The 115,343-nt window shown below is 42.6% G+C and carries 103 protein-coding genes and 1 tRNA gene (2 of these 104 only partly in view); 65 read left to right on the top strand and 39 right to left on the bottom strand.

The features are described 5' to 3' along the window. Positions 1–96: the 3' end of a hypothetical protein gene (locus tag PHU20_RS09010; protein ID WP_274825020.1), read on the top strand. The gene continues 270 nt to the left of window position 1, outside the view; only the last 96 of its 366 coding nucleotides appear in the window; the start codon falls outside the window, past its left edge; it ends in the stop codon at positions 94–96. A 46-nt stretch (positions 97–142) separates the two neighbouring features. On the opposite strand, the gene PHU20_RS09005 is transcribed toward PHU20_RS09010, so the two are convergent. The 4 genes from PHU20_RS09005 to PHU20_RS08990 form a co-directional block, all read right to left on the bottom strand. Next, a complete protein-coding gene (locus PHU20_RS09005; RefSeq protein WP_274825019.1) occupies positions 143–1,330 on the bottom strand; it encodes an acetate/propionate family kinase in 1,188 nt (395 codons plus the stop codon). 2 nt (positions 1,331–1,332) lie between these two features. Beyond that, entirely contained in the window at positions 1,333–3,438 is a 2,106-nt protein-coding gene (gene pta / locus PHU20_RS09000; RefSeq protein WP_274825018.1) for a phosphate acetyltransferase, read from the bottom strand. A gap of 169 nt (positions 3,439–3,607) precedes the next feature. Beyond that, positions 3,608–4,453, bottom strand: coding sequence for a universal stress protein (locus tag PHU20_RS08995; RefSeq protein WP_274825017.1), 846 nt, complete (start codon positions 4,451–4,453; stop codon positions 3,608–3,610). Between the two features lie 12 nt (positions 4,454–4,465). Then, the gene (locus tag PHU20_RS08990) at positions 4,466–5,317 is read right to left on the bottom strand and encodes a universal stress protein (protein WP_274825016.1); all 852 of its coding nucleotides are present in this window, start codon (positions 5,315–5,317) and stop codon (positions 4,466–4,468) included. Between the two features lie 176 nt (positions 5,318–5,493). Here PHU20_RS08990 and deoC point away from each other — a divergent pair, with 176 nt between their 5' ends. The 7 genes from deoC to PHU20_RS08955 all read left to right on the top strand — a co-directional run bounded on the left by deoC (position 5,494) and on the right by PHU20_RS08955 (position 10,414). Next, positions 5,494–6,138 (top strand): deoxyribose-phosphate aldolase, encoded by a 645-nt coding sequence (gene deoC, locus PHU20_RS08985; RefSeq protein ID WP_274825015.1) that lies wholly within the window; start codon positions 5,494–5,496, stop codon positions 6,136–6,138. An 8-nt stretch (positions 6,139–6,146) separates the two neighbouring features. Next, the gene (gene deoD, locus PHU20_RS08980; RefSeq protein ID WP_274825014.1) at positions 6,147–6,845 is read left to right on the top strand and encodes a purine-nucleoside phosphorylase; all 699 of its coding nucleotides are present in this window, start codon (positions 6,147–6,149) and stop codon (positions 6,843–6,845) included. Between the two features lie 111 nt (positions 6,846–6,956). Continuing rightward, positions 6,957–7,409, top strand: a complete 453-nt coding sequence (locus PHU20_RS08975; RefSeq protein ID WP_274825013.1) for a DUF2267 domain-containing protein — start codon at positions 6,957–6,959, stop codon at positions 7,407–7,409. Positions 7,410–7,431: 22 nt separating this feature from the next. After that, positions 7,432–8,073, top strand: a complete 642-nt coding sequence (locus PHU20_RS08970; protein WP_274825012.1) for a WG repeat-containing protein — start codon at positions 7,432–7,434, stop codon at positions 8,071–8,073. 13 nt (positions 8,074–8,086) lie between these two features. Beyond that, positions 8,087–8,848, top strand: a complete 762-nt coding sequence (locus PHU20_RS08965; RefSeq protein ID WP_274825011.1) for an SDR family NAD(P)-dependent oxidoreductase — start codon at positions 8,087–8,089, stop codon at positions 8,846–8,848. Between the two features lie 333 nt (positions 8,849–9,181). Next, on the top strand, positions 9,182–9,796 hold the full coding sequence (locus PHU20_RS08960) for a hydrolase (RefSeq protein ID WP_274825010.1): 615 nt from the start codon (positions 9,182–9,184) through the stop codon (positions 9,794–9,796). 108 nt (positions 9,797–9,904) lie between these two features. Further along, positions 9,905–10,414 (top strand): hypothetical protein, encoded by a 510-nt coding sequence (locus PHU20_RS08955; protein ID WP_274825009.1) that lies wholly within the window; start codon positions 9,905–9,907, stop codon positions 10,412–10,414. A 93-nt stretch (positions 10,415–10,507) separates the two neighbouring features. Here PHU20_RS08955 and PHU20_RS08950 read toward each other — a convergent pair whose 3' ends face one another. The 8 genes from PHU20_RS08950 to PHU20_RS08915 form a co-directional block, all read right to left on the bottom strand. Next, the gene (locus PHU20_RS08950; RefSeq protein WP_274825008.1) at positions 10,508–11,266 is read right to left on the bottom strand and encodes a slipin family protein; all 759 of its coding nucleotides are present in this window, start codon (positions 11,264–11,266) and stop codon (positions 10,508–10,510) included. A gap of 92 nt (positions 11,267–11,358) precedes the next feature. Next, on the bottom strand, positions 11,359–12,381 hold the full coding sequence (locus tag PHU20_RS08945) for a hypothetical protein (RefSeq protein WP_274825007.1): 1,023 nt from the start codon (positions 12,379–12,381) through the stop codon (positions 11,359–11,361). Between the two features lie 3 nt (positions 12,382–12,384). Beyond that, positions 12,385–13,557, bottom strand: coding sequence for a M20 family metallopeptidase (locus PHU20_RS08940; RefSeq protein ID WP_274825006.1), 1,173 nt, complete (start codon positions 13,555–13,557; stop codon positions 12,385–12,387). Then, positions 13,554–14,165 carry a flavin reductase family protein gene (locus tag PHU20_RS08935; RefSeq protein WP_274825005.1) on the bottom strand — a complete coding sequence of 204 codons (612 nt, stop codon included), beginning with the start codon at positions 14,163–14,165 and terminating at the stop codon, positions 13,554–13,556. The genes PHU20_RS08940 and PHU20_RS08935 overlap by 4 nt, the downstream gene beginning before the upstream one ends. Positions 14,166–14,280: 115 nt before the next feature. Further along, positions 14,281–14,670 (bottom strand): DUF302 domain-containing protein, encoded by a 390-nt coding sequence (locus tag PHU20_RS08930; protein ID WP_274825004.1) that lies wholly within the window; start codon positions 14,668–14,670, stop codon positions 14,281–14,283. Positions 14,671–14,711: 41 nt separating this feature from the next. Beyond that, a complete protein-coding gene (locus PHU20_RS08925; RefSeq protein WP_274825003.1) occupies positions 14,712–15,695 on the bottom strand; it encodes an MlaD family protein in 984 nt (327 codons plus the stop codon). Between the two features lie 4 nt (positions 15,696–15,699). Then, complete coding sequence (locus tag PHU20_RS08920; RefSeq protein ID WP_274825182.1) at positions 15,700–16,482, bottom strand: ABC transporter ATP-binding protein; 783 nt, start codon at positions 16,480–16,482, stop codon at positions 15,700–15,702. Between the two features lie 5 nt (positions 16,483–16,487). Further along, positions 16,488–17,270, bottom strand: a complete 783-nt coding sequence (locus tag PHU20_RS08915) for an MlaE family ABC transporter permease (protein WP_274825002.1) — start codon at positions 17,268–17,270, stop codon at positions 16,488–16,490. A 168-nt stretch (positions 17,271–17,438) separates the two neighbouring features. Here PHU20_RS08915 and PHU20_RS08910 point away from each other — a divergent pair, with 168 nt between their 5' ends. The 9 genes from PHU20_RS08910 (at position 17,439) to PHU20_RS08870 (ending at position 23,343) form a co-directional block, all read left to right on the top strand. Further along, positions 17,439–17,675: a hypothetical protein gene (locus tag PHU20_RS08910; protein WP_274825001.1), complete on the top strand. Its 237-nt coding sequence runs from the start codon at positions 17,439–17,441 to the stop codon at positions 17,673–17,675. A gap of 19 nt (positions 17,676–17,694) precedes the next feature. Continuing rightward, positions 17,695–18,636, top strand: coding sequence for a L,D-transpeptidase (locus PHU20_RS08905; RefSeq protein ID WP_274825000.1), 942 nt, complete (start codon positions 17,695–17,697; stop codon positions 18,634–18,636). A 78-nt stretch (positions 18,637–18,714) separates the two neighbouring features. Continuing rightward, positions 18,715–18,798: transfer RNA gene (locus PHU20_RS08900), tRNA-Leu, on the top strand. Positions 18,799–18,836: 38 nt separating this feature from the next. Beyond that, entirely contained in the window at positions 18,837–19,106 is a 270-nt protein-coding gene (locus tag PHU20_RS08895; RefSeq protein WP_274824999.1) for a GIY-YIG nuclease family protein, read from the top strand. A gap of 94 nt (positions 19,107–19,200) precedes the next feature. Continuing rightward, a complete protein-coding gene (locus tag PHU20_RS08890; protein WP_274824999.1) occupies positions 19,201–19,470 on the top strand; it encodes a GIY-YIG nuclease family protein in 270 nt (89 codons plus the stop codon). Between the two features lie 186 nt (positions 19,471–19,656). Beyond that, on the top strand, positions 19,657–20,556 hold the full coding sequence (locus PHU20_RS08885; protein WP_274824998.1) for a MerR family transcriptional regulator: 900 nt from the start codon (positions 19,657–19,659) through the stop codon (positions 20,554–20,556). Between the two features lie 23 nt (positions 20,557–20,579). Next, the gene (locus PHU20_RS08880) at positions 20,580–22,040 is read left to right on the top strand and encodes a phytoene desaturase family protein (protein WP_274824997.1); all 1,461 of its coding nucleotides are present in this window, start codon (positions 20,580–20,582) and stop codon (positions 22,038–22,040) included. A 9-nt stretch (positions 22,041–22,049) separates the two neighbouring features. After that, a complete protein-coding gene (locus PHU20_RS08875) occupies positions 22,050–22,889 on the top strand; it encodes a phytoene/squalene synthase family protein (protein ID WP_274824996.1) in 840 nt (279 codons plus the stop codon). A 1-nt stretch (position 22,890) separates the two neighbouring features. Beyond that, positions 22,891–23,343: a sterol desaturase family protein gene (locus PHU20_RS08870; RefSeq protein ID WP_274824995.1), complete on the top strand. Its 453-nt coding sequence runs from the start codon at positions 22,891–22,893 to the stop codon at positions 23,341–23,343. Between the two features lie 47 nt (positions 23,344–23,390). Here the strand turns inward: PHU20_RS08870 and PHU20_RS08865 are convergent, their stop codons facing one another. The 5 genes from PHU20_RS08865 to PHU20_RS08845 all read right to left on the bottom strand — a co-directional run bounded on the left by PHU20_RS08865 (position 23,391) and on the right by PHU20_RS08845 (position 29,837). Further along, on the bottom strand, positions 23,391–23,948 hold the full coding sequence (locus PHU20_RS08865; RefSeq protein ID WP_274824994.1) for a TlpA family protein disulfide reductase: 558 nt from the start codon (positions 23,946–23,948) through the stop codon (positions 23,391–23,393). A gap of 111 nt (positions 23,949–24,059) precedes the next feature. Next, positions 24,060–26,327, bottom strand: coding sequence for an aconitate hydratase (locus PHU20_RS08860; protein ID WP_274824993.1), 2,268 nt, complete (start codon positions 26,325–26,327; stop codon positions 24,060–24,062). 177 nt (positions 26,328–26,504) lie between these two features. Then, a complete protein-coding gene (locus PHU20_RS08855; RefSeq protein WP_274824992.1) occupies positions 26,505–27,458 on the bottom strand; it encodes an AAA family ATPase in 954 nt (317 codons plus the stop codon). A 5-nt stretch (positions 27,459–27,463) separates the two neighbouring features. Next, on the bottom strand, positions 27,464–28,915 hold the full coding sequence (locus tag PHU20_RS08850) for a peptidylprolyl isomerase (protein ID WP_274824991.1): 1,452 nt from the start codon (positions 28,913–28,915) through the stop codon (positions 27,464–27,466). Continuing rightward, positions 28,899–29,837 (bottom strand): peptidyl-prolyl cis-trans isomerase, encoded by a 939-nt coding sequence (locus PHU20_RS08845; protein ID WP_274824990.1) that lies wholly within the window; start codon positions 29,835–29,837, stop codon positions 28,899–28,901. Before PHU20_RS08845 ends, PHU20_RS08850 begins: the two co-directional genes overlap by 17 nt. A 201-nt stretch (positions 29,838–30,038) precedes the next feature. On the opposite strand from PHU20_RS08845, the gene PHU20_RS08840 reads away from it, so the two are divergent. The 7 genes from PHU20_RS08840 (at position 30,039) to PHU20_RS08810 (ending at position 37,526) form a co-directional block, all read left to right on the top strand. Beyond that, a complete protein-coding gene (locus PHU20_RS08840; RefSeq protein WP_274825181.1) occupies positions 30,039–30,278 on the top strand; it encodes a hypothetical protein in 240 nt (79 codons plus the stop codon). A 14-nt stretch (positions 30,279–30,292) separates the two neighbouring features. Continuing rightward, positions 30,293–31,438, top strand: a complete 1,146-nt coding sequence (locus PHU20_RS08835; RefSeq protein ID WP_274824989.1) for a serine hydrolase — start codon at positions 30,293–30,295, stop codon at positions 31,436–31,438. Between the two features lie 128 nt (positions 31,439–31,566). After that, entirely contained in the window at positions 31,567–33,933 is a 2,367-nt protein-coding gene (locus PHU20_RS08830) for a DUF2339 domain-containing protein (RefSeq protein ID WP_274824988.1), read from the top strand. Continuing rightward, positions 33,917–35,152, top strand: coding sequence for a DUF3999 family protein (locus tag PHU20_RS08825; protein ID WP_274824987.1), 1,236 nt, complete (start codon positions 33,917–33,919; stop codon positions 35,150–35,152). Before PHU20_RS08830 ends, PHU20_RS08825 begins: the two co-directional genes overlap by 17 nt. Before the next feature lie 51 nt (positions 35,153–35,203). Beyond that, on the top strand, positions 35,204–35,944 hold the full coding sequence (gene rluF, locus PHU20_RS08820; RefSeq protein WP_274824986.1) for a 23S rRNA pseudouridine(2604) synthase RluF: 741 nt from the start codon (positions 35,204–35,206) through the stop codon (positions 35,942–35,944). After that, positions 35,928–36,119: a hypothetical protein gene (locus PHU20_RS08815; protein WP_274824985.1), complete on the top strand. Its 192-nt coding sequence runs from the start codon at positions 35,928–35,930 to the stop codon at positions 36,117–36,119. The genes rluF and PHU20_RS08815 overlap by 17 nt, the downstream gene beginning before the upstream one ends. A gap of 75 nt (positions 36,120–36,194) precedes the next feature. Beyond that, entirely contained in the window at positions 36,195–37,526 is a 1,332-nt protein-coding gene (locus PHU20_RS08810) for a carboxypeptidase-like regulatory domain-containing protein (RefSeq protein WP_274824984.1), read from the top strand. A 78-nt stretch (positions 37,527–37,604) separates the two neighbouring features. Here PHU20_RS08810 and recQ read toward each other — a convergent pair whose 3' ends face one another. Then, positions 37,605–39,815, bottom strand: a complete 2,211-nt coding sequence (gene recQ / locus PHU20_RS08805; RefSeq protein WP_420828671.1) for a DNA helicase RecQ — start codon at positions 39,813–39,815, stop codon at positions 37,605–37,607. Positions 39,816–40,009: 194 nt separating this feature from the next. Between recQ and PHU20_RS08800 the strand changes: the two genes are divergently transcribed. From PHU20_RS08800 to lptB, 3 genes are all read left to right on the top strand, one after another. After that, positions 40,010–40,975, top strand: a complete 966-nt coding sequence (locus tag PHU20_RS08800) for a KpsF/GutQ family sugar-phosphate isomerase (protein WP_274824983.1) — start codon at positions 40,010–40,012, stop codon at positions 40,973–40,975. Next, positions 40,975–41,829, top strand: a complete 855-nt coding sequence (gene tatC / locus PHU20_RS08795; RefSeq protein WP_274824982.1) for a twin-arginine translocase subunit TatC — start codon at positions 40,975–40,977, stop codon at positions 41,827–41,829. The genes PHU20_RS08800 and tatC overlap by 1 nt, the downstream gene beginning before the upstream one ends. 82 nt (positions 41,830–41,911) lie before the next feature. Then, entirely contained in the window at positions 41,912–42,652 is a 741-nt protein-coding gene (gene lptB / locus PHU20_RS08790; protein ID WP_274824981.1) for an LPS export ABC transporter ATP-binding protein, read from the top strand. Between the two features lie 390 nt (positions 42,653–43,042). On the opposite strand, the gene PHU20_RS08785 is transcribed toward lptB, so the two are convergent. After that, a complete protein-coding gene (locus tag PHU20_RS08785; protein WP_274824980.1) occupies positions 43,043–43,792 on the bottom strand; it encodes a CDP-alcohol phosphatidyltransferase family protein in 750 nt (249 codons plus the stop codon). 239 nt (positions 43,793–44,031) lie between these two features. Between PHU20_RS08785 and PHU20_RS08780 the strand changes: the two genes are divergently transcribed. The 9 genes from PHU20_RS08780 to PHU20_RS08740 all read left to right on the top strand — a co-directional run bounded on the left by PHU20_RS08780 (position 44,032) and on the right by PHU20_RS08740 (position 55,915). Further along, positions 44,032–45,222, top strand: coding sequence for a lipoprotein N-acyltransferase Lnb domain-containing protein (locus PHU20_RS08780; protein WP_274824979.1), 1,191 nt, complete (start codon positions 44,032–44,034; stop codon positions 45,220–45,222). Continuing rightward, complete coding sequence (locus tag PHU20_RS08775; protein ID WP_274824978.1) at positions 45,219–47,096, top strand: ABC-F family ATP-binding cassette domain-containing protein; 1,878 nt, start codon at positions 45,219–45,221, stop codon at positions 47,094–47,096. Before PHU20_RS08780 ends, PHU20_RS08775 begins: the two co-directional genes overlap by 4 nt. Positions 47,097–47,121: 25 nt before the next feature. Then, the gene (locus tag PHU20_RS08770) at positions 47,122–47,622 is read left to right on the top strand and encodes a hypothetical protein (RefSeq protein ID WP_274824977.1); all 501 of its coding nucleotides are present in this window, start codon (positions 47,122–47,124) and stop codon (positions 47,620–47,622) included. Between the two features lie 93 nt (positions 47,623–47,715). After that, positions 47,716–47,859 carry a hypothetical protein gene (locus PHU20_RS08765; protein ID WP_274824976.1) on the top strand — a complete coding sequence of 48 codons (144 nt, stop codon included), beginning with the start codon at positions 47,716–47,718 and terminating at the stop codon, positions 47,857–47,859. Positions 47,860–47,891: 32 nt separating this feature from the next. Next, positions 47,892–48,470 carry a cob(I)yrinic acid a,c-diamide adenosyltransferase gene (locus PHU20_RS08760; RefSeq protein WP_274824975.1) on the top strand — a complete coding sequence of 193 codons (579 nt, stop codon included), beginning with the start codon at positions 47,892–47,894 and terminating at the stop codon, positions 48,468–48,470. A gap of 109 nt (positions 48,471–48,579) precedes the next feature. Next, on the top strand, positions 48,580–48,804 hold the full coding sequence (locus PHU20_RS08755; protein ID WP_013994285.1) for a DUF2795 domain-containing protein: 225 nt from the start codon (positions 48,580–48,582) through the stop codon (positions 48,802–48,804). 305 nt (positions 48,805–49,109) lie between these two features. Then, positions 49,110–52,472: a preprotein translocase subunit SecA gene (gene secA / locus PHU20_RS08750; protein WP_274824974.1), complete on the top strand. Its 3,363-nt coding sequence runs from the start codon at positions 49,110–49,112 to the stop codon at positions 52,470–52,472. A gap of 406 nt (positions 52,473–52,878) precedes the next feature. After that, on the top strand, positions 52,879–54,096 hold the full coding sequence (locus PHU20_RS08745) for a sensor histidine kinase (RefSeq protein ID WP_274824973.1): 1,218 nt from the start codon (positions 52,879–52,881) through the stop codon (positions 54,094–54,096). A 253-nt stretch (positions 54,097–54,349) separates the two neighbouring features. Further along, positions 54,350–55,915: an amidohydrolase family protein gene (locus PHU20_RS08740; protein WP_274824972.1), complete on the top strand. Its 1,566-nt coding sequence runs from the start codon at positions 54,350–54,352 to the stop codon at positions 55,913–55,915. A 260-nt stretch (positions 55,916–56,175) separates the two neighbouring features. Here PHU20_RS08740 and PHU20_RS08735 read toward each other — a convergent pair whose 3' ends face one another. The 6 genes from PHU20_RS08735 to PHU20_RS08710 all read right to left on the bottom strand — a co-directional run bounded on the left by PHU20_RS08735 (position 56,176) and on the right by PHU20_RS08710 (position 63,456). Further along, complete coding sequence (locus PHU20_RS08735; protein WP_274824971.1) at positions 56,176–56,433, bottom strand: hypothetical protein; 258 nt, start codon at positions 56,431–56,433, stop codon at positions 56,176–56,178. A gap of 761 nt (positions 56,434–57,194) precedes the next feature. Then, positions 57,195–58,037 (bottom strand): alpha/beta hydrolase, encoded by an 843-nt coding sequence (locus PHU20_RS08730; RefSeq protein ID WP_274824970.1) that lies wholly within the window; start codon positions 58,035–58,037, stop codon positions 57,195–57,197. A gap of 340 nt (positions 58,038–58,377) precedes the next feature. Then, a complete protein-coding gene (locus PHU20_RS08725; protein WP_274824969.1) occupies positions 58,378–59,061 on the bottom strand; it encodes a class I SAM-dependent methyltransferase in 684 nt (227 codons plus the stop codon). 589 nt (positions 59,062–59,650) lie between these two features. Next, on the bottom strand, positions 59,651–59,848 hold the full coding sequence (locus PHU20_RS08720; protein ID WP_274824968.1) for a hypothetical protein: 198 nt from the start codon (positions 59,846–59,848) through the stop codon (positions 59,651–59,653). A gap of 366 nt (positions 59,849–60,214) precedes the next feature. Continuing rightward, positions 60,215–62,716 (bottom strand): ABC transporter permease, encoded by a 2,502-nt coding sequence (locus tag PHU20_RS08715; protein ID WP_274825179.1) that lies wholly within the window; start codon positions 62,714–62,716, stop codon positions 60,215–60,217. A 50-nt stretch (positions 62,717–62,766) separates the two neighbouring features. Further along, positions 62,767–63,456: an ABC transporter ATP-binding protein gene (locus PHU20_RS08710; RefSeq protein ID WP_274824967.1), complete on the bottom strand. Its 690-nt coding sequence runs from the start codon at positions 63,454–63,456 to the stop codon at positions 62,767–62,769. Between the two features lie 74 nt (positions 63,457–63,530). Between PHU20_RS08710 and PHU20_RS08705 the strand changes: the two genes are divergently transcribed. Then, a complete protein-coding gene (locus PHU20_RS08705) occupies positions 63,531–64,238 on the top strand; it encodes an arylesterase (RefSeq protein ID WP_274824966.1) in 708 nt (235 codons plus the stop codon). Between the two features lie 204 nt (positions 64,239–64,442). On the opposite strand, the gene PHU20_RS08700 is transcribed toward PHU20_RS08705, so the two are convergent. Then, positions 64,443–64,649 (bottom strand): hypothetical protein, encoded by a 207-nt coding sequence (locus PHU20_RS08700; protein WP_274824965.1) that lies wholly within the window; start codon positions 64,647–64,649, stop codon positions 64,443–64,445. Positions 64,650–64,953: 304 nt separating this feature from the next. On the opposite strand from PHU20_RS08700, the gene PHU20_RS08695 reads away from it, so the two are divergent. Together PHU20_RS08695 and msrA are read left to right on the top strand one after the other, a co-directional pair. Further along, entirely contained in the window at positions 64,954–65,673 is a 720-nt protein-coding gene (locus tag PHU20_RS08695) for a dienelactone hydrolase family protein (protein ID WP_274824964.1), read from the top strand. Positions 65,674–65,755: 82 nt separating this feature from the next. Next, a complete protein-coding gene (msrA, locus tag PHU20_RS08690) occupies positions 65,756–66,433 on the top strand; it encodes a peptide-methionine (S)-S-oxide reductase MsrA (RefSeq protein WP_274824963.1) in 678 nt (225 codons plus the stop codon). Between the two features lie 156 nt (positions 66,434–66,589). Here msrA and PHU20_RS08685 read toward each other — a convergent pair whose 3' ends face one another. From PHU20_RS08685 to PHU20_RS08675, 3 genes are read right to left on the bottom strand one after another with little or no spacing between them, the layout of a single operon-like run. Then, the gene (locus tag PHU20_RS08685) at positions 66,590–68,026 is read right to left on the bottom strand and encodes an OmpH family outer membrane protein (protein WP_274824962.1); all 1,437 of its coding nucleotides are present in this window, start codon (positions 68,024–68,026) and stop codon (positions 66,590–66,592) included. Next, the gene (locus PHU20_RS08680) at positions 68,007–68,591 is read right to left on the bottom strand and encodes a hypothetical protein (protein WP_274824961.1); all 585 of its coding nucleotides are present in this window, start codon (positions 68,589–68,591) and stop codon (positions 68,007–68,009) included. The genes PHU20_RS08685 and PHU20_RS08680 overlap by 20 nt, the downstream gene beginning before the upstream one ends. Continuing rightward, entirely contained in the window at positions 68,575–69,117 is a 543-nt protein-coding gene (locus PHU20_RS08675) for an RNA polymerase sigma factor (protein WP_274824960.1), read from the bottom strand. The genes PHU20_RS08680 and PHU20_RS08675 overlap by 17 nt, the downstream gene beginning before the upstream one ends. A 103-nt stretch (positions 69,118–69,220) precedes the next feature. Here PHU20_RS08675 and PHU20_RS08670 point away from each other — a divergent pair, with 103 nt between their 5' ends. From PHU20_RS08670 to PHU20_RS08655, 4 genes are all read left to right on the top strand, one after another. Continuing rightward, positions 69,221–70,129 carry an aldose epimerase family protein gene (locus PHU20_RS08670; RefSeq protein WP_274824959.1) on the top strand — a complete coding sequence of 303 codons (909 nt, stop codon included), beginning with the start codon at positions 69,221–69,223 and terminating at the stop codon, positions 70,127–70,129. A gap of 22 nt (positions 70,130–70,151) precedes the next feature. Next, positions 70,152–70,715 carry a DUF2911 domain-containing protein gene (locus PHU20_RS08665; protein ID WP_274824958.1) on the top strand — a complete coding sequence of 188 codons (564 nt, stop codon included), beginning with the start codon at positions 70,152–70,154 and terminating at the stop codon, positions 70,713–70,715. 138 nt (positions 70,716–70,853) lie between these two features. Further along, complete coding sequence (locus PHU20_RS08660) at positions 70,854–71,801, top strand: glycosyltransferase family 2 protein (RefSeq protein ID WP_274824957.1); 948 nt, start codon at positions 70,854–70,856, stop codon at positions 71,799–71,801. Beyond that, a complete protein-coding gene (locus PHU20_RS08655) occupies positions 71,794–72,666 on the top strand; it encodes a lysylphosphatidylglycerol synthase transmembrane domain-containing protein (RefSeq protein ID WP_274824956.1) in 873 nt (290 codons plus the stop codon). Before PHU20_RS08660 ends, PHU20_RS08655 begins: the two co-directional genes overlap by 8 nt. On the opposite strand, the gene PHU20_RS08650 is transcribed toward PHU20_RS08655, so the two are convergent. The 5 genes from PHU20_RS08650 to mazG form a co-directional block, all read right to left on the bottom strand. After that, complete coding sequence (locus PHU20_RS08650) at positions 72,663–74,321, bottom strand: ArnT family glycosyltransferase (protein WP_274824955.1); 1,659 nt, start codon at positions 74,319–74,321, stop codon at positions 72,663–72,665. The genes PHU20_RS08655 and PHU20_RS08650 overlap by 4 nt on opposite strands. Beyond that, the gene (locus tag PHU20_RS08645) at positions 74,318–74,887 is read right to left on the bottom strand and encodes a phosphatase PAP2 family protein (protein ID WP_274824954.1); all 570 of its coding nucleotides are present in this window, start codon (positions 74,885–74,887) and stop codon (positions 74,318–74,320) included. Before PHU20_RS08645 ends, PHU20_RS08650 begins: the two co-directional genes overlap by 4 nt. A 5-nt stretch (positions 74,888–74,892) precedes the next feature. Further along, positions 74,893–75,120, bottom strand: coding sequence for a hypothetical protein (locus PHU20_RS08640; protein WP_274824953.1), 228 nt, complete (start codon positions 75,118–75,120; stop codon positions 74,893–74,895). Between the two features lie 13 nt (positions 75,121–75,133). Then, positions 75,134–76,501, bottom strand: coding sequence for an MATE family efflux transporter (locus PHU20_RS08635; RefSeq protein ID WP_274824952.1), 1,368 nt, complete (start codon positions 76,499–76,501; stop codon positions 75,134–75,136). A gap of 157 nt (positions 76,502–76,658) precedes the next feature. Beyond that, positions 76,659–77,438 (bottom strand): nucleoside triphosphate pyrophosphohydrolase, encoded by a 780-nt coding sequence (mazG, locus tag PHU20_RS08630; RefSeq protein WP_274824951.1) that lies wholly within the window; start codon positions 77,436–77,438, stop codon positions 76,659–76,661. Positions 77,439–77,543: 105 nt separating this feature from the next. Between mazG and PHU20_RS08625 the strand changes: the two genes are divergently transcribed. The 9 genes from PHU20_RS08625 (at position 77,544) to PHU20_RS08585 (ending at position 86,841) form a co-directional block, all read left to right on the top strand. Beyond that, on the top strand, positions 77,544–79,043 hold the full coding sequence (locus PHU20_RS08625) for a TolB family protein (RefSeq protein WP_274824950.1): 1,500 nt from the start codon (positions 77,544–77,546) through the stop codon (positions 79,041–79,043). A 36-nt stretch (positions 79,044–79,079) separates the two neighbouring features. Next, positions 79,080–79,964 (top strand): SMP-30/gluconolactonase/LRE family protein, encoded by an 885-nt coding sequence (locus PHU20_RS08620; RefSeq protein WP_274824949.1) that lies wholly within the window; start codon positions 79,080–79,082, stop codon positions 79,962–79,964. Positions 79,965–80,595: 631 nt separating this feature from the next. Then, complete coding sequence (locus tag PHU20_RS08615) at positions 80,596–80,925, top strand: ArsR/SmtB family transcription factor (RefSeq protein ID WP_274824948.1); 330 nt, start codon at positions 80,596–80,598, stop codon at positions 80,923–80,925. A gap of 40 nt (positions 80,926–80,965) precedes the next feature. Further along, positions 80,966–81,853: an arsenite methyltransferase gene (locus PHU20_RS08610; protein WP_274824947.1), complete on the top strand. Its 888-nt coding sequence runs from the start codon at positions 80,966–80,968 to the stop codon at positions 81,851–81,853. Positions 81,854–81,871: 18 nt separating this feature from the next. Further along, positions 81,872–82,501 carry an arsenate-mycothiol transferase ArsC gene (locus tag PHU20_RS08605; RefSeq protein ID WP_274824946.1) on the top strand — a complete coding sequence of 210 codons (630 nt, stop codon included), beginning with the start codon at positions 81,872–81,874 and terminating at the stop codon, positions 82,499–82,501. Between the two features lie 2 nt (positions 82,502–82,503). Next, positions 82,504–83,553 carry an ACR3 family arsenite efflux transporter gene (gene arsB / locus PHU20_RS08600; protein WP_274824945.1) on the top strand — a complete coding sequence of 350 codons (1,050 nt, stop codon included), beginning with the start codon at positions 82,504–82,506 and terminating at the stop codon, positions 83,551–83,553. A gap of 184 nt (positions 83,554–83,737) precedes the next feature. Continuing rightward, entirely contained in the window at positions 83,738–84,316 is a 579-nt protein-coding gene (locus PHU20_RS08595) for a PepSY-associated TM helix domain-containing protein (protein ID WP_274824944.1), read from the top strand. A 230-nt stretch (positions 84,317–84,546) separates the two neighbouring features. Next, on the top strand, positions 84,547–85,197 hold the full coding sequence (locus PHU20_RS08590; RefSeq protein WP_274824943.1) for a GDSL-type esterase/lipase family protein: 651 nt from the start codon (positions 84,547–84,549) through the stop codon (positions 85,195–85,197). A 27-nt stretch (positions 85,198–85,224) separates the two neighbouring features. After that, the gene (locus tag PHU20_RS08585) at positions 85,225–86,841 is read left to right on the top strand and encodes a family 20 glycosylhydrolase (RefSeq protein WP_274824942.1); all 1,617 of its coding nucleotides are present in this window, start codon (positions 85,225–85,227) and stop codon (positions 86,839–86,841) included. A 112-nt stretch (positions 86,842–86,953) separates the two neighbouring features. Here PHU20_RS08585 and PHU20_RS08580 read toward each other — a convergent pair whose 3' ends face one another. Genes PHU20_RS08580 through ruvX form a run of 3 tightly spaced genes read right to left on the bottom strand, consistent with a single transcriptional unit; the run spans position 86,954 to position 88,437 of the window. Beyond that, on the bottom strand, positions 86,954–87,379 hold the full coding sequence (locus tag PHU20_RS08580) for a DUF5606 family protein (RefSeq protein WP_274824941.1): 426 nt from the start codon (positions 87,377–87,379) through the stop codon (positions 86,954–86,956). A gap of 56 nt (positions 87,380–87,435) precedes the next feature. Next, complete coding sequence (gene def, locus PHU20_RS08575) at positions 87,436–88,026, bottom strand: peptide deformylase (RefSeq protein WP_274824940.1); 591 nt, start codon at positions 88,024–88,026, stop codon at positions 87,436–87,438. Next, complete coding sequence (ruvX, locus tag PHU20_RS08570; RefSeq protein ID WP_274824939.1) at positions 88,027–88,437, bottom strand: Holliday junction resolvase RuvX; 411 nt, start codon at positions 88,435–88,437, stop codon at positions 88,027–88,029. Positions 88,438–88,541: 104 nt separating this feature from the next. Between ruvX and PHU20_RS08565 the strand changes: the two genes are divergently transcribed. Together PHU20_RS08565 and PHU20_RS08560 are read left to right on the top strand one after the other, a co-directional pair. After that, entirely contained in the window at positions 88,542–89,357 is an 816-nt protein-coding gene (locus PHU20_RS08565; RefSeq protein WP_274824938.1) for a 2,3,4,5-tetrahydropyridine-2,6-dicarboxylate N-succinyltransferase, read from the top strand. 241 nt (positions 89,358–89,598) lie between these two features. Beyond that, positions 89,599–90,393 carry a glycosyltransferase family 2 protein gene (locus PHU20_RS08560; protein WP_274824937.1) on the top strand — a complete coding sequence of 265 codons (795 nt, stop codon included), beginning with the start codon at positions 89,599–89,601 and terminating at the stop codon, positions 90,391–90,393. On the opposite strand, the gene PHU20_RS08555 is transcribed toward PHU20_RS08560, so the two are convergent. Beyond that, positions 90,375–91,193: a glycosyltransferase family 2 protein gene (locus PHU20_RS08555; protein ID WP_274824936.1), complete on the bottom strand. Its 819-nt coding sequence runs from the start codon at positions 91,191–91,193 to the stop codon at positions 90,375–90,377. The two genes, PHU20_RS08560 and PHU20_RS08555, sit on opposite strands and share 19 nt — an antisense overlap. Before the next feature lie 159 nt (positions 91,194–91,352). Here PHU20_RS08555 and PHU20_RS08550 point away from each other — a divergent pair, with 159 nt between their 5' ends. The 7 genes from PHU20_RS08550 (at position 91,353) to PHU20_RS08520 (ending at position 98,286) form a co-directional block, all read left to right on the top strand. After that, positions 91,353–92,456: a glycosyltransferase gene (locus PHU20_RS08550; RefSeq protein WP_274824935.1), complete on the top strand. Its 1,104-nt coding sequence runs from the start codon at positions 91,353–91,355 to the stop codon at positions 92,454–92,456. 2 nt (positions 92,457–92,458) lie between these two features. Continuing rightward, positions 92,459–93,280, top strand: coding sequence for a zinc-binding alcohol dehydrogenase (locus tag PHU20_RS08545; RefSeq protein ID WP_274824934.1), 822 nt, complete (start codon positions 92,459–92,461; stop codon positions 93,278–93,280). Continuing rightward, a complete protein-coding gene (locus PHU20_RS08540) occupies positions 93,277–93,837 on the top strand; it encodes an L-threonylcarbamoyladenylate synthase (RefSeq protein WP_274824933.1) in 561 nt (186 codons plus the stop codon). Before PHU20_RS08545 ends, PHU20_RS08540 begins: the two co-directional genes overlap by 4 nt. Before the next feature lie 60 nt (positions 93,838–93,897). After that, on the top strand, positions 93,898–95,328 hold the full coding sequence (locus PHU20_RS08535) for a CCA tRNA nucleotidyltransferase (RefSeq protein WP_274824932.1): 1,431 nt from the start codon (positions 93,898–93,900) through the stop codon (positions 95,326–95,328). Between the two features lie 273 nt (positions 95,329–95,601). Continuing rightward, on the top strand, positions 95,602–96,636 hold the full coding sequence (locus PHU20_RS08530; RefSeq protein ID WP_274824931.1) for a COX15/CtaA family protein: 1,035 nt from the start codon (positions 95,602–95,604) through the stop codon (positions 96,634–96,636). Positions 96,637–96,662: 26 nt separating this feature from the next. After that, positions 96,663–97,160: an IS1096 element passenger TnpR family protein gene (locus tag PHU20_RS08525; RefSeq protein ID WP_274824930.1), complete on the top strand. Its 498-nt coding sequence runs from the start codon at positions 96,663–96,665 to the stop codon at positions 97,158–97,160. Positions 97,161–97,227: 67 nt separating this feature from the next. Then, positions 97,228–98,286, top strand: a complete 1,059-nt coding sequence (locus PHU20_RS08520; RefSeq protein ID WP_274824929.1) for a nucleoid-associated protein — start codon at positions 97,228–97,230, stop codon at positions 98,284–98,286. 76 nt (positions 98,287–98,362) lie between these two features. Here the strand turns inward: PHU20_RS08520 and PHU20_RS08515 are convergent, their stop codons facing one another. Continuing rightward, positions 98,363–99,445, bottom strand: a complete 1,083-nt coding sequence (locus PHU20_RS08515) for a hypothetical protein (protein ID WP_274824928.1) — start codon at positions 99,443–99,445, stop codon at positions 98,363–98,365. Between the two features lie 188 nt (positions 99,446–99,633). Here PHU20_RS08515 and PHU20_RS08510 point away from each other — a divergent pair, with 188 nt between their 5' ends. The 4 genes from PHU20_RS08510 to PHU20_RS08495 all read left to right on the top strand — a co-directional run. Then, a complete protein-coding gene (locus tag PHU20_RS08510) occupies positions 99,634–111,993 on the top strand; it encodes a T9SS type B sorting domain-containing protein (RefSeq protein WP_274824927.1) in 12,360 nt (4,119 codons plus the stop codon). Between the two features lie 171 nt (positions 111,994–112,164). After that, positions 112,165–114,240: a DUF11 domain-containing protein gene (locus PHU20_RS08505; RefSeq protein ID WP_274824926.1), complete on the top strand. Its 2,076-nt coding sequence runs from the start codon at positions 112,165–112,167 to the stop codon at positions 114,238–114,240. Positions 114,241–114,306: 66 nt separating this feature from the next. Beyond that, positions 114,307–115,209, top strand: coding sequence for an ABC transporter ATP-binding protein (locus tag PHU20_RS08500; RefSeq protein WP_274824925.1), 903 nt, complete (start codon positions 114,307–114,309; stop codon positions 115,207–115,209). 13 nt (positions 115,210–115,222) lie between these two features. Beyond that, a protein-coding gene (locus tag PHU20_RS08495) for an ABC transporter permease (RefSeq protein WP_274824924.1) crosses the window boundary here: on the top strand, positions 115,223–115,343 show its 5' end (the start). The gene runs 713 nt beyond the window's last position; only the first 121 of its 834 coding nucleotides appear in the window; it begins with the start codon at positions 115,223–115,225; its stop codon lies beyond the right edge, outside the window.

Raw genomic sequence — 115,343 nt, 5'->3', positions numbered from 1 at the left:
GTAAGGAATTACCGTGAAGACAATATCAAACGGTATCACGAAGCGCATAATGCCGATCGTGGAAGAAGCAATAAAAATACCCCCAAAAGCAATTAAGGCTCCTGGGGGTATTTCGATTTTATGGAAATTGCGCGCTTAGTACTTAAGCATGCAAGAGTTCATAACTCTGTTTGGCTATTTCAAGTTCCTCATTGGTTGGAATGACCAAAATCTTGACCCGGGATTCGGGCGTATTGATTTCCCTGATCTCTTTTGACCTGATTTCATTTTCAGCCTCATTCAACTCAATACCGAAAAAGTCCATATCCTTACATACTTGGCCTCTTATATAACTGGAATTCTCACCGATACCGGCTGTAAAAACTATGGCATCCAAACCGTTTAAAGCGGCGGTATAAGCCCCTATATATTTCTTGATACGGTAGGTATTCATGTCAAGGGCCAATTTACAATCGCTATTCCCTTTTTCGGCTTCGGCTTCAATATCCCTTAAATCGCTATAACCCGTAAGCCCCAACATACCACTTTCATTGATAAGGAGTTTATTGACCGTCTCCAAATCATACCCAAGATCGTTCACCAAATAAAAGATAAGGGAGTGATCTATGTCCCCACTACGTGACCCCATAATGAGTCCGTTACTGGGAGCGAATCCGAGAGTATGGTCGATACTTTTTCCATCTTTCAAGGCAGTCATACTGCAACCATTCCCTAAATGTATAGAGATGACCTTACTAGAGGAGGTGTTTAAATATTCCGTAGTTTTTTCACTCACATATTTATGACTGGTGCCGTGAAAACCATACATTTTTATACCGTGCTCCGAATAGAATTTATTCGGGATGGCATATTTACGGGCTTTGACCGGTATGGTCTGTAAAAAGGCCGTATCAAAAACGGCTATTTGCTTTGCTTCCGGAAAAATCTGCTCCGCAATATCGATTCCCTTTAAGTTATGGGGATTGTGGAGTGGGGCCAAATTCATGAATTCCTTGATTTTTTCCTTTACTTCACCGGTAACCAAAGTGGTATCCGAAAAGGCATCACCACCATGGACCACCCTATGGCCAACGGCTTCAATTTCACTAGCCTCCTTAACGACACCTTTTTCGGGATCCATAATGTATGAGGCGACCATTTTAAGGCCTATTTGATGGTTTTCAATGGCCAGGGTTTCCGAATACTCATCCACATCGGTCTTATAAGTGATAACCGCATCGTTCAATCCGATCCTTTCAACAAGGCCAGAACAGATTACTTTTTCTTCCGGCATCGCTATCAATTGGAATTTTATTGACGAACTTCCCGAATTCAATATTAAAACTTTCATTTTTATTTTTTACTGGTTTGATCTTGTGCTTGAATGGCGGTTATTATTACCGTATTGAAAATATCATCCACGGTACATCCCCTACTTAAATCGTTTACCGGTTTATTAAGTCCTTGTAGTACCGGTCCGATGGCCAAGGCCCCTGTTTCCCGCTGTACGGCCTTATAGGTATTGTTACCGGTATTTAAATCCGGAAAGATAAATACGGTCGCTTCACCGGCTACTTTGGAATCAGGCAACTTCACCTCCCCTACTTTGGCATCTACCGCAGCATCGTATTGTATAGGGCCTTCCAAAATCAATTCAGGATTTCTTTCTTTGGCCAATTTGGTGGCTGTACGAACGCGTTCCACATCTTCCCCAACCCCTGAATCACCAGAGGAATACGAAAGCATGGCTATTTTGGGTTCGATCCCGAAGGCCTTACTGGTCACTGCCGAAGAAATAGCGATCTCTGCCAATTGTTCCGCAGTCGGGTTAGGATTGATGGCGCAATCGCCGTAAACCATAACACGGTTTTCAAGACACATGAAAAATACCGAGGAAACCACCGATACATCCGGCCGCGTCTTGATTATCTGTAAGGCTGGGAGAATGGTTTGTTTTGTGGTATGTACGGCTCCCGAGACCATACCATCGGCATGTCCTTTATGCACCATCATCGTACCAAAATGGGAAACATCTTCCATCAAATCCTCTGCCATGGCCAAATTAACGCCCTTATGCTTTCTAAGCTCATACAACTCTTGGGTATATTCCGCAAAATGTTCGGAAGCGGTAGGATCTTCAATATTGACCTTACTCAAATCCAAATCAAGGTCCATTTGGGAAACCTTTTCCTCAATCTTCACCGGATCGCCCAAAAGGGTGATCTTAACCGCATTGGAATCTATCAAAAGCTTGGTGGCCTGCAAAATACGCTCGTCCATACCTTCGGCAAGAACGATATGCCTTACGTCGGCTTTGGCCCTGTTCAGCAAATTGTATTGGAACATCCTTGGGGAAATCCCTTTAGCTTTAAAGGTAATCAAACGCTCTGCGAGCTCCTCTTCGGGAACATGATATGAAAAATCATTGATAGAAGCGGTTATCTTCTGTATGTTCTCAGCGTAAATCCGTGGTCGAATGGCTCCGATCCTATTGGTAATCGAAAAAGTCCCTTGACTAACCGATACGATGGGAACGATATCCGAAAGTCCTTCAATTAATTTGATTATGGAATCCTCGGGCACAAGGTTACCGGTAAGGATCACCCCCGAAACATTCGGATAATTCGCCGAAAGATTTGCCTGGAGTGCACCAAGTATGATATCGGCCCTATCTCCGGGGGTTATGACCAGCCCGTCTTTTTTAAGATGGGTCAAATAATTTCTAAGCTGCATGGCCCCAACACCAAAATGACCGGCTTGGTTATTCAGGTATTCTTCACCGAAAAGTACTTTCCCGTCCAATACCTCTACGATTTCCTTTATGGTAGGATTCTTTAAAACCGGGTTCATTGGAACTACCCCGATCAATATATTCCCGGGCAATTGGGCTTCAAGACCTTCCTTGACGATACCGATATTCTCTGGCTGTACCTTATTGGCCACTACCATGAGGACTTCGACGCCTTTATTCCTAAAAGAATCGTACGCCATGTAAATGTTATTCACCAATTCCCCAAGGGTCTTGCCTACACCACTCCCTAAAATTATTGTGGGTATACCAAGGTTTTTGGCCACTAGGACATTTATGTCCCATTCCGTAATCGAACCTTCACTTGAAAAGTCGGTCCCCTCAACCAAGACGAAATCAAAACGCTTCTCTATTGCCTTGAACTTCTCTATGATCGTATCCAAGACTTCGTCTTCCTTGTTCTGGTTGTTCTTATCATTGACCTCGCTCCGAGTGAGCGCATAGGCCTCCCCATATTCCATTGGAATATTGAAATGGGAAATCACTGTCGTAATATGATTGTCTTTAACCCCTTCAGGATAGTCTTCGATTATAGGCCTAAAGTAACCTACTTTTGCTGCTTTCCCCAAAAGCATTTGCATTAAGCCTAAGGAAACTATTGATTTACCACTATTCGGCTCCGTAGTGGCAATATAAATCGCTTTGCTCATCGGCAATATTATAAATTTTGCGCAAATTTAACACTTCCTTAGGCTTTGACGAAATTTATGGATATTATTAACTAAAGTAGGGCACATTTAAATGGATTTTAAACAATTTTATAGAAATACACGCCAATTTTAACTAAAACCACAAGAAAGCATCCCTAATATTACCATCCTAAACATCTGGTAAGATGAGGATTGGAAGTGTAGCATGGAACCCCATTTTCTTGATCACCGGTTCCCGGGTCAATTTCTCCATAAACGTATGTTCATAATGGATCAAGGCAATCAAATCCGCATCGTTTTCTTCAGCGAATCCGGTTATGGCTTTCGCAACATTGATCCCCATCCCGACCTCATGGAAACTATGGTCCACACCTTTCAAGTATCTCGACAGCTTTTTTTTATGTTCTGTTTTATCTTCATTCAATTCATGTTTTTGGGTCACTTGAAGAATGGTTATTTCAGCTTTCCATAAACCGACCAAATCCAACAATTGCCGTAATTCCCGTTTATCATAGGTTCGCGAAAAATCGGTAGGAAAGACCACTTTCTTGAGATTCTTGAAGTCATAACCCCTGGGAACCGCAATAATGGGACGATTCCTAACCTTCTTAATGACCCTTACGGTATTACTTCCCATAAATACCTCTTTGGCCCCGGTGGCCCCTTTAGTACCCATAACAATAAAATCCACATCCATTTGGCCGACGATCTGTTTAATGGCACTTTCCAGGTTACTGGATATGGAAACAGACTCAAAAACATGATTGTCACGTGCGTGGTTTACCTTTAGGTAATCGATGGTTTTCTTTAATTGGTCTTTTGAGTTTTTGGACAAGGAATCATAAATGAACCCCAATCTTTCCTTGCTTTTATTCCCCAGCAAATTCGTGATTTTAGGCTCAAAGGAATTTAAGAGCACAAAATTGCAATCGGCGGTCTCGAACATTTTAAGGGCTGTAAAAATGGCATTCCAGGCATCATCTGAAAAATCGGTGGGCAAAAGAACTGTTTTCATCTTTACGTTTTTTTACTGTTTTTTTTTGACGTCGGGAATGACCAAGAAAGGTATTTGAACATGAAAACCCACGTGATCCACATTTTGTCTTTTCATCATACGTTCAAAAAAAGAATGTTTTCTGCTCATCATCACCAATAGCTCATAATTGTTTTTATCTAAATAATCGATAATGGCCTCTGGCATATATGTCCCCTTTTCTTCTTTGAAATCATGGGATATTTGTGCCAGATAAAGACCTAAAAGCGCTTTGTTCCCTTCTTGGGCTTTCGTTAGGTCATACTCTTCCTTAATATGCAACACGGTAATTTCAGCTCCGTACATTTTTGCGATTTCAATGGCTATGTATAATTGATTCCTGTCGTAATCGGAAATATAGTCTGCCGTCAACAGGATCCGTTGAATGCGCCGGTACGAATACCCGGAAGGAATCACAAGGACAGGCACTTTGGCCTTTCGGAGCACATGCACCGTATTGGTCCCTAAGAAAATCTCCTTTACACCTGTTGCCCCCTGCGTACCCATTATGATCAGGTCCACATTTTTTTTCTTACTGAGGTCGATAATCTCATCGGTCAGTTCATTAAATGCGGAAATGGTTTCATATATATGTTTCGGATTGTTGAATTCGACCTTTACGGCGTCCAATGTCTTTTCCAACCCTTGTATGGAAGCATCTACCCCCTTATCGGGTATTGCACTGAATTCAGGACCGCCTAGCATATAATCCATCCGATAGAATGCAGGGGTATACGTATGTAAGAAATAAAATGTACAACGCTCTTCTTTCAAGAACTCCATCGCAAAAGCAATGGTATTCCATGCATTTTTTGAAAAATCGGTAGGAATGAGTATTGTCTTCATAACGAAACCATTAATATCATAAAAATATGGCCAAAATCACGAATTGACCATGATATCGATCAGCCCCCACTTTGGTATATTTAATGACCATTGTCATGAAAATCATCTTAAGTGTATTCGTATCTTTGGCCTGAATACCCCTATTGGGTAAAAGTGTTAACCATTTACAGATTCCTATGCAAATCCAAGATTATATAGACCATACCATATTAAAGGCAACCGCCGAGCCTTCGGACATCGAAAAACTGTGTCAAGAGGCCATAAACCATAAATTCAAGGCGATCTGTGTAAATGGTTGTTATACCAAATTGGCCAAGGATCGGTTAAAGAACAGCCCGGTCCAATTGGCCGTGGTCATCGGTTTTCCGTTAGGGGCCATGAGTACGGCTGCAAAAGTTTTTGAGGCGGGTGACGCCATAAAGGACGGAGCGGATGAAATTGATATGGTAATCAATGTCGGCTGGTTGAAATCCGGTCAATTGGAACTGGTTAAACAAGAAATATCCAAAATAAAAAACGCCATTGGGGACAAAGTCCTAAAGGTCATCATCGAAACCTGTTATTTGACCCAAGAGGAAAAGAGAAAGGCTTGTGAATTGGCCGTTGAGGCAAAAGCGGATTACGTTAAGACCTCTACCGGTTTTGGCACGGGTGGTGCCACCTTTGAAGATGTAAAGTTGATGAAGGAAGTCGTTGGCAACAAAGCAAAAATCAAAGCTTCCGGAGGGGTAAAGGATAGGGTTACCGCCCTGAAATATATTTCTTTGGGGGTTTCAAGAATCGGTACCTCATCCGGGATAGCAATTGCAACAACCAAATAATACCAAGTATGAGCGTACACATCGAAGCTAAAAAAGGAGATATAGCGGAAACAGTATTAATGCCGGGAGACCCCTTACGTGCCAAATGGATCGCAGAGACCTATTTGGAGGATGCGGTGTGTTATAACCAAGTGCGCGGTATGTTAGGGTATACCGGTATATATCAAGGGAAAAGGATTTCCGTCCAAGGCAGCGGTATGGGCATACCCTCGGCCATGATCTATTATCATGAACTGATCAATGAGTTTGGGGCCAAAAACCTGATCAGGGTAGGTTCGGCAGGTTCGTACCAAAAAGACATAAAGGTACGGGACATCGTTTTGGCCATGGCAGCTTCGACTACCTCAGGAATAAACAATTCCCGTTTTGTAAATGCGGATTACTCCCCCACTGCCGACTCCGAACTCTTCATGAATGCATGCCTATATGCCCGAAACAAAGGCATCGATATCAAGGCCGGCAATGTGCTTTCTGCCGATGAATTTTATGAAGATGACAAAGACAATTATAAACTTTGGGCCAAATATGGCGTTTTATGTGTCGAGATGGAAGCAGCCGGACTCTATACCATTGCCGCTAAACACAACGTAAAGGCCTTGGCCATATTGACCATTTCAGATTCCTTGGTTACCGGCGAACAGTCAACAGCGGTCGAAAGGGAATCCTCATTCAACGAAATGGTCGAGATTGCATTGAACATCACCTAAACACCACAAAACCAATTAATTCCCCCTGACCACATCCATACGGAAATGACCTAGGTCATTTCCGGTTCCCCTATTAGTTGCCAACTTTAAGCAATCCTAAAAAGCAAAGTTATGGCACTTAATTTCAATCAATATGCAGCGGAAGGCAATGCCTTCCTTAAAAATTATGCCAAGGAAATGAACCTTGGTGAAAACACCGATAAAGGGGGCAGAATATTATCTTCAATTTTACATGCCCTTAGGGATATCATCCCTATTGAGGAATCGTTGCAGCTCATCGCGCAATTCCCCATGTTCTTAAAAGCGGTTTACGTAAACGGATGGTCTATAAAAAAAGAACGGCCAAAAATTAAAAAAATGGCCGATTTTATCGATTTGGTCAGAAAACATGACGGCGTTTCGGCCGTCAACGATTTTGAATATAGCGATGATGTGGCCGAACAGTATATCGATACCACTTTTATCCTATTGCGAAAATACATATCCCTAGGTGAAATGGAAGATATAAGGGACGGGTTGCCCAAAGATCTGAAAACCATGATCTATTCCAATATCATGTTCTAGGAATTCAATTAAAAACATCACTATGAAAATAATCAGAACCTTCCTTATGCTGCTCTTGGTCTTTCCCATAGCGGCAAACGCCCAAACGGAAAACGTCTCCTACGATGAGATCGCCCCTTTTAGTGAAGGCTTGGCAGCCGTGCGTATCGGGGACCGATGGGGCTTTATAAATGAAAATGCCGAATTGGTGATCGACTTTAGGAACGACTTGGTATGGACCAAAAATGCCGACACCAAAAAACAAGGTGTTCTAGGAATTCCATACCCACAATTCAAGAACGGAAGATGTATGATCCAAGAGTTAAAGGTGAATGACATACCCTTCTATGGATTCATCGATAAAAAAGGTGAAACCGTCATCGCACCGGAGTATTTGAATATTACGGAATTCGATAAAAAAGTCGCAATTGGCATCTTTGTACGGCAAGCAATGCAAGGGCAGAACGAAATCAAACTAAGTATCGTCGATTATATCTTTACGGAAGTGGTTTTGGACATTAATGGAGAAATTATTTGGCCCATACATGAACGGGAACATGCCCTAACCGACAAAAGAAGGTACAAAACCCCTGAATTAAGGGCCAAATTGCTTCATGATGACTTACTTATGTTCAAGAGAGACGACAATAAGTGGGAAATCAAAAAGTTGAATCAATATCTATAATAAATCCAAGACCATGGAACGACTAAAAAACAAGGTTGCCATTATCACCGGTGGTGCGGGTGGAATAGGGCTTGCCACATGCCGATCGTTTTTAAAGGAAGGGGCCAAGGTAATGCTTGTAGGCCGTACCGAAAGCACCTTAAGAAAAGCCGTAACCGATTTGAATAGCGAAAATGTAGCGTATGCCGTTGCCGATGTATCAAAATCGGCAGATACCATACGCTACATTCAGCAAACCATGGATCGCTTTGGAAAGATCGATGTGCTGTTTGCCAATGCAGGTATTGAAGGGCCTTTTAGACCCATAGCGGATTATCCCGAAGAAATGTTCGATTCCGTGATCGCCATCAACCTAAAAGGGGTTTGGTTAGGATGTAAATATGCCATTCCCAGAATGAGTGAAGGTGGCAGTGTGATCATCACCTCTTCCGTTGCAGGTTTAAAGGGTTTTTCGGGCTTGGGTGCCTATACGACCAGTAAACATGGGGTCATTGGCATCATGCGTGTCGCCGCCCTGGAATCTGCAGTAAGGAATATTCGGGTAAACACCATACACCCAGGACCCGTCAATACGAGAATGATGCGCTCCATAGAAAAGGAAATTTCACCCGACAATGCCCAAAAAGCAAAAAAAGGTTTTGAGGCAGGCGTACCCTTTGGCCGCTATGCCGAGGTGGAAGAAATTGCCGATTTGGTATTATTCCTTGCTTCAAATGAGAGCAAGTTCATTACCGGTAGCACCTACGTCATCGATGGGGGCATGATAACCTCTTGATCCATCGCCAACTTTCAATGGAAATTCCATCTAAGATTCTTGGGCTCTTTAAAGAACGGAAGGTACACCCAGCTCTGAACGATTACTCCGATAAAGATCGATTTGTCTTGGGTCCCCCGCTTAAGGAAATCGGAAAAAAACTACACGCTGAAATTGTTTTTTGACCGTGATCCAAAGCTCCATTCCCTTCTCCTTGTCCCAACCCCAATGACTTACATCATTGCAAAAACAACCAAGCAGGAATAGTTTTGTTTTACAAGGGGATATGGATGTATTTCGGGATAACCGGTCTTATTTCATAAGCTGCCCGATGAAACCCTTATGCACGGATCAATGGAATACGCCCTAAGGGTCAAGTTGCCCTTTATACAAAAAAAAGACCCTAAAAATCCGTATAAAGGAATTTCCGAAAAAACAAAGGAAAATGGAATCATGGAAACAATAATCGACCAAGACACTACACAACTTACCAAAGAATGTTGCCCTCTTTTCCATCCGGAAAAATGGGATGGAAAAACGCACCACTGGAACAACAAGAAATTTATAAAGGCATCGGTCCCTACCCTGTTCCATATCCCATTTACCCCCATGTTAGATAAGAAAATAACACAAATGATGAAGATGGCCGAAGATGCGCATAGGCTACATCCTGAGAAGAAGGAAATTCTATTGTTGTTCACAGACCCGAATCCGTTTAGAACAGAACTCTATTTGTCGGTCACCGATGTAGTTCCCGATGCCCAAAACACCTCCCTGACCGGTACATTCATGGGTAAGGTATTCGAGGTCGACTACAAAGAGCTTCCAAAATTCATCAAACAAATGGACAACAAATTCGTCGAATCGGGCATAAAGGTCAACGATTACTATGTGCACTATGCCTATTGTCCAAAATGTGCGAAGGAAGCCGGACATAATTATATGGTATTGTTTGCGAAGTTGAATTAAACGATGACCGCCCCTAAAGTCACATGATGAACAAATTGAAACCAAAACGCCTACACGAATCGAAATTTTAAAAGGATACACCCTGACACTAATTTTAAAGATAATACGATGAAAAATTTATATGTAAATGCAACGAAACCCCTCATCACGCTATTCGCCTTTCTTACGATTTTTGGATTGAACCATTCTTGTAAAAAAGCAGTGGAAAAAACCCAGGAAAAATTAATCGAGCAATCCATAGGCGACAATGCGGAGGTGGATATCGACGATGAAAAAGTGGTGATCAAAACCGAAGAGGGTACCTTTACGACAGACGCGACCCAACACGATTGGCCCAGTGAAATACCCGATGAAATCCCTGAATTCACTGAAGGTAAGATCGTCATGGTAAATATCCAGGAAATGACCGATGGCAACAATTGGGTGGTTATATTCGAGGAGGTGTCCCAAGAGGCCTTCGAAGATTACAAAAAGCAATTGGAAGACGAAAATTTCAATATAAACTTTACAACCAAGGCAGGCCGAGGCATCCATTTTGCTGCAGAAAAGGACAACTTGGTCGTGATGCTCATGGGAGATGAAAAGGGAGCCACGTTATCAATAAATGTTCAAAAATAAGGTTCACCCTTACCAAGGGAAGTATGCAAATGATGAACCTTGGACTTCAGCTGACATGATGTACCCAAAGAAAACGCTTTGGGCTTGCCCCCTTTATGATTTTCCCTTTTTATTTTCCTTTTTATTTTTCCTAGGTAAAACTTCTTCGGGAAATGGGAATAAAATGGTCGAATTCTTTTCCGCCGCTATATTCGATAGGGTTTGGTACAACCTCAGTTTTATGGCCGATGGTGATTTATCGATCTGTAGGCCGGCCTCAAGAAGTTTTGCTGCCGCTTGGTTTTCGGCTTCCGCCAAAATGACCCGTGCCCTTCTTGATCGCTCAGCCTCGGCCTGATTGGCCATCATACGCCTCATATTTTCAGGAAGTTGGATATCCTTGATCTTTACATCGATTATTTCGATCCCCCAATGATGGGTCTCGTTCTCAACTATCGCTTTGATGTTTTTTCCCATTTCTTCCCTTTTGGACAGAATGGTATCCAGCTCCACTTTCCCGCAGACATCACGTAAGGCGGCTTGGGCGAGTTGGGTAATGGCAAAGTTATACTCCTCGACTTCGAGAACGGCCTTTTCCGGATTATCGATCTTAAAAAAGACCACTCCGTCAATGCTACAAGGCACATTGTCCTCGGTCATAACCTCTTGGGAGATGATATTGATGGTAATTACCCGTATATCGACCACCTGAATGGTCTCTACAAGCGGGATAACCCATCTGAAACCAGGTTGTAGGGTTTTGACATACTTCCCGAACCGGAATTTCAAAGCTCTTTTATATTCGAATATTATACGTATTCCGGCCAAAAGAAAAAGACCGAGGACAGTCGTAAATAGAAAAATTGGATTCATGTTTTCAGTTTTAAGTTAATAATCACAATACATTATACGCAACAAAATCAAACTCGATCACCCTATGAAACATAAGGTCTTCCCCCTGAAGCTCACAACGGTAATCCCGTCTTTTTGGAGAGTAGATTTTTCAATGCCCCGGTCGTTGACGCATCTATTAAATTCAATGCTTTCACCTTACACAGTTTTTCCACCATTTCAATACCCGCCAAGGTATTGGATGCAATACCCGTTACGATATCCGGAACAATATCAAAAGCCTTCATCAGTCCGTAAACCGCATAAGGGTCGGATGCTGCCAGTATCGTACATCTCACATGATCCCGAATGGCTTCAATGGCACAATCACCATTATAGGGTTCCAAAGGGGATGCCCCGATCTCAATGATGGCCACATCCGCTTTTTGAAGCGCTATTCGACTGAGCAAATGCTTTAATATTTCCTTATATTTTTCCTTGGGATAGATAGACGAAGGGAGTCCGGCATCCACAAAATCCATCACCACATCGGCCCCAACATCCTTTATGGCCAAAATATCCTTATACCGGCCGGCTCCGGTCAATTTGGCCCCTACGACCTTATATCCTGCCAACTTGAACAAATTGGTTACAATACGTGCCGAAGTGGTCTTACCCGCAGACATTGATGTACCTACAAACAATACCACAGGGGTATTGAAAGGAATATCCACAATGGGTTCTATAAACCCCTGCATCGTAAGTTTACTATCATTCCTTACCACATGGCCTTTGTATAACACCTCCATCATATTCGGGATGAATGCCGATTTTGAAGTAAGTTTACCCAAAAGTCCAGCTCCGGTCAACACATTCATTTTTAGGTCCTCACCCACCTTCTTCCAGGTACCGGTAGCCTCTAAGGTTGCAAAACGTTCGCCCAGGGCCCCAATGACCATCTCCCCACCGATAACCCCACGCATGCGACCATTGGGAAGTTCCAGCAACAAAGTGTTGCTACCGGGATCTACAATTTCGGTAACCACATAATCCCCTGTTGCCCATTGGCCAAAATCCATTTTCTTTAAATCGAATGTCCGTTCTGCCAAATCGGTAATCCGGGTCAAGGAAGTGAATATGTACTTATGGCTGTTCATACCTTAGGTGTCTTTTTCATTTGAAATGATCAATAGGGCCAACAAGGCCGTTCTTTGCAATAATTGATCCAGATAAATAAACTCATGAACCGCATGTGCACCATCACCGGTTGTCCCCAGTCCATCCAAGGTAGCGGTATACATACTGGTCGTATTGCCATCAGACCCCCCACCTGCCGTTGCCTCCTGTAGCTCCAATCCCAAAAGAAGCGCCTTTGATTTTGCCAACTTCCATAATTTTTGATTCCTTGGTGTACGTTGCATGGGCGGGCGCCCCATCCCACCTTCAACATGTACCTCAACATTCGGAATGGTTGGTTGAAGTGCATAGATCTTCTCTGTGATTCTTTTTCCATCTTCATTATCCAAAACCCTTACATCAACCACTGCTTTACTTTCCGGTGCCACGACGTTGGGGGAGATACCCCCTTGAATGGTACCGACATTCACGGTTATGCCCTTATCTAAATCGTTCATGGCATAGAGTGCCTGTACTTGATGGGAAAGTTCCACAATCGCGTTTACTCCTTTACCCGGATCCAATCCCGCATGGGCGGCCTTACCCTTTACGGTAATGGTAAAACGGCCCAAGCCTTTTCTGGCTGTTTTAAGTTTTCCTTCGAGACCCAAAGGCGGCTCCATGACAAAGGTCCTAACTGCGATTTTTGCAAGCCGTTTGATAGCTGCCGTGGATTCCTTACTTCCAATTTCCTCATCCGTATTTATCAGTATCACGGGTGACAATGGCATGGAAAGTGACGATTCCTTGATCGTTTTCAAGGCAAAGACCATTTGGGTAAGACCGGCCTTCATATCGTATATACCCGGACCTGTCATCTTACCCTCGGATTGGGTAATCGGCATGGTTTTCAAGGTTTCCTTATCCCATACGGTATCACAATGACCCAATAACAGTTGTAAAGGCTTGGTCTTGTCCCTATCATTGGGGCGGGCATAGAGATATCCCCCGGTATGCTTCCCAGGTATCGGAAGCACATAAAAATCCAAATCGCGCAAGGCATCCCCAAGAAAGTCCAACACCACGGTCTGGGAAGGCATATCTTTGGAAGGGGATTCCATGGATACCATTTTTTCAAGAAAATCGATCATCCCATTTTTATTATTTTGGAGATGATCCAAGATACTCCCTGCAATATGTGCCCCCTCAGCAATCATATTTTAAAGCCTTTTGGGAATGGAAAATTATAGGACGCTTTAATCTCGGCAAAACGCCCTTGTGCAATATAGGCCAATAACGGATTTCTATTTAGTTGCTCTTGCTCATCCCCATCGGAAACCCTTAAATAATCCTTATGAACATGGGCGGCATCTATGGCACCTGTAATAAGACTGTAATCATCGAATCCGTCTATGAACCTATACAGGGAACATTCAAAATATAGATAGGCGTCTTTAATCAAAGGGGCATCCATCGTAATGGCCTTTGCAATGGGCAAGGAAGCAATAACCCCCTTTGATTTCGAAATTTGTTCATTACGCGGGGCAGCACTTAAAGAAGTGGTGATGATCTGTTCCGGTTTCGGAAAGCTTACTGTAAATTCTTTCTCACGCCTTATATTTTGGTACGTACCATGACGTGGTGTACAAACAAACCCAAAATAATTCTTGAACCCCAAAGGGGTGACCATGTGCTTTGGGGCAAGATCATACCCATTTCCCTCTTTGGTCCCGATAACCACCAAGGGCGCAATCGTAAAGAAGCGTTCCCAAATCGGCAAATGGATATCCAAGGATATCAACCCATCTTGTTGTAAGGTTTCCATGCAGTGTATCGTTGATTTCGACGAATACTAAAAATACATCGTATGGTCAAAATGTGTAATGATCTGCATCAGGCCTACAGGAATCCTGAACCAATATCCTATCGGGAACAAAAAATCAAAGGCTATCGACCGCTTTCTTCAGCTTACTCCTTACTTCCTCCGCGATTTCCGCTAAAGCAATATTCTCTACCCCCATCATTGAAGCCATGGGATCAACCGCAGCTACCTCGATTTCCCCATTATCGGTTTCCCTAACAATAACATTGCAGGGAAGCATGGTACCGATCTTGTTCTCGGCCTGTAGGGCCTTATGGGCAAACCCCGGATTGCAGGCACCCAAAATCATATACTTAGGGAAATCGACATCCAATTTTTTCTTAAACGTAGCTTTGATATCAATTTCGGTAAGTATCCCAAAGCCCTCTTTCTTCAAGGCTTCCGTTGTTTTCTCGATGACGTTTTCAAAAGTTGATTCCGTAAACGTCTTATTAAAGTAATAGTCCATTTGTATGTGCTTTTGTGTTCTTAAAATTCGTATTGAATCCGCTATTCTTCGTTGTTTTGTTTTTTTTCCTTTTTCTCCAATTTCCTGAAATACCTTCTGGTAAGAAAATTATGCTTCAAGGCTTCCATGTTCTCATTGAATTTAACGGACCCTTCCTCTATATTTTTTAAGGTATTGTCCAAAGTATTCACCAGAACCGTATCATTGGCCAGATAGTGGACGACCCCTTCCCCTTCCTTGACATCATCGACAACCAAATTTAAATTTTCGGTCATTTTGGCCATCTCCATACTCGAGCGCTCCAAATTGGCGATCATGTTTTGTATTTTTATGCCGTTTACCGAATCGTTCAAAAGAATTCCGGCCGCACTTTTTTCCATATCGATACGATCCAATAAGGAATTTAATTTTCGTAGGGTATGATCGGCATTGCTACTGGCATTTTTCAAATGGTTGATCGTCTGTGTTAAATCGCTTGCCATAAGCGTATCGTTCAACAACAGGCCCATGGTCCCTTTACCATTGGTCAATGCTTCGGTCACATGTACCAAATTCGATGTTAAAATGGCCGCGTTCTCATTTGTGGTGTTCAATGTACTCAACATATCCTGGGAGGCGATCCTACTGTAAGATTTTAATATATCTCCCTCTTCAATCGTAGCATCGGTTCCTTTCCCCGGAAGGATATTGAGGATCATACTGCCTACCAGCCCATCGGAACCGATAGTTGCCACGGCATCTTTTTTGATATGCCGCTGAACTTTACGGTCAATAATCATATAAACTTGTATCGTTGTATCATTCAGCATTTCTATAGCCTTTACCGTACCGACTTGAATACCTGAAAACCGTACATTATTTCCAAGCTGGAGTCCGTTGGCATTATTGAATATGGCACTTATGGTAAGGGTCTTACCGAACATATTCTGTCGATTTCCGATCAAGTAGGAGGCAACGACCAGTAAAGCGGTGCCTATTACCACAAAAATCCCCAATCGTAAGTTTTCCAATGTTGTTTTTGCCATGTCGTTACTTTTTAAAGAATGCTTCTACTTTTGGATCGGTCGACTTGGATAGTTCCTCATAAGTACCTTCCGCATAATTCACACCATCTACCAAAAGCACCATCCGTTCCGAAATTACCCGTGCACAATCCACATCGTGTGTAATGATCAACGAGGAAGTGCCGTACATTTTCTGTATATTCCTCATGAGTTGGATAATCTCTTTGGAGGTTATGGGATCCAACCCACTGGTCGGCTCATCATATAATATGATCTTTGGTTTTAAGATCAAGGTCCTTGCCAAGGCCACACGCCGTTTCATTCCTCCTGAAAGTTCGGAGGGCATGAGATCCATCGTATGTGCCAATCCCACATTTTCCAAAGCCTCTTGCACCAACGGCAGGGTATCTTTTATTTCGCCCAACTTTTCTTTATGCCTCCGCAAGGGAAATTCCAAATTCTCCCGAACCGTCATGGAATCATAAAGAGCGCTCCCTTGAAACAAAAACCCGATATCGGATCGCAAGGCATCCAATGTTTTTCGATCCAATGTTTTTATTTCCTTCCCCATAACGGCCAAAAACCCGCTATCGGCGAGCATTAACCCTACCAAACATTTGATCATCACCGACTTCCCCGATCCCGACTTCCCCATGACGACCAGATTCTCCCCTTTATAAAGTGTCATTGAAAATCCGTTCAAAACATGGTTATCGCCAAAACTTTTTCGCAAATCTCGGATCTCTATTACCACTTCGCCCGTACCTCGCAGGCTGTCTTGCTTGACCATTTGATATTGTCCTTTCATATCCATCATAGATCATAAAATATATCCGATACGAATACCGCGATGAAATCGACCACAAAAAGAAGGAGGGAAGCCGTTACTACTGCAGTATTTGCCGCAATACCCACCCCTGCCGTTCCTTTTTTACTATAGTACCCTTTGTAACATCCGACCAGACCAATCGTAAATCCGAAGAAAAAAGACTTGACAGTGGCAGGTATTAAATCCCCGAACTCCAAAGCGTCGAAAACGGTATTGAAATACAGCTGAAAAGACACATCCCCTTTCAGGTTCTCGACCAAGGCCGAACCATAAAGGGCAATCGTATCCCCAAAGACGACCAATATCGGAAGCATCAAGGTAGTGGCCGTTATTCGTGTGACCACCAAATATTTGAACGGATTGGTACCCGATACCTCCATGGCATCAATCTGCTCGGTTACCCGCATAGAACCCAATTCGGCCCCGATACCCGAGGCAATCCGTCCCGCACAGATCAAGGCGGTTATTACCGGCCCTATTTCCCGAACTATGGATATCCCTACCATATTGGGCATCCACGAAACGGCACCGAATTCCATTAAAGTAGGGCGGGATTGAAGGGTCAGTACCAACCCTATTATGAAACCGGTTACCCCAACAAGTATAATTGACCTATTACCCATATGGTAACATTGTCGTAACAGCTCCTTGAATTCCAATGGCGGTTTCAATACTTCTTTGAAATACCGCATCGCAAAATAGGCCAACTCCCCCACTTCAACAAAGAACTGTTTTAACTTTTCGGTTGTACGATAAGCATATGCCATTTCAGTTGATGTTCTTTAAAGTACTTCCCAAATGTACCTTTAATCCTGCGGCTATTAAATGACCACGGTCATAGCCCGGGCTGATTAAATTGAAATCGGACCGCAACTGATTTAACTCATTTGAAGGAATCTTAATTTAAAATAACTTGGTTTAAGAATCCGATATCCATGAGAACGACTTTTGAAATACAACACACGTCCCATACATTGAAAGACAAGGAAATCGTAGAAAGACTCCTTACGCTTAAAAATATTTGGAATATCGACGTTGATGATAAAAACGGATTGATCTCATTTGATTATCAGCAACATCCCGTTCTGGAAATGGTCAGGAAAGAATTGTTTTCGATGGGATATTATGTAGTGAACGATTCCCATCATTTGAATAAAAACATAAAACCCTGAACACAACACCATCAACCTTATGTCTAAAAGTCTGGCCTATACCCTCTCGTTGCTATTGCTCTTAATGATCACCATCACGATCGCCAAATTCTTAGAGATCCATTCGGCTCCGATACCGGAGAAAAAGATCGTGGATGAGGTAGCCACAAGCTACCCAAAAACCATTGCCCCCCTTATTGTTGAAGACACCATCCATATTGCAGGTTATTTTAATTATATCGACTCTTTGGTCTCCCAGTATGACCCTTTAACAAATTATCGGCTTACCGAACACCTATTGGTGAACGCAAACCCATGGATCATAGATACCTTGGCCCATACGGATTACTATCATATGATCCAAAGGGACTCCTTTGTGTTCGACCAACGGAAAATGATTGTTTTTTATCCCAAGAACACCCTTAAGATTCCCGACTCCTTGGAAGCCGTAACCATCAACACCTTATTTTCAAAAACGAATATCGATGTTAATCTGCCTGAATATAAACTAAGAATCTATCGAGATTCCATCCCTTTGTACACCATGCCCATAAGGATAGGCCAAAATAAAAGCAAGTATCTGAAAATGGGAGATCGTATCACCAATTTAAGGACCTTGACCGGGGAAGGACATATCTCAGGTTTTCAAAGAGATCCCGACTTCTATGATCCCGTTACGGGCAAGCCGTTCCATTATACGACAAGGGATGATGGTCAATTGACCCTGATGCCCCAAATACCATGGATACTAACGGAAATAAACGGCGCCATGAACGGACAGTTAATTCACCCTACCACAAATCCCAAGACCTTGGGAAAAGCATACTCCAACGGTTGCATCGGGGTAAAGGAAAGTGATGCCTGGGTCATTTATTACCAGTGCCCTATTGGCACCCCTCTCCGAATTCGTTATGATCTACAAATAACCACGGCAAATGACTCGATTATCATCTTACCTGATGTATACCATAGGAATCCGTAAGGCTGGGTACCGTAAAATAAATATGCCAATAAATTTTATCTTCTATCACACCTTCCTATATTTGCAGACCGATTTCATGCCCACGTGGTGGAATTGGTAGACACGCTACCTTGAGGGGGTAGTGTTCGTAAGGACGTGCTGGTTCGACTCCAGTCGTGGGCACTTAAGCTTCCCCGTAAAAAGGGAAGCTTTTTTCGTTTATGAAATACTACACTTACATATTATATTCAGAAGCCTTTGACACCTTCTATAAAGGACAGACAAAAAATGTATTTGAACGATTCCACCGCCATAATTCTGGAAAGGAAAAAGCCACGGCGCGCTATCGACCATGGAAACTTGTTTGGTTCACCAAAAAGAAAAGTAGGGCCGATGCCATGGCCCTTGAAAGAAAACTTAAAAACCTCTCTAAAGAACGCACCAAGGAATTCATTATAAAATATAACGAAGATGCTGGTTCTGATGTTTAGCTTGCTAAAATCAGAATGCTGACCAAAGCGTCAGCATTCGACTCCAGTCGTGGGCACTTAAGCTTCCCCGTAAAAAGGGAAGCTTTTTTCGTTTATGAAATACTACACTTACATATTATATTCAGAAGCCTTTGACACCTTCTATAAAGGACAGACAAAAAATGTATTTGAACGATTCCACCGCCATAATTCTGGAAAGGAAAAAGCCACGGCGCGCTATCGACCATGGAAACTTGTTTGGTTCACCAAAAAGAAAAGTAGGGCCGATGCCATGGCCCTTGAAAGAAAACTTAAAAACCTCTCTAAAGAACGCACCAAGGAATTCATTATAAAATATAACGAAGATGCTGGTTCTGATGTTTAGCTTGCTAAAATCAGAATGCCGACCAAAGCGTCAGCATTCGACTCCAGTCGTGGGCACTTAAGCTTCCCCGTAAAAAGGGAAGCTTTTTTTTTGCTCCGTATCCGTGGACAATTTCCGATTTTAACTTTCCTTTTATATAACCGTAAAAAATAAATTCTATATTTGTTTAAACTTTTTAAGTAAAAGATGAACAATGTAAAAAAGAATTTCAGTATCCGTGACCTGGAAAACCTTTCCGGTATAAAAGCACATACCATACGCATCTGGGAAAAAAGATACAATTTACTTTCCCCTGAAAGGACAACGACCAACATTAGAACATACAGCCTTCAGAGCTTACAAAAACTTTTGAATATCACCCTATTGTACAACAATGGGCTTAAGATATCGAAGATCGCCAAATTGAAAGAGGCTGAAATCCCCGTAAAGGTCCAAGAAATAGTCGCCGTTGAAAATAGTCAAAGTCATATCCTGAACGCTTTTAAGATGGCCATGATCAATTTTGACCAAACACTATTTGCCAATACCTACAATGGTTTGTTGACCGAACACTCCTTCCGGGAAATTTTCAAAAACTATTTCATTCCCTTACTTCACGAACTCGGACTTTTGTGGCAAACCGACACCATCACCCCGGCCCACGAACATTTTATAACGGGGTTGATCAAACAAAAGATCCAGGTCAATATCGAAAAGTTACAACTCAACGAACCCACAAAAAAAGACAAAACCTTTGTTTTATATCTTCCCGAAAATGAGATACATGAAATAGGTTTATTGTACCTGAATTATGAGGTTTCCCTACAGGGTTACAAAGCAATTTACCTAGGCCAGTCCATTCCGTTGGAAAATTTAGAAGAGCTGACAGGATTCATTGAAAACATTATTTTCATATCTTACTTTACGGTAGCCCCTGCCAAGGACAAAATCAAGAAGTATATGGAGGAACTTTCGCAGGTCTTGCATTCAGGAAACGAGGTGTGGTTGTTAGGTAGGCAAACCCAATATTTAGCTAGTGATAACCTTGCCCCGAACATAACGATATTCAGCTCCATTACAAAGTTGATAGAACAGATCGAACATTAATAATCCTTACACCAAAAATCAAAATGGGAAAAAAAGTTGTCATAATCGGTTCTGGGTTTTCGTCACTTTCAGCTGCTTGCTATCTGGCCAAAGGGGGTTATGACGTTTCCGTTTATGAAAAAAACGCTTCCATTGGGGGCAGGGCCGGTCAAATGATCAAGGAAGGATTTACTTTTGACCTCGGACCAAGTTGGTATTGGATGCCCGATATCTTTGACAATTTCTTTTCGGATTTTGGCAAAAAGACCCGCGACTATTACACTTTGCACAAATTGGACCCGGCCTATAAAATCTTCTTTGAACAAGATTCTATTTCCATCGGGGATACCATGGAAAAAATCTGTACCGAATTTGAACGGATCGAGAAAGGAAGCTCCATTCCTTTGAGAAAATTCATATCAAGTGCCCAGGAAAACTATGATATTGCCATAAACAAGGTAGTCTTAAAACCCGGGTTGTCACCTTTTGAACTAATTACGAAAGACACCATTTTAAAGGTAGACCAATTCTTTAAGACCATAAGTGGGGAGGTCAGGAAAAAATTCAAAAATCCAAAACTGATCTCTACCTTGGAATTCCCCGTTCTTTTTCTAGGTGCCAAACCCAGTAATACACCTTCGTTTTATAGTTTTATGAACTTTGCGGATTTTGGGTTGGGTACGTGGCATCCAGAAGGTGGAATGTATGAGATCATAAAAGCCATGCATTCTTTGGCCAAGGAATTGGGTGTAAAATTCCATGTCAACAGTCCGGTGGAACGCATCCGGGTTGACGACAAGGGAAACGCTTTGGGTATATCGGTCCAAGGAAATGACATTCATGCCGATATCGTACTGAGTGGAGCCGATTACCATCACTCGGAAACCTTACTCGAGGAACAACACAGACAATACAGTGAAAAATATTGGGATCAACGCACATTTGCCCCTTCATCGCTCTTATTCTATGTAGGTTTCAATAAGAAATTAACAAACGTAGAGCACCACAATCTATTCTTCGACACCGATTTTGAGCAACATACCTACGATATTTACGATGAACCCAATTGGCCGAAAGCTCCTTTGTTCTATGCGAATTTTCCTTCCATAACAGATTCGACCATGGCGCCGGCAGATTGTGAAACAGGTTTTTTCCTAATACCCATAGCCCCTGGATTGGAAGATACACCGGAACTCAGAAAACAATACTTTGACCTTATCATGGAAAGGTTGGAAACCAGGACGGGCCAAAAAGTAAAAGACAGTATCTTGTTTCATGAATCGTTCTGTATCAATGATTTCATGGCCAAGTACAATTCCTATAAGGGCAATGCCTATGGTATGGCCAATACTTTAACCCAAACCGCTTTCTTACGGCCTAAATTAAAAAGTAAAAAAGTAAAAAATTTGTATTTTACAGGTCAATTGACCGTTCCCGGCCCAGGAGTGCCCCCTTCACTGATATCTGGCAAGTTGGTTTCTGAATTAATCGCTAATAAAAAATAACGTAAGATAATGAAGGCACTATTCGATAAGGTATCCTATGATTGCAGCAAGATCGTCACACAGACCTACAGCACTTCATTTGCGCTTGCCACAAAAATGTTGGGGGCTTCGATACGCCCCGATATCTATAATATTTATGGTTTTGTCCGTTTTGCGGATGAAATCGTGGATAGTTTCCATGATTACCAAAGAGAACAGCTTTTGGACGATTTTGAAAAAAGCCTTGAAGCGGCCCTTGCCGATAAAATCAGTTTGAACCCGATATTGAATTCATTTCAACATACCTTTCACAAATATGACATTCCCTATCATTTGGTAGCGTCTTTTATGAAGAGTATGAGAATGGACCTAACCAAGAGCACCTATTACAGTGAAAAGGAATACCAGGAATATATTTACGGTTCTGCCGATGTGGTGGGCCTTATGTGCTTAATGGTTTTCGTAAAAGGGGACAAAGAGAAATACGAACAATTGAAAGATTCGGCCATGTCTTTGGGATCGGCTTTTCAAAAAGTTAATTTTTTAAGGGACCTGAAGGCCGATTTTGAGGTATTGCACCGCTCCTATTTTCCGAACACCAATGTAAATGAGTTGGATGAGGAATCCAAAAAACGGATTATCGAGGAAATAAAGGACGATTTTCAACGAAGTTACACGGGCATCAAGCAGTTGCCCAGAGAAGCGAAATTAGGGGTATATACGGCCTATAAATATTATAATAGATTATTGGGCAAATTAGAGAAGACCCCGTCCTCCTTGATACGAAAGGCCAGGATCCGAGTGCCCGATTATCAAAAATTGGGACTATTGGCCAAGTCCTATGTCAATTTTAAATTAAATATGTTTTAGAATGGATATCGCAATAGGCATACTGATCTTTATACTTGTATTCTGCTTTATGGAGTTTATGGCATGGTTTACCCATAAATACATTATGCATGGCTTCTTATGGAGTCTTCATAAAGACCATCATAAAAAAGACCACGCTTCTTGGTTCGAGCGCAATGATGCCTTTTTTATTTTCTATGCCGTTGTGAGCATCGCTTTCTTTTATGCGGGTGCCAATACCGGGTTTTGGTATGGCTGGCCCATTGGATTTGGCATCATGGCCTATGGGGCCGCCTACTTCCTGGTGCATGACATCTTTATACACCAACGTTTCAAAATATTCAGGAATGCCAATAATTGGTACTCCCGAGGGGTACGCAGGGCGCATAAAATGCATCATAAACATTTAGGAAAAGAGGATGGTGAATGTTTCGGTATGTTGTTCGTTCCTTTTAAATATTTCAAAAGGAAATGAATACATCCTTACCGGAAGTACGTCATTGACTTATGGGGTGCTGCGCATCACTTTACCAATTGGTCCAACAAATCCCGGATTTTCCTTGAATCCCAATCCGCGATATCATTTTCCTTTACTACGATATAACCATCCTTATCAATGATATAGGAGCCCGGTGGATCCAATATTTCCAAGGGGGCCGGATCCCCAATAATTAGATAGGTAATTGGAAACGTAAAGTTTTTAAGCTGCATGAACTCCTCTACCGGAGGCCTTTCCTCATTGGTGATCACATAAAAATCAACCTGGTCCCCATAGGCATCATAAAGCTTTTGTATCCCTTTGAATTCCGCTTCGGACGGTAATTTCCAAGAGGCCCAAAAGTTTATGAAAACCACTTTTCCCTTTGACCTTTCGAAACTGAAAAAATCCCAATTGGCATCTTTAAGTGTCCAGTCGTAAGAGGGGAGCCGTTCTCTGGAATCTTCCCTGATGATATCGGGGGTAGCAGCTAAAAGTCGATTAAGGAAAACCTTTCCATAGTACCCCAATGGAGTTACAAAAAACGACAGGACTATGGCGATCAATACAATATTAAGGACCGTTTTTCTTTTGATCTTCATTGGTAGGCAATTTATCCAAAACTAAAAAACTCCCGGCCAAAACCGGGAGTTTTTATCAATAAAAATATTATTTTTCAGAATAATACCCTTGTACCATTTTCAGCAAAATGATTAAGCGGCATTCTCCCTTTTGATAACATTCAAGGCAGAACCTTCATTAAACCAACCGATCTGTGATTCGTTATAGGTATGGTTTGCCATTATGGTATCTTTGGAACCATCAGCATGGACCACTTCGATGGTCAAAGGTTTACCTGGGGCGAATTCAGCAATATCGATAAAGTTGAAGGTATCATCTTCCTGAATCAGATCATAATCATTTTCATTGGCAAACGTCAATCCCAACATACCTTGTTTTTTAAGGTTGGTCTCATGGATCCTTGCGAATGATTTGACCAAAACAGCTGCGACACCCAAATGTCTTGGCTGCATGGCCGCATGTTCCCTTGAAGAACCTTCTCCGTAGTTATGGTCACCCACGACTATGGACTTAATACCGGCAGCTTTATAAGCCCTTTGGGTATCGGGAACTCCGCCATATTCCCCTGTCAACTGATTTTTGACAAAGTTGGTTTTCTTGTTGAAGGCATTCACGGCACCTATCAACGTATTGTTTGCGATATTGTCCAAATGTCCACGGAAACGCAACCATGGACCTGCCATGGAAATGTGATCTGTAGTACATTTACCGAAGGCCTTGATCAGCAATTTAACCCCTTGCAATTGATCTGGCGTAATCGGCTCGAAAGAGTCCAATAATTGAAGTCTTTCCGAAGTAGGACTCACCTTGACCTCTACCCCTGAACCATCTTCATCGGGCTCCAAATAACCGGCATCCTCAACCGCAAAACCTTGAGGCGGAAGTTCAATACCCATAGGCTCATCCAATTTCACTTCCTCTCCATCCTCATTGACCAACGTGTCATTCATTGGATCGAAGTCCAACCTACCTGAAATGGCTATAGCTGCGACCATTTCCGGAGAACCCACGAATGCATGGGTATTGGGATTACCGTCGGCCCTTTTAGAGAAGTTACGGTTAAATGAATGTACGATCGTATTCTTTTCTTCCCCTTTAAGGTCACTACGGTCCCACTGACCGATACATGGTCCACAGGCATTGGTGAATATGGTTGCCCCTAAATCCTCGAAAGTCTTTAGCAGTCCGTCACGTTCTGCCGTATACCTGATTTGTTCCGACCCCGGGTTGATCCCGAAATCCGATTTTGGTTTTATATTCTTGGCCACCGCTTGTTTGGCAATCGATGCCGCACGGGATAAATCCTCATAGGAAGAGTTTGTACAGGAACCGATCAGTCCCCAATCCACATCGATTGGCCAATCGTTCTCTTTGGCTTTTTTGCCCAATTCACCCACCGGGGTTGCCAAATCCGGGGTAAAAGGCCCATTCAAATGTGGTTTCAATTTGTTCAGATCAATCTCAATGATCTCATCAAAGTATTTTTCGGGATTGGCATAGACCTCTGGATCAGCGGTCAAATATTCCTTGACTTCATTGGCCGCATCGGCTACATCGTTTCTATCGGTAGCCCTAAGATAGCGCTCCATAGAATCATCATAACCAAAAGTAGAGGTAGTTGCCCCTACTTCCGCACCCATATTACAGATGGTTCCTTTACCCGTACAGGAAAGGTTCTTTGCCCCTTCCCCAAAATATTCGATAATCGCCCCTGTACCACCTTTAACAGTAAGTATACCGGCTACTTTTAAAATTACATCCTTGGCAGACGTCCACCCGGAAATATTTCCGGTTAACTTAACCCCGATCAATTTAGGGAATTTCAACTCCCAGGCCATACCGGCCATTACATCAACGGCATCCGCCCCACCGACTCCGATGGCAACCATACCCAATCCGCCAGCATTCACGGTGTGTGAATCGGTACCGATCATCATTCCTCCCGGAAAAGCATAATTTTCCAAAACCACTTGGTGGATAATCCCTGCTCCCGGTTTCCAAAATCCGATTCCGTATTTATTCGAAACCGATTCCAAGAAATCGAAAACTTCGGCACTGGTGGTATTGGCAACCTTTAAATCTGCAGTAGCACCACTTTTTGCTTGGATCAAGTGATCACAGTGCACCGTGGTAGGAACCGCCACTTTTGGTTTACCGGCCTGCATAAACTGCAATAGCGCCATCTGTGCGGTCGCATCCTGGCAAGCAATACGATCCGGGGCGAAATCCACATAATCCTTACCGCGTACAAAAGCCGTGGTAGGCTCGCCATCCCACAAATGGGAGTACAATATTTTTTCAGATAGGGTAAGGGGTTTACCGACAATTTCGCGGGCCTTGTCAACCCGTTCAGCCATGTTGGAGTAAACACTCTTGATCATTTCGATATCAAATGCCATTATATTGAAAATTTAGAATTAACGTACTAGTTAAGCGAAATTACTAAAATCCGAGTCGCTAATAAAATTTTTATTCAAGGATTACTATGATTTTTATCAGGAGTCGAAGACAATTACAACTTTATGGTAAAATCATTGAAAAGTATTCAATTAACGGGAACGCGGAAAAAACCTTTATCAAAAAAGTTTTCTGATGATATCCTCTTCCGATATACCCTCGGCTTCCGCCTTATAATTCTTGATGACCCTATGCCGAAGAATTCCCATGGCCACGGCCTGTACATCCTCAATATCGGGCGAAAACTTCCCATTGACGGCAGCGTGGGCCTTTGCTCCCAAAATCAAATTCTGTGAAGCCCTTGGGCCTGCTCCCCAATCAAGATATTGTTTAATGAAGCCTGGGGCGGTATCAAGGTTGGGCCTTGTTTTATTCACAAGGGTCACCGCATATTTGACCACATTGTCGGGTACGGGTATACGGCGTATCAGATGTTGCACCTCCAAAATCTGTTCTGCATTAAAAAGTGCATCTATTTTTACGGTCTCATCCGAAGTCGTCGCCTTAACGACGGCGATTTCCTCCGCTATGGACGGATATTTCAATTCAATGGCAAACATAAAGCGGTCCAATTGTGCTTCGGGCAACGGATAGGTCCCTTCTTGCTCAATGGGGTTTTGGGTCGCCAGTACAAAATAAGGTAGTTCCAGTTTATGCTGCTGGCCCGCTATGGTCACAGCCCTTTCCTGCATCGCTTCCAACAATGCGGCCTGCGTTTTCGGTGGCGTCCTATTTATCTCATCGGCCAAGATGATATTGGAGAAAACAGGTCCCTTTATGAATTTGAAATTTCGATTTTGATCTAAAATCTCACTGCCCAAAATATCGCTGGGCATTAAATCGGGAGTAAATTGTATCCGTTTAAAGTCCAGTCCCAAGGTTTGGGCTATGGTATTCACCATTAAGGTCTTTGCCAAGCCGGGAACTCCGATCAACAAGGAATGCCCTCCCGTATAAACCGATAAGAGGATCAGGTCTATGACATCTTCTTGCCCAATAATGATCTTTGCTATTTCCTTTTTAAGGGCAGCATGTTTTTGTACCAGATTGTTTATAGCGGCTACGTCCGACATCAGTATTATTCCTTAACCCAATTATTCGCAAACTTACAGTCCTTGTTGGCATCATTGACACTGATATACGTTTCGTCAATATGCTCGGCCATCCATTCCTTTATGGCCTCATACTGCTTTTCGGTCAAGGCAAGCTGCTGGATCCTAATATAATCCTTTGCAAAATCGGCTACATGCTCATCGTACCTATTGGTTACTTTCAATATCTTGTATTTGGGTCCACCACCCCTAGGGTCTTGTTCCAATATGGGATATGAGATCTCGTCATCTTTCAGGTTCCGGACTTGATTATAAAGTGTGGGATCCATCTTGGTCAATTCGAACCTGGAACTGTAATCAATGGGATTCCTCAATAATCCCCCATCGAACTTGGTTTCTTTTTCATCCGAAAAATTACGGGCAGCTTCCGCAAAGGAATATTTACCCTCCATGACCTGACGACGTATGCTGTCCAATTCGGCCTTAGCCTCATCCAACGACTCTTGGGAAATCTCCGGGGTAATCAGGATATGGCGTAAATCCAATTCTTGTCCCCTGATTTTTTCAATGTAGATCAAATGGAAACCGAACTGGGTCTCAAAAGGTTCGGAAACTTCACCTTCCTGAAGGCTAAACGCGACATCTTTAAAGGTTTTATCGAAACCGGTGTCTTTGGTGATGCTGTAAAAACCACCTTTGGATTTAGAACCGGGGTCTTGGGAATATAATATCGCCTTTACGCTGAATTTCGCACCATTATCCTCAACATCGGCCTTGATGGTGTTCAGTTTATCTATGACCTTTTGCTTTTCGGCATCCGTTGCCACCGGCTGTTTTATTATTTGGGAAATCTCCATTTCCGCCCCGAATACGGGACGCTCATCCTCGGGTATCTTATTGAAGAACTGACGGACTTCTTCAGGGGTGATCTCAATTTCAGAAATGATGTTGTTCTGCATTTTTTCAGAAAGCATCCTTAATTTATTGATCTTATTGATATCTTCCCTTAAACTCGCCTCACTTTCCTTCCTGTAGAATTTCAGCAATTTTTTCATGGATCCCATTTGGGCCACAAAGGATTGGATCTGTCTTTCGGTGGTCATTTCCACCTCATCGTCGGAGACAAGCAAACTATCCTGTACCGCTTGATGGGCGTATAAGCGATCTTCCATTAATTTACCCAACAAACTGCATCGGGTAATATCCTCTGTCATCGCACCTTGATTTTTAAGATCGATCAGGGTCTTTTCTATATCGGATTCCAATATCACATAATCGCCGACAACTGCGGCGATACCATCCAATTTCACTTTTTTGAACTTTGGGACCGAATCCTTTACGTAACCTTTATCGGCCTGCAATTCGGGTTGTGGGGGTTCAATTTGGGTATCGGGAGTTTCACCGGATGCTTGGGCAATGGCATTTCCTGAAATGAACAATACGGATAATAAAAGGGTGATTTTAGTTGTCTTGTACATAGACTTCGAATTCTTTTTCTTTAATAGCTTCATCTATTATTTCTGTTTCCAATTTTCGAATATAGTCCAATTTCCTGCGATTTAGAAGTACCTGTCGAATGGATGGCTCTATATAGGACAAGGGAGCAATGTCATTGATTTCCAAGACCCCCGTAATCTTTGCCAAATATACCCCTAATGAATCCTGCAATTCAAAAAATTGTGATTTTTTTAAGTATCTATCTTGATTTTCAAGGGTCAAGGGCGGAATTTCTTCCCGAACCCTTGAGACGCTAACCCATATCGAATCGTTAAAATTCAATTTTTTGAACTGCACGCCTATGGAATCCAAATACCGGACATCCTCTTCCTTAAAATCCTTTAATTTTTCAATAACCGTTTCCTTATCCATGAATTGAAGCGGTAAATGGATAAACCTCAGGCTGACCAATTTTTCCCTTATTTTAAAATTCTCTTTTTCCTTCTCATAGAACGCCTCCATTTGCGATCGGCTAATTACCGAATCACTGCTCTGTTGCACCAGTGCCTCTTTATAGGCACGGGTATAAAGATCGGTCTTATAGGTTTCCACCAAAGCATCGAATTCCGCAAGTTTTTCTTCGGACAGATTTATTTTGGCTTTTGAAAGCAAGAGTTGCTTGGAGGCCCAATTATTGATATAGTCCGTCACAAACGAGGCACTATCCGCCTGACTCATATTCGCTGTCAAAAGTGGGGCGATTTCATCTTTGTACAAATACAATTCCCCTACCCTTGCAATGGGGTCCCCGTCATGGCTTTCTTTCCATAGTGAATCGCACGACACCAAGAACAGGACCAAAATAAAACAGGAACATCTTAAAAGGCCTGTATTTTTTAAATTAAAAAGCATCCCGCAAAAATAATAAATACTCCCTGTAAAACAAGCTATATAAACTTTCATTAACACAATCCTTCAATGCATACGGAGAGTTGCCCACATAATAAAAGCAACCTATGCCACTTTGCAAAATAAATTACCCGTAACCCGATCACCTACAATGAAAAAGCCAAAACCCGTTTACACTTAAAAACGGGAATCATCGTCGAACTCTCCAAAAAGAAGTATTTTAGACCTATCGAAATGGAAAGATCGAGGAACGCCATGAACAGAAAAATAAAACTTATCTGGGACTTTAGGGGTCCGGCTGCAGCCAAGACGGCCGAACATCACGAAAAACACTTAAAGGAATATCTTTTATTGGAAGATTTTGAACCCAAAATCACGGGACACCAAGTGGTCAATGACATGTATTGTCTGGCCTATATGGTCGTTGAGGAAAAAGACATGCTTAAGGTTCGGGATGCTTTAAAACCCCATCGTGGGGAAGTGTACCAAGAATGACCAACCTTAACAAAATGACAAAAAAAATAATTTTGTTCCTATGTTCGATGTGTTTTCTAGGGGCCTGCAAAAAAGAACCACAAGCCAACAATGCCCTTGATTACGCCCTGGCTTCCAAAGATCCCAGGATAAAACGGATCATGGACAGTTTGCCTCCTTATGAGGTGCAAATAAAATACAGCAAAATCCTACGGGATAAGGACAGTATTTTTTTTAAGGACTATGATTTTCAGGTCAATAGCACTAATTATTTCTACCCCGCCAGTACCGTAAAACTGCCCATAGCCGTACTGGCCCTGGAAAAATTGAACGTATTGGATTCCCTTGACAAAGATACCCGATTTTACGTAGAAGGCGATTCGGTGGAAACCACTTTTGCTTCCGATATCACAAAAATTTTCGTGGTCAGTGACAATGAAGCCAACAACCGTTTATTCGAGTTCCTGGGGCAGGATGCCATCAATAACACCTTACGGGAAAAAGGGATCGATTCGGTTCGTATTTCCCACCGACTGTCAACCGAGAACCCCTATGAACTTACGACCAAACCATTGATAGTGTACTTGAATGACAGTACCACAACCATGCTGAAGAACACCATCAACACCCCTGCCGTTCCATTGGAATTAAACAAAATACGCAAGGGAACGGGGTATTATGAAGATGATATAGTGATCGACGAACCCTTCGATTTCGGTTTAAAGAACCACTACCCTATCAACGCCCAACACCGTGTGATGAAAAGGCTCATTTTTCCGGATGGTTTTCATAAAAATGAACGCTTCAAGCTAACAACGGCACAGCGGAATTTTCTTCTTGAGACCATGAGGATGCTGCCCAAAGAAGCAGGATACCCTACCCCTGAATATTATGACAGCTATGTGAAATTCTTTATGTTCGGCGACAGTAATGAAGACCTTCCGGCACACATCCAAATATTTAACAAAGTGGGCTATGCATACGGTACTTTAACCGATTGTGCCTATATCAAGGACACCACAAACAAAGTGGAGTTCCTACTTACGGCAACGATCCTGGTCAACGACAACCACATCTTCAATGACAACACTTATGAATATGATACTATCGGCATTCCTTTTTTATCCGCCTTGGGGCAAGAGATCTACACCTATGAATTACGTTCAACACGACAAGAATAGACCGCCATTACTGTTTACCCATACTTTGGCTCTCACAAAATCAATAAATCTGGGATATAACCGTTAAATTGATGCCCCTAGAACTAAAACCTGATTTTAAATTCTTTAATTGACAGTTAACCGATTATATGTTGGAACATGAAAACCGTATTGAGGAGCTCAAGCAAAAATTAGAGGCACTTTTAAGCAAGCAAGAGGGTTTTGCCAAAGAACTAATGTCCCTGCATCAAGAAATCAAAGCTTTGGAAAAAAGGGAAAATGGGGATGCCCAAACAGCAAGTCCCCCACTTCCCAAGCGGGACAAAAACCAATTGCCACCCCTTGAAATCAGCAAAGCAAAAGGGGTAAATGATGCCGAAAAGGAACCGATCGTTCCACCGCAAACAACACCACAACCACCGACAAAGGTTCTTCGAAAACCAAAGATCAAATCGAATTGGGAAAAATTCATAGGAGAGAACCTGATCAATAAAATTGGGATCATCATTACGGTCTTGGGTATTGCCATCGGGGCCAAATATTCGATAGACAACAATTTGATAAGTCCATTGACCCGGATCATACTGGGGTACCTGGCGGGCTTATGTTTACTCGGTCTTGGAATAAAGCTAAAAACCAAGTATACCAATTACAGTGCCGTTCTGGTTAGTGGTGCCCTTGCCACCCTTTATTTCATAACCTTTGCCGCCTATGGTTTTTATGGACTCTTTCCACAGGCCACCGCCTTTGGTCTTATGCTCATTTTTACCGTTTTTGGTGTCGTTGCGGCACTCCATTACGACAATCAACTCATTGCCCACATAGGACTTGTGGGTGCCTATGCGGTTCCTTTTCTCCTAAGTAACGACACCGGTAGCCCAGACACCCTATTCAGTTATATGGGCATCATCAATATCGGAATCCTTGTTATCGCTTATAAAAAATATTGGAGCCCCCTCTATTTTTCATCATTCATAATTACTTGGTTGATTTTTGGCAGTTGGCTGGCGTTCTCCTATGCTTATGAAGAATATTACACCACGGCCTTACTGTTCTGCTTGATTTTCTTCCTGATTTTCTATGCCACTTTTTTGTCCTATAAACTGAAAGCCACTGAAAAATTCAAAAAATCGGATATAACCCTGCTATTGAGCAACTCTTTCATATTTTTCGGTTTGGGCTATGGTCTACTTTCGGAAAGTGAGACCGGAGCACAACTTTTCGGGGTTTATACCTTGGGCAATGCGGTAGTGCATTTTATAGTAAGTGTGATCGTCCACAAAAGAAAATTGGCAGACCAAAACCTGTATAATTTGGTTTCCGGATTGGTTTTGGTATTCCTGACCATCTCCATTCCCATTCAGTTGGATGGTAATTGGGTCACCTTACTTTGGGGCTTTGAAGCTGCCTTGCTATTTTGGATAGGCCGAAAAAGAAATGTTACGGTGTACGAAAACCTATCCTACCCCTTAATGGTTCTAGCACTTTTTAGTCTATGTCACGATTGGATCATGGGTTATACCTCCTTCCCTTCCAATGCCATACGAATGAATCCCGTCCTAAACACAACTTTCCTAACCTCACTATTGCTGGCAGCCGCTTTTGGCTTTATTCAATGGACCCACACAAGAACAGGAAAAACAGATGCAACAACAGCGAAAAACACCCTATACGGCATCGTGTCCTTTCTAATTCCGAGCATATTGCTTTTCGTACTCTACATGGGCTTCTTTCTGGAAATATACTACTATTGGGACACCTTGTATGAAGGCTCTAAAGTTGCGCTGGTTGAAGAAAATGGCCTTGACCGCTCTACCTATAACCAAGATCTTAAATATATGGGGCATATCTGGTTGCTCAATTATTCCTTGGTATTCGTATCCCTATTGAACTTCATTAACATTAAAAAATTACACCATCGGGTATTGGGCATCGGTACCATCGCTGCGGCCCTTTTTACACTTTTTGCCTTTTTGACAATGGGCCTGTATATTTTGAGCGAGTTAAGGGAAAGTTATTTAGACCAGCCCTTGGCGCAATATTATGGGATTGGGTCTTTTAATTTGATCGTTCGATACGTATGCTTTGGTTTCCTAGCCCTATTAATCGCAAGCCTTTACCAATTGATCCGACAACCCTTCCTTAAAACAAAACCCAACATCCCCTTCGTGGTTATACTCCATATGACGATCATCTGGGTTTCCAGCAGCGAATTACTGCATTGGATGGATATAGCCGGTTCGCACCAGAGTTACAAGCTCGGCCTCAGTATCCTTTGGGGATCATACGCCCTTTTATTGGTGATTTTGGGAATTTGGCACGGTATGAAAATACTACGGGTATTGGCCTTGATCCTTTTCGCGACCACCTTGATCAAATTATTTTTCTATGACATTGCCTCCCTCAATACGATTTCAAAAACCATTGTCTTCGTATCGTTGGGAATGCTGTTATTGATCATCTCCTTTCTGTACAACAAATACAAAAAAAGAATATCGGATGAAGATCGTGTATAGCCCCCTTCTTTTTATTTTACTCGTTTTCGGTCTACGATCTTATGCCCAAATGGGCGAATATAGTGCCAAAAGGAAAATTGTGGGCATCACGGAACAGTGGCATGCCCTGGAACTGCCCACTGCTGTCTTCAATGGGGTATCGAACGACCTTTCCGATATTCGGATATTCGGAATATCCCCAAACGACACTATAGAAGCCCCTTACCTTTTGAAGGTGGGAAAAGCGGAACGTGTACAACATGAACTTCCTTTTGAATTAATCAATGTTTCCAAGAAAAACAAGGTGCATTACTTTACTTTCGAAGTCCCTACCCATGAAAGCTTAAACGAAATCATTTTGGATTTCGCCACTGAAAACTTTGACTGGAAAGTTACTTTGGAGGGCAGTCAAGATCAGTCCGATTGGTTTACGATTTTAAGGGATTCCCGAATCCTATCCGTAAAAAACGAGCAAACCGATTACCGGTTTACCCATTTGAACTTCCCCAATGCAAAATTCCGATATTATCGCATATCATTCAAAAGCGGGATAGCTCCTGAATTACAAGGTGCACATATTTTTTTGAACCAGGATATTGAAGCCCAATATAAAAGCATGGACATTGCCCATGTTGGGATTTCAAGGGACAAGGATCTAAAACAAACCATTCTGGACATAGACATGGACCAAAGGGCCCCCATAAGCTTTCTCAACCTGGATATCGAAAATGGATTCGATTATTATCGATCCTTCCAAATTCAATATGCCCTGGACAGTACGAATACCGAAAAAGGGACACACTACGGTTACCGAACCCTTTACCGAGGTACACTCAATTCGATTGAAAAGAACGGATTCAGGTTCAATTCCGTTATGGCCCGGAAACTGAAGATCATAATCGAAGACCATGATAACCAACCCCTCAACATTAAGAATGTACAGGTTAAAGGCTATGTTCACTGGTTAATAACCCGGTTTTCCGAAAATCGGGATTACTTTTTGGTCTATGGAAATGCCAATGCCCACACTCCAAATTACGACATTGCATATACCAGTAAGAACATCCCCGAAACTTTGGACAATGTCGGATTGGGAAATGAAATACGCATTCCAAAGAAAAAGAAAGCGCAACCTACCCCCTTGTTCAAAAACAAACTTTGGCTTTGGGGCATCCTAGGGACCATCATTTTTGTTTTGGGTGGATTCACCCTTAAAATGATGTCAAAAAAGGAATCCTGATTTTTGAGATGGAAAACCGTAAATTTGCAGTCACACCAAGAAACGTCCCGAATGTCAGCACCCAAACAAACCCGAATCAATAAATACCTAAGTGAAGTTGGTTATTGCTCCCGTAGAGCGGCCGATAAATTAATCGATCAAGGTAGGGTGACCATCAATGGCTCCGTTCCCGAAATGGGAACTAAAATCGTTCCAGGGGACGAGGTTCGCGTGGATGGAGAACTCATATCCGAACCTAAAGAGAAACCCGTATATCTCGCATTCAACAAACCCATTGGCATTGTCTGCACCACGGACACAAGGGTCGAGAAAGACAATATCGTCGATTTCATCAATTATCCGAAACGTATTTTCCCGATCGGAAGATTGGATAAGCCCAGTGAAGGACTCATTTTCTTAACCAATGATGGTGATATCGTAAATAAGATACTCCGTGCGAGAAACCACCATGAAAAAGAATATTTAGTCACCGTTGACAGACCGATTACCCAAGATTTTTTAGAAAAAATGCGTAATGGGGTTCCCATTTTGGATACCGTTACACGAAAATGCGAGGTTGAAAGCCTTGGCAAATACCAATTCAAGATCATCCTTACCCAAGGCTTAAACCGACAAATACGTCGTATGTGCGAATATTTGGGATACAACGTTAAAAAACTGAAGCGCATTCGTATCATGAATGTTAAGTTAGACGTTCCCGTTGGGAAGTGGAGGGATCTTACCCCAGCGGAATTGGCCGAAATAAACCGGCTTGTAGCGACCTCTTCCAAAACCCATGATGATATTTCCTGATATCACCAACACCCCCTTAACAGCGCCAAGGAAAGCTTCGATAACACCCCAAGACGATTTTACGGGTAGTCGAATACACGCTGATATAAATCATTGCCAAATCACGAACGAATTGGGATCTTTAAGCGATTTAGAGATTCCGGAGCAGCAAGCATCTGACGGGTTTATAAGTTAAATTTAACAACTTATTCAACTAAAAATCACTAACTTGTTTAAGGCATATAAGCTACTCAACATTTAAAATTCGATCATGAGAAATAAAATCCGACAACCGTCCATAAAGACCTGCAAAATCCTACTGTTCGCCTTCTTGTTCATAGGATTGATAGGCACACCCAAAGCATTCGCTTTTTTCCAAGATATCCAAGAGCAAGAAATGGAATACAAGCAGTACAAGGGTAAAATCATGGATGCCGACACCAAAAATCCCTTGGTTTTTGCCACCCTTTCAGTTGAAAACACGAACATTAGCATAATTTCCAATACGGATGGCGAATTCGTGCTAAAGGTTCCGTCCACTATGGAATCGGGCAACGTTACGGTCACTTTCTTGGGCTACAGGACCAAAACGATCCCGCTTTCAGAATTCAGTGAAGATAAGAACAAAATCTATATGGATGTTTTTGTGGAAGCCCTAAGCGAAGTCAGTTTAAGTATTCCCAAGGATGCTGAGGAATTGGTGCGTGAAACCCTGAACAGAAAAGGACAGAACTATTTTAACGACCCCACCTTAATGACCGCCTTTTATAGGGAAACCATAAAAAAAAGAAAGAAAAACGTCTCCCTTTCCGAAGCTGTGGTCAATATCTATAAAGCCCCCTATAATTCAAGTAAAAATGATGGGATCACCTTATACAAAGCACGCAAAAGCACCGATTACAGCAAATTGGATACCATTGCGCTCAAATTACAAGGAGGGCCCTTCAATACCCTCCATGTAGACGTCATGAAGTACCCGGAGTATATTTTCCATGAAAATGCCTTGGATTACTATGATTTTAAATTCGAACGCTCCACCCGGATCGACAACCGACAGATTTACGTGATCAAGTTCAACCAAAAACCCAATATCACCCACCAATTATACACAGGTCAATTATTCATTGATCCGGAACGTAAGATACTTACCAGTGCGATTTACGAACTGAACATTACCAACAAGTACGAGGCCGCTAAATTATTCGTTCGTAAAAAACCCGCCAATGCAAGGGTATGGCCCACCAAGGTCGCCTACCGGGTAGACTATCGGGAAAAAGACAATAAATGGTATTATGGATACAGCAATGTACTGTTGGAATTCAAAATCGATTGGGATAAAAAACTCTTCAACTCGGTCTATAGCCTATCTTGCGAAATGGCCGTTACCGATTGGGAAAAGAACCTAACCGACGATATGCCCAAGGCCAGGGAACGGATCAAGGCCTCCATTATTTTGGAAGACGAGGCGGTAGGATTTTCAGACCCCGATTTCTGGGGCGAATACAACATCATCGAACCGGAAAAATCGATAGAGTCGGCAATAAAGAAAATACAACGCCAACTTAAAAAGTCGAATACCAACGAGGGAAGTACAGCTCCTTAAAACCGATAGGGACATAGAATAGAAACGTCCTGATGATATTTCAGGACGTTTCTTTTTATTCCGTAATAATGGATTCGATCAATTGGCCACTTCACTAATGAATTTAAGCCGATACAACCTAAGGTCTTCTTCTTCATATTCCCCATCGAACTCTTGCATGGCCTCCTCAAGATCATCGGTCTCGGCCTCCAAGAAATAGTCATGGATCTCTTCCTGTTGATCTTCATCCAAAACCTCATCGATATAATAACCGATATTCAATTTTGTACCGCTATAGACTATTTGCTCCATTTCCTTGATGAGCTCAGAAATTTCAAGTCCTTTGGCCGAGGCAATATCCTCCAGATCCAGTTTGCGATCCACATTCTGGATAATATAGAGTTTAAGCCCTGAATTTGCGCCTGTACTTTTGACGACAAGGTCGTCTGGCCGAATAATGTCATTCCCTTCCACATATTCTGCAATGGCCTTAAGGAAGGGTTTTCCATACTTTTTGGCCTTACCCTCTCCTACCCCATAGATGTTCAACATCTCTTCCATGGTAATGGGGTATTTTAAAGCCATATCCTGTAAAGAGGGGTCCTGGAACACTACAAAAGGAGGCACACCTAGTGCGTCGGCCTGTTTTTTTCGAAGCGATTTCAGGAGCTTCAAGAGTTTCTCATCGGCAACACCACCTTTTGAGGCGCTTACAATGGCTTCATCCCTTTCTTTGCTGTACTCATGATCCTTGGTCATCATGAACGATGTGGGATGGGCAAGGAAGGCCTTTCCGCTTTCGGTAACATGAAGGACACCGTACGACTCTATTTCTTTCTTCAAAAGACCGGCGACCAACATTTGCCGTATCAAGGCCATCCAATGATTCTCACTTTTGTCCGAACCTATCCCAAAAACCGATTTTTCATTGGCCTTATGGGAAGATATCAAGGCATTCACCTGCCCGATAATGGTTTTTACGATTTCCTTGGATTTAAATTTGCCACTGGTTTCCTCAACGGTGCGCAATATTTTAACGACATCGTCTTTTGCTTCCTGTTTTTCCTTCGGATTACGTGCATTGTCATCCATATCGGCACCTTCCCCATTCACCTCATCAAATTCTTCCCCAAAGTAGTGAAGCATGAATTTTCTTCGGGACATGGAGGTTTCCGCATAGGCGACGACTTCTTGCAACAGGGCATTTCCGATCTCTTGTTCCGCAACAGGCTTCCCGGACATGAATTTTTCGAGTTTCTCGATATCCTTATAGGAATAGAAGGCCAAACAATGCCCTTCCCCGTCATCCCGACCGGCGCGACCGGTTTCCTGATAATAACTTTCGATGCTTTTTGGAATATCGTGGTGAATGACAAAACGAACATCGGGTTTGTCGATACCCATACCAAAAGCTATGGTCGCGACCACAACATCAACATCTTCCATAAGAAACATATCCTGATACTTTGATCGCGTCTTGGCATCAAAACCGGCATGATAAGGAACCGCACTGATCCCGTTTACCTGTAAAACCTGTGCCAATTCCTCTACCCGTTTTCTGCTCAAGCAATAGATAATGCCCGATTTACCTTGATTTTGCTTGACAAACCGAATAATATCCGCGTCGACATTCGCCGTTTTAGGTCGAATTTCATAGAATAGATTGGGCCTATTGAACGAAGCCTTAAAAACCTTGGCATCATTGATCCCTAAATTCTTGATAATGTCCTCCTGCACTTTTGGGGTAGCCGTTGCCGTCAAACCGATGATCGGTATATTTTCACCCAATCGACCCACAATGGTACGCAGGTTTCTATATTCCGGTCTAAAATCGTGCCCCCATTCCGAAATACAATGCGCCTCATCAACCGCCACGAAAGAAATTTCCTGTGTTTTCAAAAAATCGACATACTCTTCCTTTGTAAGCGATTCCGGAGCAACATAAAGCAGCTTGGTCACCCCTTTCGAGATATCGCTCTTTACTTTCTTAACTTCAGTTTTGTTCAATGAGGAATTAAGCACATGGGCAACGCCATGGTTATCCGAAATGCCGCGTATTGCATCGACCTGGTTTTTCATCAAAGCAATCAAAGGGGATACGATAATGGCCGTACCCTGCTTCATTAAGGCCGGTAATTGGTAGCAAAGTGACTTACCGCCGCCCGTCGGCATTATGACGAAAGTGTTATTGCCCTTAACAATGTTTGTGATTACTTCTTCCTGTAGTCCCTTGAATCGGGAAAATCCGAAATACTTTTTTAACGAGGCATGTATATCCATATCATTTAGCCCCATCTCCTTTTTTGCCATCTGTTCTTCATATTCAATGACCTAGGTCATCAACCAATATTCATTCAAGATAAGGTGTTTTATCCTACTATACAAATTGCACCTTAATATCCTTTAAAACTTAACTATTGTATAATAGTAAGTTTATGTAATTTTGTAAACTTAAATATAATACATTCTTTATTAGGATTACAATCCTTAACCTCAAATATACATTGAACAATTCAGATACCATACTTCAATTAGCCAGAAAAACCATTGAAACCGAAAGTAAGGCCATAGGTAATTTGGCAAACCTCCTAAATGAGGATTTTGCATTAACGGTAAATCGGATCTTAAATTCCAAAGGACGTGTCATTATCACGGGGATCGGTAAAAGCGCCATAATCGCCACCAAAATAGTGGCCACGTTGAATTCTACGGGGACACCGGCCGTATTCATGCACGCAGGTGACGCCATACATGGTGATTTGGGAACCATACAGGACGATGACGTCGTGATATGCATTTCCAAAAGCGGCAATACTCCAGAGATCAAAATGCTGGTTCCTTTGATCAAAAGAGGTAAAAATATCCTGATCGCGATGACCGGAAATACCGATTCGTTCCTGGCCCAACAAGCCCACCACGTATTGAACACCTTTGTAGAGAAAGAGGCCTGTCCCAACAATCTCGCACCTACGACCAGCACATCGGCGCAATTGGTCATGGGCGACGCATTGGCCATTTGTTTATTGGAATCAAAGGGATTCAGCAGCAAGGATTTTGCCAAATACCATCCAGGTGGCTCCTTGGGCAAACGCTTGTACCTTACCGTAGGCGACATTGTACAAACCAACATGAAACCCCAAGTTGACATAGATACCGATATTCGCAAGGTCATCGTCGAGATTTCCGAAAAAATGTTGGGTGTGGCCGCCGTCATACATGAAAAAAAACTTGTAGGAGTGGTCACGGATGGGGATATTCGTAGAATGTTGAATAAATATGAAAACATCAATGGATTAAAGGCCAAGGACATCATGACCCTTTCCCCCAAGACCATTGAAACCAAAAAACTGGCCATTACGGCCCTTGAACTGATGCAAGAAAATGAGATTTCCCAGTTATTGGCAGTTGAAAAAGGGGTTTATAAAGGTATCGTCCATTTACACAACTTAATTAACGAAGGCATATTATAATGGCAAAAACCGAAGCAAAAAGTCCGGACGAAATGTCTTTTCTTGATCATCTAGAGGAATTGCGATGGCATCTGATACGCGCTACCCTGGCGATTGTCATTATTGGGGCCGTAGCTTTTCTTATGAGAGGCTTTATTTTTGACACCGTCATTTTCGGGCCTTCAAAAATGGACTTCCCTACCTATCGCCTGTTTTGTGAGATAGCGACCTCCTTAGGTTTCGACTCGGCATTTTGTGCCGAAAAATTACCGTTTACCATACAGAGCCGTTTAATGTCGGGGCAATTTTCAGCCCATATCTGGACCTCTATTTGGGCAGGTTTCATCTTGGGATTCCCTTATGTTCTCTACGAATTATGGAAGTTCATCAGTCCGGGTCTGTACGAAAAGGAACGGAGAAACTCCCGTGGTTTCATCCTTATCGCTTCTTTTCTGTTTTTTATCGGGGTACTCTTCGGCTATTACGTCGTTGCGCCACTATCGATCAATTTCCTGGGCACCTATCAAGTCAGTGAATTGGTACTGAACGAGTTTGACATAGGATCCTATATCGCTACCGTACGTTCTTCGGTAATCGCATGTGGCATCCTATTTGAACTACCTATCCTGATATACTTTTTAACCAAAATAGGATTGGTCACTCCCGATTTGATGAAGAAATATCGAAAAATCGCTTTGGTCATCGTCCTTATTTTATCGGCTGTAATTACCCCTCCGGATGTCGCGAGTCAAATAATCGTAGCCGTTCCCGTTCTTATTTTATACCAAGTAAGCATCTATATTTCAAAAATGGTCTTGAAGTCCGAAGCCAAAAAAGAAGCCAGGATGGCCGCCAAGAATACTAAAAAAGGTTAAAAAACCATGAATAAAACGACATCTCCCAGTATTTAGATTTAGATTTGATGGATGTTATGTTTGATTTTATCCAAAGCCATATATGAAGCTCAGAGCAGATAATATTATGAAAGCCTATCGAGGGCGACAGGTTGTTAAAGGCATTTCACTGGAAGTCAACCAAGGGGAAATCGTTGGACTCCTTGGGCCCAATGGAGCTGGAAAAACGACTTCGTTCTACATGATCGTCGGGCTTATTAAACCCAATAGTGGAAACATCTATCTGGATGACATGGAAATAACCAACTTCCCGATGTACAAAAGGGCCCAAAACGGTATTGGCTATTTGGCACAGGAAGCTTCGGTCTTTCGCAAATTGAGCATTGAAAAGAATATCCTAAGCGTTCTGCAACTCACAAGCCTGAGCAAAAAAGAACAACGCATGAAAATGGAATCGCTCATAGAGGAATTCGGTCTTGGGCATATTCGAAAAAACAGGGGCGATCTACTTTCCGGAGGGGAACGACGAAGGACCGAGATTGCCAGGGCCCTTGCCACCGACCCTAAATTCATTCTGTTGGATGAGCCCTTTGCAGGGGTCGACCCCGTGGCCGTTGAGGATATCCAACGGATCGTGGCCCATTTAAAAGATAAGAATATCGGTATCTTGATTACCGACCATAATGTTCAGGAAACCTTGGCGATTACCGAGCGCTCCTATTTGATGTTCGAAGGGGGTATCCTAAAATCAGGTATTCCCGAAGATCTTGCAGCCGATGAAATGGTGCGTAAGGTATACCTGGGGCAAAACTTTGAACTGCGTAAAAAGAAGTTGGATTTTTAAGCAACCAACGGCAACCCTTTTTAATTTTGTCCGTTTTCCCGCGTGGATTCCGTTGCGCATATATTCCCATCCTTACACTTTATAGGTCCCAGTAAGGCATCAACCTATTGTTCGCACCCTAATTTCCTGTCCGTTCAATAGTTCTCCATTAGGCAATGACCCATATACCCATACGAAAGTAGCCCTTAATGGGCAGGTCAACCCGATAGCGCTACGACCAGATTACCGACATGATGAAAAGGAGCGATTACCTTAAAGAAGATCCGTATTCCTGATGGCCCTAATGGGCTGGGATCTGGAATGCCAGGAGTGGAATTAATGGGACATTTTTTGTGAAAAAGCAGTAATCACGTCATTAAAAGCCCAAAGGGGCCCAAAGAAGGGGATACGTCAGGACTGTAAACGCCCCACCAACGAACTAAGGACATAAAAAACGATTATCGCCGGAATGGCCAAATACTTCATGGTCATCAGCAACACCAAACTAACGATAAGGAAAATATAACGCTGCGAATTATCCTTGAAATTCCATGTCTTGAATTTCAAGGCGAACAATTCGATTTTCGCATTCAATAAATAGGTACTTAACAAGGTGATCCCGATCAAAAACCACTGGTTAAGGATAACACTGTTTAAAATATCATTACCCTGATATAATAATATCAACGGTAGGGATAAGATCAATAAGGCATTGGCCGGGGTCGGCAAACCTATAAAGGAGCTTGTCTGGTTTTCATCTATATTGAATTTGGCCAAACGGTATGCAGAGGCCATGGTAATCAAAAATCCCAAAAAGGGCAATGGAGCAACCTTCAATCCGACCCAAAAAGTATCGTGGGCAATTTCGGAAGAAAGATTCACATTCCACCCCCCACTCATCGACATGCCCAATAATTGAAACATAACGATACCAGGAACAAGTCCACTGGTAATTACATCGGCCAATGAGTCCAATTGCAATCCCAATTCACTTTTCACATTTAAAATACGGGCTGCCATTCCGTCAAAAAAGTCAAAGATAATCCCTAGAAAGACAAAAAATGCGGCAAGTTCCAACTGGTTCAAAACAGCGAAGACCGTGGCCACACTTCCACAAAAAACATTCATCAAAGTAAGGAAATTGGGTATATGGCGTTTCATATAAAAATGTTTACGTAAAAATAATACAAATATTACGAAGCAGGGGTTGCAGGGTACTTTTCAAGCAAAAAAATTAAGATGGCAAAAGGGAAATTCGTTATCCCGGCATAAAATAAAGCCTCCGATCCCACCCCTCAACACGACCAAAAAAGGATCCCTTTTAAGAACCATTAACAATAACCCCCCTTCTAAACAATTTATTCAGATATTTGCCACTGAAAATTTTCCAATAAAAAAGTATGCCGCTAAAAAGGTTGACCACATTCCTTTTATTTGCCCTTTCAATGGTAGGGCATTCCCAGATTCCGGATTTATCCCCATTATCCAAAATCAGTGTCATGACCTGTGGTCCTGGTGAAGAGCTCTATGCTACCTTTGGCCATAGCGCCTTTAGGGTAAAAGACCCGGCAATAGGTTTGGATATCATCTACAATTATGGGGTTTTTGACTTTTATTCGGATAATTTTTATGTGAATTTTGCCAAAGGCAAATTGGATTATAAACTCGCACGCCAGCGTTACTCCAATTTTATCAGGGAATACAAATACGACAATAGATGGGTAAATGAACAGGTCTTACAGTTATCCCAATCCGAAAAAAATGAATTGTTCCGATTTTTAGAGAACAATGCCCTTCCCGAAAACAGTACCTACCCATACGATTTCTTTTATAACAACTGTGCCACGAAAATTTGGGACGTACTCGATACGGTCTTTCCCGAAAAATTGGTGTTCGACGAAGATTATCTTGAAAAACAATATACGCACCGCGAACTTATCCGGCTTAATATGCCACTCAATTCATGGTCGGCATTTGGCATAGATCTAGCCCTTGGAGCGGTTATCGATGATATCGCCACCCCTAAAGAACATATGTTCTTGCCCATATACATCATGAAGGAGATAAATAAAGCGAAACTTGGGACAAAACCCTTGTTGCGTACCTTAAAAACCATATACAAGCCCCAACCCCAAGAACCCAAAAGCAATTTCCTGGGATCCCCATTATTTTGGGCCTTGGGTTTACTGCTCTTGGTTATCATCTTTACTTTTTCGGATCATAGGAACAACCGAAGAACAAAAGGAGTCGATCTTGCCCTGTTCCTTTTAACGGGCATCGCCGGTATGGTCATTTTTTTCCTTTGGTTTATAACGGATCATACGGCAACCGCCAACAATTTCAACATCCTTTGGGCCTTTCCATTTAATTTGATTACCGCTTTTTTCATTGGCCGAAAACAATCACTCCCTTGGTGGACAAACAAATACTTACTGATGGTATTGGCGCTATTAATGGCCGTTGTTCCCTTATGGGTCTTAGAGGTCCAGATTTTTTCCCCTGTGCTTATCCCAATTCTATTGGCTTTGGGCATTCGATATTCGTTTCTATACGTTCATAATCACAAACAAAAAACCCAATCCATAGCATGAACCTACTTTCTGTTGAAAATATAGCCAAATCCTACGGCGAGCTGGTACTCTTCGATGACATCTCCTTTGGGGTGAACAAAGACCAAAAAATTGCTTTGATCGCGAAGAATGGTGATGGCAAAACCTCGATATTGAACATTTTATCGGGGAAAGATGTACCGGACTCAGGCTTGGTAAACTACCGCAAAGGGACCCGTGTTTCCTTTTTGGAACAGGAACCTGACATGAATCCGGACCTGACGATCGAAGAAACCATTTTCGCTTCGGATAACGATATATTGAAAGTCATCCTTGCTTATGAAAAGGCCTTGGAAAACCCGGAAGACGAAGAAGCCTACCAAAAGGCCTTCGAAGCCATGGACCGCAACGATGCTTGGGACTTTGAAACCCAATACAAGCAAATACTCTTTAAACTTAAATTAGAGGACATACACGCCAAGGTTGGACTCCTCTCCGGAGGACAAAAAAAACGTTTGGCCTTGGCCAATGCACTTATAAACAAACCCGACCTCCTGATCCTAGATGAGCCCACCAACCATTTGGACCTGGAAATGATCGAATGGCTAGAACAGTATTTCTCCAAGGAAAACATAACCTTGTTCATGGTTACCCACGACCGTTATTTCCTAGAGCGTGTCTGCAACGAAATCATCGAACTTGATGGCGGAAAACTATACCCTTACAAGGGGAATTATTCGTACTATCTGGAAAAAAAGGAAGCCCGATTGGAACAGGAAGCCGTAGAACAGCATAAATCCAAGTTGCTCTTTAAAAAGGAGTTGAGCTGGATGCGTAGGCAACCTAAGGCCAGGACAACTAAATCGAAGTCAAGGATCGATGATTTCCAAGCCATTAAAGAAAAAGCGCATCAACGTCGCAATGAACATGAGGTACAACTGGAAATCAATATGGAAAGAATCGGCAGCAAGATCTTGGAGTTGCACAAAATCTCCAAATCCTTTCCGGGGAAGCCTATTCTAGACCAGTTCGATTATACGTTTACCAAAGGGGAACGTGTCGGGATTATCGGCAAGAACGGCACCGGGAAATCAACATTCCTGAATATCCTCTCGGGAACGGAAAAAGCAGACGGCGGAAAAGTGGTTATCGGCGATACCATTAAAATAGGATACTATACCCAGAAAGGCATTACCATAAAACAAGGCCAAAAGGTCATCGATGTCATCCGGGAGTTCGGGGATTACATCCCTTTGAAAAAAGGCAAACAAATTTCTGCCCAGCAGCTGTTGGAACGATTTCTGTTCGATCGCAAAAAACAATATGATTTTGTCGAGAAACTAAGTGGGGGCGAACGCAAGCGCCTGTATTTATGTACCGTTTTGATCCAGAACCCCAACTTTCTCATTTTGGACGAACCTACCAACGACCTGGACATCATGACCCTGAACGTATTGGAAAGTTTCCTGTTGGATTTTCCGGGCTGCCTTATGGTCGTATCCCACGATCGCTACTTTATGGATAAGATCGTGGATCACCTCTTTGTGTTCAGGGGCGATGCCGTTATCGAAGACTTTCCGGGCAATTACTCCGATTACAGGGCCTATGAAGACAGTCAGGTGGCCGAAAACAGATCTGAAAAAAACAAGGGCAGTGAAAACAATACCACCAAGAATTCGTGGAAAGAAGAAAGTAGTGGAACAAAATTGTCCTATTTGGAACAAAAAGAGTTTAAATCCTTGGAGCGGGAAATACATCGCTTAGAGGAGCAAAAAGAAAAAGTCCAACACCGTTTTACCGATAGTGGCCTAACGGGAGAGGAAATAGACGCCCTTTCCATTGAACTGAAAGAAATAACGGAAGCGATAGAAACGAAAACCGAACGTTGGTTTGAACTTTCTGCCATGATGGAATAAAAATCAGTAACACATCAATAAAAACATGTTGTACCGCTTTATTTCCTATATCGGTTTTATTTTCAGTTCGACCAACCAACACGGTGTGCATTCGCCTTTCATCTATAATTTCATCACTAAATGCCTGTACGGAAAATCCAAGTACAAAGGTCGGAAAACGATTAAAACCCTTTTAAAAAGCATCACCTATTTCAACGCAGTGCACATAAGTGTCCTCCCTGAAGACGGCACCCTGATCGAACTGATTCGGGAATCATTCCCCCAAACCAAATTCAATGCCCCATCAGACCTTATCTATATGGGCACCCCATGTGCAACCCAATTTACCCAAATCCTAAAAGGCAAATCGTATCATAACGATACCATACTCCTCATCGATAAGATTTATGGAAACAAGAAAAATACCCAAGAGTGGGAAGCTTTCAAACAACATGAAAAAGTAACCGTCTCCGTAGATATGTTCAGCTGTGGGGCGCTATTTTTCAGAAAAGAACAAGCAAAGGAACATTTTAAGATTCGAATATAAACCCGTAACTTTAATACATGGCATCACCACGATGCCGAGCGATGTGGAATACGAAAAAAATAATCCCCAAAGGGAAATCTAAGTCGAGAAATTATGGAATATCCAATTTATACGGTGTTAGGGGTACTCATTATCATTTATTTGTTTTTTTTGATTTTCAACAGGAACAAGTCCAAAAGAAGAAAATCCAAAAAATTCATGGAAAATTATCGCCGTGAAGACAAAAAAAAGAACTAAGAATAAACCTAACAACATTACTCATTTCATTCATGAAAATATACACTAAGACAGGTGACAAAGGAACTACGGCCCTTTTCGGAGGTACCCGAGTCTCAAAAAACCATATCAGAATAGACAGTTACGGCACCATTGACGAGCTGAATGCCTGGATCGGCCTTATCCGCGATCAGGAAATGGATGCCTATACCAAAAACCTCCTTACCCTTATACAGCATAAACTTTTTACTTTGGGTGCCATTTTGGCTACCGACCCTAAAAAAGCCATCCTAAAAAACGGAAGGGAACGATTGAACATCCCCAAGATCGATGCATCGGACATTGAATTATTGGAGAACGAAATGGATGTCATGAATGAATCCCTGCCACCCATGACCCATTTTATACTGCCTGGCGGACATACCACGGTGTCATACTGTCATATTGCACGTACAGTTTGTCGTAGGGCCGAAAGAATGGCCACGGAACTTTTCGAAAAGGAACCCTTTGAAGAAAACGTAATGTCCTATATAAATCGCCTCTCGGACTTCCTTTTTGTCTTGGCACGAAAATTGTCGAAGGACCTTAATGCGAAGGAAATCAAATGGATTCCAGAAAAAAAGGACCAATAAATTTCGATTTTCTTCGTTATCAAACAATTATCGCATAAATAATTGCAAAAACCCTTGGCTATTTCAAGATTAAAATTATTTTTGCAAAAATTTAAAACCATCTTTTAAAATGTATTGGACTTTAGAACTAGCGTCATATTTAAGTGATGCACCTTGGCCGGCTACCAAAGACGAACTAATCGATTATTCCATTAGAACAGGTGCCCCTTTGGAGGTTGTAGAAAATTTACAATCAATGGAAGAAGAGGGTGGTGAAATTTACGAGTCCATCGAAGAAATTTGGCCAGATTACCCTACTGAAGAAGATTACCTCTGGAACGAGGATGAATATTAGATAAGTTAAAATGTATTAAAAGGTCTCTTCGGAGACTTTTTTTTATGATTATATTATCATCACTGCCCGGATAAAAAGGAAGAAAATAGCATCCAAAATGTTAACTTCGCAGTGAAATAGGATCCACAGGGAATTTTCTCGGTAAATTTGGCAGTAAATCAGGTCTTCACCCATAAGAACAAAAACTGGAACACCTTTTGCGATATCCCTGCGATAACCCATTGAAGGGTTTTTAAATATAAAGGAGATAAGAATATAGAAAGAAGACGCTTCCCGTCACTTTCAATACGATAATAAATAGAATTATGAGTTTATTAAATTCAGTACTGAAGGCATTTGTCGGTGACAAATCAAAGAAAGACGTAAAAGAACTACAACCCATTCTCAAACAAATAAAGTCATTTGAATCTGCCTTGGAAGGTTTAAGCCTTGATGAACTAAGGGCCAAAACGGCGGAGTTCAAGGCAAGGATCAAGGCCGACCGCCAAGAGTTGGACGATAAGATAGCTGAACTGACCGAGCAAGTACACGCCTCATCCGATATCGACAAGAATGAGGATATATATGCGGAGATCGACAAACTACAGGAAGAAGCCTATAAGATATCGGAAAACACCTTGAACGACATCCTACCGGAAGCCTTTGCCGTTGTAAAGGAAACCGCTAAGCGATTTGTCGCCAACGAAACCATGGAAGTTACCGCCTCGGAATTCGACAGGAAAATATCGGGAAGTAAGGATTATGTTTCTTTGGATGGGGATAAGGCCATCTGGAAAAACTCCTGGGACGCTGCAGGGAAAGCTGTTACTTGGGACATGGTACATTACGATGTACAGTTGATCGGTGGTATTGCCTTACATCAAGGTAAAATAGCCGAAATGCAAACGGGTGAAGGTAAAACTTTGGTCGCCACACTTCCTATGTACCTAAATGCACTTTCTGGCCATGGCGCCCATTTGGTAACGGTCAACGATTATCTAGCCAAAAGGGATAGTGCTTGGATGGCACCGATTTTCGAATTCCATGGTCTTTCGGTAGACTGTATCGATCATCACAAACCCAATTCGGAAGGTCGTAGGGCTGCCTACAATGCCGATATCACCTATGGCACCAATAACGAATTCGGATTTGATTACCTGAGGGACAACATGGCGCATACCCCTGCTGATTTGGTCCAAAGACCGCATCATTATGCCATTGTCGATGAGGTCGATTCCGTTTTGGTCGATGATGCCCGTACCCCTTTGATCATTTCAGGACCGGTACCCGAAGGCGATCGGCACGAATTCAACGAGCTTAAACCCAAGGTCAATGATATCGTGCAAAAACAAAGACAACATTTGACCGGAGTATTGGCCGAAGCCAAAAAAGCCATAGCTGCCGGTGACACGAAAGAAGGCGGATTTTTATTACTACGCGTATTTAGGGGGTTACCCAAAAACAAGGCATTGATCAAATATCTAAGTGAAGAAGGGATCAAGCAACTATTGCAGAAAACCGAGAACTTCTACATGCAGGATAACAATAGGGAAATGCCGAAGGTAGATGAAGACCTGTTGTTCGTGATCGATGAGAAAAACAATCAGATAGAATTGACCGAGAAAGGGGTCGATTACATCTCCGGGGAACAAAACAGGGATTTCTTTGTCATGCCCGACATTGGTGGGGAAATCGCTAAGATAGAAAGTCAAAATCTCGATATTGAAAAAGAGGCCGAGCTTAAAGAGGAACTTTTCAAGGATTTTACCATAAAAAGCGAGCGCATACATACCTTGAGCCAATTGTTAAAGGCTTATACCCTTTTTGAAAAGGATGTGGAGTATGTGGTCATCGACAATAAAGTAATGATCGTTGATGAGCAAACCGGCCGTATTATGGATGGCCGTCGTTATTCCGACGGATTGCACCAAGCCATTGAAGCCAAGGAAAACGTAAAGATCGAAGCACTGACACAGACGTTCGCCACGGTTACCCTTCAGAACTATTTTAGGATGTACAAAAAACTGTCGGGTATGACGGGTACAGCCATTACAGAAGCCGGGGAATTTTGGGAAATTTACAAATTGGACGTTATGGAGATTCCTACCAACCGTCCCATTGCCCGGGAAGACCGGCATGATTTGATCTATAAAACAAAGCGCGAAAAATACAACGCCATAATCGAAGAGGTTACCAAATTATCCCAAGCCGGTAGGCCGGTTTTGATCGGTACCACCTCTGTGGAAATTTCAGAATTACTTTCCCGAATGTTGAACATTCGAAAAGTACCCCATAATGTATTGAACGCGAAATTGCATAAAAAAGAAGCCGATGTGGTCGCGGAAGCCGGTAAACCGGGTGTGGTCACCATAGCAACCAACATGGCAGGTCGTGGTACGGATATCAAATTGAGCGATGAAGTCAAAAAAGCTGGCGGATTGGCGATAATCGGTACGGAACGCCACGATTCCCGACGTGTCGACAGACAGTTAAGGGGTCGTTCAGGGCGTCAAGGAGATCCAGGAAGCTCGCAATTTTATGTATCGTTGGAAGATAACCTAATGCGTCTATTCGGTTCTGACCGAGTCGCCAAGATGATGGACAAGATGGGCTTGGAAGATGGGGAGGTCATTCAGCATTCCATGATGACAAAGTCCATCGAACGCGCACAGAAAAAAGTTGAGGAAAACAACTTTGGTGTCCGTAAACGTCTCTTGGAATATGATGACGTGATGAACGCCCAACGTGAAGTCGTGTACAAAAGGAGGCGACATGCCCTACAAGGGGAACGTCTTAAGGTGGATATTGCCAACATGATCTATGATACATGTGAATCAATTGCCGAAACCAATAAAGGTGCGATGGACTATAAGAACTTCGAATTCGAATTGATTAAGTTCTTCTCGATCACCTCACCGATAAACGAAGCCGAATTCGGTAAAATGAGCGTTCCTGAGATCACCAATGCCATTTATACCTCAGGCTATGAATTCTATAAAGAAAAAATGGAAAGGAATGCCGCCACGGCTTTCCCGGTCATTAAAAAAGTTTATGAGGACAATTCAAACTCATTCGAACGTATCGTAGTTCCATTTACCGACGGCATAAAAAGCCTGAACGTGGTTACCAACCTTAAGGATGCCTATGAATCCGATGGAAAACAGTTGGTCACCGATTTTGAAAAGAACATTACCTTGGCGATCATTGATGATGCTTGGAAAACCCATTTGCGAAAAATGGATGAATTGAAGCAATCGGTGCAATTGGCCGTTCATGAACAAAAGGACCCTTTATTGATCTACAAATTCGAGGCCTTTGAACTTTTCAAAAGTATGATCGATAAGGTGAACAAAGAAGTGGTATCGTTCTTGTTCAAAGGGGAACTACCCACAGAGAATCCCAACCAAATACAAAATGCCGGTAACATAAGAAGACCCAAAGAAAACATACAGACCAGCAAAGAGGAGATTCCGAATAGCGATGAATTGGCGGCCCAAAATAGGGCTGTTGGCCAATCCCAAGGACAAAGACCACAGATAACGGAAACCATAGTGCGAGAACGTCCGAAAATAGGTCGTAACGAGCGTGTGACAATCAAAAATGTGATGTCCGGGGAAAGCAAAACCGTCAAGTACAAACAGGCCGAACCCTTGATTGATAAGGGAGAATGGGTATTGACGGAAGATTGAACCGAAATTCGATAGATAAAAAAAAGCGACCTTTCCCGGTCGCTTTTTTTTTATGTCCGTTTATCTCCTTTTCCAAGGAACATCAAACACCAAAAAAAGGCTCCCCATCACCATCCATGAATATAATCGGGAACCAAATCCATATTTGCCCCAAACCAAGCTATGGAAGTTTCAAAAAAGACCTACCTTTAGATTTACGGTTCAACAAAACACCATAACACGGCTTCGTAAAATGGAATAGATCAATAGCTATGCATAAAATATAACCGAACGGACTTTATTTTTGTGTTTGAAGTTGATTTAATACCAAAACATATTTAGATTTACCACGAATAACCCTAATAATAGGAAATCGCCTTTCATTACCAAATTGGGATTCGCTATTAAAGTGCCAAATATTTCGACAATGGAAACGCCCGTAAAAGATGAATATCGCTTAGAGGACAAGGTCAAATTAACATTGAGGGTAAATTATTTTTCCTCGGTACTTGCCATTATATTTGGGTTTCTATGCATATACGCACTCGATATCCATGAAATTCTTCCCTATGCTTTTTTTGCGTACGGGGTTATCAACCTTTTAAATACTTTCGCCTTTAAATCGCATTCGAATCTAACGGTAACCTATAACATTACCTCAGTTCTCGGATTATTATGTAGCACCATCATTACTTTATTTAGCGGCGGCATAAACAGTCCGTTTATCTTTGTTCTTGCACTGATCGTATTTACGGGCTATGTAACCACAAAACTGTACGGGAAGGTTTACCTTTACATAAACCTGACCATTGTATGTCTTTTATACCTCGAAAGCCTTCCTGCTTACCGTGTGGCCTTCAACGCCGTACCGGAAGCATCCCGTGATCTTTTTAGCTTATTCAGTATCCTATTTTCGGTATACCTTTTAGGAGGGGTATTGGGTAAAAACCTCTTAAAGGCCCACCACAACCTTTACAAATCGCGAAACGAAATTGAAAAGCGGATCAAAGAAAAGGAAACCTTATTACGGGAAGTCCATCATCGGGTAAAAAACAATCTACAAACCGTATCAAGTCTTTTAAGCCTACAATCGAGGAACATCAAAGACGAGAAAATGAAAACCATCATCAAAAGCAGTCAGAATAGGGTTGTTTCAATGGCCATGGTCCATGAAATGCTATATATGCGGGATGAAGATCTTTCTAAAATCGAGTATAAATCCTACGTCAAGGAATTAAGCGAATTTCTGGTCCGATCCATAAAAGGTTCCGACAACAAAGTAAAACTCGATATCGATATTCCGGACATCAAATTAGGGATAGATACGGCAATACCATTGGGACTTTTGATCAATGAAGCGATTACCAATGCATTGAAATATGGCTTCCCCAATCAAAAGGAGGGGGAAATAAGTATTTCCATACAACAAGATGGGGATAATGCTTATGAGCTGCGTATCGGGGACAATGGCATTGGTTTCCCGGATACCATTGATTATAAAACAACGAATTCACTTGGTTTGAAGTTGATCCACAACCTAGCACGTCAACTTAAGGGTAGCATCCACAAGGACCCAACGAAAAAAGGCACCAACTATATTATAAAATTCCATGAAGTTGGCAAACATTTCAATGCCGTCGCTTAAACTAAATTTGGAATCCCCATCCTATAATTCCTTAGTCATTTAGACCTTTTTTTCGGTGCCAAGACACCCATGGCTTTGGCCCACCACTACCCTTCCGATAAGCATGACACCGTCATCCCCGTGTTCAAATGCATGTCATTTTGGACAAGACCATTACGGTTTATCTTTGAAAGCCTTATTTTTAGAAGGTAAAATCAAGGTGATTACCAAAAACCTCGGGAACAAAATTGACCAAACCACAGAAAAATATCCTATGAAAAAAACCCTTATAGCCTTAATCGCACTTCTCTTATCGAATTCAAACAGTTGGGGCCAAAGTGCCTCTGGAGACGGACCCTACAACCAATTGATCATTAGAGGGGTCATGTTGATCAATGGTAATGGCGCTCCCCCACAAGGTCCTGTTGATATTGTGGTTGAAGGGAATGTCATCAAGAAAATACAGGTGGTTGGTTATCCCGGGGTGCCCATAAAGGATGAAAACCGACCAAAATTAAAAGCCGGAGGAAAAGAACTCGATTGTACCGATATGTTTTTAATGCCCGGATTTATAGACATGCATGGCCACATTGGCGGAAAGGCCCAAGGTGCGGAACCCAACTATGTTTTCAGGTTGTGGATGGCACATGGGGTGACCACCGTTCGCGAACCTAGCGGCCGTGGGGTGGACTTTACACTCGACCTAAAACAAAAAAGTGCCCATAATGAGATCGTTGCACCCCGAATTTTGGCCTATACAAGATTTGGCCAAGGTAATGATGGCCCCATAACCAGCCCGGAAATGGCTAGGGAATGGGTAAGGAACAATGCGAAAAAGGGTGCCGATGGAGTGAAATTTTTCGGGGCCGAGCCCGAAATCATGGATGCAGCCTTACAGGAAAATAAAAAATTGGGGTTGCGTTCCGCCTGTCACCATGCACAGATGAATGTTGCCCGCTGGAATGTACTGCATTCGGCCCGGGCCGGATTGACCAGCATGGAACATTGGTATGGGTTGCCGGAAGCCCTTTTCGAAGATCGGACGGTACAAGCGTATCCGCTCGATTATAACTATAACAACGAACAGGACAGGTTTGAAGAAGCCGGTCGACTTTGGAAACAGGCCGCCGAGCCATATTCGGAACATTGGAATGCGGTTATGGATGAGCTTTTGGCCCTGGATTTCACCATTGACCCCACCTTCAATATTTACGAAGCCAGTCGTGACCTACAACGGGCGAGAAGGGCAGAATGGCACGAGGAGTATACCCTACCATCGCTTTGGGAGTTTTACCAACCCAGCAAGGTCTCCCATGGTTCGTATTGGCATGACTGGGGTACCGAACAAGAAGTCGCTTGGAAAGAAAACTATAGACTCTGGATGACTTTTGTAAACGAATATAAAAATCGCGGGGGCCGTGTTACTGCGGGTTCCGATTCAGGATTCATTTTTCAACTTTATGGATTTGCCTATATCCGTGAACTGGAGTTATTACGGGAAGCCGGATTCCATCCACTTGAGATCATTAAATCGGCTACCCTCAATGGGGCTGAAGCTTTAGGTATGGACGATAAAATAGGCAGTGTCTCTGTCGGTAAATTAGCCGATTTCGTGGTTGTTGGGGAAAACCCTCTAAAAAATCTAAAAGTACTCTACGGTACAGGAGCTATCCGTTTAACCGAAGCTAATGAAGTAGTTCGGGTCGGAGGGGTAAAATACACCATTAAAGACGGTATTATCTATGATGCCCCCGCACTTTTAAAGGAAGTGAAAGACATGGTAGCTGCCGAAAAGCAAAAAACGGGATACCAAATCAAACAACCCGGAATAAATGAATGAATGAATGGCAAATGGGAGACCCATGGCAATCGATGGCCGATTCCCATTGTCCTCCCACAGACCAGTATCATTCGGAATCTTTCAAATTATTTTTTGACCCGTACTTTCAAAGGTTGTAAAAAACCGTTTGTTTTGGGGAATATTAGGCTATTCAAAACCAACAAAGCAACCGGAAGCAAAAGAAAGAAAAGTATCATATGGCGTATATTTTAGATTAAAAAAAAGGGGGACTTTTCATTATTCTTAAAAAACACTACGGATCAAGACAATTTTGGTTTATCCTTTTTAGTGGTAAAAGCCAAAGCTTTCTTTACTCTAGAGTTTTTGAACTTGTATAAACGTGCAACACTTTTTCCTGAAATGATTTTAGTTTCCTGAGCAGGAGTAAAAGTGACAACCCCACTATCCAAAACAAAATCCATTTTAATTGGCTCCACGGTATCATTGGTATCTGCATTTTGGGCAAAGGCGGCGGTACTTAAAAAAAGAGCGAAAATAAAGGTGAAAATTGCTTTCATAATATCGACTTGGGTTACATAAATTTAACTCCAAACGATACTGGGGGAGGTCCTTAAAACGGTGAAGAGCCCTTATTTTTCGGCTATCGGGAAAAGATTGGACAAAGCGTACTGTTTGTCCGATAAACGTTTTCAACACCAAATACCACTTAACGGGCAAATGGTCTTTTTATCGGTATTCTTAGATGCCAATTTTAAAAGGAAGTGGAATGAAAGAGGTGGAAAGAACCCCTTCCTAATTTGGAAGATGTTACCGTAATTGGCTAAAACAAAAAAGCCTTACCCTCTTTTGTTAGGTGGTTCCCAATTTCAAACACAGGGAAAAAGAGAGCCTTATTTTGAACATGACCACTCAAAACCATATCGATTTTGACCAAACGGTTATCAGAAAATATGTTGATTTTCCTACATTTCATACAAAAAGGACGACACTTTATACAATTACACCCCTGAAATCAAGGATCAGTTACTAATTTAACATAAAAATTACGCCCTCCCCCCTATATAAGAATTGTCTAGAATTTAAAAACAACAACCCATGGATTCACTTATATACTATATCGCGCCTATATCGATCATTTTTGCCACAAGTGTCATTATTTTCATTCTATCAGGGCTCATTAAAAATCGACCCCACCAGTAAATACCCTATTGTCTTTTTTTAAATTAAGGGCTGGTCTGGGCCTTAATCTTGTCGAACCCATAAAGTATTTCAGCTGACTCCTGCCTGTGAAGCCGCCATTTTTCCACCTATTTTGTAGTTACTTGGTGTGTACTGCTTTTTTCGAATTGTTTGTTCTAAAGAAGTTGTCGAAATACAGGATTTGATATTGCAATGCATTATCCCAATAGGCTAAAGTATGTCCTCCAGGTCGTTCTATATAATCATGCGGTATATTAAAATAAAGTAGCTTTTCATGTAGATGACGGTTGACATCGATAAAAAAATCATCTATACCACAATCGATAATTAGTGCCAATCGATCATCTTCAAGCAGGTACAATTGATTTATTACCGTGTGTTTTTCCCAATTTTCAGGATGTGTGGCCTTATCACCCAGTCTTTTTGCCAAATCCCAATTTTGTGGGAAGGGTCGAATATCAACCCCGCCACTCATACTTCCTGAAGCCCCAAAAATATCTTGATGCCGTATGGCCAAATACAATGCGCCATGTCCACCCATGCTCAAACCCGTAACTGCACGACCTTCCCTACTTTTAATGGAGTTATACCTATTATCGATAAAGTCTATCAACTCCTTTGTCACATAGGTCTCATATCTCATGGTGGAATCGACCGGACTATCGAAATACCAGCTCGAAAAGTCACCATCAACCCCCACAATGATTAAATTATACCGGTCGGAAAAGTGTTTGAGCTGAGGAAAATCCTTTACCCATGACGCATAATTCCCGCTATATCCATGCAATAAATACAGAACTGGATAGGATTCCCCGGTTTTTTTATAATTGTCAGGAGTAATCACACAGGTTTTGGTGTTTTTCTTCATGGATTTACTGTAAACCACTAAGGTATCCACGTTTGCTGCAAATAGCGATAAAGGTAAAATCAAAAGGCAAATTGATAGTAATGTATATTTCATTTTCTTGTACAGTCTAAATCAGGTACTTATTTTTTGAGTTACGATATGGTCGCCACCAATGACCACACGACCATGGCTCCCTCTTGGGAAATGCCTACCGGCTTCCGGCGCGTGGACCGTCAGCCCTAAAGTTATGGTAATTTACCGAAAGGATGCAACGGTAGTCGCCATGTTGTCACTTGGAAAAAAAGGGTTGAAATGTGAATCGGATGCCCCTTTTAAGTATAACCGCACCCTCCTTACGTCAAAGGACCCGTCCAAGTTTTTCATTAAAGCATTGGTTGGGAGACATTTTAAACATTTTCCCTCCATATCTTTCGTTCCAAAAATCTTTAATTGACTATTTGGCTTTTATGATGTATTGATATGGTAAGAGATCAACGTTTACCTCAAATTGGGAATAGCCGGCCTCTTTTAGCTCTGCTATTACTTGATCTATTGAAATTTTATGGCCGGTTGGCGGACCTACGGGAACCTCTGTTTTAAAGAAATCAATAATCACCAATTCGCCTTTCCCCTTAGTTCCTTTCTTCACTTTTGAAAAATACGTGCTTCTGTCTTCTATATGGTGATAGGTATTGACAATTAATGCAATATCCACTTCATGATCATGTAAATTTGGATCGTCATAAGGAATTTTACGCAGTTCAATATTTTTGATCCCCTGTACCTCGATACGTTTTTTTAACGCATTTTGGAATTCATCACTCACGTCCGCAGCAATTACCTTCGCTCCTCTATCGGCCAATTTCACGGAAAAATAACCCGAGCCCGCCCCGATATCCATGATTTTTTTATTTAATACATTTCCTAAATAGTCCAGAACCTTTTCAGGTTTCTGGTAGGCATCCCGTTCTGGCGATTCAAAACGTTCGATCAAATCATCGGTATGGGATCGGTGCATATATTCGTTGGCAGTTTCCGTACTGTCCTTCGACGCGTTTTTTTGATCGGGTTTGTGCTGCGAAAATGCCAAAACACAGGTTAACAAGGTTCCTAAAAAGGTTAAATATAATTTTGCCATGTATTTCATTTTTAATTTACCATTCCACTTATCCGTCCACAAAGAAGTAAGAAAATTCAAATTAAAAAACCAATAGTGTTTCAAATGGTTGATTGATACCTACCGCTACTATCATCCAAAGGGACAAAAGAACATACACCATTTGAAAAACCGGAACCATTGGATTTTTTTATCCGTTGATTTGATTTCCCCGTTTGATATCGTCATTTAAATATACCCAAAACAGTTGTGATAGAAGAAAAGATATCCCAAAATCCTTATATGGATGTAATGGTTTTAATGCCCCACACCTCCCATGAAACCACCTTTTTTTTTAAACCAAGGGTAATATTATGAAATGTCTACACTGTGAGGTCTCTCAATGTAATCGTTCCTGGATGTTTATCGGATTTGACCGGTACTTACCAAAAATTTACCCATTCGTCGTTTGATTAGGAAGATCGATGGTTGGCAAAAAAAAGTATGGGGTAGTTCTTGGCTAAACGATACGTCGTGAAAAATTGAAGTGCCGTGGTGTTTCCGGAAATTGTTTTACTGTTACGTTTGCCTCGCACCGGTAATCAATTGCTATTATAACATTATCATAGGTTTACCCCCATAAAGGTTTATCTTTCTTTGCCTTGAATTCCAGGGCCCTTTTCACCTTCGTGTCCCTAAAAACATAAATACTTACCGCATTACTTGGCCATGGACTCAATAATCCGGTATGGTTCTTCGCCAACTTAAGATCCGGGCGTACGGGCAACACCGTTAACGTTAGTAACGAACCCTTCCCAATAGTTTCCATCTGTTTATCAGGACCAATACAATGGGCAAAGGATATAAAGCCCGTAAATAAAAAAAAGGTAACTAAGAAAAAGGTTCGCATAGTTCATGGTTAGTTTGGTTACCTTAAAACCCCACGACCTAATTTTCCAACCCAATTATTCGATAAAAGGTATCATTTCACGGATGAAGTGTAATTTTATCGATAAACTACAGTATTTCAACCGCTTAACCCAACTATTGAAAATGCATTTCATCGATGTTTTCTTACTTTTTATCGATACACAAATAGCATCCATTACGAATTTATGGTCATTAAATCCCGCTTTTTATCATTTTATCAGATAAAGAGGCTATTATTTTTCGAAATCCGATTTATCGTCACCTTTCAACGAACTTCCTTACGCAACACCTGTAATGGAGGACTACTAATGACCCCCCTACTGTTGAATAACCCAATGCTTAAAACCAATAAGGTAATACCGGGAACAAGAACAAGGAAAGGTTCCATAGTAGGAATAAAAGGGGTTTCAAAAACAAATACCGCCATGAGTCCACTCCCCAATAAGGAAAGTACTATGCCGATTCCACTACCCAATAGGCCTAAATACAAATACTCCAAAGCGGTAATCCTAAGTATTTGAATACTTCGGGCCCCTAACGTACGTAATAATACATTATCCCTAATTCTTTGATACTTACTGTTGCGCACAGCCCCTATCAAAACAATGACCCCTGTGAGGATGCTAAAAAACGCCATAAAGTTTATGGCCCAAGAAATCTTGTCCAATATACCTTCAATGACCCCAATGACCTGACGTAGATCGATAATGGAAACATTCGGGAACCTACTTACCATTTCCTTTTGCAACCTAGCCGAACCTTCGGTATCGGGCACATTGGTGGTCAGCACATGAAATTGGGGTGCATTTTCCAACACCCCTTTAGGAAAAACAATGGAAAAGTTCAATTGCATTTGTCCCCAGTCGACAGCACGGATATTCCCTACTACCGTTTCCATCAACACCCCCTGTACATTGAATTCCAAGGTATCACCGACACCTACTTTGGCATCCCTGGCGACATTGTCCGATATGGATATGGGTATGGGCCCCTCGCTGTGCATCTTCGGCATCCACTCGCCCTCAAGCAATTGTTCGGAGGCCATAAGGGAATCACGATAGGTTACCCGAAACTCGTGGTTCAAAATCCATTGGTGTACCTGGGACGTACTATCCAATCGAATATCGTTCACGGGCCTACCGTTGATACTTTGGACCCTCATGGTAACGATCGGGATATTATCTATGAGCCGCAGATCTCTCGAGGTTATACTGTTTGCAACCTCATCTTTCTGTTCGGTCTGTACATCGAACAATATGATATTCGGATTCCCCGATCTATTTTCCAATGTGGTCTTCGACAATAAAATTTCCTTGGTAAAATATAAGGTGCTTACCAAAAAAGACCCCACCCCTATCGCCAAAATCAAGACCATGGTCTGGTTGTTGGGCCTAAATAAATTCAACAAGCTTTGGCGGGCCGTAAAACCCCATGATAAGGGAAAGTATTTTTTTATCAATCCCATCGACAACTTTGCAAAACCGGCCAAGATCCCAAAGGTCAAAACAATACCCAGTACGAACGCCAAGGCATAGGTCCAACGCTGTAAAAGTCCATATGCAAGGAACAACACGGAAATAAGGATGACCATACCCACTATCGCCATGGCTTTTACGGATTTGGAATTGTCTACCTCCCCGATCCGTAAAACGACCAATGGGGAAACATACCAGGTAACCAATAAAGGGGAAAGGGCAAATAAAACCGACATAAAGATCCCCAAGAACAACCCCGTAAGTATGGGTTTTAACGCTAGGGAGATCTCTATTTCAAAAGGCAGGAAATCTTGGAGGAACATGGGAAAAACAAATTGCAACCCTATCCCCAATGCCGTACCTAGAAGTCCGCCCACAAAACCCATTCCCGCAATCTGTATCAGATAGATCAAAAAGGTCTGCTTTCCCGTCGCCCCTAAACATTTAAGTATGGCCAAAGCCCGCAATTTTTCCTTGATATAAATGTGCACCGAACTGGCAATACCCAAACAACCCAACAGCAGTGCGATAAATGCCACCATATTCAGGAATTTGCCCATATTTTCATAGCGTCTACCCAATCGTCGACTTGTATCGATATGGGTATCCAAATCCGCATTCTGGGCATCTAGCAAGGGGTCTACCACCTTATTCAATTCTTCTAAATCAGTCTTCCCATCAGCAAGGAAATAATAATCGTACTCGATCCTGCTCCCTTTTTGCAGTAAGCCCGTTTCCTCAACAAAGCGAAACGGAATGATAATGGGCGGTGCAACCGTGCTTGAAATTGCGGAACTCCCAGGTGCCGATAGTAAGGCCCCGGCTATTGGGAAGGTCAAATTCCCTACCTTGACACTGTCCCCAGGGTGAAGATCGAACTGAAGCATTAGGGTAGCATCGACCAGTGCCGCACCCTCCTCTTGGTAATCGTTCGCAACCTTGACCGGTTCTGTTTCCAAGGTACCATATAACGGGTAATCCCCTTCAATACCCCTAATCTGGACCAATTTGGTCGCTTTACCTTTCGAAAAGGTGGCCATTGAAGCAAATTTGACTTCCCTGCCCGCTTCACCCCCCAAAGAATCGATGATCGCCTGCACTTTGCCATTGGGCAAATCATTGCTATCGATAAGATAGTCGGCCCCCATGAGTTCTTTGGATTGGGTGGTAATATTTCGTTGGAGATTATCACTGAAAGATTGTATCGATACCACGGCGGCGATACCCAGGACAATCGATGCCATAAAAAGCACCAATCTTCTACTACTGGCCTTGCCATCCCGCCATGCCATCTTGAGAAGCCATCCTATCCGGGTCGTTTTCCTATAATCCCTTTGATCCTTCAAGATTGTACGGTCTTTTCGTTCGCAATAATCTTCCCGCCTTTCAATCTTAAAATACGGTTATTTCGTTTGGCCAAATCAAGGTCATGGGTGACTATGACCAAGGTGGTCCCCGCATCCTTATTCAATTCAAAGAGCAATTGTATAACTTTTTCCCCGGTCTCATCATCAAGGTTCCCCGTAGGTTCATCCGCGAAAAGAATCGAGGGGTTATTGCTAAAGGCCCGCGCTAGGGCTACCCGTTGTTGTTCCCCTCCGGACAATTGGGAAGGATAATGATGATAACGTTTGGCCAATCCGACCTTATCCAACAGTTCCTTGGCCACCCTACCGGCATTTTTAGAACCCTGTAATTCCAAGGGTACACTAACATTCTCCAATGCGGTTAAAGTGGGAAGTAATTGAAAATCCTGAAAAATGAATCCGACATTCCTGTTTCGAAGTACCGCCCGTTCGTCTTCATCCAATGCACCCAATTCAACACCACAGAGTTCAATACTACCATTTTCAGGTTGATCCAATCCTGCACATAGCCCCAACAAAGTGGTCTTACCACTACCGGAAGGACCTACTATGGCAAAGGTTTCCCCTTTCTCGATTTCAAAGGAAATACCATCCAAAACGGTGATGGTATTCGCTCCATTATTATAAGTTTTCTTTAGGTTACGAACGTTTAATATCTTTGTCATAGTACGCTAATAGGAATCCCTTGCTTTGAAAGGGACAAAATAAGAAAATGGATTTGAATAATACCCATTGCATCATGAAGACCCTCATAAAGTTTAGTTATTTTTTCATTCTGTTCCTATCCTTTTCCTGTGGCGAAAACAAGTCCAGACAAGGAACCGAAAGTCCGGATGCGACAAACACACAAACCAACACCCTTAAAAGTACTGAAAGTAAGGTCATTGTATTCTTCGGCAATAGTCTAACGGCGGGCATGGGATTAGATCCTAATGAGGCCTTCCCCGCATTGATACAGGACAAACTGGACACCCTGCAAATGGCCTATAAAGTCATCAACGCCGGCCTTAGCGGAGAGACTACCGCCAGCGGCAGGAATAGATTGGATTGGGTCCTAAACCAGAAAGTGGACATTTTCGTATTGGAACTTGGCGCCAATGATGGCTTAAGGGGCATTCCTTTATCCGAAACTCGAAATAACCTACAATTTATCATTGATTACGTACGCTCCAAAAATCCCAATGCGGAAATAGTATTGGCAGGGATGCAGATCCCCCCGAATATGGGAGAAGCCTATACCACGGAATTCAAGAATATTTTTCCTGAATTGGCAGAGAAAAACGATACCGGCCTCATTCCCTTTTTACTAAAGGATGTTGCCGGGATTCCTGCCTTGAACCAAGAAGATGGCATACACCCTACAAAGGAAGGGCACCAGATCATAGCGAATACGATATGGGAGACCTTGCGGCCACTGATGATCATCGATGAAAACAGTCGCCATTAAGGTGCACATAGCCAACCCCCTTTTTCAGGGCAATGGCAACCATAACCATTCAGTACTGAAACTGTCCGAAGAACATCCAAGCACCAAAAGCATGGGTTTATATGAAAATTGTGTATTAATTGGGATTATCGCTTTAAGCAATCCTCTTGAAAAGTTGTGGAATCGGATTTAAAAAAACCCAAAGTAGCGGATGGTAATGGCAAATTATTTTACCACATTATCCAAAATCTTCCCTTTACTTACCTCGCCAATAACAACGACATCCTTGGTGGCTTCATACTCATCGATGGCCATAAGCATTTGTTCCTTGGTATCGCGTCGGATTTTCACTCCTGTCTTGGAACCTCTATTCCTGATTTCTATATAAAATCCGTCCCTTAATTCAGTCGGTTTCGTTGCCGGTCTTCCCATAATATTAATTCTATTCTAAGTTAATGTAAGTGTTCTCTTTTTCCATTCCAATGCTACCGTAGTATAGAAGTCGTAAAACAAAAGCCGAACCTACAGCAAAAAATAGCTAAAGCATCGCAATTACCAAAATAGTTATTAATTATTCATCAACAATAGCCGCATTTATCATAATTTTAAGATAGTTATAACATAATCGGTTCCGAAAATCCTATTAAAGGGCCCTAATTTTAGAAGAATACCCAATTATTTAGAAATTTACAGCAATGGAAAAACTTCGTATTCTTGAAGCAAAAAGCGCAGAACCATGATCATTAAAGAGAAAATCATTTATGAGGACGCTTCAAAAAAACAATTTGAGGGCGTTGTGGTTTGGGATGACTCCCACACCGGACAAAAACCGGGTATTTTAGTCTCCCATATGTGGAGTGGACAATCGGAATTTGAGGTGGACAAAGCCACTGAATTAGCCAAATTAGGCTATGTAGGATTTGCCATTGACAATTATGGGAAAGGGCTTAGGGCCAACCATCCTGAAGAGGCACAAAAACTCATGGACGTCCTGGACCATGATCGGCCGTTATTACTATCGCGTATGGTATTGGCCGTGGAAACTTTGAAAAAGCACAAAGCGGTGAATGCCATGAAAATCGGGGCCATTGGATTTTGTTTTGGTGGGAAATGTGTTTTGGATCTTGCCCGATCAGGAGCCGACATTAAGGGAGTGGTGAGTTTTCATGGCTTATTGGACCCTCCAACCCCACATCCCAAGAAAGAAATCAAAAGTGCGGTACTTGTGCTTCACGGTTGGGAAGACCCCATGGCCTTACCCGATGCCATGGTTAAGCTTGCCCATGAAATGAACCAATATAATGCCGATTGGAACGTAAATATATACGGGCATGCCGGACACGCCTTCACCAACCCCAAAGCTAAATTTCGAGACAAGGGATTGTTTTTTGAACCTCGTTCAAATAAGCGCTCTTGGCATTCAATGTGCTATTTTCTTAAGGAAATCTTTGATTGACCCCTACCCGGCATAGGTGTTTTATCATTCAACTTGTAAGTTAAGATCAAATAAGTCTACTAAATCCATAAAAACAACTTTCATGCATAAATCAATCTTTTTGGCATTTACACTATTGCTCTCTTTGAATTGCGAATCCAAAGTAAAGAACGGGAAACAAGTATCGACCGATTCCCCTATCGAACCGACCACTAAAATTGCTCCCAGTGAATTGCAAGATTACAAAGTCGCTTATTTTGCCAGTGGTTGTTTTTGGTGTGTCGAGGCCATTTATGAGGATGTGATCGGTGTCAAGGAAGTGATTTCAGGTTACGCCGGAGGTACGGAAACAAACCCAACTTATGAACAGGTAGCTCGGGGACTCACCTCCCATGCAGAAGCTGTAAAGGTGTATTATGACCCCAAAGAGGTCGATTTTACAACCTTGGTAAAGGTTTTCTTTGGATCCCATGACCCTACCACCCTTAACCGTCAAGGCCCTGATCATGGTGCCCAATACCGATCCATTGCATTTTATTCCAATGCAGCCGAAAAAAAGATCATTGAAGATTACATGAAGCAATTGGAAAAAGATAAAGTCTATCGGGACCCGATAGTTACCCAAGTCCAAAAATTTACAACATTCCATGATGCCGAGGATTATCATCAGGATTATGAAAAATTGAATCCGAACAATCCCTACATTATCAACATCTCCATTCCAAGATACAACAGGTTTAAAGCCAAATATCCTGAATTATTGAAAAAAGGAGGCCATTGAATGTACCCGTACGGGAAGCTGTGAAAACGGGGAAAATGAATTCCGATCAAACTCCCTCAGGTCAACCGGTACTATCGGTAATACCCTTATGTGATGTAGTACTGACTACTGATTCCCGGTATTGAAGTGATGTTCTAGGGGATATGGGCCATATTTCTATTTCAAGACGACATCGCTATATTTTGAATTGATATTGATGGATCGGGAACTACTGCCGTCGCCTTGAAAACCTTTGTATAACACGGTATTATTTTGTTTTGTTGTTTGCAGCTCCAGGTTTTGGGGATATGCTACCTTGGACAGGTTGCTTTTCACCGCAATGACAAAATCGGTTTCCGGTAGGTTGCAGGTCATTTCGGCATTTTGAAGCGATATATCGATATCCCTAAATCCGTCCGAAACGGAATTGATTTTCAGCGGCCCCATTTTATTGTCTATTATTGCGCTTTCCAAAAGGCGATGGATCGTAACATCGGAAGAGGTGGCACTCAACCTTAAGTCAAGCACTTCGTTCAAATCGACTTTTTCGGAATACGAAGTTTGCAATGCCCCATAATTCCATCGTTCTACCTGCACTGGCGAATACGATGTCATTATCGTGGTTTCTTCCCCATCTATGGTCATTGCCGAAAGAGTGGAATAGGATAGTCTTGCATTGATGTTTTTGGTGGTTTCGGCCAATTTGACCGCACCATGACGAACGTTCATTTGTATTTTGATACTTTTTGGCATTTTGACCTTAATGGTCTTTTTCACCTTGAAGCGTTTATTCTCCCCGTCAGTGGAATAATAAAAAATGTTGGGTTCATTTTCATGCCTTTCACGCATTTCAAAGATCTGCTCCCGTCGTTCTTCCATTTCCTTGGCTTTCTTCTCGATGATATCCGCACGTTTCTCCCTGGCCCCGGCCTTGGCCTCCATGCGTTTTTCTTGGGCTTCCATTCTTTGCTCCATCATTTCCTCCCTACGTTTGCGCAAAGCTTCTTGCCTAGCCTCCATTTTAGCACCCCAGGCTTCCATTTTTTCCTCATATTCCTTATCGAAACCTTTATCAAACTTCTTTTGCCATTTTTTCAGGTATTTTTCCCCTTCTTTTTGATACGCTTCGTAGTCAAATTCGACTTCAGGTACCGGGGGCATGGGCATGTCGGACAAGTCTAGGTGTAACTCCGCTAAATCCAATTCAGGTACCTCTGGCATTATGGGCATTTCGAAATCAAAATCAAAATCGGGTATTGAGATATTGAAATGTTCCAACCCCCCGGTGGCATGTTTAAAAACCCATGCGTTTTCACTACCTGTTGTAATCGATACTTTTTCACTATTGCCAACGATTTCAATACCCCTATGTTCAAAATACGCCGCCGCTTCTTCATCGGTGGCCCCCTCCAGGTCAATATTCGCCTCTACGGTAATCTGGTTTTTTCCCCATGTCTCAAATTCAATATCCACATTACTGGTATTGATATCGAGAATGGTTTCCGCATTCACATTGAAAACCTCATTATAGGTCTTATGTTTTTCCTGACCATACATCCCTATCGTTATTAGGAAAACGGTCAAGGCAATCGATTTAAATCGCATTCGTTCCATATTCTTCGTTTTTTGATGATTGTACTTCCCTTAACTTCATTTTTAATTGCTGTAACAGTTGCAATCGTAACTGTAGGTTTTTTATCAAAGCTGAAATGGTTTGATCATTGGGGCCGATTTGATTAAGTTCGGCGGTAAGGTTTTTATACTCCTTGTTCAAATCCGCCAAACGTTCCATATAACCATCCACCACCTCCCTGTTTTCAACGGACACATCCAATTTTGCCAACTCCAGGTTGATATTGGCCACATAATAACTCTCCACTTTTTTCAAATCGGGCGAAAGGTCTCCCAAAGAGATTCCGATCTTACCCTCCTTCAGGATATGCTTATCGACCACAGTGGTCGGAATCTCCGGTCTATCCCTTTCCAAAACAAAGAAGGTTATCACTCCGATAAGAACAAGAATGGTTGCGGCAATCCTTACGATAAAGAATGAAGATTTCCTTTTTTGGGGAAGTTCACTTGCCAAACGATCCGCAAATCGTTTTTCATGCCCATGGTTCATGGTGAACTTTTCGTTACATTTTTCCTTTTCGAACAAACCCCTAAGATCCTGTGCCATATTTCTTTTCCTTTAATACTTCCTTTAAATAACTTTTACCCCGTAATAACCGGGTCCTGCTTGCCGTTTCGGTCAGTTTCAAGACCTGTGCTATTTCTTTATGGTCGTACCCTTCGATCAAGAACATCATTACCACATATTTATACTTTTCCGGCAGTTTTTCTATTGCCGATTTTACATGATCTATAGTGACCCCATGGTCAACCGTCCAATCATCATCATCGGAAACCTGCAGATAATTCTCATCCAAGGCTACCAAATGCTGTTTTTTCCCTTTCAAAAAATCGATACTCTTATTGATGACGATCCGTTTCAACCAAGCCCCGAAAGTGACCTCACCCTTAAATTGATGGATCTTCTGAAAAGCCTTGATGAATGCCTCTTGAATCACATCCTCGGCATCGTTGGCATCTTGCACATAGCGCATGGCCACACAGAACATCCCTTCACAATATTGTTTGTAAAGTTGCATTTGGGCCTTACGGTCGTTGGCCTTGCATTTTTCTACCACATCAATTTGAAACATTTCAGGTCTCGGTGTTGTTTTGGTCGTTCTGTTTCCCTAAGGACGATAATAATAGGTCAATGTTGCAAAAACAGTTAATTTTGCCCTTTAAAATTCATTTTTCTTGAAACAAGTTACGATAAGCAACCCTTTCATCACTTTGATCGTACTCGATTACGGTGCGGTTATCCAAAAATTATTGGTAAAGGACGATGAGGGAAGGTATATGAATGTAGTCGTAGGCTACAACTACCCCAGTCAATATCCCAGTGACACGGCTTCTTTAGGGGCTTGTGTGGGAAGGTATGCCGGGCGTATTTCCAATGGAGGCTTTAATCTTGATTTCAAGAATTACACCCTACCGACCGTCAACGGCATTCATTTACACGGAGGCAATCAAGGTTTTGGCAAAAAACATTGGACCATCGAAGAGGTAAACCATGGCGATGAACCATTTGTTCGATTATCCTATTTCAGCAAACATCTGGAAGAAGGCTATCCTGGTAACTTAAAAGCCACTGTAACCTATAAGATCAGGAATAACGAGCTTTACATTATCCATGAGGCGACTACCGATTTATCAACAGTGGTGAATTTGACCAACCATTCTTATTTTAAGTTGGACAATGAAAACAGCATTGACCACTATTTTTTAAAATTGAATTGCCCAAAAAAGGTAGAAACCGATAAAAACCTGCTCCCTACAGGAAAATTGACCCCGGTTTCGGGTACCGAATATGATTTTAAGTCGGCACGTCAAATTGGAAAAACCCGTTTTGACACCCCTTTTGCGACCGATGACGACAGTAGTTTTGCGGCCATGGTATATTCAAAAAGATCGGGTATTTCCATGGAAGTCCATACGAATCAGCGGGGAATGGTCGTATATACCCCTAAAGGTTTCCCAGCCATATGTTTCGAGACCCAAAATTTCCCCGATGCCCCGAACCATCCCCATTTCCCAAGCAGCGTGTTGCGTCCCAATGAAACCTATCGCAATGCGTCTATCTTTAAGTTCGATTTAGTAACTTAGGGGAAAACCAACAAAAAACATTATGAAAAAAATTAAATGGATCATCCTAAGTTTGGTCGCTTTGGTGGCCTTGTTCATTTTTGTAGGCATGCCCTACCTAAAAAAACAGACCAAGAAAATCAGTCCGGAAGTCACGAAAAATTACAACCAAAACGGCTTCGACCTATCGATCAATTATTCCGCACCGTTTAAAAAAGACCGTGTGATATTTGGGGAGCTTGTCCCCTATGATAGGGTCTGGCGTACCGGGGCCAACGAGCCCACGATCTTTGCTACGGCAAATGCCATAAAAATCATCGACAAACCGCTACCTGCCGGCTCCTATTCTTTTTGGACCGTACCGGGTGAAACCAGTTGGAAGGTGATTTTCAATAGTGAAATACCCGATTGGGGCGTTACCATTCTCAGTGGCGGTAAAGAAACCACAAGAAACCCTGAAGCCGATGTCATAACGGTCGAAGTGCCCTCGGGACAAATCGCTTCCGTACAAGAACAACTTACCTTAAATTTCGAGGATGACGGGCAATTGTACCTTGTGCTTTCTTGGGATCATACCAAAATAAAAGTACCCCTCAATAAAAAATAAGGCAGCTGATATCCCTAAATCCCAAAATACGGTACAACGATTGAAGGCAGCCATTTTCACTGCCTTTTTGAAGATCCATGTCGGGAATAGTGTTTCACTAATAAAAAGCATAAATTTGCGCCACTATAATTTTACGGCATGCAACCTATCACAGAATCATTACTTTCAATTGTTGTTCCCCTTTACAATGAAGAGGAAAATGTAGTCTTATTGACCCAAAAAATCCATGAAAGTCTAGTTGGTTACCAATACCAAATCATCTATATAGACGACTTTTCAAAGGACGGTACCCGAAAGGTGGTCAAGGACATGAAAGATGATAAGGTACACCTTATAGAGCTCAAGAAGAATTACGGACAGAGTTTGGCCTTGGCGGCCGGTTTGGACTATGCCGAAGGGGAATATATCATTACCATGGACGGCGATCTACAAAATGACCCCAGTGATATTCCCCAAATGTTGGCTTATGCCGTAAACGAGGAATACGATGTGATTACCGGAATACGACAAAAACGGAAGGATTCATTGGTCAAAAAAATTCCTTCGAAGATTGCTAATTTTTTGGTTCGAAGGGTTACCAAACTCGATATTAAGGATAATGGCTGTGCCTTAAAGGTCTTTACCAAGGATATTGCCAAAGATTTGAACCTTTACGGTGAAATGCATCGTTTTATAACCTTGCTCGCCCATTTGGAAGGAGCACAGATAAAACAGGTTCCCGTAAAACACCATGCACGACATGCCGGGGTTTCCAAATACGGATTGGAACGTGTCTTTAAGGTCGTTGCCGACATGATGCTGTTGCTTTTCATTCGAAAATATTTTCAACGGCCCATTCACCTTTTCGGCATCTTTGGCTTTTTGATGATCTTATTGGGCGTGTTCATCAACATATACCTCCTAATCGTAAAATTCGGTTTTGGAGAGGATATCGGCACACGTCCGTTATTGATCTTCGGTCTAATGTTCATCTTGGCAGGTATTCAGGTCTTTACCATCGGTATTGTCATGGAACTCCTGATCAGGACCTATTACGAGTCACAGAAGAAAAGGCCTTATCGAATTAAAAAAGTAACGATTGGATAAAAGGTTGCGTAAAAAACTGGTAACAATAGCCAAAATTGCCATTAGTGCGATTTTAATCTATTTTATATTTACCAAGGTCGATTTTAAAGAGGTAGTCCAAACCGTAAGGAAATCGAATCCGTTTTACCTGATGGCCGCCATCTTGTTTTTTATAGGTTCAAAGGTCTTGGCATCGGTAAGGCTCAACCTTTATTTTCATGGACTCCAGGTAAAACTCACCCAAAAAAGCAATCTGCAACTCTATCTATTGGGCATGTTCTACAATCTCTTTTTACCCGGCGGAATCGGCGGGGATGCCTATAAAGGATACCTTATCAAAAAAGAATTCGAGGTAAGTACCAAAAAGGTCGTTTCGGTATTGGTACTCGATAGGTTAAGCGGCTTGTTATTGCTTTTTATTTACGCCTGTATCTTGGGAATACTTTTAGATACCCCATGGTTAAACCCCTACGACACACCTATCGGTATCCTGGCCCTATTGGCCGTAATCGTATTTTGGTTTCTGAACAAACGCTTTTTTCATTTCGTACTGCCCATTTTTTGGCGATCTTTTGGCTTTTCTGCCTTAGTACAGCTTTGTCAATTGATTTGTGTGGTTTTTATCTTATTCGCCTTAAAAATCGACACGAACAACATTTCCTATCTCTTTATCTTCTTGATTTCATCCATCGTTTCGGTCCTACCATTGACCATCGGAGGTATCGGGAGCCGCGAAGTGACCTTCTTTTATGGGGCTACACTTTTGGCTTTGGACGAAAACACATCGATCGGTATAAGTATGGTCTTCTTCCTGATTACCGCATTGGTATCCCTGTTGGGGGTCATCTATCACTTCAAAAAGATAAAACTGAAAACAGCGCTTTAGTGAATATGTACCAAATGCATTTTTCCAAGGACTTTTTTTCTCGTATTCGGGTTCAGGAACTTTCCTTGTAATCGGGTTATTCGAAATTGCTTTTCGGTCAGCTGTCGGTCCCAATCCATACCGGAATTTTTCAATACCTCCAATTCCTTATCACTGGCATATACCCAAATATTCTTTTTATACTTTATATCGTCCACCGTGGTGATCTTAACCGGTCTTCGGTTGTAAAAATCCAACGCCCAAGTATGGTTCCCGGAAATCTTATAAATATTATCCGTAGCTATATTGTTTTGTTGAATCGTCTTTGCCATGGTAGATCCTGCCTGATATTCCAATAATGAGGGATAAAAATGGGTATTCAGGACCCCATTCAACAAAACGGAACTTATTGCCCCAATGGTAATGATCTTATAGAAATAATTCTCATGTTTCAGGCAATAGTAAATGATAAAGATACCCAAGACGGCCTTCCAGATATAACTGTAATAGGTCTCGGTTTTAAAAACGAAAAAACAAATGAAAGTCACAGCGATGAACACCACCGCCAGAATGAAATATTGGAATCCCAATAAGACCTTTTTCAACCTATCCTTCCTTTCGGTATATAAACCGTATAAATACCCCGCGGAAAGCACTGCGAACAAGGGTATGGTGATATTAAGGTAATGGGGCAGTTTAAACTGGGCAAAACTGATGATGATAAAGATCAAAGTTATTCCTCCCAACGTCAAAAACTCCTGCTGGGGTTCGTAACTGATTTTCGATTTTATCAACGCCTTGACCTTTTGTCCATAAGCCATAAGACCAATTACCGTCCAGGGAAGAAACACCCATAGGAACGTATGGAAAAAGAAAAAGTAATCACTGCTGTTCTTACCTACCCCTTCCCCACTTAGGCGCTCAAAACTCTGTTCCCAAAATATAAAGAAGATTCCACTTCTATTGCCTTTTCCCCGTATGATCTTTTCCGGATGCAAATCAAATTGGTGGTAATAGGCATACAACATGGGCGTAATGACCACGGCAAAAACCAATAATCCGACCATTACCCTCCAGTTCAGGAACATTTTCCATTTTCGGGAGTAGGCCAAGTGACAAAGTATGGGCAACCCAATGACCAAAAGGGCAATTTGTCCCTTGGTCGAAAAAGCAATTCCCGCCCCAAAGGTTCCGAGAACCATATGTTTCAGGGAGTTTTTCTCAATATAGGCCGCCAAATGCCAAATGGAAAAAATAGCGAATCCCGTCAATACCGCATCGGTGCGAACATCAATGGCCCCCAAGACAATCGTTTGGCTGCTCATGAAAATCAATGCGGCAATTTTACCTACTTCCGTATTATAAAGTAATCTGCCCAATCCAAAACATCCATAAGCCCCTAATAAGGTAGCGAGTATTCCGGGAATGCGGTAGGCCCAATCGTGCAGTCCGAAAATCTTGAACGATAAGGCCGCCAACCAATAATGCATATGGGGTTTGTCCAAATATTCCGCCGGACCCTTAAAAAGGTTTATAAAATCATTTTCCTGTACCATCCGCATGGCCATCACCGCGAACTGGGCCGAATCATTCTCGAAAAGGGTCACGAACATTCCAGCGACATACACCAGCACGACAAGTATCAACAAAAACCAATACCGGGTATTTGAAATCATAGATGAAATTTATGAAGTGAAAAGATAAATAACTTTGTAAATAACCAGCCCAAACCCGAACCAATTAAAATGCCGGTCAACACATCCAAAGGAAAGTGTACCCCGATATAAATACGACTATAGGCAACGAAAAGGGCCCATAGGAACAATAGCGCCCCTATGCGTTTGAATTTTGGCTTTAATAAAAATGTGAAAAAGGTGGCAATCGCGAATGAATTGGCCGCATGGGCCGAGAAATAACCGAATTGACCCCCACACCATCCTTTGACCAAGCGCATCAAAGGACGTACCCCTGGATCATGACATGGCCTTAAACGCTGTACACCATATTTAAAGAAATTGGCCAATTGATCGGTAACCAAAATCAATAGGGCCACAGTAACCAATACAACCAACATCTTACGCAGTCCCATAAGCCGATACGACAAAACAAGTACGATAAGATAGATGGGAATTGAACTTAATTTATTGGTAACGAACATCCAAAAACCATCCCAAGTGGGATTTCCCAGACCATTGAGAAATAAAAACAGTTCCTTATCGAGCTGAACAAGTTCTTCGAGCATAGGGATCAATCTTCGTATCGAGAAACTTCCCTATCGTAAAAAGCGGTGGCTGCTTCGATAAGACTTTCCGCCTCCGATTCAAGTTCTTTTTCATCCTCCTTGGTAAAATCCTCAAACCACTCCACCTCATCATCCTCTAGATTGATGATAAACCTAGGATACTCGGTATGTATGATGAAAATGGCATTGGGCAGATCGGTATTATCGCCTAAAATGAATTTTGGTAGTTCCATATAAATAGTAAAATTAATCCACAATCAACTTTTTGGTCAAATAATTAAATCGAAGATACAACATAATCGCCGATGCGCTCAATCCCGTAAGCAATCCTATCCAAATTCCAGCACTCTTAAGATCCGTATACAATCCACAATAAAACGATATGGGGAACCCTATGACCCAATATGCAATAAATGTGATCAAGGTAGGTACCTTCACGTCTTGCAGTCCACGTAAAGCCCCTAATACCACAACCTGAATACCGTCGGAAATCTGAAAGAAAGCCGCCACCAACAACAATTGTGCCGCCACAAGGATCACCTCGGTATTATCCGCCATATTCCGGACATCATCAACATCCAAATAAATTGTAGGGAACCAATGTCTACCCCATAAAAACAATATGGCAAAGCCGATCTCGATGATTAAGGTCAACAAGAATATAGATCGGGCGATACGTCGAAGCTCCTGGAAATTACGCAGGCCTTTTTGATTACCCACTCGAATCATGGCCGCAACACCGAGTCCCGTACCGAACATAAAGGTCATACTGCTCAGGTTCAAGGCTATTTGGTTGGCCGCCTGTGCATTTTTACCCAACACCCCACTCAACCAAACCGCAGCGGTGAAAATGGCCACTTCAAATAACATTTGCAAGGCCGATGGAAACCCAAGACCCATGATCTTTCGAATTACCTTTTTCTCAATCTGCCCAAAGTTGAATCCGGTAACATAATCTTGGAATTTCTTTTTCCTTTTCAATAAGTACCAGATGTACAATACCATCAAACATCGGGAGACCAACGTCCCAATGGCAGCGCCTACGATACCCAATTTAGGGAATCCGAAAGAACCGAATATCAACAAATAATTCAATACAATGTTCACCACATTCGCAATGACGGTGGCATACATGGGATATTTGGTCTGGGACAACCCTTCGGAAAACTGTTTGAAGGCCTGGAAAACGATCAAGGGTACCAAGGAAAAAGCCACAAGATCCAGATAGGGCATGGCCAAGGTTACTACCTCGGGTGGTTGCTTCATTAAATACATTATGGGCTTAAGCAATAATATGATCCCGAACAAAGTCAATCCCAAAACGGTACATAATACCAGTCCATGCTTTAAAGCGTTTTTGGCATCGGCCTTGTTGCCCCCCCCATCAGCTTCTGCCACCAAGGGGGTAATCGCAGTGGAAAAACCGATACCCAAAGACATTGCAATGAACACGAAACTGTTCCCTAAGGAAACGGCCGCCAATTCCGCGGTTCCCAATTGCCCCACCATGATATTATCGGCAAGGGCCACAAAAGTATGTCCTAACATACCGAGTATCACGGGAACGGATAATCTAATGTTATATCTAAATTCTTTGGTATATTGTTGAAACAAGGCGCTGAAAGGTTATGTATTATCGGTTTATTGTACTGTTATTTTTACGTTGGTAATTTATGGATCATCGAATCCCAGGCAATGGCCCTGTTGGACCCGTGCGAATCTTGCCGAAGCGGGCGTAAATTCCCTCAAAAAGATCCATGGCACCTATTGACTATTCCGACAGGGTTTTGGCCTCTTCCCAATAGACATCCATTTCCCCGAGGGTCATTTCTTTCAAGGATTTTCCGGCTTCCCTTGCTTTGGTTTCCAAATATTGGAACCGATCTATGAACTTCTTATTGGTCCGTTCCAAGGCATTCTCAGGGTTAATGTTGAGGAAACGGGCATAGTTGATCATCGAAAACAAGACATCGCCGAACTCCGCTTCCATTTTATCGGAGTTCCCGGCCTTTATTTCATCCTGCAATTCGCCAAGTTCCTCTTTCAATTTCTCGAATACCTGCTGGGGTTCTTCCCAATCGAATCCCACCCCGGCCACCTTATCCTGGACACGATTGGCTTTTACTAAGGCAGGCAAGCCCTTAGGCACGCCTTCCAAAACACTTTTTTTACCTTCTTTCAGCTTAATATTCTCCCAATTCCTTTTTACTTCCTCTTCGTCCTTCACCTTTACGTCTCCGTAAATATGCGGGTGCCTATGGATCAATTTCTCACAGATACCGTTACAGACATCGGCGATATCGAAATCACGGGTTTCAGAACCTATTTTTGCATAAAAAACGATATGGAGCAATAAATCGCCCAACTCCTTTTTGACCTCGACCAAATCATTTTCAAGAATGGCATCCCCCAATTCATAGGTCTCCTCGATGGTTAAATGCCTTAAGGTCTGCATGGTCTGTTTTTTGTCCCACGGGCACTGTTCCCGTAGTTCATCCATAATGGTCAATAAACGATCGAATGCCTTTAACTGAAGTGCTCTAGAATCCATGGATATGCTTTTGGCAAAAGTACGAATACAATTAGTTTATTTCTAAAGGCTTTATCACACATTTTTTAATTACCTTATATCTCCTAAAAACATCATTGAAAAGCAATGAAAATTCAACCTGTCCATATGGTACTTATAGCTGTTATGACGACAGTGGTTTCTGGACAACCCCCAAAATCCAGTAGCTTGGGCATTTTTGACAACCACAATGATATCGGCCAGGTCCAACACAAAGGTTGGGCCAGTTATGATGCCCAGGACAACACCTATACCGTCTCGGGAAGCGGCACGGACATAGGGTCCCGTACCGATGAATTCCATTTTATTTGGAAAAAAACATCGGGAAATATATCCCTGTCGGCACTTATTGAAATGATGGGTGAGGATACCGACCCCCACCGAAAGGCCAGTTTAATGATTCGTCAAAACCTGGAACCGGATGCCCCATATGTCAATGTCACATTACAAGGAAACGGACTCACCGCCATGCAATTCAGGGAAACCAAAGGCGGATTGTCGCGTGAAATACGATGTAAGGATCGGGCACCGGACAAAATCCAAATACGGAAAGTTGGGGATTATTATACCATGTATACCGGTTATTCGCAAAATAAAATGGAGATTGCCGGAGGTTCTTTGCGCCTGCCATTAAAATCCCCTTTTTATATTGGTCTTGGGGTTTGTTCGCATAATAGGGAGGTTCTTGAAACCATGAAATTCAAGAACGTGGTATTTGAGCGGAACTTAGCACCAATCAACACCGTCACCAAGGTCGAAAGCAGTCTGGAAATCCTTGATATCGTTTCCTTGGACCGCAGTGAGGTTTACCATACCCAAAGCCATATCGAAGCCCCCAATTGGACCCCCGATGGCAAATATTTAATCTACAATAGTGAAGGCCTGCTGTATAAAATGAATATTGCAAACGGTGTACAAGAACAAATCCCTACCGGTTTTGCCCATAGGATCAACAATGACCACGGACTATCACCGGATGGGACACAAATAGTGATCAGCGATGAAACTGAAACCGGGAATTCAATGATCTATTCCCTTCCGATCGAAGGAGGGGACCCCAAAAAAATCACCTCCAAAGCCCCTTCTTACTGGCATGGTTGGTCACCAGACGGTAAAACTTTGGCCTATTGTGCGGAACGTCGTGGCAATTACGATATTTACACCATTCCTTTTGAAGGGGGCAAAGAAATACGCCTTACCTCAGCCAAAGGACTCGATGACGGCCCGGATTATTCCCCTGATGGCCAATACATCTACTTTAATTCCACGCGAACGGGAACGATGCAAATATGGCGGATGAAGCCTGACGGTACGGATCAGGAACAGGTTACCACGGATGCCTATAACGATTGGTTTGCCCACCCTTCCCCCGATGGAAAATGGATAGCTTATGTTACTTTCGGTACCGACGTGCCTGCAGGTGCACACCCTCCCAATAAAGACGTCATGCTGCGGCTAATGGATTTAAAAACAAAAGAAGTGACCGTTTTGGCAAAATTGTTCGGAGGTCAAGGAACCATCAATGTACCCTCTTGGTCACCTGATAGTAAAAAATTGGCTTTTGTGAGTTATCACCCTGTTAAATAAAAAACAATGAACCCCTTTAAAATCTTTTCTTCCCGTATGTTTAACGGATTACTTTTTCTTGTCGGTACATGCTTTTACGCCACTTCCCAAGAAAATTCGATCATACCCGAGAATGCTGAACCGGTTTTAATCGCATCGGCGTATGAATTCACCGAGGGACCAGCTGCCGACAAGGAGGGCAATGTCTATTTTACCGACCAGCCCAATGACCAAATCGTCAAATGGTCTGCAAGTGACAACACCTTGGAAATTTTCTTAAAACCCTCAGGACGTTCCAATGGGCTCTATTTCGACAATGATGGTAATCTCATCGCCTGTGCCGACGAAAAGAACGAATTATGGCTCATTGACAAACAAAAGAATATAACTATCCTGGTTGATGGTTTTGACAATAAAAAAATGAATGGCCCCAATGACCTATGGATCGATTCGAAAGGCGGGATATACCTCACAGATCCTTTTTACAAAAGACCATGGTGGGAACATGAGGAACCGGAACAAGCAGCGAGCCGGGTTTACTACCTGACCCCGGACAAAAAAAACCTTAGAATAGTTGCCGATGGTTTTGTCCGCCCAAATGGAATTATCGGTAGCCCTGATGGGAAAACCCTTTATATTGCCGACATCGGAGATGATAAGACCTATTCCTATTCGATTACCGAGAACAATGCTCTAACCAATAAAAAACTTTTTGCCGCCATGGGTTCCGACGGAATGACATTGGATAGTAAAGGAAATGTATATCTTACAGGGGATGGGGTTACTGTTTTCAATAATAGAGGGGAACAAATACATCATATTCCCATTGATCGGAAATGGACGGCAAATGTCACCTTCGGAGGCAAAGAACACAACAAACTCTTCATCACCGCTATGAATTCGGTGTACATTCTGGATATGAATGTAACGGGGGCCCATTGAAAAAGTCATTTATTTTAATGCTTCGTCCTGTAGATGAAACCGCAGAAAGTGAGTTCAAAGCACTTAACGTGTTGCGGGTTTAACTTTAAACGTTGTAAAACACATTCGATTGCAAAAGCACTGTTCAAAAGCACACTGAAGCCTTTATTACCACCCTATTCGATGATATATTCGATAGGGACCTCCCTTTACAGGGGCTTGTTGGGGCAATTGGCCCTTAGTCCATAATGGCAGGACGATCTCCAATACCTTTGCGGAACCTTTTGGAAATGCGGAAGTGTCGATAACCTTAGAAGAAAAAAAGCCCCTCTGCCCATAGGACTACCGTTAACTTTTCCGCATTGGCAGGCCTAAAGGGAACTTATGATCCGGTACCCCATGGCACGGTCCTTTTTGGCGACTCCAAAACCTGCCCCTACAAATGTCCCGCACTGAATAGCCTAGTTACTAAAAGCAATTCCACCTCGAAACCGATGTCTAATATCATCCTAAAACGAATGGCAGAAAGGTTCACATAACATGCATTCGCCATCCCGATGGCCCAACCTAATACTACGAAACAAAAAGATGGAATTCTTTTGCCTTTCCGAGAATTCATCGTAATATTGCAATGAATTTATAAAAAAACAAAATGGGACTTACAAAAACCGAAATGTTCACCGATCTTCAGAATGAAATAGCGCTGTTTTCAAAAGCCTTTGGACACCCTGCAAGAGTTGCCATTTTACAACACTTGTTCAGAATAGAAGGTTGTATCTGTGGTGACTTGGTGGAAGAAATAGGATTGGCCCAACCTACAATTTCACAACATTTGAAAGAATTGAAACAATTGGGATTGATTAAGGGCAATGTGGAAGGGACAAGTATCTGCTATTGCATCGATGTTGAAAATTGGTCGAAAATGAAAAAAATCATGCTTGACTTTTTGGACCAGGACATCACGACCGGAAAATGTTGCTGATATTTTCATTTTGAAGCTATTAACGAAACATGTATAAACTATGGAAAAAGAACAAGAACTGAAGAACATCGTTAAAGAAAAATACGCAAAAATCGCAGAACAGGGAAAAGTTGAAAACGCCTCCTCATGTTGCGGGGCCACCACTCCATCCAATAAAGTATATAACATCATGATGGATGATTATACCGACACCAAGGGTTATGCCGAAGAAGCCGATTTAGGATTGGGATGTGGACTACCTACACAATTCGCCGACATTCATAAAGGGGATACGGTCATTGATTTGGGCTCCGGAGCCGGTAACGACTGTTTTGTAGCCCGACACGAAACCGGAAGTGAAGGGAAGGTCATCGGAATAGACTTTACCCCCAATATGATAACTAAGGCCCGAAACAATGCCGAAAAACTGGGTTATAACAACGTAGAGTTCAGGTTGGGAGATATTGATGACATGCCCGTTAATGATAATGTCGCCGATGTTGTGGTAAGCAACTGTGTGTTGAACCTCGTCCCCAATAAGGAAAAAGTTATTTCCGAAATGTACCGGGTGTTGAAACCTGGTGGACATTTTAGTGTTTCCGATATTGTTTTGGTAGGCGAATTACCCGATTCCCTTCGGGAGGATGCCGAAATGTACGCCGGCTGTGTCGCAGGTGCCATCCAAAAAGAGGATTACCTACAAATAATGATAGGGCGTGGATTTAAAAACTTAAAGATCCAAAAAGAAAAACCCATCGTGATTCCTGAGGACATCCTTATCAAATACCTTAGTCCGGAGGAAGTAAAGACTTTCAATAAAGGGGAAACAGGAATATTCAGTATCACGGTTTATGCGGAAAAACCGGGAACAGCAATGGAAAAAGAAAAAATCACACTTTCCGAAATAAAACCGGAATCATCATGTAACCCAAATAGCGGGTGCTGTTAAATTTAAATAAAAAAGAAAATGACAACCACAGATTGCTTGTTTGAAAAAATAGGGAACATTGTTTCCACGCTCAAAACAGAAACAATATCCAACGAGCGTAAAGAAACCCTTCAACCGTTGATCGACTTTATACAATCAAAGGTAAATGATAAAAAAGACATCAGGATAAACTTTATCTGCACCCACAATTCGAGGCGAAGCCATTTATCGCAAATTTGGGCGCAGACCTTGGCCCATCACTTTAACATCCCCAACGTTCGCTGTTATTCCGGAGGCACCGAGGCAACGGCCCTTTTTCCGATGGTGGTACAGACCCTACAGGATTCCGGATTTCAAATCGAAAAACTTTCCGAAGGGACAAACCCGGTCTATAGCATCAAATATGGGGAGAATGAACACCCTGTCATTGGTTTTTCCAAAAAACTGGACAGTGCATTCAATCCGGCGTCAGGATTTGCGGCTATCATGACGTGCTCACAGGCAGATGGCGGCTGTCCGTTCATTGTTGGGGCCGAAAAAAGGATTCCCATAACTTTTGAAGATCCCAAGGCTTTTGACAATACGCCGCTACAAGCAGCTAAATACAGCGAAAGAAGTCTACAGATCGCTACTGAATTATTCTATGTTTTCTCCCAAATCAATTCTTAAAAATGGCAACGATTAAAAAATTAAGTTTCTTGGACAGCTACCTTACCCTTTGGATTTTCATTGCAATGGCTTTGGGGGTCGGTATCGGTTATTTTATTCCTTCATTTCCTGACATCATCAATTCATTCAGTAGCGGAACCACGAACATCCCCATAGCAATCGGATTGATCTTAATGATGTACCCTCCTTTGGCGAAGGTCAACTATGCACTCTTGCCAAAAGTATTTCGGAACACCAAGATTTTATCCATCTCACTTATTTTGAATTGGATCGTCGGCCCTGTTTTAATGTTCATTTTGGCAATTACTTTTTTAAGGGATTATCCCGAATATATGGTAGGACTCATATTGATAGGTTTGGCACGTTGTATAGCCATGGTCCTTGTATGGAATGATCTGGCCGAAGGTAGTAGCGAGTATGGAGCAGGTTTAGTGGCGCTGAACAGTATTTTCCAAGTATTCGCCTATAGCTTCTACGCGTGGATATTCATTACCGTACTGCCTCCTTATTTTGGTTTTGAAGGTGCCATCGTCGACATATCCATAGGTACTATCGCTGAAAGCGTGGCCATCTATTTAGGCATACCTTTCTTGTTGGGCATTTTAAGTAGGTTGCTATTGGTAAAACTCAAGGGGGAAGAATGGTACACGAAGAAATTCATCCCTACCATTTCTCCTTTGACCTTGATCGCTCTGTTGTTCACCATCATTGTGATGTTCTCCCTAAAAGGTGAATTGATCGTTCAAATCCCTATGGATGTCCTTATCATAGCCGTACCGCTTCTGGTATATTTCAGCCTCATGTTCTTCATTGGATTCTTCTTTACCAAAGCCATGGGAGCGGAATATGACAAAACCGCTGCCGTAGCATTCACTGCTGCCGGTAATAATTTTGAATTGGCAATTGCCGTTGCCATTGCCGTATTCGGCCTTAATTCCGGACAGGCATTTACAGGGGTCATAGGACCTTTGGTCGAAGTACCTGCCCTCATTTTATTGGTTAGGATAGCTTTTTGGCTCCGTAAAAAATATTATAAAAAAGCGATTGCCTAAGGCCTTAAAATGGAATACCATCTAAAAAAACACTGATTTTTAAGTCAGTGTTTTTTTTAGATTCGGTTAAAAGGATATTTTTGTTTCTTTGACTACCCAAACCAAGGAATGGAATTGTTTCGATAAAAAAAATTATGTGGATGATATGTATTGGACAGTTTCAAGTTGATTATTTCAAACGAGGATGACAAAACCCAACAAAAGGATCAAACAAGCCCAGACGTTAAGGATATTTCGAAAAATCCATCGTCTCACCGGTGCAGCACTTTTCATCTTCTTCTTTTTTGTATCGATAACCGCCTTACTCTTAGGTTGGAAAAAACACAGCAACGGGGTTTTATTGCCCGAAACCTATGTAGGTTCCTCAACAGATCTTAAGCAATGGTTACCCCTGGACAGTTTGCATATAAAAGCTATTGCTGTCTTACATGATTCCGTCTCCCCTAGCCTTTCCACCAAACTCGATCGTATTGATGTACGTAAGGGAAAAGGTACGGTAAAATTTGTTTTTGACGAGCACTTTTGGGGCATTCAACTCGATGGAGCCACAGGAGAAGTCTTGCATGTAGACAAAAGGTATAGCGACGTTATCGAGAACATCCACGATGGTTCTATCCTCGATAAGTATTTCAATACCTCGGACGGTCAGATAAAAGTGGTTTACACCTCTATAATGGCCATTGCCCTACTCATTTTTACGATTACGGGATTTTGGCTTTGGTACGGTCCAAAAAGGATGAGAAAAAGCAAGGTAAGACGTTAAATTTCAAATGACCGTTATTTCATTCAAAAACAAAAGGCGGTCAAAAGACGCACGTACCTATCCCTAGGGTAAGAATCCGATCAATTGGTCAAGTAGTGCCCTTTACAACCGGATCCCAGCGTTACCGCTTAATCCCAATTTTGTGAATTATGCATGCTATGGGGAATTGAAACCTGACAAGTTTTCAAATTTCAAAAGATTAGGAGTATATTTAAAAGCAAATATTCGGAATGAGATTTTATATACCCGCTTTCGTATTTTTTATGGCCCTTCTAGGGTATTCCCAAAATCCGACACCCTTTGAAAATGAAGTGGCGCAAATTAAAAAAAAGTACGCCCCCTTATCGCATACCGACACCGAAACAATCGTTTTTACGGGAAGTTCAAGTATACGCATGTGGCACGACCTACAAGAGAGATTTCCCGATCACCAAATCATCAATTCAGGTTTTGGTGGTTCGCAAGCAACAGACCTTTTGGCATATTCCGATGACTTGATCCTAAGGTATAATCCCAGCAAGGTTTTTATTTATGAAGGTGACAATGATGTCGCTTCGGGAAAAAAAACAAAGGCCATCTTAACTACGATACAACAACTCATTGATAAAATACGCACTAATTCATCGACCACGGCAATCATCCTTATTTCTACCAAACCAAGTTTGGCCCGCTGGAAGTTAAGACGCAAATACCAACGCCTGAATCGCAAATTCAAAAAGTTTTGCAAAACCGATAAGCTCATATCCTATGCAGACATTTGGAGCCCCATGTTAGATGGAAGGAAATTGATTCCGGACTTATTCATCGAAGACGGCCTTCACATGAACGCCAAAGGATATGACATTTGGCATTCTGCCTTAGAACCATTCATTGACAATTAAATCAACAATCGCTTAAGCCAATTAACCATGATTAAACCCATTGTAACAAGAATCTTGTCCATGCTCTGTATCATTGCTTTGATTACGGCCTGTCAAGAAGAGCGGAAACCTATTGAATTCCCCCCTACCGATTTGGCCGAAGGGAACATGATTCCAAAACCGCTCAAGGTAATCCCAACGAACAAAGCCTTTGGATTAGACCGTTACACGGCTATCCATACCAACCAAAAAGATGAAGGCTTCGCCGAAATAGGACACTATTTAGCCGATAAGATCAAGGCTAAAATAGATTTGGATATTCCTGTCAATGAAGAAGGAACCAATCCTATCGAGCGTATTATCTATATCAATCAGTCAGACAGTCTGGAACTTAAAGCCCCGGAATCTTACCAACTTTACATTACCCAGGATTCGATCATTATAAACTCGAATACGGCAGTAGGTGCTTTCAGGGGGATACAGACCTTACGCCAGATAATTCCGGAAGTGGGCAACGACACCCTGGCCGAGCAACGTATATGGCCAATACCATCGGGTAAGATCATCGACCGACCTACGTTCGGGTTTCGCGGAGCCATGCTCGATGTGGCCCGACACTTCTTTAGTGTTGCCGATGTAAAGAAGTATATCGATCTTTTGGCCTACTATAAAATAAACGTACTTCATTTACACTTGACCGATGACCAAGGCTGGCGAATTGAAATCAAATCATGGCCGAAATTGACCGAAATCGGGGGAGCCACGGAAGTCGGTGGGGAATCCGGTGGGTTCTACACCCAAGAAGACTATAAGGAAATCGTTGCCTATGCGGCAAGACACCATATGACCATTATACCGGAGGTGGATATGCCCGGACATACCAATGCGGCATCGGTCTCCTATCCTTTTCTGAACGGAAATGGCAAAATCGTAAAGCCTTATGAAGGCACCCATGTCGGCTTTAGCACATTTGACACAAGAAAAGATACCGTTTACGCCTTTATCGATGATGTGGTACGGGAGATTTCCGCCATAACCCCTGGGCCTTATTTTCATATCGGAGGGGATGAAAGCCACGTGACCAAAAAAAACGATTATATCCATTTTGTCGAAAAAGTGGAGAAAATCGTGCAAAAACACGGCAAACGGATGATCGGATGGGATGAAATTGCTTCCGCCAAGGTCGACACTACCTCGATCTCACAATATTGGTCGAATGGTAAAAACGCCCAAAAAGCGGTAAAAAGGGGAATGAAGATCATACTTTCCCCAGCAAAAAAAGCCTATCTGGATATGCAATATGATTCCCTGTCAAAACATGGCCTGCATTGGGCCGCCTATATCCCGGTCGATTCGGCCTATATATGGACACCGGAGGAATATGAAGGCATCCCCATGGACAATATCCTAGGTATCGAAGCCCCTTTATGGTCCGAAACCATAAGCAATATCGGGGAATTGGAATATTTGGCGTTTCCCCGTATTATCGGATATTCCGAACTTGGATGGACGACCAAGGAAAATCGGGACTGGGAAAATTACAAGGTACGCCTGGCCAACCAAACCCCTTATTTAGACCGCCATAAGGTGAACTTTTATGCTTCTCCCCTTATCGATTGGAAAAAAAACGAAAACACCAACGGGAATGAACCACAAGATGAATGACCTTGCCCCTTGCGCGAATAAACATAAACACGCAATGCTTCGTGACCCCGTAAAATAAAAAAAGCCCTGACCAAGTCAGGGCTTTTTTTTATTTGCTTTCCGTATCGGGAATTTATTCTTCCTCCAAGGCATTTTCGGAATCCGAATCCTTTACAAATTCGGTAATGCCGTTCTCGTGAAGGATGTTATACCATTGAATGACTTTTTTGATATCACTGGGGTACACACGGTCCTCATCATAATTGGGCAATACTTCGAAAAAGTACTCCTCCAATTTAAGTTTGTCTTCCTTATGCCCTATGGCGGTTTTCCCCCCTTTTTCCTTTAGCAGTATTTTTTGGAATACTTCCCCCAAGGGAATTTCTTCATCCAAAGTGTAAATAGCGATCTCTGACAATACGCTCACATTGCTATGTGCACTCACGGTAACACGTTTCTTATCCAACAAGGATTCGGCCACAAAACCTGAACGGGTTTGGGTCAGTAATTGATAAAGTCCCGGTTTCCCTCCTATCGACAATATTTTTTCTAAACTCATTCCTTAAAAAATTTCAGCTGCAAAGATGCTACTTTTCAATAAATAACTACGTTAAATTATCTGGCTTTTTTAATGTTCGGAAATCTCATGCGATAGTCCACATCTACTTTCCCTTTGGTTATATTGACCAATCGGCCCTTAAGCAAGCGCTTTTTCAAAGAAGATAATTTATCGGTGAACAGGATACCTTCGATATGATCGTATTCATGCTGGATCACCCTGGCCAAAACCCCGTCATAGGTTTCGGTATGTTCGTTGAAGTTCTCATCCACATAGGAGATGTTGATCGTGTCTTTTCTCAAAACATCCTCACGGATATCGGGGATACTAAGACAGCCTTCATTAAACGCCCATTCCTTACCGGTCTCCTTCGCTATCTTGGCATTTATGAATACTTTCTTAAATCCTTTAATGGTTTTCTGTTCAGCTTCGGTCAGTTCTTCATCATCCGCAAAAGGGGTCGCATCAACGACGAAAAGCCGTAAGGGAAGCCCTATCTGTGGGGCCGCCAAGCCCACCCCACTGGCCTTGTACATGGTCTCCCACATATTAGCTATCAATTCATCCAATTTGGGAAAATCCTTTTCAATCTCCTTTCCTACTTTTCGTAACACGGGGTCACCATAAGCGACAATAGGTAATACCATTTATCTTTTATTTATATAAGCCTGTAAAATCAGGGTTGCACTTATTTCATCTATCAACGCCTTATTCCTGCGTTGTTTCTTTTTGATTCCACCATCGATCATGGACTGGAATGCCATTTTTGAGGTAAAACGCTCATCTTGTCTTTCAATGGGTATGTCAGGAAATGTCCTGCCCAAATGCTTTAGGAAAGGGGTTATCAACTCCTCTGCCTGGGAGGGAGTATAATCCATCTGTTTGGGTTCCCCTACCACAAAACGCTCAACATTTTCCTCGGCCACATACTTCTTTAAAAAAGCAATGAGTTCCGGGGTATTTACGGTAGTCAGCCCTGAAGCAATGATCTGCAATTCATCCGTGATTGCGATTCCAGTGCGTTTTTTACCATAATCCAAAGCAACGATCCTACCCAAATCCTAGTTTTTGGCAAAAATAAACCATAAATTGTTATAACTATAAAAACACAGGATCAATTCAGGATTCTGCCCTTATATTTGTCAAAATTTTAAGAAGCAAAATGACAGAACTAAGACAGATCATAGAAAAAGCATGGGAAGATAGGGCACTATTGAAAGAAGCCGCGACCCAAAAAGCCATTAGGGAAGTAATCGATTTATTGGATGCCGGAAAACTGCGTTGTGCCGAACCCGGTGCCGATGGTTGGCAGATCAATGAATGGGTAAAAAAAGGTGTAGTCCTGTATTTCCCCATTCAAAAAATGGAAACCCTTGAAGCTGGGATTTTTGAATACCATGACAAGATTCCTTTAAAAAAGGGGTATAAAGAAAAAGGCATTCGGGTGGTACCCCATGCCGTAGCCAGACACGGCGCTTATATTTCCGCTGGCACTATCTTAATGCCCAGTTATGTGAATATCGGTGCTTATGTCGATGAAGGCACCATGGTCGATACTTGGGCTACCGTTGGTAGTTGTGCCCAAATTGGCAAGAATGTACATTTAAGTGGCGGTGTTGGCATTGGCGGGGTCCTAGAACCCCTACAGGCTGCTCCGGTAATCATAGAGGACAACGTATTCGTAGGTTCCCGATGTATCGTAGTGGAAGGTGTCCGTGTTGAAAAAGAAGCCGTATTGGGTGCCAATGTGGTCCTTACCGCTTCTACCAAAATCATAGATGTAACCGGTGATAGCCCTGTGGAACGAAAAGGTCTGGTACCTGCGAGGTCGGTCGTAATACCCGGAAGCTACACCAAAAAATTCCCCGCAGGCGACTATCAAGTACCCTGCGCATTGATCATTGGACAACGAAAGGAAAGCACGAACAAAAAGACATCTTTGAACGACGCACTTCGCGAATACGATGTTGCGGTTTAAAACTGCCATTTTCAAATAACCGACAAAAAACCCTACTCCATAGTAGGGTTTTTGTTTTACCGATTGTTTATAACTAAAGTGATTAATTCACATTCAATTGATTAACGTGGAAATAAAAAATATGTACTTTTGGTTTCAGATAGAAAAAATGTAGGAATTTTAAGTAGCACGCATACTTTTTTCGTTTTTTTTCTGTTATTTAAAGTACCGATTGGTCTAACCACCCAATGAAAACTAGACAATGCCAAAAGCCAAAGAAAAAGTAACCGCTTTAGTGATTACCTACAACGAAATGGGGTACATTGAAAAATGTATTGAATCCGTTTCTTTTGCTGATGAGATCATCGTTGTCGATTCCTATAGTACGGATGGCACCTATGAATACCTTTTAAACCACCCTAAGGTAAAGGTGATTCAACATCCATTTTCGAATTTCACTTCCCAAAAATCGTTTACCTTAAAACAGGCCAACAATGATTGGATACTGTTTCTGGATGCCGATGAAGTGGTTTCCGAAAACCTGAAGAATGAGATCTTGGATACGGTTGCGGGGGATTCGGATATTGCCGCCTATTGGTTTTATAGGGACTTTATGTTTCAAAATGAGCCATTGCGCTATAGTGGATGGCAAACGGACAAAAACTACCGACTGTTCAGAAAAAGCAAGGCCCGGTTTTCAGACAAAAAAATAGTGCATGAAACCTTGGTTGTCAATGGCACCTCAGGAATCTTCAAGGAAAAACTCACGCATTATTGTTATAAAAACCATGAGGATTACAAAGCAAAAATGCTGAACTACGGAAGGTTAAAGGCAAAAGAAGCCTTTTATCGCGAAAAAAAATTCAATTACTTGCTGCTACTGGCCAAACCCTCTTGGAAGTTTTTTAACCACTATATTATACGATTGGGCTTTTTGGATGGTAAAAAAGGATTTACGATCAGCCAATTGAACGCATTGGGCGTTTTGGAATATTGCAAGGAACTCAAACGACTGGAGAAAAAGAACGAATTGGCCTACTATTTGGTAATGCCATGATGGGCCCAAACCAGCTTTTTACTTTTGGTCTCTTTCCGTATTTCCATATTTTTAGCAATGGATTCCGGGGTTTTGTATCCCCTTTTATGATCCAAATGCACACAGACGGCACTATATCGTAATTGCTTGGATTTTATCCCAAAATTAAATAAGCGCTCTCCCAGTTCCCTATCCTGTCCCCCATATTGCATCCGCTCATCAAATCCATTGACATTAACGATATCTTTCTTCCAACCGGAAGAATTATGCCCGTTCCAACTGGCATTGGTGGGGGTAAACGTGTTGAATATCTTTGACAGGAATCCTTTTGCCGTGAGCTTATTGTTCTTAAAGGTCTTTGGAATCCCTTTTTCCTTTAACCAATGTATATTGAAACAATTCTGATTTTCTATATCCTCTTTAGTGATCGCTTTGGAAATATTCATTGGCAACATATAATATCCCCCGGAAATAAAATACCCGGGCTCTTTATTGATGTAATGTACTTGAACGAAATCTTCCCTAGGGATACAATCCCCATCGGTCATAATGATATAGTCGGAATTACACGCCACAACGGCCTTGTTCAATATACGTGATTTCTGGAACCCTTCATCTTCTTGCCAAACATGTACAATGGGATAAAACACTTCCTTGGACATGCTATCGATCAACGCCTTGGTCTTTGGCCCCGAACCATCATCGGCTATCACTACCTCAAAATTCCTGAATGTTTGGCAATTAAACCCCCAGAGCACCTTTTGAAGCCATTCCTCGGAATTGTAGGTACTTATGATTACAGAAATACTTGTTCCTTCCATACACCAATTTAGAATAATAAAATCCTATTTTTGAACTTTGAATTTACACGACCATATCAAATTTAACCTATGTCGCATTCGGGCGAAGGTGCAAAGTTAAAGCTTAGATACCTAACAATAAAAGAAAACACACCTATTTGACCCTATAATTATATTGCTATGCCTTTTGATGAACCCAAAGATAACAAGAAAATAATGTTCTTCTGTCCTACGGATACCTGGGGCGGCGTGGAAAAGAATGTGCTTTTGCGCTGTAAATTCCTTGCCGATAAAGGGTACCGGATATGGGTGGTCCTGCTTAAGGGCAAATTCCAGGAAAAATTCAAGGATGTGAAAAATGTGTCGGTCATCAATGTTAATAGCCGAGGAGGGGACATCAATGTCCTTGTTGTGGCCACTTATGTGAAATTGCTTAAACGCATAGCACCCGATGTTGTTTTTTCCGCCTTAAAGAAAGATTGGTGGTTGGTTTCCTTGTCCGCTTATCTGAGCAGTGTACCCAGGACCATCCTCTATTTGGGGATCAAGAGAAAAATAAAGAACAGTCTGAAATATAAGTTGGTCTTCAATACGTTCAAAGCCATCGTACTCGTGAACAGTGATTCCCTAAAACGACATTTACTGGAATCGACCCGTTTTTTCGATGCGGAAAACCTTTTTAGGATCTATAACGGATTCCAAATCCCGGAAAGCAAAGAGATCTTTCCTGTCAAAAAGCAATTCAACTTACCTGAAGATTCGTTTATTGTAGGATCTGTCGGACGGATGAGTGTTCAAAAAGGATATGATCAATTACCCCGGATTTTGGAACAATTACCCAAAAACGTCCATATGGTCCATGTGGGCACTGGCGCCTTGGAAGAAGAAATCAAAAAAATGGCCAGCAGTTCCAATGTGACCGAAAGAATCCATTTTTTAGGTCAAAAGGATAATGTAAATCCCGTGTACAGGGCCATGGATGCCTTTTTGCTTTGTTCAAGGTATGAAGGAATGGCCAATGTGGTCAACGAAGCCTTAAGCCATGGCGTTCCCGTTGTCTCTACCCGGGTAGACGGTAGCGAGGAACTTCTGGACCATGGTACGTACGGGATATTGACCGACATTGACGATGTTTCGGCCATGGCCCAAGGAATCCTTGATATTTACAACAATAATAAAACGTTCCATCCCGAAGAATTACAAGATTGGATACAGCACAATTTTTCCATGGAACGAATGGTCTCGGAAACCGAACACCTATTATTCAGCCCTCAAATGAATTAACAATGAAAATCAAGGAAATACCCAAATCAATATACTGGATGCTGAGGCTAAAATACACTTCCTTGGCCCAATTAAAAGGCAATGAAAATACAATTCCGGTAGTCGTCTCCCTAACCACGATACCTTCGAGGTTAACTAAAGTGCATATAACGATACGAAGTATCCTCTCACAGACCGCGAAACCGAAAAAGGTGGTCTTATGGGTGCATGAATCCCTTCGAAATCAAATCCCCGAAAGCCTGGAAAGATTAAAGGGCAACATTTTCGAGATTGCCTTTACGCCTTTGGACTGCTCCCACATGAAATTGATACTATCGCTTCAAAAATACCCGGATGATATTATCATCACCTCTGACGACGACTTGATTTATGATACGACATGGTTGGAAAAATTGTACGGGGAACATTTAAAACACCAAGATTGTATTATTGCCAACCAAACACGGGTCATAACCCACGGCGACGACAATACTATTTTACCGTATAAGCAATGGCCAACGAATTACGACCCCGATATAAAAACCGATAGGATCTTACCGATCGGGTCTGCAGGTGCGTTATACCCCCCGAATTCACTTTTCGAAAAAGTCACCGATATGGCCTTAATAGAACAATTGGCTCCAAAGGCCGACGATCTTTGGTTCAAGGCCATGTCGCTCTTACAGGGAACAACCTCCCTACAAGCCGAAAACCGACCCAAACACCCTATTCCCATCATGGGGAGCCAAACGATTTCCTTGAAAAAGCAGAATATCGGAAAAGACCTCAATCGGAAACAATGGCAAAATCTGACCGCACATTTTAATTTATCTTTTAAAGAATGACGACCGAAATAAACAACTGTATTGAAATACTTTCGAACGGCGGACTTATCCTCTACCCTACCGATACGGTCTGGGGCATAGGCTGTGATGCCACCAATGCGGCTGCCGTTGAAAAAGTGTATGATTTAAAAAAGCGCAACGACTCAAAAGCACTGATCTGCTTGGTAGCCAATGACGCCATGTTGGAAAGGCACGTGGAAAAAGTGCCTGAGGTAGCTTACGATATTTTGGATTTGGCGACCAAACCAACGACCATCATTTATGACAAGCCAATAGGATTGGCCAAAAATGCCATTGCCCAGGACAATACGATCGCCATAAGGGTCGCTTCGGACAAATTTTGCCAATACCTGATCAACAAATTCAAGAAACCCATAATCTCCACCTCGGCCAATATCGCTGGGGAGCCCACTCCAAGGGGTTTTCATGAAATAAGCGACCTTATTTTAAAAGGTGTCGACTATGTCGTAAATTTGCAGCACGAAAAAAAAAACGGACCCCCTTCATCCATAATCAAATTGGGCAATGACGGTACCGTAAAAATAATTCGGGAATAATTAATCACGTTCAAAAAAGCTTCTCTCCAAATTAAGGAAGCTTTTTCTTTTTAAAATAAAATGACACAAAGCAACCACAAAGAAGCACTGCATTTACCGATATTCAAAATCCTTTCTGAAGCATCGGATGAACTTGGAGTGGAAAGCTATGTAATCGGCGGTTTTGTACGCGACTATTTTCTTAAACGGGGCAATCCGAAAGATATTGATATCGTGGCCGTCGGAAGTGGCATTGAATTGGCGAAAAAAGTAGCCCGAAAACTTCCGGGAAACCCTAAAATATCCATTTTCAAGAACTTTGGAACGGCCATGATAAGGCATCATGACCTGGAGTTGGAATTCGTTGGGGCACGGAAAGAAAGTTACGATCGCAATAGTCGAAAACCCCATGTAGAGGATGGCACGTTGCAGGAAGACCAAGAACGGCGTGATTTTACGATAAACGCCTTGGCCTTATCCCTTTCGAGTGAGAATTTCGGAGAACTCCTTGACCCATTCAATGGAATTTCCGACTTGGAAAACAACATAATAAGAACCCCTTTGGAGCCCGGCATCACCTATTCGGATGATCCCTTGCGCATGATGCGCGCCATTCGCTTTGCCTCCCAATTGGATTTTATCATCGAATTGAAATCACTACAGGCCATTACTGAAAACAAGGAACGGATACAGATCGTTTCGAAAGAACGCATCGTGGATGAACTTCATAAAATAATAGGGAGTAAAAAACCCTCCATTGGATTATCCCTATTGCATAAAACCGGACTTCTCGATTTCATCCTACCCGAATTAACCGCATTGCAAGGCATTGAAGAAGTTGAGGGTCAGCGCCATAAAGATAATTTTTGGCATACCTTGGAGGTCGTTGACAACATTGCCAAAACAACGGACAACCTTTGGTTGCGTTGGGCCGCCCTTTTACACGATATCGGAAAGGCCCCAACAAAAAAATTCGATAAAAAAATCGGCTGGACTTTTCATGCCCATGAATTTGTAGGTTCGAAAATGGTCTACAAACTATTCAAAAGACTCCGTTTACCTTTGAACGATAAGATGAAATATGTTCAAAAATTGGTGTTGATGAGCTCCCGTCCCATTGTACTCGCAGAAGAATTCGCTACGGACTCGGCAGTGAGAAGACTCATTTTCGATGCAGGTGAGTATGTTGACGACCTTATGACGTTGTGTGAGGCTGATATTACGACCAAAAATGCCAAAAAACGGAAAAAATATAAAAACAACTTTAAAATTGTCCGTGAAAAACTTATTGAGGTCGAGGAGCGAGATCATGTAAGGAACTTCCAGCCTCCTATCTCAGGGGAAGAAATAATGCAGACCTTCAATCTAAAGCCTTCCAAGGAAATCGGCATCCTAAAGGCCGCCATAAAAGAAGCGATCCTCGAAGGTGAAATTCCCAATGAGCATACAGCGGCAAAAGAATTTATGCTCCAAAAGGCAAAGGAAATAGGGTTGACCCCAATAAAAAATTGAACCATTCTTTGAATTAATGTAGTTGAAATGCATAAAAGACGGGTAGCAATGTGACTTTTCTTTTCCCAACGACATTTTCCTTACAAACAAATATCAAAGACCTTAAGGAATGGTACCGAAACCGATTGCCATCCCGATCCGTCATCATGGGATAACCCCTTACCTTAAAAAGTAACGCATCCATCATTCCTTTTTTTATAGGTTAATTCCTCGATAAACATGCGATTATTCGAAAAGAGTAGTAATTTTGTTCTTCGTAAATACATACTTTATATGTCAAAAAAATTCCATACGATTGCTAAAATTGCTGTGGTTTTGGTTTATTTGGTCATCATTGCGGGAGCAGTGGTGCGCATGACGGGAAGCGGTATGGGGTGTCCCGATTGGCCGAAGTGTTTTGGCCACCTCATCCCTCCTACCGATGAGTCCCAATTGCAATGGCAACCCGGTGAAGTCTATAAAAAGGGACAGGTGATCATTCTAAACGAATCACTACAGGTCGCAAAGGAAGAATTTACAAGTGGCGGGAATCTGGATTTGGAACGTTGGGAACCCTATACGAAACATGACTATGCGGAATTCAATCCGTGGCATACTTGGATAGAGTTCATAAATCGTCTTTTTGGGGCCTTGGCAGGTTTGGGCACGCTCGTATTGGCCATCATCTCCCTCGGTTATTGGAAAAAGGATAAAAGGATTACCGTCTTGTCCTGGTTGGTGGTTTTCGGTATGGGTTTTCAGGCATGGCTGGGTGCAACAGTCGTATATTCGGTACTTGAACCCATTAGGATCACCTTGCATATGGTTATGGCCTTATTGATCGTGGCCATGCTGCTATATGTGGTCTACCTTGCGAAGGAAAAAAGAAAAAATTACACTTTTGACTCCAGGACAATGGGTTTGCTTATCGTGGTTTTCGGTTTGACACTCATTCAAATTGTTATGGGTACGCAAGTAAGGCAGTTTGTGGACGAACAAATCGATATCGTAGGTGAAACGGCCAAACACCTCTGGTTGCACCAACCCATCACTTCCTTTTATATTCACCGTACATTTTCAATCGTGGTGGTGTTATTCAACCTTTATTTGGCCTATAGGATCTATAATTTGAATTTGGGCCTTACGAAGATAAATTGGGTGCTGTCCATTCTTCTTATCGAAGTCATTACCGGGATGGCCATGTTCTATTGGGATTTCCCGTTTATGAGCCAAACGATACACCTGGTATTGGCCTCACTTTTGTTCGGTATACAGTTCTATTTGGTTTTGGAAGCATACAATGCGAAAAGAAGTCATAAAACTTTGTAACTTTGCACTCCTTCAAAAAATAGGAAATGATATATAAAATCCGGATTATCTTGGATGCCGATGAGGATATCTTCAGGGATATTGAAATCGAGGCACAAAACTCAATGGAAGAATTACACAATGTAATTTCCCAATCCTTCGGGTTCCTGGGCAATGAAATGGCTTCATTTTATACCTGCGATGAAAACTGGCAACAAGATGAGGAAATCGCTCTTTTTGATATGAGCGAAAGTGTTGGTGAGGTTCGATTGATGAACGAAACCTTTTTAGAGGATATCTTAACCGAAAACACCCCCAAACTTATTTATGTTTATGATTTTTTGAATATGTGGACGTTCTTTGTCGAATTGGCGGACATAACGGAGAAGGAATCCGGACGCGCATATCCAAACGTACTTTTCAGTTTTGGGGAATTGCCGGAATCGCCTCCTGAGAAAAAATTCGAAGCCGAAAATACGGCCTTCGATTTTGACGATACTTTTGAAAACTATGACGACCTTGATTTTGATGAAAATTGGAACTAGTTCCGAACTTCCAATTACAGGGATTCGCTCTATTGACAATTCTTTTCACCCATAACACCTAATTACCATGATAAACCTATACCCTACCCATATCGAAAGTATTTCATTGCACCGAGTAGGCAATAAGAACAAAAATGAAGGTATATTTTTATCGTCCCAACCTTTCATTCTTAATGATGAGACGACAGGACTGCTGAAAGAATACTTTTTTAAGCCCTTTCGGGAAAAGGAAGAGAATTATTTTAAGTTTACCAATGAGGTCGATGTTGAGTTCAATGAACTCCATAAAATCGTTACCGAGATCTTCAACGATCCGGCTTGTGTACACGACCAATCCAAAAAGATAGCGACCCACCTCTTCGACCAATCCAACCACCCCCATATAAAAAGTGGGGAAGTCTATGTGGCTTATTTATCCGATGTGGTGCTAGACAACAAAAAAGTGGATGCCGTCGGTATTTTCAAAAGCGAATTGAAACAGGATTTTCTTCAATTCGAAGAAAAAGGAAGCAATTTGGACCTTGTCATTCAACAAGGGATCAATATCAACAAATTGGATAAAGGTTGCTTGGTATTCAATGTGAACAAAGAAGAAGGGTATAAAGTACTTTCTGTAGACAGTAACCGTTATGATGCCAAATATTGGCTTGAGAATTTCTTGGATGTTGATCCGCTCGCCGATGAGAATTTTTACACGAAGAACTATCTTAAATTCTGTCAGAATTTTGCCAAGGACGTGGTACTACCTGCCGAAGACAAGCAACAGGAAGTACTGTTCATGAACAAGGCCGTCAATCATTTTGCCAAAAATGATTCTTTTGAGGAAACCAGTTTCCTGAATGAGGTCATGGAAAATCCCGAACTCATTCCCGAATTCAAACATTATAAAGTTGAAAAAGGGCCCAAATACAGTATTGAGGACGTATCCAATTTCGATATTGCCAACAAAGCCGTCTCCGATGCCAGGAAAAAAATAAAAAATGTCATTAATCTAGATACCAATATCCAGATAAAAATGGATTTTATCAATCCTGAGTCGGCCCAAAAATTCGTGGAAAAAGGATGGGATGAAGAACGTCAGATGTATTATTACCTCGTGTATTTCAACAAAGAGGAGAAAAACTAACATTCAATCATCGCAGGGATGAACCGTAGAAATGTAGGGGGAATTGCCATTTTACCGTATGTTCCCCTTACGCCGGTCACAATTTGATATTGTGCTCAAGGATCTGTTTCATGCTGACCCCCTTGTAATTACGCTTCACAAAATCCAAGGCAATGTTTATGATCTCCCCCATGGTGGTACAGTTTTTGAATTTGACATCCTTGGTCAATTCAAAAATTTCCCCCTTTAGCATTTCCACATTTTCCGGTAAGGATATGGTATCTTTTCTACAAACCTTATCGAGTAATTTAATCCGGTTTCCCGAACTTATTATCCGCTTGGCAACAATCGACCTTTCCTCAAGTTTATATTGATCTATGGAGTCTTTCAGTAATTTTTTCCGTACCAGTTCGACCATTTGAAAATTCTCTTTGAAAAACTGCGGTCGATATAGCTTCAGCCTACCTTCAAAAGACTGTTGGTCAAAATCTATGGCCCTTATCCTATAGACCACATGGTCAAAATCGTGGGTCGCGACGATCACGTAATTGTACGAACGCATATCGCCCAACAACCTGATCATACAACGTTCATTGAACTTAACAAATTCCTTTGCCAATTGGGACTTCTCGGATTCGGTACATTTGGGCAACATCTCCTTAATGAACACATCACCCGGTATACCGGCGATATGTTCTTCGATCAAGGTGTCCTTATACACCATGAAGTTGAGGTTATACGGGGAAAGCATATGCTCCAATTCCAAACCATATATCCTTGAGGCATCGGCTTTCTTTACATAGAAATTGGTAAAATTATCGTTTAAAACATTCCGTACTTTGACACGAAAAGGTTTTGAATTACCGAAGGTACAGTAGTCGATCGAATCAACATTCAAATATTGGTCAATATGGGCACTTCCATCTGAAAGCAATAAGGAATACACCCGCTTAAGACTGGTATCTATTTCCTTTCGGTCATATTCATTGTAATAGACCCTCACCCAAAGGGTGTCCTCATCATTGTCATCGTAAACCGCCACGGAACCTATAAAACGCAACAGGTCATCATATAAAATAGGCATTTCTATTTTTCTACTGTACTTTTTCAAATAAGTATCCAACGCATCACTGACCGGATAGGTCGGCTTCTTCTTCAACATTAACCTTTCTTCTTCCATTCCTTTCTTTTGTCTAAAGATACAAAAAACAAATACGGGTTTAAACCCAAAAAACAAGGGCCGTATAAAAACCCAACACCACGTGGTCCATAGTGTTTACCTATAGTTTTTTTTGATTGGCAACAAATATCTGCAAATCACGATAAAAGATGCTTTTTTCGTTGTTAAGTATAATTAATTATTTACCTGTGGACACCGACCTAAAAACCAAACCAAATCACCTAAGGAGTATCTTATTGACACTTATCGTCCTTTTTACGGGGATAAAGGTATCTGCGCAATTAAGCGACTTACATTATTTGCCGCCATTAAAACAAGGGCAGAACAATCAAGGCATCCAAAACCAGGCCATCTATTTGTCTACTCCGGAAACAACGGCATTTACGGTAAATGCCTATCAAGGCACGAATACAACCCCTGTACAAACTTTCAGTATCGATAATCTCAATCCGGCGGTTTGGACGTTGGGCAATGGTGACAACAACATTACCTTGGTCAACAACAGCAATACGGGTGTCGTACTTACCAACAGTGGACTGCGTTTTGAGTCGCCGAGCGGCAAGGAATTTTATGTGAACTATAGAGGTAAATCGGGTTCACAAGCTGCTTCTTTGACGGCCAAGGGACGACAAGCCATGGGGACCAGTTTTAAATGGGGAGGGGTACCGAACTTAGGTAGTCATAGCTCCAAATCAAACACCTTGGGCATCATGGCCACGGAAGACAACACCACCGTAACCCTATCCGGATACGACTCGGACTGTGAATTTAGGGTAGGTAGCAATAGGGCCGGAATAACCGATAATATTTACACCATAACCCTCGATGCCAATGAATCCTTTGTATTTGAGACCTATATAGGAAATTCACCCACCCAAGCCCATGAAGACGGCTGGATTGGGGCATCGATCGATTCGGATAAGGATATCGTCATCAGTAACGGTATGATCAACTTTGGAAGTGAATCCGGTCAAAGTCACAGGGATGCCGGTATCGATCAGCCGGTACCCGAAAACAGGCTGGGCAAAGAATATGTTTTTGTAAGGGGGAATGGGAATACGAATGGGTTAACCGAATTTCCGTTGGTCATTGCCATCGCGGACAACACCCAAATATTCGTCAATGGCGGCACAACACCCATAGCCACGATCGACGATGGGGAGTACTATAAAATACCGAGTAGTTATTATTCCTCAAACACGGTCGGGGCCAATATGCTGGTAAAAACCTCCAAGGATGTATATGCCTATCAGTCCATGGCCGGATCCAGTAACCTGTATACCCAAGGACTGAATTTCGTGGCTCCCGTAAACTGTTTATTGCCCGATGCAATGGACAATATACCCGACATCAGGAACATTGCAGGGACCACCGTTACAGGGGGTTTAACGATCGTCGCCTCGGTCAATACCCCAGACGAAAATATTCAAGTATACGAAGATAACGTAGCCGTAACCATGCCGGCATCCGATGCAGTGGCAGGTTCCTCGGATTGGAAAACCTTTTTTATCGCCAATCTCGACGGGGATATCAAGGTGGAATCTACCGGACCCATGGCGGTCGGTTTTTTTGGCTATAATGGGGCACAAGGTGTTGCCGGGTATTTTTCGGGTTTTGACACCGTACCGGAAATCGTTCTTGAAATTAATGGGGGACCATCAGGGGATTGTTTCTCTGGCTCAAGTATTTTTGAGGCCTCGGATGATAATTTTGACGCCTATCAATGGTTCTTTGATGGTGAACTCATCGAAGGGGCCAATTCATTCGAATATGCGGCAACAATTGCCGGGGATTATTATGTCAGGGGTACCAAAGGCCCTTGTACCTACGACTCCCAGCCCATAACCATTTACTACTGCGAAGGAGATCTGGTCGTTAATAAAACCGTGGACAATCCCGAAATCATGGAAGGGGAAACGGCTACTTTTACGATACGTGTCGAAAATTTGAACTTTGAACCTGTTACCAACCTTCAAATTACCGACAATATTCCGGACGGACTTACCCTGATCAGTGCTTCCACCACCACAGGGACTTGGAACGGTTCTGTATGGAATATTGGCACCTTGGAACCTGGAGAACCCGTATTTCTGGAATTGGAGGTCCAAGGGGATGAAATCGATATAGATCCCTTGGTGAATATTACCAATACGATTTCGCATACACAAGACCAAGAGGACACGAATATCACGGAAGATATCCTATCGGCATCCATCATCGTACATAACGATTTTGATAAGGACGGTGTTGCGGATATCGTGGATGTCGATGACGACAATGATGGTATATATGACAGCGATGAATGCGAAGGCGCCTTTTGTTATGAATCGATTGTCAATGAAAGTTTTGAAGCTCCTACCGTTTCAGGTTTTTCAATTGTGGACGAAAGTACCGTACCCGGATGGAACACCACCGCTACGGACCAAAAAATAGAACTGTGGGAATCCGGTTTTATGGGTGTAAATTCGTACAATGGCAACCAGCATGCCGAAATCAACGCCAACCTTTACGGAGCCCTTTACCAAAACCTATGCCTAACACCGGGTACGGTCATGAACTGGTCATTTCGACACCGGGGAAGGGATGGGGTCGATGAAATCCAATTAAAGATCGGTGCGGACTTGGCTAGTGCTACCGTACAACAAACCATGGCAAGCGACAATACCGCTTGGACGCTGTATTCCGGAACCTATACCGTACCGGTCGGCCAATCCAATACGGTTTTCGTTTTTGAGGCGGTATCCACGGCCTCAGGTAGTGCAAGCAGTGGCAATTTCATCGATGATGTCAAAATAACGATAGCCGTTCCCGAGACGTGCATCGACTCCGATGGGGATGGGTATCCGAACAACATCGATCTCGATAGCGATAATGACGGCTGTTCCGATGCCAATGAATTCTATAAAGACAATACCGCCGATGGTGGTGACGGTGGGGAATACGGGACCGATACTCCGGCGGTAGACCCAGATACAGGAGCCGTTATCGGTGCTTCATACACTTTTGTCCAGGCCCCGAATATCATCCTGGAAAATACTTCTGAAGATTTGGGCGGTAGTGATATCAACGGCCAGGAATTAAGTCTTGGAGACACCTTTGACTATGTACTCCGTTTCCAAAATACGGGAGATGATGACGCCACCTCATATACCATCAGGGATGTATTGCCTGCCAATGTAGCGGTAGACGATATGGATGTGTCCGGCGCGACCGGAACCACCTATAGCCACGATGCCGTGACCAATATCATTACCTTTGAAATTCCGGACAGCTTGGTAGAATCGGGAGATTCGGAGTATACGATTCGAATTACAGTCACCCTATCTTCCACCTGTTCGGAATTTGTGAACGCATGTTCGGAAACCATAGAAAACCTAGCCTATTCCACCTATGAGGGCGTTGCAAATACCAATACGTTCAGCGATGAACCGGGATCGACACTGACCCCGGTTTGTAGTGAAGGTGCAACGGTAGCGACAAATAGCCTGCTATCCGCTCTGGAAAATTGTAATGTAGCCAGAACGGTACAATTATGCGGTGATGACGCTATTTTAAGTGCCGGCACAGGGTTCACCACCTATAACTGGGCATTGGATACCAATGGAAACGGCGAAATAGACGATACCGACACCCTATTGGACGATGGGGATCCAGATGGGGACCCCAGTACCTTATTGGTTACTGATATTGGGGATTACATCGTTGAAAAAAGCGGGGCTACAGATTGCGCGGATTTAGTCGAACTGATTACGGTAGAACGTTTTGGAACCACACAGACCAACCCTATAATCACCTACTTCAATCAAGTAAATTCAGATACGAATACGGATAATGACCTACAAGGTGAAATAGTAAACTGTTCTATCGACGGTAGTGAATTGCCACAAATATTCTTATGTGGTGAAAACGATGAAGCTACCATACAATTAGGCATAACCGATGCCGCCAGTATTGTATGGCAACAATTGGATGAAACCAGTTGTTCCGATGCGGGGGATGATTGTGCGAACACCAATGCCTCATGTACATGGACAGATCTTGCCGTACAAGACAATTATACCATTACCGATAGTGGCAAGTATAGGGTAGTCATAAACTATAGTGGCGGGTGTTTCAGTCGTTTTTACTTCAATGTTTTTAAGAATACGCTGGATATAGCCTATATTTCGTCCGATATTTTATGCGACACTTCAGGAAACATCAGAATTACGAATCCCAATACGGATTACGGATTCCAATTGGTGGATGCAAGCACGGATACCATCGTTGTCCCCTTCTCCGACGACAATGGGCCAAATTTTGATATTACCACCAGCGGTACCTACAAGGTACAGATAACCACCCTTAATCCGCTTACGGGAGACCCCATAGCTAATGCCTGTGTATTTGAGACCGAAGAAATCGGGATCCTTGAAAAGAACTATGAAGTAAACATATCAACAACTACAGCTGATTGTAGTGGTTTTGGTACGATTTCGATTCAAGCCTCGAACGCATTGCCCGATTATAACTACGAAATTCGATTGGATGACGGCACCAATAGTGGGGCAGGGACTTTTTTCCAAGAAATGGTTGCCATAGACGATAATAATTATACGTTCAACAGTGTCCCCCCTGGAGATTACATCGTAATAACCACGACCGAAGACGGTTGTACGGATACACAAAACATTACGGTAGATGAATATCCCGAATTAAACTTGTCTGCCAGCCTGACCGAAAACATTACCTGTAATGCCGGTATGATTACCCTTTCACCCACCGGCGGAAATCCGGATCCGGACTATGACATGGCCATATGGAGTAAAGATGGAGTCGCCCTTTATGCCACTGCCGATGATGTACCGGATACGGCCCTACAGACCACGAACGATTTCTTGTTCTTGGACAGTTCGGATGTAGGGGAATATGTTTTCATTGTTTTTGACGACAATGGATGCAGCACCCTTTCCAATAGTGTAACGATCAGTGATTTAGGCCCAGTCGTTGTTTCTGCCAGCCATACGGCTATTGTATGTGCGGATTCTTCAACGGCCACCTTGACCATTACTGCCAGTGGTGGGACCGCCCCCTATGAATACAGTGTGGATGGAGGTACGACCTATCAATCCACGAATGTCTTCACCAATATGAGTGCTGGGGAATATACCATTACCGTTAGGGACTCCAGTGGAACGACCACCTCTCGTTGTAGTGAATCGATCACCTATGAAATAGACCAACCCTATCGATTAACAGCATCTGCCGCCATAGTGGAAGATGCATCATGCGATCCTGCCGGCGCACTGGTCAAAATATTGAATGCCAATGGCGGTGGGGGCACCTATTTATACAGTTTTGATGGTGGATCCAATTATAGTGGGGTTAACGAACAACGGTTAACGGCAGGCACGTATTCCTTAAGCATAAAAGACAATCTGGGTTGTACCTATGACATGGAATTAACGGTACCCAGTACCCCTGTGGACCCCAATTTAGATAGCGATGTCACTTATGACTGTGATGGGAATGGCACAATAACGATAACTTCCGACAACACCACCGATTTCACATATACCTATAGTCTGGACGGCACCTTGAACAGTCCTGAAGACTCGAATGCATTCAGCAATATCGCACCCGGCACTTACCAAATTACCGTAGGTTATAGTAGTACGGTCAGTCCCAATGAAAGCACCTTGTTCCTTGAGAATTTCGGAACGGGTAGCACCACGCAAATCGGTGAGATAGGCCCAGGGTATTGTTACGAACCCCAAGATGGCACGGACACGGATTGCAACCTCGGTCCTGCCGGTATTTTGGTCAATGGGGAATACGCCGTGACCAATACGGTTACCAACCCTAATACGTCATGGAGAACCCCTAACGACCATACAGGCTTAACCAATGGTAGATTCATGGCCATTGGAGTCAGTACCTCAGCGGGTAACAACAATATATTATGGTCAAGAAACGATTTGGAAGTTTTGGCAGACCAAGATATTACGATTTCCTTTTATGCCTACAATTTATTGGTTGATGGTGCTTCGGGCAACGACCCTGAGGTACTTGTAGAGCTTGTCGATGCCTCGGGTACGGTGATCAACAGTTTGGCAACAACGGCGATTCCCCAAAACAACGATGCCGATGATTGGCATTTAAGGGAAGTGACCTTTAATCCCGGCGCAAATACGATGGTCGGTGTCGTGCTACGAACCAATTTGGACAGTGATGACGGAAACTTCCTGGTTTTGGATGACATTCAAGCTTCCCAAACCCCCGAGATTTGTGAGCAATCCCAAGATCTTACCGTTATAGTGGAAGACAACCAAGAATTTAGCGTAGCTATTTTAAGCAGTACCAACCCAACGTGTAACGGTAATGCGGATGGTAGCATCCGTTTCGAAGTGAAGAATTTCGACACGGCAACAGGTTATGAATATTCAACGGATGGAGGTGCGAATTGGACCACCGAAACAGGGGCCATTGTTACCACCCCATCAACATTGGCGGACGGCACCTATGCTATCATGGTCCAAAAGGTAAGTGACAATACCTGTATGGCAACTTCCCCAACGACGGTAACACTGACCGCACCAACGGCCATAGTTCCCGATCTACAGCAAAAAGCTGAATATACCTGTTATAATACTGGGGCCACTTTAGAGGCTTCGGCAACGGGAGGTACGCCGGGGTATGAATATCAATTGGAGGATACGTCGGGCACCCCGATCGTAAGCTATCAAACCAGTACCATCTTTAACAACGTGGCCGACGGCGACTACCTAATTCGTGTCAGGGACACCAATGGTTGTGAAGTACTATCAACAGCTACGGTAACGGTCGACGCCCCGGAAACCATAGCTTTTGACACAACGTTCACAACCTGTTATGATGGAGCGAACGATGCCACCATTACAGTTGACGTAACTTCCGGTAATGGGGGATATACCTTTAGGATCAATGGTGGGGCCTGGCAGACCCCCACACCATCAACGGATACCACCTATACCTTTTCCGGTTTATCGAACGGAAGTTATGATGTGGAAGTAAGCGATGCGTATGGATGTCCATCGGACATAAAAACAATAAACATCGCCCCAGAATTGACCCTTTCTGTAGAAGTCACCCATGCCAGTGCCTGTGGTGATGGCACATTAACAGCCACAGCTGTAGGCGGGGATGGAAATTACGTCTATGCTTTTATACCCAATGGGAATACGGTCGCTGATACAGATTTTTCGGCTATCAATACATATACGGTAACCCTTGCGGAGGCCGGCAATTATGATGTATATGTCAGGGACAATGCAGGCAATGCGGATTATTGTGGCACAATGATCACTGAAGAAGTGGAAGCCATTCCAACTTTAATGTTTACGGCCACGCCAACAGATGCCGAATGTAATGGTGGAACAGGTCGTATTATTGTGGAAATAACCAATGGTTCAGGTCCTTATGACTTTGAATTGATTGATGTAACCAATGGTACCGAAGACCAAACACAAAATGACCTAATAAGTAATACTAAAACTTATTACAATCTACCTGCCGGTACCTATGATGTCAAAATCACGGATGCTGCCGGTTGTTCAGTTACTGAATCCAACATATTAGTAGATGAGCCGGTTGAACTTACTGCCGACATTAAAGGAATTACTCCCGCCAATTGTACAGGAATCCCTAGTGAATTTGGTTTTGATTTTGAAAACTATCCTACATCTTTAGGTACTATTGAATTTAGTAGTAATGGTGGGCTAACATGGCAAACTTCGAATGAATTTAGAGGATATACCTCAGGAGACGAGGTAGCCCCCTCCATACGTACAATCGATGGTAGTGGTAATACTATTTGTCAAACGGATTTGGAAAGATATACAATCCCTTATCCTTTGGATGATTTGGATATTACCGTATTACCTATCATCGTGAATTGCGATGAACTACAGGTAAGTGTCCGGGGACAAAATGGTACTGCACCTTATGAATATACCTATTCTGAAGACTCAGCTAATTTTGATCCCGTAACCCCTGCAAATGCATGGACCACTCAATATCCCTCTGGAGTTACACATACCTTCCCACTGTTAATACCAGGTAGAACGTATACATTTTATGTAAGGGATGCTGTAGGCTGTGTAAGGGAAAGTAGTGTTAATGTCAATGATATTGTCACAAACCCCATGGATATTACCGCAGATATTTCACCTTCCTGCAATTCAGCTTCAAATGGAATCATTGAGTATACCATATCTTCAAACTTTGCTCCTTCGGGATTTGATAGAAATTGGACGCTTTACGATATTAATGGAATTCCTATAGATTCTGGAACAAATACCTCCACCGATGACACTATTAGTGTGGCGAATCTTGCCGCAAATGAATACTATATTGTGGTAGAAGAGGTCGATGGCAGTGGCAACACCAAATGTATCAGTGCGAGTGAGAATGCCATATTAAGCGAATTGGATATAATTTCAGGCACACCTGCATCAATACAGGACATTTCGTGCGAAAACCCTGGAATTATTGAAATTCCTGACATCACCGGTGGCGGGGGAACCTATTACTACACCATTACAGGACCATCCCCATTTACAACCATCACGGCAACCGATGATAATCCTATTGAAATTCCTGCCGATTCACCGGCCGGCACCTATAGTGTATCGGTAGAAGATCAATATGGCTGTAGTTATTTCTTAGCTGATGTACCTATGAATTTTATGGCTGCACCAGTAATTGACAACGTGGCTATTGAAAATTGTGATGCCAATGCCAAAATCACTATCAATATGGTTTCCTATACAGGTACGGTATTATACTCTATTGATAATGGAATCAGTTTTCAAACATCAAATACTTTTGATAATATCCCTGCTGGCAACTATGATATTCTAGTTAAAGACGAAACCGGTTGTACGGATACCTTAAATATCGATATATATCCTACGCTCCAAGCCACAGCCAGTCTCGACCAACAATTAGGATGCGGTACAGGCAATGAGGCTGAGATCAAAATAGAAGTTTCATCGGGTTCAGGAACCTATGAATTTGAGATATTGGACAGTGCTTTGGGCAATAAAGTGCCCAGACAGGCCTTGGACCCCTCGAACTCCCAAAATGTCACCATAGATACGGCAGATACCTACACGGTTAATGTATATGATACCGGCACATCGAACCCAGAGTGCTTTAGGACATTCTCTATAACAGTACCCACTGCCATTCAACCGGATTTTTCAGCAAACGTCACCGATGTTTCGTGTTCCGGTTCCCAAGATGGCGTAATCGAATTGATCCAGGTAAACAATGGGAACAACCCTCTTACCTACAGCATAGATGTACTACCTAGCGGTGCCAGTTGGGATGGCACAACGCAATCCTATATCAATCTCCCAGGGGGAACCTATGAAATCACGGGTACAGGTCCGAATGGATGTACTTCAACGCCATTGCCTGTTATTGTAAACGAAAACCCGGCCATCACCTTTGACTTTCCGATTGTTACGCAATTTGGTTGTACATCGGGCAACACATCCAACAATGCCCTGATCCCTATAGATGGCTCCTCGGTTTCAGGAGGAACAGGTACCTATAATCGATTCGTTTTTATCGATGATACCACAGGCACTACCTTACAGGACGGATCAAGCACCACCTATAGCTATACAGATCAAGTCGGTGGGGTAGTCAATGTAAGGGTCTATGATTCTGCCGGATGTTACGCAGAACACACCGTTACCATTGACCCATTTGATGTCTTGGAAAGCGCCTCAATTAACATTGATGAAAATATCGACTGTATCAATGCCGGAGAAGACATCAGTATTGATGTAACAGGAACGCTTACGACCTACACCACAGCTCCTGCAAATTATGAATTCAGGCAACTACCGTCGACTACTTATCAAGCTTCGAACCAATTCACGGACTTAGCGATAGGCACCCATACTTTCGGCATTAAGAATATTACGACCGGTTGTGAAATCCAGCTGACCCATATCGTAGAAGAACCCAATACGTTCGATATAACCGTTGACGTACTGTCCGATGTCGTTTGTTATGGTGACGATGGTAGCATTCAGATTACCTTCTCCGATGCTACGTATACCGGAAATTTTGAATGGGAAGTTTTACATTCAGACGGCACATCGACCACCAGAACGGATGATGCAGGAACCTATACGGGTACAGGGACTACTGCCACCATTCCGGTTGCAGCGGGAAACTATATCGTACGGGTCGTTCAGGATGCCTTCCCGGAATGTAGCCAAGAACGCGCCTTTACGATTACTACCCCGGAAGCCGCCATCACCTTGGATACCATAGAAACCTCTAATGTAGGTTGCTCCAATGGCGAAGGTACGGCCAATATCGCACCGCTTGGTGGGAAAGGGGCTTATGACATTGTTTTGACCAATACCACCACAGCTACGGATTATAGTGTTACGCAAGTAAATGCCAACCTCTTCCAAAGCTTGGAAGCCGGTACTTATAATATCATTGTAACGGATGCCCTTGGGTGTACCCAAGTATTTACCAGTGCGTTTACTTTGATCGCCCCAGACCCGATAACCGGAACCGTTACCCAAACGGAGTTGGTATGTGAAGGTGATACGGATGCGTCGATTTCATTTGTTCCCGATACGAGAAATGTGGCCCCAAATTACAGCTATAGTCTGAATACCTATGATGACGCTTTAGGGACAACACTACTCCGAAACGCTGCTGCCCAGACAAGCCCTGATTTTTACAATCTGGGTGCCGGCTTCTATAGTATAAGTATTACCGATGATATCGGTTGTACCTATGAAACGAATATCGTGGAAATTGAGGACCCAACCGAGGTCGATGCCATTTTGATCACGGAAAGTCCTATGAGTTGCCAGGTTGGGGCCGAGTTATTACTGGTCGCTTCCGGAGGTACCGCCCCCTACACCTGGAGTGAGGACGGTGTTACCTTCAACAGCATGAACGAAACCAATGGTACCGACACCCATTTATTCCAAAATGTGACCGAAGGTACGTATACGTATTACGTAAGGGATGACTACAATTGTGTTTCCATTATCTCCAATGAAGTAACCATTAATGCTATTGGGGAATTGACACTTACTTTGGATACCTCGGCCGCGAAAATCAATTGTTCAGGGGATACTACCGCCGTAATTATTGCGGATGCCGATGGCGGACTCGGTAGCTATGAATATGCTTTATTTGCGGATGCGACCTTGACCACTGAGGTAGTACCCAACCAAACCGATGGCACTTTTACCGACCTTTCGAGCGGAACGTATTATGTACGGGTACAAAGCAGGGATTGTGAATTGGTTTCCGAGGCGATCGTCATTGAAGCGCCTACCCCATTGACCATCGATTATGAGATAACGGATATTACCTGTAATGGTGAGGATGATGGAAGTATTGTCATTAACCTCAGTGGTGGCTCGGGAGATTATATGTATGCCATCTCCCCTAACCTAAACCAATTCGTGGAAGACAATACCTTTGATGGGTTGGCACCTGGGGATTATACCGTAATTGCCCAAGATAGCTTAGGTTGTTATGAGGTCATCGAATTTACGATAACCGAACCTTCCACCTTGGAAATGACCGTAACCGTACAGGATGAAATCTGCTACGATAGCAGTGATGGTGCCATTACCTTGGAGATTACCGGAGGTACGGCCCCCTACTATACGAGTATCAATTCCGATGATGCCAATGACTTTGTCCAAGATAGATTGCTGTTTGAAAACCTATCGGCCGGCTATTATGGCATTTATGTCAAAGATGCGAATGGGTGTACCATAAATGACTTGATTACGGTTGAAGTTGGTGTAAACCTTAATGCTACGACCGAGGTAATCTATGAATGTACGGGCGACACCCCGAACAATAGCCTTAGTATTGCGTTAGAGGATGAAAGTGTAGGTGCGGATGTACTTTATGCGTTGGATTCGACCGATGCCAATGACCTTGTTCTTGACCCTGATTTCTCCGACATGTCCGCTGGCCCCCACTATGTTACGATTGCCCATGCCAATGGTTGCATCCGCACTTTTGATTTCGAGGTTATCGATTACACGGCCTTGTCACTGAGTACAACCCAGGAAAACATCAATGAGATCACGGCCATTGTAACAGGTGGAAAAGAAGGATACACCTATTATTTTGATGGAGTAGATAATGGGAACGACAGTACCTATACCATTGATCGTACCGATACTTACGAGGTTCGTGTGGTGGATGAAAACGGTTGTGAAGCGATTTCGACCATTTACATGGAATTCATCGATATTGAGATACCGAATTTCTTTACTCCCGATGGGGATGGAAATAACGATGTTTGGACCCCGATCAACATGGAAATTTATCCTGATATCTTTATTAAGATCTATGACCGATACGGTCGGATCATTTACCGATTCAAGGACAATCAAGACGGTTGGGACGGCTTCTACAACAACACCGAATTACCTACCGGGGATTATTGGTACATCATCAAATTAAACGGTGAAACCGACGAAAGGGAATTTGTAGGCCATTTTACACTGTACCGCTAAATCACGATTTCCAGGCAATGACCCAAAGGAGTACCTACTCCTTTGGGTTTGTCCTTGGGATCGCCTACCAAAGGCCTTTGACAACGGCAATAACCCCTTTCACAACATACAATTGCCTTCTACATAAAAGCATCTTTAATTTGTATATGGAATAATTCAAAAATTAAGGTATTGAAGCATATTAGAAAGAAACTCCGGTTTCTTGTTCCCCTTTTATTAATGGCGTTTACGCATATGGGTTACGCTCAATTAAGTGACTTGCACTACCTCCCCCCTTTAAAACAAGGGTCGAACAACCAAGCCATCCAACAACAGGCCATCTATTTATCCACACCGGAAACAACGGCTTTTACGGTAAACGCTTATTTGGGCACCTCCACTACTCCGCTTACTACTTTTTCAATATCAAAAACCACTCCTGCAACCTATAACCTCTCAGAAGGGGATAATAATATAACACTTGTAGACAATAGCAACACAGGGGTTAAATTGACGAGTAGTGGACTGCGTTTTGAAGCCCCTAGTGGGAAAGAGTTTTATGTCAATTATAGAGGGGTTTCAACCTCTCAAGGCGCATCATTAACATCAAAAGGTAGAGCTGCCATGGGTACCAGCTTTAAATGGGGCGGTGTTCCCAACTTGGGTACCCACGTATCCAAATCCAATACCTTGGGAATCATGGCCACGGAAGACAATACCACTGTTACTTTATCCGGTTATGATACAGATTGTGTATTTCGGTTGGGCAGTGATAAAGCGGGGATAACGGCCGACTCCTATCAAATTACATTGGATGCCAATGAATCCTTTGTATTTGAGGCCTACATGGGCAACACGTTCAGTACCGCACAAAGTCAAGGCTGGATAGGTGCTTCCGTAGTTTCGGACAAGGATATCGTAATCAGCAACGGTTCAATGAATTTTGGTCGACAAGCTAATTCATCCAATAGGGATGCCGGGATCGACCAACCCGTTCCCGAAAACAAATTGGGGAAGGAATATGTTTTTGTTAGGGGACGTGGGGGCACAAATGGCGCCACGGAATTTCCGATAATCATCGGCACCCAAAACAATACGGAAATTTATGTCAACGGCTCCACAACGGCCATTGCTACGATCAACAAAGGGGATTACTTCGAAATCCCCAGCAGCTATTATTCCTCCAATTCAGTAGGGGCGAACATGTTTGTCACAACATCCAAAGATGCCTATGCGTACCAATGTATGGCGGGTTCCAGTTCTATTTACACCCAAGGCCTGAATTTTGTAGCTCCGGTAAACTGTTTATTACCGGACACCATGGACAACATACCCCAAATAACCGATGTTGCCGGAACCACACTTTCCGGTGGGGTTACGATAATCGCCTCAACGTCGACCCCTGATGAAAATATCCAAGTTACGGACGACACTGGGGCGGTAGCCCTTACGACTGCCCAGACCGTGGCAGGAACGAGCTTATGGAAAACTTTTTATATCCCTGGGTTGACCGGTAATGTCAGCGTCGCATCCACCGGTCCCATTGCTGTCGGTTTTTTCGGATACAATGGTGCCCGTGGAATTGCCGGGTATTTTTCCGGATTTGATACCGTTCCCGATGTAGACTTGCAGGTAACCGGTGGGGGTTGCCTACCCGATGCACAGGTAGAGGTGGTTGATCCCAATTTCGATGATTACCAATGGTACGAAAATGGCACCTTGGTCGCTGGCGCCAACAGTTCGTCCTATACACCGTCCGGTGCCGGGGATTTTTATGTCCGTGTTACCAAAGGGGGCTGTACCTATGACTCACAATCATTGGCGGCCTACTATTGCGAACCCGATATTGTCCTCAACAAAGACGCCGACCAGAATACCGTCAATGAGGGGGACACCGTAACCTTTTACATAACCGTCGAAAGTTTAGGGGTCGACCCGGTATCCAATCTGGTGTTGACCGATGTGCTACCGGCAGGATTGGAGTTGGTTTCCACATCCATTTCCAAAGGGACTTTTTCTTATCCCGATTGGACCATCGGCGATATGGATTCCGGGGACTTGGAGACCTTGACCTTGGTCACGAAAGCCAGTCTGAACAATATTTACCTATCCTCTACAGACTACACCAATACGGTCACCAACAGTCAGGATCAAACCGACTCGAACACGACCACGGATGACCCTTCGGAAACGGTAACCGTAAACAGAATTAAAACAACGACCATAATTACCAACAGAAGGATCACCCATCGGGTGAACAGAAAATAATATTAAATTGTAACATAAGTCCGGCTTTATCGTCAAGTAGTATATAACCCTTCAAAATCACTTGACTTGAGCACCATTCTCACCGTTAGCAACCTGACAAAAAAATTCGGCTATTTAACCGCAGTCAAGGACCTCAGCTTTACCATAGAAAAAGGCAATGTATATGGCATACTCGGACCCAACGGAAGTGGCAAGTCCACCACCTTGGGAATCGTCCTGAACGTAGTGAACAGGACCAGCGGGGATTTCTCTTGGTTCGATGGAAACATGTCGACCCACGAGGCCCTGAAAAAAGTCGGTGCCATTATCGAACGTCCCAATTTCTATCCGTATATGACCGCTATCCAAAATTTACGTTTGGTTTGTAAAATCAAGGAGGTTCCCGAGGATAAGATCGAAGAAAAATTGGAACTGGTCGGATTATTGAATCGCAAGAACAGTAAATTCCGAACCTATTCCTTGGGCATGAAACAACGCTTGGCCATTGCCTCTGCCCTTTTGAATGATCCGGAAATCCTTATTCTCGATGAACCCACCAATGGCCTCGACCCCCAAGGTATCCATCAAATCAGGGAAATCATTAAAAAAGTGGCCTCCCAAGGTACCACGATCCTATTGGCCTCCCACCTTTTGGATGAAGTGGAGAAAGTCTGTTCCCATGTGGTCATCCTTAGAAAGGGACAAAAATTGTATGCTGGCCGGGTCGATGACATGATGGCCAGCCATGGTTTTTTCGAACTACAAACAACCCATACCGAGGCCTTATTGCAGTTCCTGAAAAACAACAACGGTTTCAGTAAGGTAACCCAGGAAAACGGACTCATTACCGCTTTCCTCAATAAAGAAATGGATGCCGAAGTTTTGAACAGGAGTCTTATGGAAGCGGGAATCGTACTTTCCCATTTGGTCAAAAGAAAGGCAAGCCTTGAAGAACAGTTCCTTACCTTGACCAACTCCCAAGCCAACTAAATCCGAAAAAAACATGTTGAGATTATTACACATAGAATTCATCAAACTTTGGAACAATAGATCGAGTAAAATATTGATCATTTCCTATTTTGTGCTCCTTACTTCAATCGCCTTGGTCGCTGCCATTAAATTCG

This window comes from Maribacter polysaccharolyticus (genome assembly GCF_028882255.1).
Lineage (GTDB): Bacteria > Bacteroidota > Bacteroidia > Flavobacteriales > Flavobacteriaceae > Maribacter_A > Maribacter_A polysaccharolyticus.
Note: the sequence above shows the minus strand (reverse complement) of the source record. Positions and strands in the feature narration are given on the sequence as shown.

Coding starts and splice junctions, on each gene's coding strand:
- PHU20_RS09005 (WP_274825019.1), bottom strand. CDS start 1,330: ATGAAAGTTTTAATATTGAATTCGGGAAGTTCGTCAATAAAATTCCAA.
- pta (WP_274825018.1), bottom strand. CDS start 3,438: ATGAGCAAAGCGATTTATATTGCCACTACGGAGCCGAATAGTGGTAAA.
- PHU20_RS08995 (WP_274825017.1), bottom strand. CDS start 4,453: ATGAAAACAGTTCTTTTGCCCACCGATTTTTCAGATGATGCCTGGAAT.
- PHU20_RS08990 (WP_274825016.1), bottom strand. CDS start 5,317: ATGAAGACAATACTCATTCCTACCGATTTTTCAAAAAATGCATGGAAT.
- deoC (WP_274825015.1), top strand. CDS start 5,494: ATGCAAATCCAAGATTATATAGACCATACCATATTAAAGGCAACCGCC.
- deoD (WP_274825014.1), top strand. CDS start 6,147: ATGAGCGTACACATCGAAGCTAAAAAAGGAGATATAGCGGAAACAGTA.
- PHU20_RS08975 (WP_274825013.1), top strand. CDS start 6,957: ATGGCACTTAATTTCAATCAATATGCAGCGGAAGGCAATGCCTTCCTT.
- PHU20_RS08970 (WP_274825012.1), top strand. CDS start 7,432: ATGAAAATAATCAGAACCTTCCTTATGCTGCTCTTGGTCTTTCCCATA.
- PHU20_RS08965 (WP_274825011.1), top strand. CDS start 8,087: ATGGAACGACTAAAAAACAAGGTTGCCATTATCACCGGTGGTGCGGGT.
- PHU20_RS08960 (WP_274825010.1), top strand. CDS start 9,182: ATGGAATACGCCCTAAGGGTCAAGTTGCCCTTTATACAAAAAAAAGAC.
- PHU20_RS08955 (WP_274825009.1), top strand. CDS start 9,905: ATGAAAAATTTATATGTAAATGCAACGAAACCCCTCATCACGCTATTC.
- PHU20_RS08950 (WP_274825008.1), bottom strand. CDS start 11,266: ATGAATCCAATTTTTCTATTTACGACTGTCCTCGGTCTTTTTCTTTTG.
- PHU20_RS08945 (WP_274825007.1), bottom strand. CDS start 12,381: ATGAACAGCCATAAGTACATATTCACTTCCTTGACCCGGATTACCGAT.
- PHU20_RS08940 (WP_274825006.1), bottom strand. CDS start 13,557: ATGATTGCTGAGGGGGCACATATTGCAGGGAGTATCTTGGATCATCTC.
- PHU20_RS08935 (WP_274825005.1), bottom strand. CDS start 14,165: ATGGAAACCTTACAACAAGATGGGTTGATATCCTTGGATATCCATTTG.
- PHU20_RS08930 (WP_274825004.1), bottom strand. CDS start 14,670: ATGGACTATTACTTTAATAAGACGTTTACGGAATCAACTTTTGAAAAC.
- PHU20_RS08925 (WP_274825003.1), bottom strand. CDS start 15,695: ATGGCAAAAACAACATTGGAAAACTTACGATTGGGGATTTTTGTGGTA.
- PHU20_RS08920 (WP_274825182.1), bottom strand. CDS start 16,482: ATGAAAGGACAATATCAAATGGTCAAGCAAGACAGCCTGCGAGGTACG.
- PHU20_RS08915 (WP_274825002.1), bottom strand. CDS start 17,270: ATGGCATATGCTTATCGTACAACCGAAAAGTTAAAACAGTTCTTTGTT.
- PHU20_RS08910 (WP_274825001.1), top strand. CDS start 17,439: ATGAGAACGACTTTTGAAATACAACACACGTCCCATACATTGAAAGAC.
- PHU20_RS08905 (WP_274825000.1), top strand. CDS start 17,695: ATGTCTAAAAGTCTGGCCTATACCCTCTCGTTGCTATTGCTCTTAATG.
- PHU20_RS08895 (WP_274824999.1), top strand. CDS start 18,837: ATGAAATACTACACTTACATATTATATTCAGAAGCCTTTGACACCTTC.
- PHU20_RS08890 (WP_274824999.1), top strand. CDS start 19,201: ATGAAATACTACACTTACATATTATATTCAGAAGCCTTTGACACCTTC.
- PHU20_RS08885 (WP_274824998.1), top strand. CDS start 19,657: ATGAACAATGTAAAAAAGAATTTCAGTATCCGTGACCTGGAAAACCTT.
- PHU20_RS08880 (WP_274824997.1), top strand. CDS start 20,580: ATGGGAAAAAAAGTTGTCATAATCGGTTCTGGGTTTTCGTCACTTTCA.
- PHU20_RS08875 (WP_274824996.1), top strand. CDS start 22,050: ATGAAGGCACTATTCGATAAGGTATCCTATGATTGCAGCAAGATCGTC.
- PHU20_RS08870 (WP_274824995.1), top strand. CDS start 22,891: ATGGATATCGCAATAGGCATACTGATCTTTATACTTGTATTCTGCTTT.
- PHU20_RS08865 (WP_274824994.1), bottom strand. CDS start 23,948: ATGAAGATCAAAAGAAAAACGGTCCTTAATATTGTATTGATCGCCATA.
- PHU20_RS08860 (WP_274824993.1), bottom strand. CDS start 26,327: ATGGCATTTGATATCGAAATGATCAAGAGTGTTTACTCCAACATGGCT.
- PHU20_RS08855 (WP_274824992.1), bottom strand. CDS start 27,458: ATGTCGGACGTAGCCGCTATAAACAATCTGGTACAAAAACATGCTGCC.
- PHU20_RS08850 (WP_274824991.1), bottom strand. CDS start 28,915: ATGTACAAGACAACTAAAATCACCCTTTTATTATCCGTATTGTTCATT.
- PHU20_RS08845 (WP_274824990.1), bottom strand. CDS start 29,837: ATGAAAGTTTATATAGCTTGTTTTACAGGGAGTATTTATTATTTTTGC.
- PHU20_RS08840 (WP_274825181.1), top strand. CDS start 30,039: ATGAACAGAAAAATAAAACTTATCTGGGACTTTAGGGGTCCGGCTGCA.
- PHU20_RS08835 (WP_274824989.1), top strand. CDS start 30,293: ATGACAAAAAAAATAATTTTGTTCCTATGTTCGATGTGTTTTCTAGGG.
- PHU20_RS08830 (WP_274824988.1), top strand. CDS start 31,567: ATGTTGGAACATGAAAACCGTATTGAGGAGCTCAAGCAAAAATTAGAG.
- PHU20_RS08825 (WP_274824987.1), top strand. CDS start 33,917: ATGAAGATCGTGTATAGCCCCCTTCTTTTTATTTTACTCGTTTTCGGT.
- rluF (WP_274824986.1), top strand. CDS start 35,204: ATGTCAGCACCCAAACAAACCCGAATCAATAAATACCTAAGTGAAGTT.
- PHU20_RS08815 (WP_274824985.1), top strand. CDS start 35,928: ATGATGATATTTCCTGATATCACCAACACCCCCTTAACAGCGCCAAGG.
- PHU20_RS08810 (WP_274824984.1), top strand. CDS start 36,195: ATGAGAAATAAAATCCGACAACCGTCCATAAAGACCTGCAAAATCCTA.
- recQ (WP_420828671.1), bottom strand. CDS start 39,815: ATGGCAAAAAAGGAGATGGGGCTAAATGATATGGATATACATGCCTCG.
- tatC (WP_274824982.1), top strand. CDS start 40,975: ATGGCAAAAACCGAAGCAAAAAGTCCGGACGAAATGTCTTTTCTTGAT.
- lptB (WP_274824981.1), top strand. CDS start 41,912: ATGAAGCTCAGAGCAGATAATATTATGAAAGCCTATCGAGGGCGACAG.
- PHU20_RS08785 (WP_274824980.1), bottom strand. CDS start 43,792: ATGAAACGCCATATACCCAATTTCCTTACTTTGATGAATGTTTTTTGT.
- PHU20_RS08780 (WP_274824979.1), top strand. CDS start 44,032: ATGCCGCTAAAAAGGTTGACCACATTCCTTTTATTTGCCCTTTCAATG.
- PHU20_RS08775 (WP_274824978.1), top strand. CDS start 45,219: ATGAACCTACTTTCTGTTGAAAATATAGCCAAATCCTACGGCGAGCTG.
- PHU20_RS08770 (WP_274824977.1), top strand. CDS start 47,122: ATGTTGTACCGCTTTATTTCCTATATCGGTTTTATTTTCAGTTCGACC.
- PHU20_RS08765 (WP_274824976.1), top strand. CDS start 47,716: ATGGAATATCCAATTTATACGGTGTTAGGGGTACTCATTATCATTTAT.
- PHU20_RS08760 (WP_274824975.1), top strand. CDS start 47,892: ATGAAAATATACACTAAGACAGGTGACAAAGGAACTACGGCCCTTTTC.
- PHU20_RS08755 (WP_013994285.1), top strand. CDS start 48,580: ATGTATTGGACTTTAGAACTAGCGTCATATTTAAGTGATGCACCTTGG.
- secA (WP_274824974.1), top strand. CDS start 49,110: ATGAGTTTATTAAATTCAGTACTGAAGGCATTTGTCGGTGACAAATCA.
- PHU20_RS08745 (WP_274824973.1), top strand. CDS start 52,879: ATGGAAACGCCCGTAAAAGATGAATATCGCTTAGAGGACAAGGTCAAA.
- PHU20_RS08740 (WP_274824972.1), top strand. CDS start 54,350: ATGAAAAAAACCCTTATAGCCTTAATCGCACTTCTCTTATCGAATTCA.
- PHU20_RS08735 (WP_274824971.1), bottom strand. CDS start 56,433: ATGAAAGCAATTTTCACCTTTATTTTCGCTCTTTTTTTAAGTACCGCC.
- PHU20_RS08730 (WP_274824970.1), bottom strand. CDS start 58,037: ATGAAATATACATTACTATCAATTTGCCTTTTGATTTTACCTTTATCG.
- PHU20_RS08725 (WP_274824969.1), bottom strand. CDS start 59,061: ATGGCAAAATTATATTTAACCTTTTTAGGAACCTTGTTAACCTGTGTT.
- PHU20_RS08720 (WP_274824968.1), bottom strand. CDS start 59,848: ATGGAAACTATTGGGAAGGGTTCGTTACTAACGTTAACGGTGTTGCCC.
- PHU20_RS08715 (WP_274825179.1), bottom strand. CDS start 62,716: ATGGCATGGCGGGATGGCAAGGCCAGTAGTAGAAGATTGGTGCTTTTT.
- PHU20_RS08710 (WP_274824967.1), bottom strand. CDS start 63,456: ATGACAAAGATATTAAACGTTCGTAACCTAAAGAAAACTTATAATAAT.
- PHU20_RS08705 (WP_274824966.1), top strand. CDS start 63,531: ATGAAGACCCTCATAAAGTTTAGTTATTTTTTCATTCTGTTCCTATCC.
- PHU20_RS08700 (WP_274824965.1), bottom strand. CDS start 64,649: ATGGGAAGACCGGCAACGAAACCGACTGAATTAAGGGACGGATTTTAT.
- PHU20_RS08695 (WP_274824964.1), top strand. CDS start 64,954: ATGATCATTAAAGAGAAAATCATTTATGAGGACGCTTCAAAAAAACAA.
- msrA (WP_274824963.1), top strand. CDS start 65,756: ATGCATAAATCAATCTTTTTGGCATTTACACTATTGCTCTCTTTGAAT.
- PHU20_RS08685 (WP_274824962.1), bottom strand. CDS start 68,026: ATGGAACGAATGCGATTTAAATCGATTGCCTTGACCGTTTTCCTAATA.
- PHU20_RS08680 (WP_274824961.1), bottom strand. CDS start 68,591: ATGGCACAGGATCTTAGGGGTTTGTTCGAAAAGGAAAAATGTAACGAA.
- PHU20_RS08675 (WP_274824960.1), bottom strand. CDS start 69,117: ATGTTTCAAATTGATGTGGTAGAAAAATGCAAGGCCAACGACCGTAAG.
- PHU20_RS08665 (WP_274824958.1), top strand. CDS start 70,152: ATGAAAAAAATTAAATGGATCATCCTAAGTTTGGTCGCTTTGGTGGCC.
- PHU20_RS08660 (WP_274824957.1), top strand. CDS start 70,854: ATGCAACCTATCACAGAATCATTACTTTCAATTGTTGTTCCCCTTTAC.
- PHU20_RS08650 (WP_274824955.1), bottom strand. CDS start 74,321: ATGATTTCAAATACCCGGTATTGGTTTTTGTTGATACTTGTCGTGCTG.
- PHU20_RS08645 (WP_274824954.1), bottom strand. CDS start 74,887: ATGCTCGAAGAACTTGTTCAGCTCGATAAGGAACTGTTTTTATTTCTC.
- PHU20_RS08640 (WP_274824953.1), bottom strand. CDS start 75,120: ATGGAACTACCAAAATTCATTTTAGGCGATAATACCGATCTGCCCAAT.
- mazG (WP_274824951.1), bottom strand. CDS start 77,438: ATGGATTCTAGAGCACTTCAGTTAAAGGCATTCGATCGTTTATTGACC.
- PHU20_RS08625 (WP_274824950.1), top strand. CDS start 77,544: ATGAAAATTCAACCTGTCCATATGGTACTTATAGCTGTTATGACGACA.
- PHU20_RS08620 (WP_274824949.1), top strand. CDS start 79,080: ATGTTTAACGGATTACTTTTTCTTGTCGGTACATGCTTTTACGCCACT.
- PHU20_RS08615 (WP_274824948.1), top strand. CDS start 80,596: ATGGGACTTACAAAAACCGAAATGTTCACCGATCTTCAGAATGAAATA.
- PHU20_RS08610 (WP_274824947.1), top strand. CDS start 80,966: ATGGAAAAAGAACAAGAACTGAAGAACATCGTTAAAGAAAAATACGCA.
- PHU20_RS08605 (WP_274824946.1), top strand. CDS start 81,872: ATGACAACCACAGATTGCTTGTTTGAAAAAATAGGGAACATTGTTTCC.
- arsB (WP_274824945.1), top strand. CDS start 82,504: ATGGCAACGATTAAAAAATTAAGTTTCTTGGACAGCTACCTTACCCTT.
- PHU20_RS08595 (WP_274824944.1), top strand. CDS start 83,738: ATGACAAAACCCAACAAAAGGATCAAACAAGCCCAGACGTTAAGGATA.
- PHU20_RS08590 (WP_274824943.1), top strand. CDS start 84,547: ATGAGATTTTATATACCCGCTTTCGTATTTTTTATGGCCCTTCTAGGG.
- PHU20_RS08585 (WP_274824942.1), top strand. CDS start 85,225: ATGATTAAACCCATTGTAACAAGAATCTTGTCCATGCTCTGTATCATT.
- PHU20_RS08580 (WP_274824941.1), bottom strand. CDS start 87,379: ATGAGTTTAGAAAAAATATTGTCGATAGGAGGGAAACCGGGACTTTAT.
- def (WP_274824940.1), bottom strand. CDS start 88,026: ATGGTATTACCTATTGTCGCTTATGGTGACCCCGTGTTACGAAAAGTA.
- PHU20_RS08565 (WP_274824938.1), top strand. CDS start 88,542: ATGACAGAACTAAGACAGATCATAGAAAAAGCATGGGAAGATAGGGCA.
- PHU20_RS08560 (WP_274824937.1), top strand. CDS start 89,599: ATGCCAAAAGCCAAAGAAAAAGTAACCGCTTTAGTGATTACCTACAAC.
- PHU20_RS08555 (WP_274824936.1), bottom strand. CDS start 91,193: ATGGAAGGAACAAGTATTTCTGTAATCATAAGTACCTACAATTCCGAG.
- PHU20_RS08550 (WP_274824935.1), top strand. CDS start 91,353: ATGCCTTTTGATGAACCCAAAGATAACAAGAAAATAATGTTCTTCTGT.
- PHU20_RS08545 (WP_274824934.1), top strand. CDS start 92,459: ATGAAAATCAAGGAAATACCCAAATCAATATACTGGATGCTGAGGCTA.
- PHU20_RS08540 (WP_274824933.1), top strand. CDS start 93,277: ATGACGACCGAAATAAACAACTGTATTGAAATACTTTCGAACGGCGGA.
- PHU20_RS08535 (WP_274824932.1), top strand. CDS start 93,898: ATGACACAAAGCAACCACAAAGAAGCACTGCATTTACCGATATTCAAA.
- PHU20_RS08530 (WP_274824931.1), top strand. CDS start 95,602: ATGTCAAAAAAATTCCATACGATTGCTAAAATTGCTGTGGTTTTGGTT.
- PHU20_RS08525 (WP_274824930.1), top strand. CDS start 96,663: ATGATATATAAAATCCGGATTATCTTGGATGCCGATGAGGATATCTTC.
- PHU20_RS08520 (WP_274824929.1), top strand. CDS start 97,228: ATGATAAACCTATACCCTACCCATATCGAAAGTATTTCATTGCACCGA.
- PHU20_RS08515 (WP_274824928.1), bottom strand. CDS start 99,445: ATGGAAGAAGAAAGGTTAATGTTGAAGAAGAAGCCGACCTATCCGGTC.